Source organism: Methanothrix thermoacetophila PT (genome assembly GCF_000014945.1).
In the GTDB taxonomy this organism is placed as follows: domain Archaea; phylum Halobacteriota; class Methanosarcinia; order Methanotrichales; family Methanotrichaceae; genus Methanothrix_B; species Methanothrix_B thermoacetophila.
Genome location: NC_008553.1, coordinates 1,608,377 through 1,723,719 on the forward strand (window position 1 = coordinate 1,608,377; position 115,343 = coordinate 1,723,719).

General features: G+C 53.3%; 105 protein-coding genes, 2 tRNA genes, 3 rRNA genes, 1 pseudogene and 1 CRISPR repeat array (1 of these 112 cut by a window edge). Of the genes and pseudogenes, 58 read left to right on the forward strand and 53 right to left on the reverse strand.

What is annotated here, in order from left to right; translation table 11 throughout:
- Nucleotides 1–99 precede the first annotated feature (99 nt).
- Complete coding sequence (locus tag MTHE_RS07785; RefSeq protein WP_175265924.1) at nucleotides 100–684, forward strand: hypothetical protein; 585 nt, start codon at nucleotides 100–102, stop codon at nucleotides 682–684.
- A gap of 149 nt (nucleotides 685–833) precedes the next feature.
- Here the strand turns inward: MTHE_RS07785 and MTHE_RS07790 are convergent, their stop codons facing one another.
- Nucleotides 834–2,105: a tripartite tricarboxylate transporter permease gene (locus MTHE_RS07790; RefSeq protein WP_011696656.1), complete on the reverse strand. Its 1,272-nt coding sequence runs from the start codon at nucleotides 2,103–2,105 to the stop codon at nucleotides 834–836.
- Between the two features lie 338 nt (nucleotides 2,106–2,443).
- Between MTHE_RS07790 and MTHE_RS07795 the strand changes: the two genes are divergently transcribed.
- Together MTHE_RS07795 and MTHE_RS07800 are read left to right on the forward strand one after the other, a co-directional pair.
- Entirely contained in the window at nucleotides 2,444–4,729 is a 2,286-nt protein-coding gene (locus MTHE_RS07795; RefSeq protein WP_011696657.1) for a PAS domain S-box protein, read from the forward strand.
- A gap of 11 nt (nucleotides 4,730–4,740) precedes the next feature.
- Nucleotides 4,741–5,106: a cyclophilin-like fold protein gene (locus MTHE_RS07800; protein ID WP_394296052.1), complete on the forward strand. Its 366-nt coding sequence runs from the start codon at nucleotides 4,741–4,743 to the stop codon at nucleotides 5,104–5,106.
- Nucleotides 5,107–5,396: 290 nt separating this feature from the next.
- Here the strand turns inward: MTHE_RS07800 and rrf are convergent.
- The 10 genes from rrf to MTHE_RS07850 form a co-directional block, all read right to left on the reverse strand.
- Nucleotides 5,397–5,518, reverse strand: a 5S ribosomal RNA gene (gene rrf / locus MTHE_RS07805).
- Nucleotides 5,519–5,529: 11 nt separating this feature from the next.
- Nucleotides 5,530–5,617, reverse strand: a tRNA-Cys gene (locus MTHE_RS07810).
- A 47-nt stretch (nucleotides 5,618–5,664) separates the two neighbouring features.
- A 23S ribosomal RNA gene (locus tag MTHE_RS07815) occupies nucleotides 5,665–8,578 on the reverse strand.
- 104 nt (nucleotides 8,579–8,682) lie between these two features.
- Nucleotides 8,683–8,755: transfer RNA gene (locus MTHE_RS07820), tRNA-Ala, on the reverse strand.
- Nucleotides 8,756–8,816: 61 nt separating this feature from the next.
- Nucleotides 8,817–10,291: ribosomal RNA gene (locus MTHE_RS07825) — 16S ribosomal RNA — on the reverse strand.
- The 16S, 23S and 5S rRNA genes sit together here with 2 tRNA genes alongside, the layout of an rRNA operon.
- A 301-nt stretch (nucleotides 10,292–10,592) precedes the next feature.
- Complete coding sequence (pheT, locus tag MTHE_RS07830) at nucleotides 10,593–12,212, reverse strand: phenylalanine--tRNA ligase subunit beta (RefSeq protein WP_011696659.1); 1,620 nt, start codon at nucleotides 12,210–12,212, stop codon at nucleotides 10,593–10,595.
- Between the two features lies 1 nt (nucleotide 12,213).
- Entirely contained in the window at nucleotides 12,214–13,695 is a 1,482-nt protein-coding gene (pheS, locus tag MTHE_RS07835) for a phenylalanine--tRNA ligase subunit alpha (protein WP_011696660.1), read from the reverse strand.
- 203 nt (nucleotides 13,696–13,898) lie between these two features.
- Nucleotides 13,899–14,597 carry a creatininase family protein gene (locus tag MTHE_RS07840; RefSeq protein ID WP_011696661.1) on the reverse strand — a complete coding sequence of 233 codons (699 nt, stop codon included), beginning with the start codon at nucleotides 14,595–14,597 and terminating at the stop codon, nucleotides 13,899–13,901.
- Nucleotides 14,594–17,263: an oligosaccharyl transferase, archaeosortase A system-associated gene (locus MTHE_RS07845; RefSeq protein ID WP_175265925.1), complete on the reverse strand. Its 2,670-nt coding sequence runs from the start codon at nucleotides 17,261–17,263 to the stop codon at nucleotides 14,594–14,596. Before MTHE_RS07845 ends, MTHE_RS07840 begins: the two co-directional genes overlap by 4 nt.
- A gap of 293 nt (nucleotides 17,264–17,556) precedes the next feature.
- Complete coding sequence (locus MTHE_RS07850) at nucleotides 17,557–18,159, reverse strand: undecaprenyl diphosphate synthase family protein (RefSeq protein WP_175265926.1); 603 nt, start codon at nucleotides 18,157–18,159, stop codon at nucleotides 17,557–17,559.
- A gap of 118 nt (nucleotides 18,160–18,277) precedes the next feature.
- Here MTHE_RS07850 and MTHE_RS07855 point away from each other — a divergent pair, with 118 nt between their 5' ends.
- The 5 genes from MTHE_RS07855 (at nucleotide 18,278) to MTHE_RS07875 (ending at nucleotide 24,118) form a co-directional block, all read left to right on the forward strand.
- Nucleotides 18,278–19,471 carry a TIGR00297 family protein gene (locus tag MTHE_RS07855; RefSeq protein WP_175265927.1) on the forward strand — a complete coding sequence of 398 codons (1,194 nt, stop codon included), beginning with the start codon at nucleotides 18,278–18,280 and terminating at the stop codon, nucleotides 19,469–19,471.
- Entirely contained in the window at nucleotides 19,468–20,277 is an 810-nt protein-coding gene (aroE, locus tag MTHE_RS07860; protein ID WP_011696665.1) for a shikimate dehydrogenase, read from the forward strand. The genes MTHE_RS07855 and aroE overlap by 4 nt, the downstream gene beginning before the upstream one ends.
- A gap of 121 nt (nucleotides 20,278–20,398) precedes the next feature.
- Nucleotides 20,399–21,274 carry a prephenate dehydrogenase/arogenate dehydrogenase family protein gene (locus MTHE_RS07865; protein ID WP_175265928.1) on the forward strand — a complete coding sequence of 292 codons (876 nt, stop codon included), beginning with the start codon at nucleotides 20,399–20,401 and terminating at the stop codon, nucleotides 21,272–21,274.
- A gap of 61 nt (nucleotides 21,275–21,335) precedes the next feature.
- Nucleotides 21,336–23,285: a glycoside hydrolase family 15 protein gene (locus MTHE_RS07870; protein WP_011696667.1), complete on the forward strand. Its 1,950-nt coding sequence runs from the start codon at nucleotides 21,336–21,338 to the stop codon at nucleotides 23,283–23,285.
- Between the two features lie 185 nt (nucleotides 23,286–23,470).
- Complete coding sequence (locus tag MTHE_RS07875; protein WP_011696668.1) at nucleotides 23,471–24,118, forward strand: adenylate kinase; 648 nt, start codon at nucleotides 23,471–23,473, stop codon at nucleotides 24,116–24,118.
- Between the two features lie 148 nt (nucleotides 24,119–24,266).
- On the opposite strand, the gene MTHE_RS07880 is transcribed toward MTHE_RS07875, so the two are convergent.
- The 3 genes from MTHE_RS07880 to hisH all read right to left on the reverse strand — a co-directional run bounded on the left by MTHE_RS07880 (nucleotide 24,267) and on the right by hisH (nucleotide 26,145).
- On the reverse strand, nucleotides 24,267–24,506 hold the full coding sequence (locus MTHE_RS07880; RefSeq protein WP_011696669.1) for a FeoA family protein: 240 nt from the start codon (nucleotides 24,504–24,506) through the stop codon (nucleotides 24,267–24,269).
- 227 nt (nucleotides 24,507–24,733) lie between these two features.
- Nucleotides 24,734–25,552 (reverse strand): imidazole glycerol phosphate synthase subunit HisF, encoded by an 819-nt coding sequence (gene hisF, locus MTHE_RS07885; protein WP_011696670.1) that lies wholly within the window; start codon nucleotides 25,550–25,552, stop codon nucleotides 24,734–24,736.
- Nucleotides 25,546–26,145: an imidazole glycerol phosphate synthase subunit HisH gene (hisH, locus tag MTHE_RS07890; RefSeq protein WP_011696671.1), complete on the reverse strand. Its 600-nt coding sequence runs from the start codon at nucleotides 26,143–26,145 to the stop codon at nucleotides 25,546–25,548. The genes hisF and hisH overlap by 7 nt, the downstream gene beginning before the upstream one ends.
- 160 nt (nucleotides 26,146–26,305) lie before the next feature.
- Here hisH and MTHE_RS07895 point away from each other — a divergent pair, with 160 nt between their 5' ends.
- Together MTHE_RS07895 and MTHE_RS07900 are read left to right on the forward strand one after the other, a co-directional pair.
- Entirely contained in the window at nucleotides 26,306–27,904 is a 1,599-nt protein-coding gene (locus MTHE_RS07895) for an FMN-binding glutamate synthase family protein (protein WP_011696672.1), read from the forward strand.
- 202 nt (nucleotides 27,905–28,106) lie between these two features.
- Nucleotides 28,107–29,024, forward strand: coding sequence for a phosphoribosylaminoimidazolesuccinocarboxamide synthase (locus MTHE_RS07900; RefSeq protein WP_175265929.1), 918 nt, complete (start codon nucleotides 28,107–28,109; stop codon nucleotides 29,022–29,024).
- Between the two features lie 143 nt (nucleotides 29,025–29,167).
- On the opposite strand, the gene MTHE_RS07905 is transcribed toward MTHE_RS07900, so the two are convergent.
- The gene (locus MTHE_RS07905) at nucleotides 29,168–30,685 is read right to left on the reverse strand and encodes a right-handed parallel beta-helix repeat-containing protein (protein WP_011696674.1); all 1,518 of its coding nucleotides are present in this window, start codon (nucleotides 30,683–30,685) and stop codon (nucleotides 29,168–29,170) included.
- The gene (locus tag MTHE_RS07910; RefSeq protein WP_011696675.1) at nucleotides 30,633–31,988 is read right to left on the reverse strand and encodes a phosphoribosylaminoimidazolecarboxamide formyltransferase; all 1,356 of its coding nucleotides are present in this window, start codon (nucleotides 31,986–31,988) and stop codon (nucleotides 30,633–30,635) included. The genes MTHE_RS07905 and MTHE_RS07910 overlap by 53 nt, the downstream gene beginning before the upstream one ends.
- A 220-nt stretch (nucleotides 31,989–32,208) precedes the next feature.
- Between MTHE_RS07910 and MTHE_RS07915 the strand changes: the two genes are divergently transcribed.
- From MTHE_RS07915 to MTHE_RS07930, 4 genes are all read left to right on the forward strand, one after another.
- Nucleotides 32,209–32,526 (forward strand): DUF167 domain-containing protein, encoded by a 318-nt coding sequence (locus tag MTHE_RS07915; RefSeq protein ID WP_175265930.1) that lies wholly within the window; start codon nucleotides 32,209–32,211, stop codon nucleotides 32,524–32,526.
- A 4-nt stretch (nucleotides 32,527–32,530) separates the two neighbouring features.
- A complete protein-coding gene (locus tag MTHE_RS07920) occupies nucleotides 32,531–32,974 on the forward strand; it encodes a toprim domain-containing protein (RefSeq protein ID WP_011696677.1) in 444 nt (147 codons plus the stop codon).
- 325 nt (nucleotides 32,975–33,299) lie between these two features.
- Nucleotides 33,300–33,800 carry a hypothetical protein gene (locus MTHE_RS07925; protein WP_011696678.1) on the forward strand — a complete coding sequence of 167 codons (501 nt, stop codon included), beginning with the start codon at nucleotides 33,300–33,302 and terminating at the stop codon, nucleotides 33,798–33,800.
- Between the two features lie 169 nt (nucleotides 33,801–33,969).
- Nucleotides 33,970–34,452 (forward strand): COG2426 family protein, encoded by a 483-nt coding sequence (locus tag MTHE_RS07930; protein WP_011696679.1) that lies wholly within the window; start codon nucleotides 33,970–33,972, stop codon nucleotides 34,450–34,452.
- Between the two features lie 165 nt (nucleotides 34,453–34,617).
- Here MTHE_RS07930 and MTHE_RS07935 read toward each other — a convergent pair whose 3' ends face one another.
- Nucleotides 34,618–35,409 (reverse strand): class I SAM-dependent methyltransferase, encoded by a 792-nt coding sequence (locus tag MTHE_RS07935; RefSeq protein WP_011696680.1) that lies wholly within the window; start codon nucleotides 35,407–35,409, stop codon nucleotides 34,618–34,620.
- A gap of 489 nt (nucleotides 35,410–35,898) precedes the next feature.
- Here MTHE_RS07935 and MTHE_RS07940 point away from each other — a divergent pair, with 489 nt between their 5' ends.
- Nucleotides 35,899–37,722: a sensor histidine kinase gene (locus MTHE_RS07940; RefSeq protein ID WP_011696681.1), complete on the forward strand. Its 1,824-nt coding sequence runs from the start codon at nucleotides 35,899–35,901 to the stop codon at nucleotides 37,720–37,722.
- 55 nt (nucleotides 37,723–37,777) lie between these two features.
- On the opposite strand, the gene MTHE_RS07945 is transcribed toward MTHE_RS07940, so the two are convergent.
- Entirely contained in the window at nucleotides 37,778–37,933 is a 156-nt protein-coding gene (locus MTHE_RS07945) for a hypothetical protein (protein ID WP_175265931.1), read from the reverse strand.
- 202 nt (nucleotides 37,934–38,135) lie between these two features.
- Between MTHE_RS07945 and MTHE_RS07950 the strand changes: the two genes are divergently transcribed.
- The 6 genes from MTHE_RS07950 to MTHE_RS07975 all read left to right on the forward strand — a co-directional run bounded on the left by MTHE_RS07950 (nucleotide 38,136) and on the right by MTHE_RS07975 (nucleotide 41,337).
- Nucleotides 38,136–38,498 (forward strand): hypothetical protein, encoded by a 363-nt coding sequence (locus MTHE_RS07950; RefSeq protein ID WP_175265683.1) that lies wholly within the window; start codon nucleotides 38,136–38,138, stop codon nucleotides 38,496–38,498.
- Between the two features lie 41 nt (nucleotides 38,499–38,539).
- Entirely contained in the window at nucleotides 38,540–38,893 is a 354-nt protein-coding gene (locus tag MTHE_RS07955) for a transposase (RefSeq protein WP_175265684.1), read from the forward strand.
- Nucleotides 38,894–39,093: 200 nt separating this feature from the next.
- Nucleotides 39,094–39,411, forward strand: coding sequence for a DUF167 domain-containing protein (locus tag MTHE_RS07960; RefSeq protein WP_175265930.1), 318 nt, complete (start codon nucleotides 39,094–39,096; stop codon nucleotides 39,409–39,411).
- 4 nt (nucleotides 39,412–39,415) lie between these two features.
- On the forward strand, nucleotides 39,416–39,859 hold the full coding sequence (locus MTHE_RS07965) for a toprim domain-containing protein (RefSeq protein ID WP_011696677.1): 444 nt from the start codon (nucleotides 39,416–39,418) through the stop codon (nucleotides 39,857–39,859).
- A gap of 325 nt (nucleotides 39,860–40,184) precedes the next feature.
- On the forward strand, nucleotides 40,185–40,685 hold the full coding sequence (locus tag MTHE_RS07970; protein WP_011696678.1) for a hypothetical protein: 501 nt from the start codon (nucleotides 40,185–40,187) through the stop codon (nucleotides 40,683–40,685).
- A 169-nt stretch (nucleotides 40,686–40,854) separates the two neighbouring features.
- On the forward strand, nucleotides 40,855–41,337 hold the full coding sequence (locus MTHE_RS07975) for a COG2426 family protein (protein ID WP_011696683.1): 483 nt from the start codon (nucleotides 40,855–40,857) through the stop codon (nucleotides 41,335–41,337).
- A gap of 165 nt (nucleotides 41,338–41,502) precedes the next feature.
- Here the strand turns inward: MTHE_RS07975 and MTHE_RS07980 are convergent, their stop codons facing one another.
- Entirely contained in the window at nucleotides 41,503–42,294 is a 792-nt protein-coding gene (locus MTHE_RS07980; RefSeq protein WP_011696680.1) for a class I SAM-dependent methyltransferase, read from the reverse strand.
- A gap of 489 nt (nucleotides 42,295–42,783) precedes the next feature.
- Between MTHE_RS07980 and MTHE_RS07985 the strand changes: the two genes are divergently transcribed.
- Nucleotides 42,784–44,607, forward strand: coding sequence for a sensor histidine kinase (locus MTHE_RS07985; protein ID WP_011696681.1), 1,824 nt, complete (start codon nucleotides 42,784–42,786; stop codon nucleotides 44,605–44,607).
- 55 nt (nucleotides 44,608–44,662) lie between these two features.
- On the opposite strand, the gene MTHE_RS07990 is transcribed toward MTHE_RS07985, so the two are convergent.
- Nucleotides 44,663–44,818: a hypothetical protein gene (locus MTHE_RS07990; protein WP_175265931.1), complete on the reverse strand. Its 156-nt coding sequence runs from the start codon at nucleotides 44,816–44,818 to the stop codon at nucleotides 44,663–44,665.
- Nucleotides 44,819–45,020: 202 nt separating this feature from the next.
- On the opposite strand from MTHE_RS07990, the gene MTHE_RS07995 reads away from it, so the two are divergent.
- The 6 genes from MTHE_RS07995 to MTHE_RS08020 all read left to right on the forward strand — a co-directional run bounded on the left by MTHE_RS07995 (nucleotide 45,021) and on the right by MTHE_RS08020 (nucleotide 48,222).
- The gene (locus MTHE_RS07995; protein ID WP_175265683.1) at nucleotides 45,021–45,383 is read left to right on the forward strand and encodes a hypothetical protein; all 363 of its coding nucleotides are present in this window, start codon (nucleotides 45,021–45,023) and stop codon (nucleotides 45,381–45,383) included.
- A 41-nt stretch (nucleotides 45,384–45,424) separates the two neighbouring features.
- Nucleotides 45,425–45,778: a transposase gene (locus MTHE_RS08000; protein ID WP_175265684.1), complete on the forward strand. Its 354-nt coding sequence runs from the start codon at nucleotides 45,425–45,427 to the stop codon at nucleotides 45,776–45,778.
- Between the two features lie 200 nt (nucleotides 45,779–45,978).
- The gene (locus tag MTHE_RS08005; RefSeq protein ID WP_175265930.1) at nucleotides 45,979–46,296 is read left to right on the forward strand and encodes a DUF167 domain-containing protein; all 318 of its coding nucleotides are present in this window, start codon (nucleotides 45,979–45,981) and stop codon (nucleotides 46,294–46,296) included.
- Between the two features lie 4 nt (nucleotides 46,297–46,300).
- The gene (locus MTHE_RS08010) at nucleotides 46,301–46,744 is read left to right on the forward strand and encodes a toprim domain-containing protein (RefSeq protein WP_011696677.1); all 444 of its coding nucleotides are present in this window, start codon (nucleotides 46,301–46,303) and stop codon (nucleotides 46,742–46,744) included.
- Nucleotides 46,745–47,069: 325 nt separating this feature from the next.
- Nucleotides 47,070–47,570 carry a hypothetical protein gene (locus MTHE_RS08015; RefSeq protein WP_011696678.1) on the forward strand — a complete coding sequence of 167 codons (501 nt, stop codon included), beginning with the start codon at nucleotides 47,070–47,072 and terminating at the stop codon, nucleotides 47,568–47,570.
- A gap of 169 nt (nucleotides 47,571–47,739) precedes the next feature.
- Nucleotides 47,740–48,222 (forward strand): COG2426 family protein, encoded by a 483-nt coding sequence (locus MTHE_RS08020; RefSeq protein ID WP_011696679.1) that lies wholly within the window; start codon nucleotides 47,740–47,742, stop codon nucleotides 48,220–48,222.
- 165 nt (nucleotides 48,223–48,387) lie between these two features.
- Here the strand turns inward: MTHE_RS08020 and MTHE_RS08025 are convergent, their stop codons facing one another.
- A complete protein-coding gene (locus MTHE_RS08025) occupies nucleotides 48,388–49,179 on the reverse strand; it encodes a class I SAM-dependent methyltransferase (RefSeq protein ID WP_011696680.1) in 792 nt (263 codons plus the stop codon).
- A gap of 489 nt (nucleotides 49,180–49,668) precedes the next feature.
- On the opposite strand from MTHE_RS08025, the gene MTHE_RS08030 reads away from it, so the two are divergent.
- On the forward strand, nucleotides 49,669–51,492 hold the full coding sequence (locus tag MTHE_RS08030) for a sensor histidine kinase (RefSeq protein WP_011696681.1): 1,824 nt from the start codon (nucleotides 49,669–49,671) through the stop codon (nucleotides 51,490–51,492).
- 55 nt (nucleotides 51,493–51,547) lie between these two features.
- On the opposite strand, the gene MTHE_RS08035 is transcribed toward MTHE_RS08030, so the two are convergent.
- Complete coding sequence (locus MTHE_RS08035) at nucleotides 51,548–51,703, reverse strand: hypothetical protein (protein ID WP_175265931.1); 156 nt, start codon at nucleotides 51,701–51,703, stop codon at nucleotides 51,548–51,550.
- Nucleotides 51,704–51,892: 189 nt separating this feature from the next.
- Here MTHE_RS08035 and MTHE_RS08040 point away from each other — a divergent pair, with 189 nt between their 5' ends.
- The 3 genes from MTHE_RS08040 to MTHE_RS08050 all read left to right on the forward strand — a co-directional run bounded on the left by MTHE_RS08040 (nucleotide 51,893) and on the right by MTHE_RS08050 (nucleotide 56,214).
- Nucleotides 51,893–53,074, forward strand: coding sequence for a homocitrate synthase family protein (locus MTHE_RS08040; protein ID WP_011696684.1), 1,182 nt, complete (start codon nucleotides 51,893–51,895; stop codon nucleotides 53,072–53,074).
- A 244-nt stretch (nucleotides 53,075–53,318) separates the two neighbouring features.
- A complete protein-coding gene (gene rqcH, locus MTHE_RS08045) occupies nucleotides 53,319–55,244 on the forward strand; it encodes a ribosome rescue protein RqcH (protein ID WP_011696685.1) in 1,926 nt (641 codons plus the stop codon).
- Nucleotides 55,245–55,617: 373 nt separating this feature from the next.
- Nucleotides 55,618–56,214, forward strand: a complete 597-nt coding sequence (locus MTHE_RS08050) for a hypothetical protein (RefSeq protein WP_175265932.1) — start codon at nucleotides 55,618–55,620, stop codon at nucleotides 56,212–56,214.
- A gap of 332 nt (nucleotides 56,215–56,546) precedes the next feature.
- Here MTHE_RS08050 and speA read toward each other — a convergent pair whose 3' ends face one another.
- Nucleotides 56,547–58,478, reverse strand: a complete 1,932-nt coding sequence (gene speA, locus MTHE_RS08055) for a biosynthetic arginine decarboxylase (RefSeq protein WP_011696687.1) — start codon at nucleotides 58,476–58,478, stop codon at nucleotides 56,547–56,549.
- 414 nt (nucleotides 58,479–58,892) lie between these two features.
- Here speA and MTHE_RS08060 point away from each other — a divergent pair, with 414 nt between their 5' ends.
- The gene (locus MTHE_RS08060) at nucleotides 58,893–59,798 is read left to right on the forward strand and encodes an SDH family Clp fold serine proteinase (protein ID WP_011696688.1); all 906 of its coding nucleotides are present in this window, start codon (nucleotides 58,893–58,895) and stop codon (nucleotides 59,796–59,798) included.
- Here MTHE_RS08060 and MTHE_RS08065 read toward each other — a convergent pair.
- Complete coding sequence (locus tag MTHE_RS08065; protein ID WP_011696689.1) at nucleotides 59,788–61,584, reverse strand: YgiQ family radical SAM protein; 1,797 nt, start codon at nucleotides 61,582–61,584, stop codon at nucleotides 59,788–59,790. The two genes, MTHE_RS08060 and MTHE_RS08065, sit on opposite strands and share 11 nt — an antisense overlap.
- Before the next feature lie 538 nt (nucleotides 61,585–62,122).
- Between MTHE_RS08065 and trpD the strand changes: the two genes are divergently transcribed.
- The 7 genes from trpD (at nucleotide 62,123) to MTHE_RS08100 (ending at nucleotide 68,753) form a co-directional block, all read left to right on the forward strand.
- Nucleotides 62,123–63,151: an anthranilate phosphoribosyltransferase gene (gene trpD / locus MTHE_RS08070; RefSeq protein ID WP_232840853.1), complete on the forward strand. Its 1,029-nt coding sequence runs from the start codon at nucleotides 62,123–62,125 to the stop codon at nucleotides 63,149–63,151.
- Nucleotides 63,152–63,182: 31 nt separating this feature from the next.
- Entirely contained in the window at nucleotides 63,183–63,809 is a 627-nt protein-coding gene (locus tag MTHE_RS08075) for a phosphoribosylanthranilate isomerase (protein WP_011696691.1), read from the forward strand.
- Entirely contained in the window at nucleotides 63,806–65,242 is a 1,437-nt protein-coding gene (trpE, locus tag MTHE_RS08080; protein WP_011696692.1) for an anthranilate synthase component I, read from the forward strand. The genes MTHE_RS08075 and trpE overlap by 4 nt, the downstream gene beginning before the upstream one ends.
- The gene (locus tag MTHE_RS08085; protein ID WP_175265933.1) at nucleotides 65,239–65,886 is read left to right on the forward strand and encodes an anthranilate synthase component II; all 648 of its coding nucleotides are present in this window, start codon (nucleotides 65,239–65,241) and stop codon (nucleotides 65,884–65,886) included. Before trpE ends, MTHE_RS08085 begins: the two co-directional genes overlap by 4 nt.
- On the forward strand, nucleotides 65,816–66,562 hold the full coding sequence (locus MTHE_RS08090) for an indole-3-glycerol-phosphate synthase (protein WP_011696693.1): 747 nt from the start codon (nucleotides 65,816–65,818) through the stop codon (nucleotides 66,560–66,562). The genes MTHE_RS08085 and MTHE_RS08090 overlap by 71 nt, the downstream gene beginning before the upstream one ends.
- 190 nt (nucleotides 66,563–66,752) lie before the next feature.
- A complete protein-coding gene (locus MTHE_RS08095) occupies nucleotides 66,753–67,829 on the forward strand; it encodes an NAD(P)/FAD-dependent oxidoreductase (RefSeq protein WP_011696694.1) in 1,077 nt (358 codons plus the stop codon).
- A 228-nt stretch (nucleotides 67,830–68,057) separates the two neighbouring features.
- Entirely contained in the window at nucleotides 68,058–68,753 is a 696-nt protein-coding gene (locus MTHE_RS08100) for a hypothetical protein (protein WP_011696695.1), read from the forward strand.
- A gap of 35 nt (nucleotides 68,754–68,788) precedes the next feature.
- Here the strand turns inward: MTHE_RS08100 and MTHE_RS08105 are convergent, their stop codons facing one another.
- Nucleotides 68,789–69,211 carry a hypothetical protein gene (locus MTHE_RS08105; RefSeq protein WP_011696696.1) on the reverse strand — a complete coding sequence of 141 codons (423 nt, stop codon included), beginning with the start codon at nucleotides 69,209–69,211 and terminating at the stop codon, nucleotides 68,789–68,791.
- 131 nt (nucleotides 69,212–69,342) lie between these two features.
- Here MTHE_RS08105 and MTHE_RS08110 point away from each other — a divergent pair, with 131 nt between their 5' ends.
- Together MTHE_RS08110 and MTHE_RS08115 are read left to right on the forward strand one after the other, a co-directional pair.
- A complete protein-coding gene (locus MTHE_RS08110; RefSeq protein ID WP_011696697.1) occupies nucleotides 69,343–69,771 on the forward strand; it encodes an FKBP-type peptidyl-prolyl cis-trans isomerase in 429 nt (142 codons plus the stop codon).
- 36 nt (nucleotides 69,772–69,807) lie between these two features.
- Nucleotides 69,808–71,922 carry an oligosaccharyl transferase, archaeosortase A system-associated gene (locus MTHE_RS08115; protein ID WP_011696698.1) on the forward strand — a complete coding sequence of 705 codons (2,115 nt, stop codon included), beginning with the start codon at nucleotides 69,808–69,810 and terminating at the stop codon, nucleotides 71,920–71,922.
- Nucleotides 71,923–71,985: 63 nt separating this feature from the next.
- On the opposite strand, the gene MTHE_RS08120 is transcribed toward MTHE_RS08115, so the two are convergent.
- The 5 genes from MTHE_RS08120 to MTHE_RS08140 form a co-directional block, all read right to left on the reverse strand.
- On the reverse strand, nucleotides 71,986–73,149 hold the full coding sequence (locus MTHE_RS08120) for a glycosyltransferase family 4 protein (protein WP_011696699.1): 1,164 nt from the start codon (nucleotides 73,147–73,149) through the stop codon (nucleotides 71,986–71,988).
- Between the two features lie 255 nt (nucleotides 73,150–73,404).
- Nucleotides 73,405–74,367: a galactose-1-phosphate uridylyltransferase gene (locus tag MTHE_RS08125; RefSeq protein ID WP_232840933.1), complete on the reverse strand. Its 963-nt coding sequence runs from the start codon at nucleotides 74,365–74,367 to the stop codon at nucleotides 73,405–73,407.
- The gene (locus MTHE_RS08130; protein ID WP_011696701.1) at nucleotides 74,355–75,578 is read right to left on the reverse strand and encodes a glycosyltransferase family 4 protein; all 1,224 of its coding nucleotides are present in this window, start codon (nucleotides 75,576–75,578) and stop codon (nucleotides 74,355–74,357) included. Before MTHE_RS08130 ends, MTHE_RS08125 begins: the two co-directional genes overlap by 13 nt.
- Nucleotides 75,578–77,362, reverse strand: a complete 1,785-nt coding sequence (locus tag MTHE_RS08135) for a glycosyltransferase (protein ID WP_011696702.1) — start codon at nucleotides 77,360–77,362, stop codon at nucleotides 75,578–75,580. Before MTHE_RS08135 ends, MTHE_RS08130 begins: the two co-directional genes overlap by 1 nt.
- A gap of 8 nt (nucleotides 77,363–77,370) precedes the next feature.
- The gene (locus tag MTHE_RS08140; protein ID WP_011696703.1) at nucleotides 77,371–78,117 is read right to left on the reverse strand and encodes an RAD55 family ATPase; all 747 of its coding nucleotides are present in this window, start codon (nucleotides 78,115–78,117) and stop codon (nucleotides 77,371–77,373) included.
- A gap of 800 nt (nucleotides 78,118–78,917) precedes the next feature.
- On the opposite strand from MTHE_RS08140, the gene cas10d (MTHE_RS08145) reads away from it, so the two are divergent.
- From cas10d (MTHE_RS08145) to cas2, 8 genes are read left to right on the forward strand one after another with little or no spacing between them, the layout of a single operon-like run.
- Nucleotides 78,918–81,440, forward strand: a complete 2,523-nt coding sequence (gene cas10d / locus MTHE_RS08145; RefSeq protein WP_175265935.1) for a type I-D CRISPR-associated protein Cas10d/Csc3 — start codon at nucleotides 78,918–78,920, stop codon at nucleotides 81,438–81,440.
- Nucleotides 81,441–81,445: 5 nt separating this feature from the next.
- The gene (cas10d, locus tag MTHE_RS09270) at nucleotides 81,446–81,883 is read left to right on the forward strand and encodes a type I-D CRISPR-associated protein Cas10d/Csc3 (RefSeq protein WP_175265936.1); all 438 of its coding nucleotides are present in this window, start codon (nucleotides 81,446–81,448) and stop codon (nucleotides 81,881–81,883) included.
- On the forward strand, nucleotides 81,880–82,869 hold the full coding sequence (gene cas7d / locus MTHE_RS08155) for a type I-D CRISPR-associated protein Cas7/Csc2 (RefSeq protein ID WP_011696704.1): 990 nt from the start codon (nucleotides 81,880–81,882) through the stop codon (nucleotides 82,867–82,869). Before cas10d (MTHE_RS09270) ends, cas7d begins: the two co-directional genes overlap by 4 nt.
- A gap of 5 nt (nucleotides 82,870–82,874) precedes the next feature.
- Nucleotides 82,875–83,636: a type I-D CRISPR-associated protein Cas5/Csc1 gene (gene cas5d, locus MTHE_RS08160; protein ID WP_011696705.1), complete on the forward strand. Its 762-nt coding sequence runs from the start codon at nucleotides 82,875–82,877 to the stop codon at nucleotides 83,634–83,636.
- A 10-nt stretch (nucleotides 83,637–83,646) separates the two neighbouring features.
- A complete protein-coding gene (cas3, locus tag MTHE_RS08165) occupies nucleotides 83,647–85,737 on the forward strand; it encodes a type I-D CRISPR-associated helicase Cas3' (RefSeq protein ID WP_011696706.1) in 2,091 nt (696 codons plus the stop codon).
- Nucleotides 85,724–86,296: a CRISPR-associated protein Cas4 gene (gene cas4, locus MTHE_RS08170; protein WP_011696707.1), complete on the forward strand. Its 573-nt coding sequence runs from the start codon at nucleotides 85,724–85,726 to the stop codon at nucleotides 86,294–86,296. Before cas3 ends, cas4 begins: the two co-directional genes overlap by 14 nt.
- The gene (cas1d, locus tag MTHE_RS08175) at nucleotides 86,293–87,285 is read left to right on the forward strand and encodes a type I-D CRISPR-associated endonuclease Cas1d (RefSeq protein WP_011696708.1); all 993 of its coding nucleotides are present in this window, start codon (nucleotides 86,293–86,295) and stop codon (nucleotides 87,283–87,285) included. The genes cas4 and cas1d overlap by 4 nt, the downstream gene beginning before the upstream one ends.
- Nucleotides 87,282–87,548, forward strand: coding sequence for a CRISPR-associated endonuclease Cas2 (cas2, locus tag MTHE_RS08180; protein WP_011696709.1), 267 nt, complete (start codon nucleotides 87,282–87,284; stop codon nucleotides 87,546–87,548). Before cas1d ends, cas2 begins: the two co-directional genes overlap by 4 nt.
- A gap of 111 nt (nucleotides 87,549–87,659) precedes the next feature.
- A CRISPR array of direct repeats spans nucleotides 87,660–92,081; the repeat unit is 37 nt; unit sequence GTCGCAACGAGTGAGAAAACCCGATAGGGATTGAAAC.
- 24 nt (nucleotides 92,082–92,105) lie between these two features.
- Here cas2 and csa3 read toward each other — a convergent pair.
- Complete coding sequence (gene csa3, locus MTHE_RS08185; protein ID WP_011696710.1) at nucleotides 92,106–92,735, reverse strand: CRISPR-associated CARF protein Csa3; 630 nt, start codon at nucleotides 92,733–92,735, stop codon at nucleotides 92,106–92,108.
- 135 nt (nucleotides 92,736–92,870) lie between these two features.
- On the opposite strand from csa3, the gene cas6 reads away from it, so the two are divergent.
- Both cas6 and MTHE_RS08195 read left to right on the forward strand, forming a co-directional pair.
- On the forward strand, nucleotides 92,871–93,740 hold the full coding sequence (gene cas6, locus MTHE_RS08190) for a CRISPR system precrRNA processing endoribonuclease RAMP protein Cas6 (protein ID WP_175265937.1): 870 nt from the start codon (nucleotides 92,871–92,873) through the stop codon (nucleotides 93,738–93,740).
- Between the two features lie 190 nt (nucleotides 93,741–93,930).
- Nucleotides 93,931–94,290 (forward strand): DUF4064 domain-containing protein, encoded by a 360-nt coding sequence (locus MTHE_RS08195; RefSeq protein WP_011696712.1) that lies wholly within the window; start codon nucleotides 93,931–93,933, stop codon nucleotides 94,288–94,290.
- A 192-nt stretch (nucleotides 94,291–94,482) separates the two neighbouring features.
- Here the strand turns inward: MTHE_RS08195 and ftsY are convergent, their stop codons facing one another.
- The 15 genes from ftsY to MTHE_RS08270 all read right to left on the reverse strand — a co-directional run bounded on the left by ftsY (nucleotide 94,483) and on the right by MTHE_RS08270 (nucleotide 105,038).
- Nucleotides 94,483–95,622, reverse strand: coding sequence for a signal recognition particle-docking protein FtsY (ftsY, locus tag MTHE_RS08200; protein ID WP_011696713.1), 1,140 nt, complete (start codon nucleotides 95,620–95,622; stop codon nucleotides 94,483–94,485).
- The gene (gene pfdA / locus MTHE_RS08205; RefSeq protein WP_011696714.1) at nucleotides 95,612–96,073 is read right to left on the reverse strand and encodes a prefoldin subunit alpha; all 462 of its coding nucleotides are present in this window, start codon (nucleotides 96,071–96,073) and stop codon (nucleotides 95,612–95,614) included. Before pfdA ends, ftsY begins: the two co-directional genes overlap by 11 nt.
- Nucleotides 96,063–96,254 (reverse strand): 50S ribosomal protein L18Ae, encoded by a 192-nt coding sequence (gene rpl18a / locus MTHE_RS08210; RefSeq protein ID WP_011696715.1) that lies wholly within the window; start codon nucleotides 96,252–96,254, stop codon nucleotides 96,063–96,065. Before rpl18a ends, pfdA begins: the two co-directional genes overlap by 11 nt.
- Nucleotides 96,255–96,259: 5 nt before the next feature.
- The gene (locus MTHE_RS08215) at nucleotides 96,260–96,925 is read right to left on the reverse strand and encodes a translation initiation factor IF-6 (protein WP_011696716.1); all 666 of its coding nucleotides are present in this window, start codon (nucleotides 96,923–96,925) and stop codon (nucleotides 96,260–96,262) included.
- On the reverse strand, nucleotides 96,915–97,178 hold the full coding sequence (locus tag MTHE_RS08220) for a 50S ribosomal protein L31e (protein ID WP_011696717.1): 264 nt from the start codon (nucleotides 97,176–97,178) through the stop codon (nucleotides 96,915–96,917). Before MTHE_RS08220 ends, MTHE_RS08215 begins: the two co-directional genes overlap by 11 nt.
- Nucleotides 97,179–97,184: 6 nt before the next feature.
- Entirely contained in the window at nucleotides 97,185–97,322 is a 138-nt protein-coding gene (locus MTHE_RS08225; protein WP_175266091.1) for a 50S ribosomal protein L39e, read from the reverse strand.
- Between the two features lie 8 nt (nucleotides 97,323–97,330).
- Nucleotides 97,331–97,930: a DUF7411 family protein gene (locus MTHE_RS08230; protein WP_011696719.1), complete on the reverse strand. Its 600-nt coding sequence runs from the start codon at nucleotides 97,928–97,930 to the stop codon at nucleotides 97,331–97,333.
- A gap of 2 nt (nucleotides 97,931–97,932) precedes the next feature.
- Nucleotides 97,933–98,271 (reverse strand): DNA-binding protein, encoded by a 339-nt coding sequence (locus MTHE_RS08235; RefSeq protein ID WP_011696720.1) that lies wholly within the window; start codon nucleotides 98,269–98,271, stop codon nucleotides 97,933–97,935.
- Nucleotides 98,272–98,274: 3 nt separating this feature from the next.
- Nucleotides 98,275–98,724: a 30S ribosomal protein S19e gene (locus tag MTHE_RS08240; RefSeq protein WP_011696721.1), complete on the reverse strand. Its 450-nt coding sequence runs from the start codon at nucleotides 98,722–98,724 to the stop codon at nucleotides 98,275–98,277.
- 265 nt (nucleotides 98,725–98,989) lie between these two features.
- Nucleotides 98,990–99,835, reverse strand: a complete 846-nt coding sequence (locus MTHE_RS08245; RefSeq protein ID WP_011696722.1) for a CoB--CoM heterodisulfide reductase iron-sulfur subunit B family protein — start codon at nucleotides 99,833–99,835, stop codon at nucleotides 98,990–98,992.
- Complete coding sequence (locus MTHE_RS08250) at nucleotides 99,828–100,352, reverse strand: 4Fe-4S dicluster domain-containing protein (protein WP_011696723.1); 525 nt, start codon at nucleotides 100,350–100,352, stop codon at nucleotides 99,828–99,830. Before MTHE_RS08250 ends, MTHE_RS08245 begins: the two co-directional genes overlap by 8 nt.
- The gene (locus MTHE_RS08255; protein ID WP_011696724.1) at nucleotides 100,352–101,641 is read right to left on the reverse strand and encodes a 4Fe-4S binding protein; all 1,290 of its coding nucleotides are present in this window, start codon (nucleotides 101,639–101,641) and stop codon (nucleotides 100,352–100,354) included. Before MTHE_RS08255 ends, MTHE_RS08250 begins: the two co-directional genes overlap by 1 nt.
- 2 nt (nucleotides 101,642–101,643) lie before the next feature.
- Nucleotides 101,644–104,004: a CoB-CoM heterodisulfide reductase HdrA2 gene (hdrA2, locus tag MTHE_RS08260; protein WP_175266092.1), complete on the reverse strand. Its 2,361-nt coding sequence runs from the start codon at nucleotides 104,002–104,004 to the stop codon at nucleotides 101,644–101,646.
- A gap of 88 nt (nucleotides 104,005–104,092) precedes the next feature.
- The gene (locus tag MTHE_RS08265) at nucleotides 104,093–104,593 is read right to left on the reverse strand and encodes a hypothetical protein (protein WP_011696726.1); all 501 of its coding nucleotides are present in this window, start codon (nucleotides 104,591–104,593) and stop codon (nucleotides 104,093–104,095) included.
- Between the two features lie 145 nt (nucleotides 104,594–104,738).
- Nucleotides 104,739–105,038 (reverse strand): ribonuclease P protein component 4, encoded by a 300-nt coding sequence (locus tag MTHE_RS08270; RefSeq protein ID WP_232840854.1) that lies wholly within the window; start codon nucleotides 105,036–105,038, stop codon nucleotides 104,739–104,741.
- Between the two features lie 50 nt (nucleotides 105,039–105,088).
- Between MTHE_RS08270 and MTHE_RS08275 the strand changes: the two genes are divergently transcribed.
- Nucleotides 105,089–105,340: a hypothetical protein gene (locus MTHE_RS08275; RefSeq protein WP_011696728.1), complete on the forward strand. Its 252-nt coding sequence runs from the start codon at nucleotides 105,089–105,091 to the stop codon at nucleotides 105,338–105,340.
- A gap of 40 nt (nucleotides 105,341–105,380) precedes the next feature.
- Here the strand turns inward: MTHE_RS08275 and MTHE_RS08280 are convergent, their stop codons facing one another.
- Nucleotides 105,381–105,917 carry an XTP/dITP diphosphatase gene (locus MTHE_RS08280; protein ID WP_175266093.1) on the reverse strand — a complete coding sequence of 179 codons (537 nt, stop codon included), beginning with the start codon at nucleotides 105,915–105,917 and terminating at the stop codon, nucleotides 105,381–105,383.
- Between the two features lie 50 nt (nucleotides 105,918–105,967).
- Between MTHE_RS08280 and MTHE_RS08285 the strand changes: the two genes are divergently transcribed.
- The gene (locus MTHE_RS08285) at nucleotides 105,968–106,678 is read left to right on the forward strand and encodes an SAM-dependent methyltransferase (protein WP_175265939.1); all 711 of its coding nucleotides are present in this window, start codon (nucleotides 105,968–105,970) and stop codon (nucleotides 106,676–106,678) included.
- A gap of 166 nt (nucleotides 106,679–106,844) precedes the next feature.
- Here MTHE_RS08285 and MTHE_RS08290 read toward each other — a convergent pair whose 3' ends face one another.
- Both MTHE_RS08290 and MTHE_RS08295 read right to left on the reverse strand, forming a co-directional pair.
- Nucleotides 106,845–107,711, reverse strand: a complete 867-nt coding sequence (locus tag MTHE_RS08290) for an ion transporter (protein WP_011696731.1) — start codon at nucleotides 107,709–107,711, stop codon at nucleotides 106,845–106,847.
- A gap of 23 nt (nucleotides 107,712–107,734) precedes the next feature.
- Nucleotides 107,735–108,445 carry a queuosine precursor transporter gene (locus MTHE_RS08295; RefSeq protein WP_011696732.1) on the reverse strand — a complete coding sequence of 237 codons (711 nt, stop codon included), beginning with the start codon at nucleotides 108,443–108,445 and terminating at the stop codon, nucleotides 107,735–107,737.
- A 221-nt stretch (nucleotides 108,446–108,666) separates the two neighbouring features.
- Between MTHE_RS08295 and MTHE_RS08300 the strand changes: the two genes are divergently transcribed.
- Together MTHE_RS08300 and MTHE_RS08305 are read left to right on the forward strand one after the other, a co-directional pair.
- Nucleotides 108,667–109,329 (forward strand): flavodoxin family protein, encoded by a 663-nt coding sequence (locus MTHE_RS08300; RefSeq protein ID WP_011696733.1) that lies wholly within the window; start codon nucleotides 108,667–108,669, stop codon nucleotides 109,327–109,329.
- 30 nt (nucleotides 109,330–109,359) lie between these two features.
- Nucleotides 109,360–109,923 (forward strand): imidazoleglycerol-phosphate dehydratase, encoded by a 564-nt coding sequence (locus MTHE_RS08305; protein WP_011696734.1) that lies wholly within the window; start codon nucleotides 109,360–109,362, stop codon nucleotides 109,921–109,923.
- 99 nt (nucleotides 109,924–110,022) lie between these two features.
- On the opposite strand, the gene MTHE_RS08310 is transcribed toward MTHE_RS08305, so the two are convergent.
- Together MTHE_RS08310 and thrC are read right to left on the reverse strand one after the other, a co-directional pair.
- Nucleotides 110,023–110,991 carry a methionine synthase gene (locus MTHE_RS08310; RefSeq protein WP_011696735.1) on the reverse strand — a complete coding sequence of 323 codons (969 nt, stop codon included), beginning with the start codon at nucleotides 110,989–110,991 and terminating at the stop codon, nucleotides 110,023–110,025.
- On the reverse strand, nucleotides 110,988–112,334 hold the full coding sequence (gene thrC, locus MTHE_RS08315) for a threonine synthase (protein WP_011696736.1): 1,347 nt from the start codon (nucleotides 112,332–112,334) through the stop codon (nucleotides 110,988–110,990). The genes MTHE_RS08310 and thrC overlap by 4 nt, the downstream gene beginning before the upstream one ends.
- A gap of 745 nt (nucleotides 112,335–113,079) precedes the next feature.
- Between thrC and MTHE_RS08320 the strand changes: the two genes are divergently transcribed.
- Nucleotides 113,080–113,610, forward strand: a complete 531-nt coding sequence (locus MTHE_RS08320; RefSeq protein ID WP_011696737.1) for a metallophosphoesterase — start codon at nucleotides 113,080–113,082, stop codon at nucleotides 113,608–113,610.
- 59 nt (nucleotides 113,611–113,669) lie between these two features.
- Entirely contained in the window at nucleotides 113,670–114,092 is a 423-nt protein-coding gene (locus MTHE_RS08325) for a methylated-DNA--[protein]-cysteine S-methyltransferase (RefSeq protein ID WP_011696738.1), read from the forward strand.
- 124 nt (nucleotides 114,093–114,216) lie between these two features.
- On the opposite strand, the pseudogene MTHE_RS09150 reads toward MTHE_RS08325, so the two are convergent.
- Together MTHE_RS09150 and MTHE_RS08335 are read right to left on the reverse strand one after the other, a co-directional pair.
- Nucleotides 114,217–114,490: pseudogene (locus MTHE_RS09150) on the reverse strand (DUF4277 domain-containing protein); the annotation flags it as partial.
- Nucleotides 114,491–114,700: 210 nt separating this feature from the next.
- Nucleotides 114,701–115,343, reverse strand: the 3' portion of a protein-coding gene (locus tag MTHE_RS08335; RefSeq protein WP_175265940.1) for an ABC transporter substrate-binding protein. It continues 572 nt past the right edge of the window; the window shows 643 of its 1,215 coding nt (coding positions 573–1,215); its start codon lies beyond the right edge, outside the window; it ends in the stop codon at nucleotides 114,701–114,703.

Below are 115,343 nucleotides of genomic sequence, written 5' to 3' on the forward strand. Positions count from 1 at the left end.
AATTTAGCCTGCGGCCCCAGCACTGCCGCGGTTCATGGCGAATATGCACACAGAGGGTGCAGAAAAAATTTTTATATTTGGAATGAATAACATTTTTTTATGGATGATCTGGTGCTGAGCTATCAGATGCTGATGAAGGCAGTGTACAATGCAACTGGTGCTCGCAGCTCTATATATCCAAATGATTATAGTTATATTGCTATACCCATGAGGTCTGTCAGAGCAGTGCTGAGCGCTTTCAGGCCGGAGCCGCAGGGCTCAGACTTATCTGGAGATATCAGCGCGAGAAGGCTCTGGTACATGTTCAGGGAGTACAATCCGCGATGCGCATGCTCTCTCATACGCCTCTCCTCGCCCAGGTCGATGGATATCGTGGGGGTTGTGACGCTTGAGGATGTGTCATACGCTCTTCCTTCCCACAGGCTTGGGGATGAGATAATGCGGGCAGATCTGATGCTTGATGATATCGCTGAGATCACTGGAAACCTCTGGGGCATCGATACGAGATCTCCGTCAGATGCATCCGGGAAGGCACACGCTGAGACGCTCGAGGAGGATGGCGGCATAGAGATGACGCTGATAGAGCCGCAGACAAAGCAGATCTTCAAGAGGAGCTGGGGTGGCACGTTCGGCATGGAGGACTGGCCTGTATCGAGCATAAAGGCCTTTGCCGTCTGGTTTTAAATGGACATGGGGCATATTCTACTCTGAATTTTCAGGATGTGCCATTATCAGCGGTCTTTGGTGGTCGACTCAATCCTCTAGAAGGCACTCGGGATCTCAGATGTTTGGCGATCTAAGCGTACAACAAGATCATTCCCATCGCCACGATCTCAGCCGGAGAGGTAGTAGACTATAAGCGGCAGCATCAGCACGCCCATAGCATGCATTTTCCGTATTCCGGCAAGATGTGGGATGAGGCCTATCAGCGTGGAGATGAAAAATATGAAGATGCCAAACGTTCCTGTGAAGATGAGGGCAATCAAAGCGAGTGCTCCGAGGACGATGATTGAGAGATTCTTGTAATCGATTTTTGATAGAAGAGATCCTGCGATGCAGGCGAGCCATACTGTTGATATGTACGATATAAACGCCACGGCTGTTGCGATTACTATCATCATATACACCTGGCCTGCATCGAGATCTATGAGCTCATTTATTGCTGCAGCAGCGCCGCTTCTCGGCCTGCCTATCACCAATAGAGCCACCAGTGAGAGCACGGCGCATGATGTGTTGACGCCAGAGACTGATACAAGAAATTCTCTGGCGGCTTGATCCTCATCCTCGATCCCCCTTCCGAGCCTTGTGAGCATGGTCGCGACCGCGGGAGAGACTCCAGGGATCCAGGCGACCACGGAGCCTGCAGCTCCCCCAAGAAGAATCGATCTCATGAGTGGCACTGCTGGAAGATCAAAACCCGTATCCCTCTGCTCCGCCATCTTCGTTGACGAGAATATGCTCAGGATCAGAGAGGATGCTCCGAAGATCCCGCTCAGCAGCGGCAGAAGCACATCTGGTTCGAGTCCCAGAGGAGATGAGAGGAGGTCCTGGTTTTCAAACGCAAACATCCCCAGCAGGCCGCTCGTCACGAAGACCGAGATCGCGAACGACCTCCTCTTCAATGTTTGGTACGGCCCTGGATCGAGGTCTTGCTCTTTCAGTATCATTATGACAGCTATGCCCAGCAGGATAAGCCCGATATGCTCCATGAGGATATCGTAGTAATTGCTGAACACCCACGAGAGATGCGGTATCAGGGAGAGCGCGACCAGGACCGATCCGGCTGAGCCTATAGCAGAGAGACGCACAGCCTCTATGCCCCTGCCTCTCAGCATGAGCCTGTGACCGGGCAGCACCGCGAGCACTGTATCAGAATCAGGCGCGCCCACGAATACCGTCGGTATGGCATCCAGGAACGTCTGGGATATGCTGGCCGCCAGGATTATCACAGCCACATGATACGGACTGAGCCCCAGCTCCATCATCGCAGGTGCCGCTCCGAGAAGTATTGCGGCAAAGGTATTGACATGCAGTCCCGGTATCAGGCCGCTGATCACGCCAAGAAGGAATCCAAATGCTGCACAGGGCACAACACAGAGATCCATGCCGATCACATCATATGCACATCACAACCGACAGAGCGTTTATGCGATCACATGACATCCAGGGCGGTGGGCTTCTGCGAATTGGTGCGCTTAACAGAGAGGCAGCCCAGCGTTGCCAGAGTGACTGCAGCTCCAGTCGTTTCACTCCAGAGTGGAGATCCGGGAATGTAAATGTCTCGGTTCAGCCATCTGATCCAATGAATGAGGGTTCACATCTCTTCCCAAAAGTTACACTCACCACCATCAGCAGGGCATGTTTTATGGATGTTACAACTTTTCAAAAGTGCCAAAACTCATCAAAACTTTCTAATATGAGCTATACACCAAGGCACCTGAGCATGTCAGATCCAAGCGTTGATCGCGAGCTAGCCTTCCAGATACTGAACTCGCTAGGTCAGGGTGTTGTCGTGTCGAAGGTTGTTGATGAGCGGTGGATCATCGAATACGCGAACCCGGCCTTCGCCCACATGCTTGGATTTTCCTTGAGCGAGATAGTGGGGAAATCCACTGAAGATTTTCTGCATCCAGATGACATCCCCCTACTTCTGGAGAGCAGGGCGAAGAGACTTGAGGGGCTCACAACCAGCTATGAGGTGAGGTTTCTGCGAAAGGATGGCTCGATCGTGCCGGTGCTCATTACAGGAGCCCCGAGGATCGTTGATAACAGACCTGCTGGTGGGATACTGGTTATAACAGATCTCACCGATTACTACTCGGTTTTGAGGCAGCTGAAGAACTCCCAGCGGAGGCTCATGGATATCCTGGAGTTCATGCCTGATCCTGCCCTTGGCATGGACATGGATGGGAGGGTGATCATCTGGAACAGGGCACTGGAGGCCCTCACCGGCGTGAGAAAGGAAGAGATGCTCGGAAAGGGTAATTACGAGTGTGCGATTCCGTTCTATGGTTACAGAAGGCCGGTGCTTGCAGACCTTGTGCTCCATGGATACGACGAATCCATGTCCAGGGAGTACAGAAACCTGCAGCGAGATGGCGACGTGCTCACCGCGGAGGTTTTCATACCCACGTTCGGGCCAGAGGGTTCGCATCTGTGGCTCAAGGCCGCGCTAATATACGATTCGGAAGGCAGGATCGAGGGAGCCATAGAGGTGATACGTGACATCACAGAGAATGTGAAGCGTTTGAACGCTCTGAGTCTGAGCGAGGCGCGGTACAGATCGATCGTGGAGGGCATGCCATTTCTCGTATGCAGATTTGATCGTGATGGTGTTCTCACATTTGTCAACGAGAACTACTGCAATTACTTTGGATTCAGAAGAGAGGATATCGTTGGCAGATCGTTCCTTGAGCTGATACCTGAGGACGAGAGAGAGGCGGTTCTCGAGAGGTTCAGAGGCCTGACCCGGGAGAGGCCGTATGTGACGTATACGCACCGCGTTAAGAGAGGAGAAGAGATACGATGGCAGCGATGGACCGACAGAGCGATATTCGGCCAGAATGGCGAGGTTCTCGAGTACCAGTCTCTGGGTGAGGACATCACAGCTGAGAAGAACATGGAGGATGCGCTGAGGGAGAGCGAGCACAGGTTCAGGGTGCTGGCAGAGAGCACCGCTGCAGGCATAGCGATCATGAGAGACGAGCGGTTTGTGTATGTCAACAGAGCCGGAGAGGAGATGAGTGGCTACAGCAGGGACGAGCTGATAGGTGCGCCTGTATGGATGGTGGTCCATCCCGAGGATGCAGCATGGCTAAAGAAGATGTACTCGCGGAAGCTCCGCGGTGAGCCGACGCCACCGAGATACGAGTTCAGGATAATCACGAAAAACGGAGATGTCAGATGGGTGGAGTATGCATCCGGCACACTGGAGCTCGGCGGGGAGATGGCATTGATTGGCACACTCATCGATATCACAGAGAGAAGGCAGGCAGAGGAGGAGCTGCGCAGGTTCAAGGAGTCGCTGGAGCAGATGGTCGAAGAGCGGACTGCAGAGCTGGAGCAGAGGAATGCGGAGATAGAGAGCTTTGTATACACAGTATCCCATGACCTCAGGAGGCCGCTGATAACCATAAGCGGGCTGGCAGGTCTTGCGGAGTTCGATCTCGAGAAAGGGAATTTGGAAAAGGCGAGGGAGAGCTTGAGGACCGTCCAGAGATCGTGTGAAAATATGGATGCGCTCCTGAGGGATATCCTGGAGCTCTCCAGGATAGGCAAAGTCACCAACCCACCTGAGGATGTGCCATTCGAGCTTCTGGTGAGAGAGGCGATCGATCAGCTCGCTGAGGCGGTTAAAAAGAGATCCGCCGAGCTGAGGGTGGCGGAGGGGATGCCCACAGTTCGCGTCGACCGCGAAAGGCTCGTGGAGGCACTGGTCAATCTGATCGACAACAGCATAAAATACACGGGAGAAGATACGAGGCCTGTGATAGAGATATTCTATAGAGATGGCGTCTTCTGCGTCAGGGATAACGGCATCGGAATACCAGAGAGCCAGAGGGAGAAGGTCTTCGATCTCTTCTACAAGGTAGATCCGAAGAGCGATGGCACCGGGGTGGGGTTGAGCATAGTCAAGAGGATCATCGAGGTCCATGGGGGAAGAATATGGATAGAATCGGATGGCTGCAGCTGGACTGCTTTCTGCTTCACGCTGCCTGTGGTCTCATGATGTGAGCAGAGGTGATCCTGTTGAGAAGAATCGAGATCGATATACAAGGCTTTGGCAGAGCCATCGCGGAGCTTGATGGGAGGAATCCGCAAACTTCTGAGGCTGTTTGGAATGCGCTACCGATCGAGGGAAGGGCGATGCTCTGGGGTGAGGAGGTCTACTTCGGAACATCTCTTATATGTGAGGATGAGAATCCATCACCATCAGCAACTGCCGGAGACATCTCGTACTGGGTGCCGGGGCATGCGATATGCATCTTTTTCGGGAGGACACAGCCGTACTCACCGGTGAACCACATCGGCAGGATCTCTGAGGGTCTCGGGATTTTCACATCCGTAAAAGAGGGTGCTGAGATCGTGCTCAGAAGAGCAGAGTGAAGATTTCACCGAAAATAGCACAGTTTCAAGATAGCTTCTTACGTATGTGGAAGTGATTGCAGTTCCTTCAGGGCGGATGAGATCATTCAATTTGCCAGAAGAAACCGAAATCTCTCGCTTTTTTATTTGCTCAGCAACCTGGATGCGGTGCGATCCGAGGCTGGAGCACTCGTTTATTTCCCAGGAAGCGTATAGCCCATGATTCTGCAAACGAGTTATTCATAAATCATGTGGGTAAATCATGTGGGAAGAGCATATGAAAATATCTACCAGTGAGAATTGTTATTGAGAGTTGGCAGCGACCTGCATTTCCCGAGGGCTCGCGCACCTCAGTACAGTGCAGGACGTGGGCGGGCTTATCTTCTGAGTTCGGGAAGGGTTCAGGAGTTTCCCCGCCGCTATGGCCGCCGCTCTCTGATTTGAAGCCAAGGTCCGGATTCGAACCGGAGTGGTAATGCTATCCGCTGGTTTGGTTCTGCAGGCATTTGCGTAGCCTCTCCGCCACCTTGGCGCGTTGTGTATACGCTTTACAGATCCAGAATTCGCCTGAGGTCAGCGGGGCGGCTGCTTGGGCGGTTAGTGGTCGCGGGCTGAGCACCTCGTTGCCTTGGTGCGTACACCCCGACTCTATCGAACTCGTCTTTTACGAGGGCCCTTGGAGCGGTCTCTTTTCGGGTTGGGTTTCGGGCTTAGATGCTTTCAGCCCTTATCCCTGTGGCGCGTAGCTGCTCGGCCGTGCCTTGCCAGACAACCGATCGACCAGTGGCGCCGCTGGCTTGTTCCTCTCGTACTAAAGCCAGCCTGCCCTCAGACCGCGAAGCACCCCTGACAGATAGTAACCGACCTGTCTCACGACGGTCTAAACCCAGCTCACGATCTCCTTTAATAGGCGAACAACCTCACCCTTGGCCGCTGCTGCACGGCCAGGATGGAGAGAACCGACATCGAGGTAGCAAGCCACCGGGTCGATATGTGCTCTTGCCGGTGACGACTCTGTTATCCCCGGGGTAGCTTTTCTGTCATCTAACGCCCCCACCAAGGGGGCTGAGAGGTTCGCTAAACCCGACTTTCGTCTCGTCATCCTTTGCTATGCGGGATGACGTCAGGCCGACTTATGCTTTTACACTCTTTGTTGGGTTTCCGACCCAACTGAGTCGACCTTAGGGCTCCCTAGATATCTTTTCTAGGGAGTGGCGCCCCACCCAAACTGCCCACCTACCGGTGTCCTCCTTTCGGAGTTAGGGTGGTAGTTCCAGAAGGGTAGTATTCCAGTGGTGGCTCCGCCCGAGCTGGCGCCCGGGTTTCGACGCCTCCTACCTATGCTCTACATCCAGAACCACAACCCAGCGGCAGGCTGCAGTAAAGCTCCACGGGGTCTTCACTTCCCATCAGGGGTCCCCAGACTCTGCACTGGGACGTAAGGTTCACCGGGTTCCGGCTAGGGACAGTGGGGCTCTCGTTGATCCATTCATGCGAGCCGCCAATTAAGCGGCAAGGTACTACGCTACCTTAAGAGGGTCATAGTTACCCCCGCCGTTGACGGGCCCTTCTTCCCGTTGTACCGGGTTTTCAGGTACCCGCACTGGGCAGGATTCAGTGGTTGTACTTGCCCTTTCGGGTCTGCAACCACCTATGTTGTTATTAGACAGTCAGAGCCCCCTCGTCACTGCGACCTGCTTCTTGCGAAGCAGGCACCACTTATCCCGAAGTTACGTGGCTAATTTGCCGAATTCCCTTAGCCGGATTACTTCCGACACGCCTGAGCCTTCTTAGCTCGGGGCACCAGTGTTGGTTCTCGGTACGGCCTCCGGCTCCCTTTTCACGGGCTCCCGGAATTTGCCTGCTTGCGTCATCACGCATTCGTCCGTTTCTCGCCATGACGGCTCTCCGCGGACTTCGGCGCTTGAGCACCCTGGCGCGGGTGTCAGGCATATCCGGAAGCGTCGGTTTTAGTGCCGGTAGGTACAGGAATATTAACCTGTTTCCCATTTGATGTGCTCGAGTTACGGCACACCTTAGGACCGACTAACCCTGGGCTGACGATCGTTGCCCAGGAACCCTGGCCCTTACGGCGGTCGGGATTCTCACCCGACTTTGCTGCTACTGCTACCAAGATTTTCGTCCCCGCGTGGTCCACGACTCCTCACGGAGTTGCTTCCACCCACGCGCGGCGCCTCCCTACCAGATCGCCTTGCGGCGCTCCGTGGTATCGGTAGTCGGCTTAGCCCCGTCCATTTTCGGGGCCCTAGGCCTCGACTGGTGAGCTGTTACGCACTCTTTAAAGGGTAGCTGCTTCTAAGCTAACCTCCCAGTTGTCTTAGGTCTAGGACGCCCTTCAGTGTTAACACTTAGCCGACATTTTGGGACCTTAACCACGGTCTGGGTTGTCTCCCTCACGGACTAGTAGCTTACCCACCAGCCCGGACTTCCGGCCATCTAAGGCGACGGCGTGTTGGGAGTTTGACAGGAGAGCGAGCGGTTTCCCGCCCGGGATCCCCAATCAGTGCTCTACTCCGCCGACTGCCTCCGGCCAGGTCATGCTGCGACATGTTTCGGGAGGAACCAGCTATTTCCGGGCTCGATTGGACTTTCACCCCTAGACGCAGGTCACGCGAGCGATTTGCATATCAGCACCGCTAGCGGTCCTCCACGCAGCTTTCGCCACGCTTCAACCTGCCCACGCCTAGATCGCCCGGCTTCGGGTCGCATCCAGCTGACTCCGCGCACTTTCATACGCCGCGCCTCTCTCATCGATGCGCGCATGTCGCTTTCGCTTCGGCTACTCTCTTTCGAGATTAACCTTGCCAGCCAGATGCACTCCTTGGTCCGTTCTTCAAAACGTAAGTCACGACACCGGCATCAGGCCTCGTACTGTCGCCTCGCGACGACCTCCTTCGGCCTGAAGGTCCTCACATGCCGTGACGCACCATCGCCAGCCGATTTCAGGCTCTTTTCACACCCCTATCCAGGGTTCTTTTCAGCTTTAGGTCACCCTACTACTGCGCTATCGGTCTCGAGACGTATTTAGCCTTGGAGGTTGGTGACCCCCAACTTCCCGCGAGATATCCGACTCACGGTACTCAAGACGCCGCTCGGATCCGGCTTGGTTGCTCCTACGTGGCTATCACACTCTTTGGCGGGCCGTTCCAGGCCACTTCGGATTCCCTTGCCAGACCGTTATGAGCGGTGCTTATCACACCACATCTCCCTTTCGGGATTCGGTTTGGGCTCTGCCGCGTTCACTCGCCGTTACTGACGGCATCTCGTTTTGATTTCTTCTCCTGCCCCTACTAAGATGTTTCAATCCGGGGCGTTCCCGATCCTTACGGATCAGCATGAAACTGGGATTTCCCATTAGGGCATCCCCGGTTCAAAGGCTCCCTGCGCCTCGCCGGGGCTTATCGCAGCTTGGCACGCCCTTCATCAGCGCTCGAGCCGAGCCATCCCCCGGCTGGCATATCAGCAGCTTAATCGTCCCACTGATCTCAGTGAGCGTCTGGTCTGCAAAGCGTATACGTGGCCTCATCTTGATTATCAGCCCTTCCCTGTGGAGCAGTTCTCCACAGGTGCACCCAATGGACTTGCTGGGATTCGGACCCAGGGCCTCCGCCTCGCAAAGGCGGCGCTCTACCTGCTGAGCTACAAGCCCATAGATCCCAGCAACAGGTCAAGTGACGAACCTATCAGCTTCCGGCCGATTTATGCACACTAGGAGGTGATCCAGCCGCAGATTCCCCTACGGCTACCTTGTTACGACTTAACCCCCCTTGCAAAGCCCGGATTCGAATGTATCAAGAGGATACACCCTCATCCGGACCCTACTCGGGTGGTTTGACGGGCGGTGTGTGCAAGGAGCAGGGACGTATTCACCGCGTTCTGTTGAAACGCGATTACTACGGATTCCAGCTTCATGAGGGCGAGTTTCAGCCCTCAATCCGAACTACGATCGGTTTTAGGGGATTGCCTACCCCTTTCGGGGTCGATACCCATTGTACCGACCATTGTAGCCCGCGTGTAGCCCGGGGGATTCGGGGCATACTGACCTACCGTTGCCCACTCCTTCCTCCGCTTTAGCAGCGGCGGTCCCCACAGAGTACCCGCCTCCCCGGAGGGATCGCTGGCAACTGTGGGCGTGGGTCTCGCTCGTTGCCTGACTTAACAGGATGCTTCACAGTACGAACTGACGACGGCCATGCACCACCTCTCAGCGAATCCGGTAAGGTCTTCAGCCTGACCTTCATATTGCTGTCGCCCCCGGTAAGCTTTCCGGCGTTGAATCCAATTAAACCGCAGGCTCCACCCGTTGTGGTGCTCCCCCGCCAATTCCTTTAAGTTTCAGCCTTGCGGCCGTACTTCCCAGGTGGCTCGCTTCACGGCTTCCCTACGGCACCGACCACGGTCGCACCGTGGCCGACACCTAGCGAGTATCGTTTACGGCTAGGACTACCCGGGTATCTAATCCGGTTCGTGCCCCTAGCTTTCGTCCCTTGCCGTCGGATCCGTTCTGGTGAGACGCCTTCGCCACTGGTGGTCCCTCGAGGATTACAAGATTTCACCCCTACCCCCGAGGTACCTCTCACCTCTCCCGGTCCCAAGCCGACCAGTATCCCCTGGCAGCCTGACACTTGAGATGCCAGATTTCCCAAGAGACTTAGTCGGCCGGCTACAGACCCTTTAGACCCAATAATAGCGGTTACCACTCGAGCCGCCGGTGTTACCGCGGCGGCTGGCACCGGTCTTGCCCGGCCCTTGCTATAGACTGCTTTTTAGGCAGCCCAACAGCCAGGTTTGTAACCCAGCACTCGAGGTCCCCTTATCGCGGTTGCCCGCATTGTAAAGTTTTCGCGCCTGCTGCACCCCGTAGGGCCTGGATTCATGTCTCAGAATCCATCTCCGGGCTCTTGCTCTCACAACCCGTACCCGTCGTAGGCTAGTAGGTACGTTACACCCACTACTACCCTGATAGGCCGCAGACCCATCCTGAGGCGCCGGAGCCTTTCTGCCAGAACCCATTCCAGGAGTTCTGACATATCTGGAATTACCCCCAGTTTCCCGGGATTATTCCAGTCCTCAGGGCAGGTTGTCCACGTGTTACTGAGCAGTGCGCTATGCCCTTTCGGACATTCAACTCGCATGGCTTAGTCGGACCCCGATAGCAGTAACCTCTGGCAGGATCAACCAGTATTACCATCGGCCGGAATTGGCTGGGTCGCCACTTGACCAACGTCAGACAGGGAGCTCAAACTCCCGTCTCCACCCCAACAAAATGTACCGCAGAGCGGAAACCAGTGCAATCATCCAGGCATATCTGCCCGTCTGCACCGCGCCTCTCTCCGCGATCAACTCGCCACATCTTGGCCCTCGAACCTATTGCATCGTAGTATATAAACATTTCTACGACCAAACCATCAGAGTGCTGTGATACAACGGAGCCCAAGCGTATGGGATCGTGGTCGTTTTGTCTCATCATCCACTGGCCTCAATGCTTATAGTGATAGCTCCAGCTCCATTCCGACTACAGGATGCTCCAGTCCAAACGCAGAGATCACCTCTGGATGGATCTCGCCGAAGCATCCGATTCTGGCCCCATTGAGCATTAGATCCGCGCCCCTACCGGGTATGAATGCGCCATCGCTCGACTCTACCACTTCTGCACTGATCCTCAACTCTCTCATGATTGCGGAAACCAGAGAGCTAATCTCCGCGAATCCGGCTCCGCTGTGTATCGAGACCGCGCTTAGGTGGCACTTTGTTCTCCCATCGATGACCACATCCCCCACCGCGAAGAGTCTCTGTGGAAGAGCATGGTGTTGATTGAGGGAAAGGATCTCCATCAGCCCCGGAAGTACAGCCGTTCTTATTATGGTGTGAAGCTCGCTTATCGGGTGCATGACGCGCGTGCATTCGCCGGCGCTCCTGCGCATCATCTCGAAGTGGACCTTCTCATTTGTAAGGGTGAATGGCATCACCTCTAGATAGCCCAGACCGACCATCAGATCTCGAACCTCATCCTTGAGCTCCTCCATCGGGTGAGGTCTGCCGATCGTCAGCGTTCTCGGCATCTCTGCCTTCAGATTCTCATAGCCGTAGCTCTTGGCCGCATCCTCTATGATGTCCCAGGTGTGCATTATATCCGCGCGATACGCAGGGACCAGCACCTCAACACTGTCGTTGTCAAGATGGCGTGCTCCGAACCTCATGCGTCTGAGACACTCCGCGAGCTCCTCTGCGGAGAGGTTGAAGCCTATCAGGCTATTCGCCTCTGATGTGGTCACAGTCCAGCGTGCAGGGGAGAGATCCGGGCTGATCCATTCTTTATCAGGGGAGATCATCCTCACGCCCTCTATCCTTCCGCCGCGCTCTGCCAGGGCGGTAACCACTATGTTCAGAGCCCTGTAGACAACAGGATCCGTGCCTGTCACATCTATGAACAGATCTGTTGTATCCTCCCTGACCCTGGTCAGCTCCCCGTTTATTACCGGCGGGAATGACAGGACATTATCATCAGCATCCACGATCAGGGGGAACCTTTCGAATCCATCCAGGATATGACGGTATGCAACACCCTTCGGATGCCGCTCAAGTATCTCCCTCATGCTCATACTCTCATCGAAATCGAGCGGCACAAACCTCCTTTTGTCGGGATCCTCTGCGATGTATCTGAATGGAGGTCTTACCCTGGAGATATCATGAACTCCTATCGCGACCTTCCTCCTGTTTCTCCCGAGACCCCAGTGGAGGTCCTCCTGGAGGCTCATGAGCGACTCTATGAAAGGATCCGTGAACCTGAGGCCCCTGACAACTGCGCATCCTATTATCGGGCGCACACTCTTCACAGACTCATCCACGCGCATCTCAACAGATCCGGTGTGGACCTGGTACTCAGGGAGTCCTGGCCTTATTCCCAGAAAACCCTGCAGCGCCCTGGCCACGCCCTCAGCGCTGTAGAGATCCGGCCTGTCGGGGAAGAACTCCACATCGATGTAATCCGCTTCCGGGCTCTTGCCAATATCTGCACCCATCATCGGCAGCCTTTCAATTATGAGCTCCCTTGAGGCGCCGACCATCTCCTCAAGATCTTCGTAATACAAACGCACGACAGGCATCTCAGACACCCCTGAAGACAGATACGGGAGTATCCCGCAGCCATCCGATATCTGGCTGGTAGAGAAGCCTCAGATCCTTCAGGCCCAGCCGGAGCATCGCCAGCCTGCTCACACCCAGACCCCATGCGAGCACTGGATGCTCTATTCCGAATGGCGCGGTCACCTCGCGCCTGAAGACGCCAGCGCCCCCGAGCTCCACCCAGCCCAGCCCATCTATCCAGACCTCGGGCTCGACGCTCGGCTCTGTGTACGGGAAGTATCCGGGCCTGAACCTGACCTCCTCGAATCCCATCTTTGAGTAAAACTCCTTTAATATTCCGAGAAGATTGCTGAACGTTACGCCCCTGTCCATCACAACCCCCTCAAGCTGCTCGAACTCAGGGGTGTGAGTCGCATCGATGGCCTCACGCCTGTAAACGCGATCTATGCAGAATGCCTTGACCGGAGGGTCGGGGTTGTCTGCCAGATACTTTATTGTTATCGCAGTTGTGTGCGTCCTGAGGACCTCCTGCCTGGCGATCTCCGGATCCCAAACGCCGCCCCATCCTGTGGAACCTATCCTGCCGCCGTGCTCGTGCATCTCCTTCACACTTCTGTAATCAGGGATCTCAGCCCTGCTGTCCAGATAGAACGTGTCCTGCATCTCCCTGGCCGGATGGTCCTGTGGCTGGAAGAGCGCATCGAAGTTCCAGAAGCTCGACTGTATTATCTCCCCCTTTATCTCCGTGAACCCCATCTCGAGCATGATTCTTCTCATCCGGTCCATCAACCGCCTGTACGGATGTATCTTGCCGGGATAGATGGTCTCACCAGGAACCCTGACGTTGTAGGGCCTGAATCTCGCTTCCCTCCATGCGCCGCTCTTTATGATATCCGGGGTGAGCTGGGAGATCTCCTTTACCAGAGTAACAGCTGCGCCGTATCCAGCAGTTTTAGAAATGATCTCCTTGCTCTGAGATAGCACCTGCTTCCCCGCATCTGTTATCTCGTACCTCCAGGATTTGCTCCGCTCCGGTGCCACCAGACCTCTTTTGATCAGCAGATCGATGGCGCTGCCGAGCTCCGACCTGCTCTTCTCTCCCTCAAGAAGCATTTTGAGCGCGATCTCATCCTCCCCCTCGGGAGGCCTGCCCAGCGGTCTCAAAACACCCTTATCGATCCGAACCCAGCCCTTCTTTCGAGCCCATCCTATGGCGATCTTCAGCGCTGGGTCCTGAAGCTCGGATACCGGCTTTCCCTCACCTATCATCTCTATGAGCCTTCTCTCAGGGAGACCTTCATGCGCATATCTTCTCCCCTCCTCGGTCAGCGAGAAACGCTCGATAACCCTTTTGTCCACACTGATGAGCCCGCTCTCTGCAAGAGATTCCGCTGCTGATAGAACAGCCTCTATTTTTATATTAAGACGGTCTGCGATCTCCTGCGGGTTTGAGCATCCATCTGATATGGCCTCAAGAATCCTCAAATCTCTCTCCGATGCCATTGTTTCATCCCACCGGTCCTGTGTACCTGAGACATCTCATGAATAAGTGGTTGAATCTTGTTTATCGTATACAACCTCTCCTTATTCTGAGACGTCCCATGAGATATCATTCAACCTCAGGTACGGCGAAAATACCTGCACCTACAAAAGTTCTGCCCTGATCATTCACATCATGAACAGATGTAAATATAGATAGGAGTGTTTCACACAGAGAAACCCTCCAGCTCGTCTAGCGCCTCCAGAACACCCCGCACAGCCATCTCGAAGTACCTGACCCCCTTCTCGGCGCTCGCACTGCTCGGATCCCCCATGATCCCATTGCCCATGAACTCCCGCACCGATCTCAGGATCAGGTATCTTGGGCGCTTCGGATGGTTCGCGGGCGGGAGGCCCCTGACAAGATCCGGCCTGTGGAGCAGCATTCTTGACGTCTCAATATCTCCCGCGTGGCCATCCCCCGGCGTATCACACCTTATGAGATCAAAGTCGGTCAGCAGGCTGATTCTGAGATCTGTATTGTTCACAGCGCTCTGGCACGCCTCTTTAAGAGATGACATGTGCTGCCCTCCGGCATGCCCTGAGAGAACCATCACGTATCTGAAGTTGCTCTCGTGGAACCCGAGAAGAATGTCGTACACGTAATCTCTCAGGGCGTTGAATCCAACGCTCACAGTTCCTGGAAAGCCCCTCGTACTCCTGCATATGCCGTAGTGCACAGGCGGCGCGACGAAGACCTCGCGCCTCCTCGCAACCTCGTAAGCAACCTCCAGTGCCTGGTGTGTGTCTGTGGTCACTGGGAGGTGCGGACCGTGCTCCTCGACAGCCCCCACAGGCAGTATCACGGTCCTTGTCTTCTTCAGCCCCTTCTCTATCTCAGGCCAGCTCATCTCCCCGAGGATCATACCTCAACGATCCCTCCGCCCAGCACGTCATTCTCTGACACGCGCACCTCTCTGCTCGTGCCGTTTACTGTGAGCCTGTATGCGCCTATGGGCGCAGTGTCAAAGTTCGTGCCCCCGACCACCGGTCCCTCAGTCGAGTACGGAACCACCAGGACAAACTCTCCATTCGAGTCTGTGACATTTGACTGTCTGTAGATGAAAAGCCTCTTCTGGTTCGTCATGATCGGGACCTCGATCACGACCCTCGATCCAGGAGATGCCCTGCCCTTTATCACCGCGCCGGGGACATGCTCGAATGTCTTGACATACCTGTTTCCTTCCGATGTGACCTGTGTTGTGGATTCATGAACAAGCCTGTAGTGCTGCAGCGCCTCGACATACACAGGCGATCTCGCGAAGCTCCTGCTCACAACGCTGACATTATACCCCTCGCTCAGGCTCTCGTTTATGAAGCTCTCAAGCTCGCCCTCGCTCTTAGGTATGAGCGGAGATTTTGTTATGACTGTGAGAGGAGTGCCGTCTGGCATCGTGACTCGTGTGTATGCGATAGCCACCGGATCCTGTGGCTCGACCTCGCTTCCATCAAAGAAATGAAGCCTCGCCACCATCGTCCTGAAGTACTCCGGCATCCAGACCTGTATCGGGACGAGGCTGTCGGCCTGAGGCTGGTAGACCGCGCCTGTGTATCTCGTGAGGGGTATGCTGCTCCACGCGGCAATCGCATGGAACTTGGTGACTGCCATCTCCACATCTGTCATTATGTACCGCGCATTCAGGTAGGGAGATCTGCTCTCGTTCAGGCGGGTGAGCACATCCTCAGCTTCGCTCTCGCTCTCAGACAGGAAGAACGGGGATGACCCAGGTATTCCTGCGGTCTTGCTTCCGATCCCCTCCTGGAACGGGTTGGCATTAGGATACCTGTGGCCTATGGTCTCTATGAGATGCCCGTAGTCCCACCAAGACATAACACCGTATGCTGTCTCTGGATACTGGAAGTACTGTCCCTCTGGAGGTCGCTCGTAAACATTGTAGATATCAAGCCCGGGGTATGGTGTGTTGTTGCGCAGCCACTCGATGGAGCTGACCCAGTCCTGATTCGGCCCAACTGAGTACCTCGCTATTGCATGTGAGCTGATAACGCTCGGATATGCCAGGATTATCACTATGAGTATCACAGCAGCCGCTGACGCAAGCCGCTCAGGCCGCACATCTCTGGTAAGGTTCGATGGCGATCTCGCAAGAACATCCTCTATTTCCCAGAATCCCGCGCGCGCATAGACCAGAGACGCGAGGTAACCGCAGAGCAGGGCGACGTTGACCGCGTAGTAGTAGGCGGAGCGGTTCGCAGCGAGCGTTATGATCAGAGTTACAATGCTCCATACTATGATCAGGAGATATGGTGCTTTTGAGTCTCTCACATATCTGTAAACCAGCATGCCTAGGCCTATGATCGCGATGTAGAACGGAGAGAGTATGCGGATCACTCCCGGGAAGTTCTCATCTATCCCGGTAACCCCCCGCCCGAGGTCCATGTATATGGGCGAGAGCTCTGCGACCGTTGCAGCGCCACCCGTGCGTGGGAGAAGATATGTCTTGAGACCGTAGACAACTGCATTGAATAGCTCGGGAACTGCCAGGACTACTATTATCAGATCTACAACGATAACAGCCGCGATCGATCCCGGGTAGAGTGCCCGTGAGAGTCCGCGTCTCGATACCTCGCGTGATGCCACTGCCATCTCAAAACAGAATATCGAGCCCAGGAGCAGCATCGATGGCTGGAAGAGGGAGTACTGAATCAGGCTGAATCTGTTGTATGAGTGCGCAAAGGGAATTACCATGAGAAAGGCGAAGAACAGGCTGATCGCCCCTATGATCCCCAGATACTCCCCGCTCCTCCCGCGGTAGTGCTCGACCACGCTCTGTATGGTTATCGCGATCAGCAGTATACCCTCGAACAGGATTCCCATGGACCAGGCATCGACGTACAGGCCGAGGGCAATTCCCGCGAGCACAGCCAGAATCAGCGGGCGCCTCACAGAGCTGAGATCCCGGAGTGTCCTGAAGCTCAGGAGTCGACCGCTTCTGAATGCCAGAATGAAGAGCAGCATCGATAGAGTGCTAAGCAGGATCTCAGAGGAGTGATGATCGGTGAACCCGAGAACTGTTCTGGAGAAGAGCTGGCCTGGAAGCACCACTGAGAGCGCAGCTGCTGTTATGCCACAGCCCCTTCCGCCTATCTCCTTTCCTATGTAGTACACTGGAAGTATGAGAAGCGAGCCCATTATCACAGGCCAGAACGCCCCGACCACATCAACCGTGTGAAGATCCGAGCCGCCGAGGCCAACGATCTTGGAGAGCAGAGCAACACCCCAGCTCAGGAACGGCCCGAAGTGGAGCGGCGTCCCGTTCGGAAAGTTTGTGAGCGGATCGAACCATGGGCGCTGCCAGTGGAGGAACGTGGTCTTGGCGAGCATCATGTGATACCATGCGTCGCTCTCGCTGCTGAACCTGACCGCGTCTCCGATAAACACATTCCTGAATGGAACCACAGCCCTGAGGTAGATGGAGAGCAGAAACAGCAGACCAAGACCCACATACCAGTATCTTTCGGGCAGGCGCTTTCTGCTCTGCTTTTTATCTTTGCTATCCTTGTCCTTCTTCATATCCATGGGTCTCCTGCGTTTAGCGATGGAGAGCATATTTCAAGAAGATAAACGTTTTGAGGCTGAATACAAGCAGGATAGCAGAATCTTCGGTTTTGCTCTCATCCAGTTGATGAAGGTCGTGTTCTCGAAAAACTCAATGGCTCTGCTGAAACCGACAGCAAGGACGTGGTATTGAATCTGGAACGATGTGTGGGATTCGATGAAACAGGTTACGGCCAAAGAGATGAGCGGGCTGTCAGGAGTCGGCATGCACTGAAATAATGCTGCTCTGCTTGAGCAGATCCGCCAGTTCATCTTCCAAATCTCCTCTCCCTTCTCTGGAAATCCCTTATTGCGCGCAGGAAGTCCAATCGCCTCAGGGATGCCCAGTCGACATCTGTGAAGTACAGCTCAGAGTACGCAGCCTGCCATATCATGAAGTCGCTGAGCCTTCTGCCACCGGCCCTTATGACCAGGTCCGGCTTCTGCTTGAACCTGAGGTACCGCTCTATGGTATTCCTGTCTATCTCCTCCGGCTCTATCAGTCCTGCAGCAACATCCATGAGAACAGACCTTATGGCCTCTGTTACCTCCCTCTTCCCGCCGTATCCCAGGGAGATTGTGACGCTGATCCCGCCCTTTCCCGTCGATTTTGATCTATCAGCGTCGATGATGCTCACGTCCGCGGGAGCGTCTTTGAGCATGGACTCGAGAGGGGACGCGAGATCCCCTGAGTGCTGTCCTACGTGTATCAGCAGGTTCTCTATGCCGAGCGATGCGCTCCACTCGATCAGATCCCTGAACTTCTCCAGGCCGTGGCCGTCAAACGCTGATATCACAAATGCCACACACCCTGGGATGGGATGGCTCATGATCTCCCTTTCGAGGAGCTTTTCGTACAATTTGTGTATCACATGAATCTCTCCGGCAGCATCGATCGGCACAGATCGATTCTTAGATGCAACACTGCCTGTGTTTCTCGATCATCTCTCGAAGGCAAAGTATTTTTGGTTGGATTGCGACTGGTTGGCCATGCAGAAAGAGGACGCCTTGAGGCTCGCCATAGGGGCGCTGGCATTCCTGCTCCCCGTGACAGGCGTCTTCACAGCAGTTATTCTCGCCATCGTATACATCATTCATCGACCCGCCAGAATGTTGTGTGCATCGCTCATACTGCTTCTGGTCCTCAGAGAGGCGCTGACATACACGCATCTGAATCTCCCGATGTATGTTGTGGCGATATCTTTCATCCTGCCTACTGTGGCCTACACTGTATCAAAGAGGTTCCAGCAGCTCGCGGGCAGCTTCATATACATAATGGCCACTGTGGCGATCGGCTATCCGGCTGCGTACCTCTCCGCACCCTATCTTCTGCAGGAGAAAATACTGTTTATGACCATACTCGGAGGGCTGAGCGGTGCATTCCTCCAGCATGTCTCCAGGGAGATGGATTTCACTGTGCCATTTGGCGCGTGCATGGTCATGTGGCTCTTCAGCTTCGAATACCCGCTTCCTGAGCTCAGCAACATCTTGATGATATACATATTTGCTGTGATTCTGGGAGTTGGAGCTTACTGGGCGAGAGCTGCAGATGTTGATGCAGTGCTCAGCGAGGTGATCATATGCATCCTGGTGGTTCTCTTCGCCGGATTGAAGTGGTTTCTGCTTCTCCTCTGCTTCTACCTTATGGGTGGCGCGTTCACGCGCTACGGGTATTCGTATAAGTACAGCCTGGGAATCGCTCAGGAGAAATGCGGCGTTAGAGGATACAAAAACGTGTACAGCAACAGCTTGGTTCCACTTGTGGCCGCGCTCTGCTATGGTATATACGGCAACGAGATATTCTTCTACGCCTTCCTCGGCGCTGTGGCCACTGCAAATGGAGACACGCTGGCCAGCGAGATAGGTGAGACCAGCAGGTCCAGGCCGCGGATGATAACCACACTCAAGCCCGTGGACCCGGGGGTCGACGGGGGGGTGACACCTCTTGGGGAGATGGCATCGCTGGCCGGCGCTGCAGCCATCGGACTGGTCGCTGTTGCTATAAGCATGACAGGCGCGAATGGTTTCCTGATTGCTATGACGAGCGGTTTTCTCGGATCAAACTTCGATAGCCTGATGGGCGCGGTGTTTCAGAGAAGAGGTCTGCTCACAAACAACGGCGTTAACCTGGTCGCAACGCTCTTCGGCGGGGTTGTTGGATCCCTGATGGGGGTGCTCCTTTGAAGGTGTATGCTGTTCTCGGAGATCCGATAGAGCACAGCCTCTCGCCTGTGATGCATAACGCCGCCTTCCAGGCCATGGGGCTTCAGGCGAGCTACCATGCGTTCAGGGTTAAAATACCAAGGCTGAGGGACGCTATTCTTGGCGCTGATGCCATGGGCTTTGGGGGACTCAACCTGACGATACCCTTGAAGGAGAGCGCGATATCGGTGGTCGAGCCGGACGAGACTGCGGAGGCTATCGGAGCTGCTAACACAGTATCATTCCAAAGAGGGATCCGGGGGCACAACACCGATGGGATCGGCGCGTCACTTGCCCTGAGGCATTACGGCGTGAATGTCAGAGGCGCTGATGTTCTTCTGATCGGCGCAGGAGGCGCTGCCAGAGCCATCGCATACCAGCTCTCCAAAGATGGCGCAGAGATCGTTGTAACGAACAGGACACCTGAGAGGGGGCTGGCGCTCGCGAGTGATCTCGGCCTGGAGTTCCGCCCGTTCGGGGAGATCGATGATCTCGTCAGAGTCTCTGATGTAGTGATAAACGCAACATCTGTGGGAATGCGTGATGGAGATCCCAGGCTCTTTGATGGGAGTATCCTGAAAGCAGAGCAGGTTGTATTCGATATAATCTACAGCAGGGAGACCGAGCTTCTCAGGGATGCGAGGAGAGCAGGAGCGAAGGCTATCGATGGGGTCATGATGCTTGTCTATCAGGGTGCTGCAGCCTTCAGGATCTGGACCGGTCTGGATGAGCCAGTCGACGTGATGGAGGCCGCGGTCAGGGCAGCGCTCGGGCGGCTGAATCTGTAGCATACCAATTGCATCATGGGTGTGCAGTATGGTCGAATGGTGATGCAGGCGCATGTCGGATGTTACCTAATACAAATGGCAGCTTGAATCTTCAGATTGACATTACGAGAGGGGATGGAGAATGAGGAGGATGCTAATAGTTGGCGGGACGGGCGAGACAGGCTCATGGTTTGCCAGGTACTTCAGAGATCGTGGATTCGATGTATGCATTTGGGGGCCGAGCGGAAAGTTCCACGTCGCAGATGCTCTCGGAGTGAGATACGCGCGCGATCTCATGAGCGAGGTGGCGGAGAGTGATATCGTGGTGCTGAGCGTGCCGATAGACAGAACTCCTGAGGTGGCGGGGAGGATAGGGCCAGCGATGAGGAGTGGATCGCTGCTAATGGATCTGACCTCCCTAAAGGTTGAGCCTGTGAGAGCGATGGTTGAGTCCACTCATCCAGATGTGGAGGTCCTCGGAGCACATCCCATGTTCGGGCCGACGATGCCATCGATAAGGGGTCAGACGGTGATAATCACGCCTGTAGAGGGGCGGTGGGGGAGATGGTCATCTCATATCAGGGAGATCCTGGAGAGGGACGGCGCCAGGGTCGAGGTCCTCACGCCTGAGGAGCACGACAGGATGATGGCTGTGGTCCAGGCTCTGACGCACTTCTCATACATTGCTGTAGGCTCAACCCTTCGCGCCCTTGACTTCGACGTCTCAAGGTCGAGAAGGTTCATGAGCCCTGTTTACGAGGTGATGCTCGATTTCGTGGGGAGGATACTTGACCAGAACCCGGAGCTGTATGCATCGATTCAGATGAATCCCTTTGCGAAAGAGGTGCGGAGAGTGTTCATAGAGGAATGTTTGCGACTATCAGACGCGGTTGATCATGGCGATCTCGAGGGATTCATGAGGACTATGAGGGAGGCTGCGGACCACTTCGGCGACACACACAGCGCGCTCCAGCGCTCTGACAGGATTATCAACCAGCGGGCTCAGGAGCGGGAGTGATCTCATCCCGAGAGGTCACTCAGAGAAACTTAAAAGCAATGATAACAATTAATAAAAATATATGAGGCCGCTGCTGTTCGGAAATGGGAGATTACTGATATGCGAGGATGAACTGGGGATCATCCGGGACATTTACTATCCCTATGTGGGTCTCGAAAATCACTGTAACATGATACGTGCAGGGATTTACGACGCGAATCTTCACGTATTCAGCTGGCTTGATGGATGGGGGATTCAGCAGAGATACAAATCATCTTTCGAGGAGAACTTCTTCGAGACTCTGGAGGATCTCAAAACGGATGACCGCGAAAATATGGAGATTGGCTTTTGTGCATCGAACATCGGTGAAACCATCTTCGAAAACCAGTCGTTGGGATTGAGGGTGAGAGTGCTGGATGCGGTACATCCATCATCAAATTATTTTTATAGATTGTTTGATGTGATGAACATCTCGCCATCTTCCAGGGACATCGGTCTCTTCTCAAACCAGAATTACAACATACTGGAGAATAAGATCGGTGAGACAGCATTCGTAGATGGCGATATGTTGATTCACTACAAACGTGATCGGTACTTTCTTCACAGCAGCTATCCGCAGTTCGATCAATATGCTGTAGGGGTTGCTGAGTGGAAGGGAATGCAAGGTACTTGGAAGGACATGGAAGAGGATGGAATGCTGAGCTGCAATGCAGTAGCGCATGGATCCATCGACTCGACTATCAGCTGGAGAATATCAGGCATCAGGCCCGGGGAGTCAAGACGCATACACATGTGGATCGTTGTTGGTAGGGGGCATCGCCAGGTGGTTGATATTCACAGAAAATTGAAAGAGAATGGACCGGCCAACGTCTACCGCATCAGCTTCAATTTCTGGAAAGCGTTTATCGAGCATGTCGATGCTCTTCCAGAGTGCAGGAACCTCCGCGAGCTGCCGGAGAAGGTACAGGATGCATTTTACAGAAGCCTCATGGCTACGGTTGCTCATATGGATGTGAATGGATCGATTATCGCCTCCTGCGATTCGGAGATAAAGCAATTCGGAGCGGATCTTTACACCTATTGCTGGCCAAGAGATGCCTCGTGGGCATGTATAGCGCTGGATAGGGCCAGATATCACCATCTCAGCAAAGAAATTATAGATTTTTTATCTAAAATAATAACTGTGGACGGTTATTTTCTCCATAAATACACACCTGCTGGTGATTTCGGTAGTACATGGCATCCAGTGCCCATGATTCAGCTCGATGAGACGGGCCTGCCTCTTTATGCTCTGTACCACAACTGGCTCATGTCCAAGGATGTCTGGATAATAGGGCGTTACTTTTCATCGCTGGTGAGGCCAGCCGCAGAATTCCTCGTCGGCTCAATCGACAGAACGACAAATCTGCCCGCTGAGAGCTTTGACCTGTGGGAGGAAAGGAGAGGGTCACATGCATACACTGCGGCTGTTGTCCATGCTGGCCTCCGCGGAGCCTCAGAGATTGCGAGGATTTTGGGTAACGAGAAGTTTCACTCGAGGTGGTCGCAAGCTGCAGAGCTCATCAGGCATGCTGCGCTGGATCTTTATGATGACAGCATCATGCATTTCAGGCGCTCCCCTTCGGACTCCACACTTGATGCATCGGTTTTCAGCATCTGGTACTTTGAATTGCTGCCGGCAAACGATCCAAGAGTGGTCAATACGATGCGGGCTATTGAGAGAGAGCTTACCCGCCCGTCAGGAGGCGTTGCCCGTTATATGCACGATACCTATCATGGCTACATGAACAGCTGGATCATATGTACGCTTTGGCTGGCACAATGGCATATCGCAGTGGGAAGCCTGGATCGTGCCCTGGAACTCATAAAATGGTGTTCGGATCACACATTCTCTACAGGCTTGATGCCTGAGCAGGTCAGTGATGATAACACTTTCAGGTCGGTTCTTCCGCTGATGTGGTCTCACTGCACATTCGTTTTGGCAGTCCTGGAATATCTCAGGGCTGTTTCGGATAATCAGCGTAAAGAATAGCGATGCTGTGCATCTGTGGATCACATCGATTAGCCTCTGATTTATTTGAATCGATGTGTATGTCGATCTGGACTGGTTCTCGAACAATTCGCTTCGATCACGAAAGGTTTTTTAACAACGAGGGCTTTAACCCAGACGAGCAAGCGATTCAGATCGCCTGGAGCTTGCGGTAAAGGAGGCTTGATATGAATATAGTTCTGCTCGGCCCACCGGGATCTGGGAAGGGGACCCAGGCCAAGATGATCGCTGAGAAGTTCAATGTGAAGCACATATCCACCGGAGACATACTCAGGGAGCACGTGAGGAACGGAACTGAGCTTGGGAAAGAGGCGAAGAAGTACATGGACGCAGGCCAGCTTGTGCCGGACTCGATACTGATAGGCATAATCAAGGATCGTCTCTCAAAGCCGGATGTGGCTGGTGGCTACATGCTTGATGGGTATCCGAGAACCATCCCCCAGGCAGAGGCGCTGGACAAGATACTGCCTGAGCTGAAACAGAAGATCGATGTAGTTCTCAACATAGATGTTCCCGATGAGGAGCTGGTGAGGAGGCTCAGCGGAAGGCGGATGTGCAAGTGCGGCAGGAGCTACCACATAATCTTCAACCCCCCGAAGGTTCCCGGAAAGTGCGATGAATGTGGAGGAGAGCTCTACCACAGGGACGATGACAAGGAGGAGGCGATACTCAACAGGCTCAAGGTGTACAAGCAGCAGACCCAGCCGCTGATCGATTACTACACAAAGGCGGGCCTGATCGCAAACATTAACGGCGCAGGCGAGATCAACCAGATATTCGATGAGATATCAAAGGTACTGAGCAAGTTCCAGTGATCTCGCAGATCAACCTGTGCTTTTTCCCTATACTTTTTCGTCTTTTCGCAGTGGCCGGACTCGGCAGAGGGTTCTTCATTGGCTCAAATCATCCCCGGCGAGTGACCTCCTCTCCGGCCTGAAGACCAGAGCGCCCCGCTCTTTCCCATCATTTCACATGCTGGGCGAGCTCGACCTGTATCCGCGACGCAATTCCGCGTCCCAGGGATATCTTTGTTCCATTGACATCGACAACAATCGGTCCACCAAACGGCTGGCATGTGATCTTCTTCAGCCTGATCCCCTTCCTGATCCCTATGGCCTCCAGCCGCTTCTGCCAGCCGCCCATTCCTGTGAAGGATTTGACCTCGAGCAGCGAGTTGCATGGCGCCTTTGTGAGCTCTATCATCGAAACCCCCGCGATGCTCCATCGCATATTCTATAAATTTACCGGTCCGATGCGCACTTCGATCGCAGGATCCCTGGAAGAGATGGGCAGACGAACATCAGCTGTTCCCACCTCATGCCCGGCGTGTGCGATGCAGAAATAAATGGCGACTGAGATATGCTGCTTGGACGGCACAGCATCTACATCATCGCAGATGCAGCGCGAGCTCTCGGAGCGATGCTTCGGGCCTAATCGGTGATCCTCACGTTTATTCCGCGTTCGTGGAGATATCTCTTGCAATCCCTTATACTCCACTGGTTGAAGTGGAATATGCTCGCAGCGAGCGCTGCGGATGCATCCGTTCTTCTGAAGACCTCATACATGTGCTCAGGGCTGGCGCATCCGCCTGATGCGATCACAGGTATCCTCACCATTCTCGATACCGCATCGGTGAGCTCGATATCGAAGCCATCGTACGTGCCATCTCGATCCATGCTTGTGAGCAGTATCTCCCCTGCACCGAGCTCCTCAACGCGCCTTGCCCATGCGAGCGCGTCGACCCCTGTGAATCGCCTCCCTCCGTAATAGGAGCACTCGAACCAACACCGGCCGCTTTCAGTGTTTATTGTTATCCTGCCGTCCAGATCCTGATACCTTCTCTTCGCGTCGATCGCGACCACAACCGCCTGGCTGCCGTAGCTCTCCGAGATCTCTCTGATGAGCTCCGGCCTCCTGAGTGCTGCTGTGTTCACAGTCACCTTGTCAGCACCTGCGTTGAACGCATTCCTCGCGTCCTCCAGGCTCGAGATGCCTCCACCCACTGTCAGCGGCACGAAAACATGCTCTGATGTCTTTTTGATGACGTCGAACATCGTCGCCCTGCGCTCGTGGGAGGCTGTGATATCCAGAAATACGATCTCGTCAGCGCCATCCTCGTAGTACCGGGTCGCCAGCTCCCACGGAACCCCTGCGTATCTTATCTGCTTGAATTCGATCCCCTTGACAACCCTGCCATTCGGTACTCCTAGATCGCAATCCAAACACGGAATGATTCTGCGGGCTAGCATCTGACCATCCTCACGAAGTTCTCGAGTATCCTCAGACCCTTCGGACCTGACTTTTCCGGATGGAACTGCGTTCCGTATATGTTATCCTTCGCCACAACCGCTGCGAGCTCCACGCCATAGTGCGTGCTTGCCGCAACCACTCTCTGATCATATGGAATGCAGTGATACGAGTGTACGAAGTAGAACATATCTCCAGGGGATATGCCATCCAGCAGCTCCATACCTTTCTTTATCTCCAGGCTGTTCCATCCCATCTGCGGCACTGTGACGCTCTCAGGCAGCCGCACGACCCTTCCAGGGATCCAGCCGAAGCCTCTGGCTCCCGGGCTCTCCTCGCTCTCGTCCAGCATCACCTGCATGCCTATGCATATGCCCAGAACAGGCGTACCCTCGGTGATTCTCTCCTCCAGAGGCTCCTGAAATCTGCGAAGGCGCTCCGTGCACCTCCCGAAGGAGCCGACGCCGGGTATGACTATTCCTTCTGCACCCCCAAACTCAGGATCTCTCTTTATCTCAGGATCGCCACCTACCTTCAAAAAAGCGTTGTATATGCTGAACAGATTGCCCATGCCGTAGTCCACTATGGCTATCATCTCATGCCCTTCTTGTCATATAATGATCGGAAAATGATAACCTACATCATGTAAATATAGCTTTTGAAAATGCTTTTATAGAAGAAGGAGGGAAGCAGCCTGTCGGCTCTCATCGAGCCATATGCCGAAATCACAGGGTTTGTAAAGAGGGTGTCATGGAATGAACCTTAGAAGGCCGAATGCCAATGAGGCAACAGGGACGTTCAACCGCTCGCGGGATGTCGTCCCGATGTCTGGCATATGCAGCAGGTGCGTGGACGGATGCAGGGGCGGATGCGAGACCTGGCTCTCCTCGTTCAGAGGAAGAGAGGTGCTCTATCCGGGTCCTTTCGGAGAGATCACTGCGGGAGCTGACAAGGACTATCCTGTTGATTATTCGCATCTGAACATACAGGGTTACGCTGTCGGTGCCTACGGTCTCCCTGAGGGTGTTGAGCCTGATCCGGATACTGCGCTCTTCCCGAATGTCAACACTGAGACGGAGTACGGCTGGACCAGGAAGGTGAGGATGAGGGTGCCGATATTCACGGGCGCTCTTGGGTCCACCGATATAGCCAGGAAGAACTGGGAGCATTTCGCAATCGGTGCAGCCATATCTGGCATAACGCTTGTCTGTGGAGAGAACGTCTGCGGCGTCGATCCAGAGCTCGTGCTTGGAAGCGACAACAAGGTCAAGAAATCCCCTGAGATGGACAGGAGGATAGAGACGTACAAGAGGTTCCATGAAGGATATGGCGAGATTCTTGTGCAGATGAATGTCGAGGATACCCGCCTGGGCGTGGCTGAGTACGTATCATCGAAGCACAACCTGGAGACGATAGAGCTCAAGTGGGGCCAGGGCGCGAAGTGCATTGGTGGTGAGATAAGGGTGCCATCCCTGGAGAGGGCCCTGGTGCTCAAGAGAAGAGGTTATGTAGTGCAGCCAGACCCGGAGGATCCAGCAGTTCAGGCGGCATTTAAGGAGGGTGCAATAAAGGAGTTCGAGCGGCATTCGCGTCTTGGCTTTGTCACAAAGGAGGGCTTCCTGAACGAGGTTGATCGGCTCAGAGATCTCGGCTTCAAGCGTATCACGCTCAAGACAGGCGCTTACTCCATGGTTGAGCTCGCGATGGCCATAAGATTCGGCGCCGAGGCGCATTTGGATCTCATCACGATAGACGGAGCGCCAGGAGGCACCGGAATGAGCCCGTGGCCGATGATGAACGAGTGGGGGATACCCACTTTCTATCTGGAGGCTCTTGCGTACGAGTTCTGCGAGCGGTTATCGAAGCGGGGCATGCGCGTCCCTGACCTGGCAATGGCAGGCGGCTTCTCAACAGAGGATGGTGTCTTCAAGGCTATCGCCATGGGCAGCCCCTACGTGAAGGCTGTCTGCATGGGAAGGGCTCTGATGATCCCTGGCATGGTCGGGAAGAACATCCAAAAGTGGCTCGAGACAGGGGATCTACCAAAGACGGTTGCAAAGTACGGGCAGCGGCCTGAGGAGATATTTGTGAGCTATGAGGAGCTCAGGGCGAAGTATGGAGAGGAGATCAAGAACATACCGCTTGGCGCTGTCGCGATCTACACGTACTGCCAGAAGTTCAGGACAGGGCTGCAGCAGCTCATGGCAGGCTCGAGGAACTTCAGCATCTCCTCCATATCGAGGAAGGATCTCATGGCGCTCACAGAGGATGCCGCGAGGATCTCCGGCATACCCTATGTCATGGACGCATACAGGGACAAAGCGCTGGAGATACTCGACTGGATGGGAGAGTGAGGTTCTCCCGTTTTTTTTTTGCTTTCCTGTTTGGCAACTTGAAGGTCAAGCAGGCTGGTTTGTTTCTGGAAGCGCTCTTTAGAATCGCATAGCAGGGCAGTGCTGCCACAGGGAGGTTCTCAGAGCGACAGAAGCTCTGTTACGCAGCTGCAACTCACCGATCAGCAAAAGCGTTATCAAATTCCTGTTGGATCTAGGTGCAATGAACCGCAAGCTTTTGATGAGGGGCAAGGTGAAGGAGGCCTATGATCTCGGCTCCGAGCTGGAGTTCCAGTTCACCGATAACATCTCTGTGTTCGACAAGATCATACCGACAAGGATACCGTACAAGGGCGAGACGCTATGCAGGGAGGGTGTCTTCTGGTTCGAGCGCGCTGAGCGGATGGGCATAAGGAATCATTTCGTCAGATACCTCCCGCCCGCTGGTATGATTGTGAGAAAGGTCAGCATAGTGTCTCCGGAGCGCATAACCCGTGAGACGAAAGGACATCTGATACCTCTGGAGTTCATATGCAGATGGTACGTTGCTGGCTCTCTCTTCGACAGGATCGAGTCCGGGGAGATTGAGCCGGAGGCTCTCGGGTTCCCGCGGGGACGAAAGGTCTCCTTTGCCGAGCAGCTGCCGGAGCCGTACATAGAGCTCTCTACCAAACTGGAGAAGACCGACAGGCTTCTGAGCAGAGATGAGGCGCTGGAGCTCGCAAAGCTCAGCCCGCAGGAGTTCGAGGAGATCACGGAGATAATCATCAGGATAGATGAGGACATCAGGAGATGTGTGGAGCCCCGGGGTCTCATACACGTGGATGGGAAGAAGGAGTTCGCATTCGATGAGAACAGGGAGATCATGGTGGTCGATGTCTACGGGACAGCAGATGAGGACAGGTTCTGGGACAGGGCCATGTACGAGGAGGGGGAATACGTCGATCTGAGCAAGGAGTACGTCCGGAAGTACTACAGGCAGATCGGCTACAAGGATATGCTCTATCAGGCAAGAAGCTCGAAGATGCCGGAGCCGGAGATTCCACCACTTCCAGATGAGATCGTGCAAAGGACGAGCGAGATTTATATCAAGCTGTACGAGAGGATCACAGGCGAGAGGTTTGTGCCCGCAGGGGCATGACTACTTTTTAGACGTCGGTGGAGGGAAAAGCAAATCTTTTGGGAGATTTGTTCTCAAATATCGGCCAAGTCAGATTTTCGCCAGATATCTCTGCGAGGCCATATTTCAGGGCCCATCTCTTCGATCAATCGCCCTCAGGGATCTTATAGCACAGGCGTAAACGGCGGGCGTTCAACCACCGTATTCGTATTCTCCTCGAAGACCGGAGGGGCTCTTCGTGTCGTGTACCTTATCGTGGCTCCGCTCTCATCGACCCTGATGGTATTGCCTTCCTCTGGATTGTAATGGGCGTATCGCTTTATATCCTCCAGGATCTTCTCTGTATCGATATCACCTGTGAATGGCATCACGAGCGGCCTGTAGTCGGTGGCCATCGAGCTGCCCTTGGGTATTGTATAGGGTGTATCGCCCATGCCATCTCCGTCACCATCGGATCCCCTGTAATCGCTGTAGTAATTGCCGACGGTTGTGTTCCATATGCTCTTCGTCTGATTGTCATAAGCGCTTATCACATTGTCCACAAAGTTGTTCCTGTAAATCAGATTGTTCCAGTTCTTATCGAGCCGGACACCGTGTGTGTTTCTGGATATGTTGTTCGCGCAGAGGGCGTTTCTCTGGCAGTTCTCCGTTATCTCCAGTCCGTTGTAGTTATTTGATGCGGTGTTCTTGAAAACCAGATTGTAGCTGCTGTTCGCCTGGATGCTCATGCCCACTCCAAATCCCCCCACGATCTCACTTCTCCTGTTGTTGACGAGGGTGTTCCCGGAGATGGTATTGTTGTGCGAGCCCGCCAGAAGAATTCCATAGTAGTTCAGATCTGCTTGGTTGCCCGTTGCAGAGCTATGGTTGGTGCCCCAGAAGACCAGCCCCTCAGAGTTCTTGCTCAGGGTGTTGTCTCTGACATCAATATCCTCGCAGTTCCTGAAGAAGAGCCCAGCATGTGTGTTGTTCACCGCTCTGCATCCGGTGACCGTGAATGCCCTGGAGTTCGAGGCGTTCAGTCCAGCCTTCTCGCAATCGATCATCTCTGTGCTGATGATGCTCACGTTCGAGGATCTCAGAACCAGCACGCCGGTCTTGCAGCTCTGGAATGTGGAATTGTTTATAAGAAGACCATTAAGGTCCTCGGCGAAAACACCCACCTCTGCATCCCTCACGCTTATGTTCTCCAGCGTTACATTTCTCCCAAACACGAGAATGGCAGCGTTCGGCAGGTCCAGCCTGAGATGGCCTGCGAACGTCACAGAGGTTGAAATTCCTGATGTGCCACCTGAAGAGCCTCCCTGGTATCGCTCCATGTAGTACTTGAACTTCTCTTCAGATGGTCTCTTCACCCCTGCTATCGATACTCCCTCTATCCTCACACTGTCGGATCTAACTGTTATCGCTGGAGACTGGACATCGGAGCGCATGAAGGCGCCGTATCCTATGAGCGTCAGTGGCCTGTCCACAACGAACGGCCTGTGCTCTCCAGCCTCCAGGATCAGGATATCCCCAGGAGAGGCTGAATATATCGCGCTCTGGACATCCTGGCCCGGGAGAATATGTAACGCCAGGGCTGGTGATGAGAGAAGAACCAGTACGATCGCGATTCGCAGAGCAGGGTGCTCAGTGCCTGAAGTGGCGCATCCCAGTGAACACCATGGCCATACCATGTTCATCAGCCGCCTGGATTACTTCCCTATCTCTTATCGATCCCCCCGGATGGACAACAGCGGTCGCCCCTGCCTCGTGGACCCTGTCGAGGCCATCGCGGAATGGGAAGAACGAGTCGGTCGCTGCCACGGTGCCCCTTGTATCGAGACCGTGCTCCTCAGCCTTCTCGGCGCCGAATCTGGCAGAGTCGACCCTGCTGACCTGGCCTGAGCCAATTCCTATCGTCCGGTCCGCTGTGGTGTACACCAGAGCGTTAGACTTGACGTACTTCGTGACCTTCCAGGCGAATCTGAGTGCCCTGTTCTCCTCCGGAGTAGGAGAGCGCTGCGTGACAACTCTCCACTCGAGAATGTCCTCCCGGTCGTAGTCCTGGAGCATCATCCCGCCGAACACGCTCCTGAACGCATGCCCCCTGTACAGCTCATCCTTTCTCTGGAGCATGTCCCCGATATCAAGTATCCTGCGGTTCGGCTTGTTGCGCGTGAGGAGCTCAAGCGCATCAGGCTCGTATCCGGGAGCGATGAGAACCTCCACGAAGCTGTCGCCTATCGCCTCTGCTGTTGCGAGATCGACCTTCATGTTGAATCCGATCACACCGCCGAACGCCGACTTCGGATCTGTGGCGAACGCCCACCTGTACGCCTCCTCCAGATCACTGCCGTAAGCAACACCACACGGATTCGCGTGCTTCACTATGACAGCGAGAGGCCTGTTTGTCGGCACGCCATCATACTCTGAGAGGTCTATGAGCATCTCCAGAACCGTCTCAGCGTCGACGAAGTTGTTGTAGGACATCTCCTTGCCGTTGAGCTTGACAGCCCTGAATAGCCCGAGTCCTCCAGGCCTTGCGTAGAGTGCTGCCCTCTGGTGCCAGTTCTCCCCGTATCTGAGGTCCTGGACCTTCTCGAAGAGGCTGACGCTGTACTTAGGCCAGTACATGTCTGACTGGAGAGCGTGGAGCTCGGAGGCGTCGAATGCCATGCACCTGTAAAGAGCAGAGGCAGAAGCAAGCCTTTTTACATCATCTGCGAGATTCAGGTCTCTGCTGATTGCCTCGAGCATATCATTATCCCCGCATTCAAGAACAGCGCCACCGCCGTGGATGGCGGATCTTATCAGCAATCGACCATTCGAGCTTGAGATCACGGATTCGTCGTAGATGAGAAGACTCCCCGACCAGTCGTTGGGCAGAGAAAAAGCCGGATTTGAAAGGGTGAAGATATCCAGGCCGAGCTCCTGCAGCTTCCTTGCAATCTCCTTCGCCCGTTCAGAGGCTCCGGCGGGGATCACAGCTTGCCTGAGCTTCATGGAACCTTGACATGCAATGCAGCGACAATATTTTAAGGTTGCCCTCGAAAGCCCACCATCACACGAATTTGAAAATACATGTCTTTAAGTGTTATTAATATGAAATAAATTGCTACTATATGCAGAACGGGTATGCTCTTTCGGCGAGCCGGCTTGAGACCCCTCTTTTGTGAAATCCCTGATAGTCAATTTTTTATCACAATGCTGCGAATATGCAGTTGTGAAGACTCTGGACGATGCGATCGAGCGCCATCCTGATGGAGTGGTTCTGCATATCGATGTTATACCGGGATCGTCGGAGCTTGTGGTTCCAGCGGGCTTCAACGCCTGGAGGGGCAGCATCGAGGTCAGGCTTACTGAGAGGGCTGATAAGGGTAAAGCCAACAGACAGCTTCTCCAGGAGATATCCAGGGCGTTTGGGCTCACTCAGGGTGATGTGGAGATAATGAGCGGCCACAGGAGCCAGAGGAAGGTGGTTCTCATGAGAGGCATCGATGCCGAATCCGTTCTGGCGGCTCTCAGGAGATCGATCAGGTGATCGAATGAGACCGCACAGGAAGAACTACGATCTTGAGGCACTCGAGGAGCAGATAGAGGCGCTTCTGGATGCATCGGAGCGAGGCGCAGCTGTAATCGTCGAAGGGCCGCGCGACAGGGATGCACTTCGCAGGATTGGCGTTCCTGGTCCAATACTGATGTCCTCCCAGAGATCTTGTCTGGAGCTTGCAGAGGAGAGTGCGAGATCGTATAGTGAGATCGTGCTGATGACCGACTGGGATGCGCGTGGGGAGGAGATCGCCCACAAGATGGAGGAGTTCCTCCGTCCCACTGGAGTCAGGGTCGATGTGGAGATCAGAAAGCGGCTCAAGATTCTCGTCAGAAAGGAGATAAAGGATGTCGAGAGCCTCTGGATTTTCCTGGAGAGGGCCCGTGAGAGCCAGGGTCTGAGCGATCTCGGGATACGCGCTGTAAGGCGAGCGACATGAGACTCAGGGGCTCTGCATCCATGAGGGGCGTGTCCGAATAAGGATTAAGTGTTTCTAATATGCATAAGCGGCAAGCTCCAGATTTCTGGACTCAGCTCACATCCAAACAGGCCCTGGAATACAAGTTGTGGGCCTGGATTACAGAATGCCGGGAATCGGCGTCGCTCTTATCCATATGATGACTTGCCAGAAGGGACACTGGTCCTGCTATGCACTTCTGGCTAACGAATAGGTTTCAGCAACCAGCTTGTATGTCCTTCAAGTTGCTAGACACGTAAGAGCGATCGGCGTTTATTGGCAAAATTGCATGAATCCCGAGGGTCACATGTTGATCTGGATTAACGAGGGCACATTGCTCGAAGATCCATGGTTAACATACAGCTCCTCTTCCATCGTGGAATCACTCTGTGAGCCATCCTTTTATATCGATTGCCCCATACAGCAGAACGGTGGTATGATGGTGTCCATAAAAGTCGATGCGGATGCGAAGGCCAGGCTGCAGGGCGACGAGAGCCTCGAGAGGTACCCAATAGTCGCAAAGGTTACGGGAAGCGGGAAGGATGGATCTCTGGGGGTGAGGATATCGAGCGATGGTGAGCCCTTGCCAGCAGCGGTCTCAGTTAATGGAGATGTCGGCATCGATATCAGAGAGCTTTCGAGCGTTGCGGAGTCCCTTGCGAAGCTCGTCTCTTCCGGTCTCAAGATATCTGATGCTCCGGTTACCGTATCGCTTGAAGAGATTCCGGTTGATCTCACCATCTCCGTCTATTCACCCAAAGAGGAGCAGGTCTTCCGGGTCCAGATAAAGGGATCACTGGGTAAATGAGGTTGTGTGAGATCATCATCGATGTCTCCAGCAATCAATTCCAAATGCTTCATGAATCTCGTCCAGGGCAATCGATTCCTGCAGTCTCATTCAGCTATTCAAGCCAGAGATCGAACAAATTTGTTATCCGCTATGGAGTTTCAGCCATCCCTTTTATGCTGGAGGTTTTATGATTGAGATTCCGGAATGGGCGATGGTCATGCTGCTGGCAATGTCGCCCATATCAGAGCTTTGCGGAGCGATACCCCTGGCGATTGCCTGCGGCTACTCTCCCCTCGAGGCATACGCGATCTCGGTCATTGGGAATCTGATCCCTGTGGCACCCTTGCTGCTCTTTCTGGGCCCGGTGTCCTCTTTTCTCATGAGATATCCTCCTGGATACCGGTTCTTCACGTGGCTCTTCTCGAGAACCAGAAGGAAATACATCGAGGGCAGGGAAGAGGTTGGTTTTGCCGCCTTGACGCTCTTTGTCGCCATTCCCCTGCCGGTAACCGGTGCCTGGACTGGATGCGTTCTTGCATTTCTTCTCGGATTCAGGCCACTTCCTGCATTTCTCTCAATAGCACTGGGTGTGCTCATAGCAGGCGTGGTAGTGACAGCAGCCGTCACCGGTGCGTTTGCACTCTGCCATACGATACAGATGAGCATTTGAGAGCAACGTGAACGAGCAGATGTGAGCGCTCTTGTTCATCCGATATCCGTCTGCGGAATCGTTGGCCCTGTATGCGTTTGCGGATAATGTGTGCTTCCAGCAGGCAGGATTGAGCGAACCTCCAGTTACCAAACACATATGAGCGCATGATGTGCGCTTCAACACTCAATCCGGCTGCTTCTCAGCCAGAGCCTGCAGCCGCATCATTCTGACGTGTATCATGCCATCGGGAGATGAATAACGATCGATGTAGCGCCTCGCTATCTCCTGGACAAATGGAGAGCGCAGCTCCACAGGAAGCCTCTGGAGATAAGGATGCCATGTTGATCTCAGGAAACCCTCGAGCGCCTCGCGGCTGCTGTGCACCATATCCTTGGGTATGAGTTTCACACTCACGGTGTGGAGACCTGCCGCCGGGATCCACATCTCGTAATCATCAGGTTCGTAGAAGAAGTACGGGAATTGGAAGTCCTTGAAGTAAGAGGCAAAGCTTTCCTCCAGACACACCTCTGATGTTGTATCCAAAAGCTGAGCCGCGTTTCCCCTGCCGCCACACTGCACGAGCATCCTGCCGCCGGGAACAAGGCTCCTGTATATGCCTTGCAGGACTGAGAGGTGGTCCCTGATCCAGTGGAGGCAGGCGAATGACACCACTATATCGAACTCCTCATCGAAGCGGAGGTCGAGTGCGTCACCCTGCTCGAATCTCAGGTTCCTGAAGATCACAGGAGAATACCTGCGCCTCGCGAATGATATCATATCCGGGGAGATGTCTATTCCGAGGACAGATCCATCAGGCACAAGCTGTGAGATCCGGGCGGTGATCTTTCCATCGCCACAGCCGATATCGAGTATGCGCTCGTCTCCTCTGATACTCAGCTCTGAGAGCGCACTCATAGCCCACTCCTGCTGAGCCGAGGAGCACCTCTCGTACTCCTCCGGATCCCATGTGTACATGATATGGTGGTTCAGACTCGATCCAGATAAATACACTTCCGATTCTGGAGGATTGATGAGAATCTCCGGCATCCAGGCAGTGAAGCACCGTATAATTCTGTGAGGGATCATGAGATCTCCGGACACTCTACGATATCCAGTTACAGACTGCGAATTCACTGCCCACCGGAATTGGGAAAACGTTTATCGTCGCCAGGCTTCTGCGATATCCAGTTACAGACTGCAGATTCCCTGCCCACCTGTGGTATCATTCCCGGAATCCGAGAAATGCTCAAAACGCTCTTGTGTATTCAGCAACTTAGAGGACATGTAGTCCGGTTGCTGGAAGCACTCATTCATTCTCCAAGAACGCATGCCGGGGCCATTGTCTTTCCAGAAAGTCACCGTATGGATAAGAGCTTACTCGAAAATGCAAAAGATTTAGATAGGATGCTGGAATTTCATATTCTGGGGGCTGAAAAGGAACTCTGAGAGGGGTTCATAATATTCATGAATCGGGGTTATAACGGATCTGAGGAGGGTGGGCGACCGAACCGCTATTTGACGTTTCGCCGTGCTCTCCTGCTGGGCACGGCTATCCTGATCGTAAGATCCGCGATCGTTCTCTACCTCGAGGATCAGGAGCAACTGCGCGTAACCATAGATGATATCATTTTCCCGGTGGTCAACGGGCTTGCTGCACTCTCTCTCTTCAGAGCGGCGAGGACCACGAGATCAAAGGATGAGATGATGTACATCGCCTGGGCGTTCTTCGCAGTTGCGCAGGTGCTTTACGCCCTTGGAGATGTCCTCTGGAGCATCCTGGAGATCGGATTGAAGGAGACACCATTTCCGTCGATTGCTGATGGCCCCTACCTCGCATACTATCCTCTTTTCCTCATCGGCGTCCTTCTGCTCCCATCCACCTACCAGAGCACCTTCGAGCGCATAAAGTCCCTCCTGGACACGGGTGTTGTGACGATATTCGCAATCCTGATCTTCTGGAGCCTTCTCATCGCACCCACGGTCGCGACGCTTGAGGAACCAGATCCTCTCGCAAACGCGATCGCGGTCGCGTATCCGGTTGCGGATCTCGTTCTGGCATTCGCCCTCATAGCGCTCATCTTCAGAAGAATAGAGCATATAGCGCAACGACCCATCCTGCTTCTGGCAGCAGGCGCTGTTTTCATGATAATAGCGGATTCGAGATTCATGGTTCAGGCTCTGAGAGATGTCTATGTGCCCGCAACACTCGGCGACAGCTTCTGGCTGATCTCCTACATACTCACCGGACTTGCAGGAGTGCTTCAGGTGGAGACCGTCTGCGTGCCAGTAAAACCATCTGCAGAGCGACCATCACCTGGGTTCACATGGCCTCTGTACATCCCATACATCTGTGCCATCTCTGCATATGCATTCCTGATCTGGAGCATTGAACAAGAGGACGTCAACCTTTATATCCGCCACCACCATCTCGCCGCGGGCGTCGGGATGATAATACTGCTCATAATACTGAGGCAGATAATCGCGATCAAGGAGAATACGATGCTTTACGCGGCCGCCCAGAAAGAGCTGCATCAGAGGATCGCTTCTGAGCGTGAGAAGGAGCACCTCATAAAAGAGCTTGAGTCCAAGACATCGGAGATGGAGAGGTTCATATACACCGTCTCTCACGACCTCAGATCGCCTCTGATCACTGTCAGCGGGTTTCTTGGGTTCCTGAGGGATGATATTGAGAAGGGCGCATGGGATAAGGTTGGGGAGGACATCGATATACTTGAGGGCGCAATCACGAAGATGGACATGCTGCTCCAAGATACGCTGGAGCTCAGCCGCATCGGCCGGATGATGAACCCACCTGAGGACGTGCTATTCTCTGATATCGTCAGAGAGGCTCTGGAGCAGACCTCTGAGAGGATAAGGTCCAGGGGCGTGAGCGTGGTTGTGACGGGTGACATGCCAGTGGTCCACGTGGACAGGATGAGGGCTGTGGAGGCGCTTGTCAATCTCATAGAGAACAGTGCCAAGTACATGGGAGATCAGAGGGATCCGAGGATAGAGATTGGATGCATGAGGGACGGTGAAACTGTATTCTATGTAAAAGATAACGGCATCGGGATAGACCCAAAAAACCACAAGAGGGTATTCGAGCTCTTCTATAAGGTGGATAACAGATCAGAGGGCGCCGGCGCCGGACTGGCCATCGTCAAAAAGATCATCGAGGTTCATGGTGGCCGGATATGGATAGAGTCAGAGCTGGGAAGGGGATGCACGGTCTTCTTCACCCTGCCTCTATCGGATAGCTCCATAACTGAGGACGACTCCAATCGGTAGGCCCCAAACAGCAAGGTCGCTCTCAGGGCGCGGGCTCCGGTCTTCCTGCAGGAGCTCACCTTACCCTCTCAACATCATCCGAATGGCATGAAGGACACCTGGGCCCGACGCCGATTCCCTTGAACTTGTGGCCGCATGAGCGACAGACGTAATCGGTCGGGAAGAACGACTCGGGGTCACCCATGTCCGGAGGACCTCCAACTGCGCACACAGATATCACCTCGAAGATATATCACTAAAAATCATTAATTATACTTTTCGGAGGTGACGCTGGTGCAGTCAAAGCATGTGCTGCGGGATTTCATAATGCAAAAGCCAGATGCGGGTGTGTCTAATATGCTAATATTAGAATATGCTGTATTCCAAAGTTAAGCTAAGATAAATTTTAATATACCATAAAACAAGCAAATAACATGCTTAAGAGATGGGATACAAGATTATACGATATTAAGTTAATATTAGAAGTATTTGATTCGTTATCGTTAGATTTGCGATCAATAAATGCTCCAAAACCAAAAGTTTATGATTTGGAGACCATAATTAAGGCACTTTTGATAAAAGAGTTTGAGGGGCATTCTTTAAGATCAGCAGAAGTTAGGATTAAAGAAGTGCTTGGAATAAGAATTGATCATTCAGTTTTGCATTTCTGGGAAAAGAATTTATCTTCAAATATTGAAGAGATATTAAATAAAGTTCTTGAAAGGTTACAATCAATAGATTATACAGATAGTTTCATTGATTCCACTAAATTCGCAAATAAAAAAAGGATATCATAAAGATACAAGCAATAACCAGGAAAAATGAAACGATATTCCCTGTGGAAACGAGGATAAAATCGGAACTAACAGTGCCTGAGGGATCAGGCTATTTATTTGGTGACGGTGAATATGATTCCAGGAAATTTTTGAATGATGTTGTAGATAAAGGTTACATGCCTGTTATTAAACCGAGAAAAATAAGTGCCGGTGGTTTTGGATCCAGAATCAGAGATCGGATCTTTAATAGAGAAATATACAAACACAGATCAGTTTGTGAAGGATTCTTTGGTGCTTTGACCAATTGGTTTGGAGATAGAATACCATGTTTCCTCGAAGAGACAACTATTACAAGGATGCTTCTGAGAGTACTGGCTTATGCATTGAGAATTCTATCAAGATTTAGTATAAAATAAATTTGAATGATAGACACACCCCCCTCGAAAGCCCACCATCACACGAATTTGAAAATACATGTCTTTAAGTGTTATTAATATGAAATAAATTGCTACTATATGCAGAACGGGTATGCTCTTTCGGCGAGCCGGCTTGAGACCCCTCTTTTGTGAAATCCCTGATAGTCAATTTTTTATCACAATGCTGCGAATATGCAGTTGTGAAGACTCTGGACGATGCGATCGAGCGCCATCCTGATGGAGTGGTTCTGCATATCGATGTTATACCGGGATCGTCGGAGCTTGTGGTTCCAGCGGGCTTCAACGCCTGGAGGGGCAGCATCGAGGTCAGGCTTACTGAGAGGGCTGATAAGGGTAAAGCCAACAGACAGCTTCTCCAGGAGATATCCAGGGCGTTTGGGCTCACTCAGGGTGATGTGGAGATAATGAGCGGCCACAGGAGCCAGAGGAAGGTGGTTCTCATGAGAGGCATCGATGCCGAATCCGTTCTGGCGGCTCTCAGGAGATCGATCAGGTGATCGAATGAGACCGCACAGGAAGAACTACGATCTTGAGGCACTCGAGGAGCAGATAGAGGCGCTTCTGGATGCATCGGAGCGAGGCGCAGCTGTAATCGTCGAAGGGCCGCGCGACAGGGATGCACTTCGCAGGATTGGCGTTCCTGGTCCAATACTGATGTCCTCCCAGAGATCTTGTCTGGAGCTTGCAGAGGAGAGTGCGAGATCGTATAGTGAGATCGTGCTGATGACCGACTGGGATGCGCGTGGGGAGGAGATCGCCCACAAGATGGAGGAGTTCCTCCGTCCCACTGGAGTCAGGGTCGATGTGGAGATCAGAAAGCGGCTCAAGATTCTCGTCAGAAAGGAGATAAAGGATGTCGAGAGCCTCTGGATTTTCCTGGAGAGGGCCCGTGAGAGCCAGGGTCTGAGCGATCTCGGGATACGCGCTGTAAGGCGAGCGACATGAGACTCAGGGGCTCTGCATCCATGAGGGGCGTGTCCGAATAAGGATTAAGTGTTTCTAATATGCATAAGCGGCAAGCTCCAGATTTCTGGACTCAGCTCACATCCAAACAGGCCCTGGAATACAAGTTGTGGGCCTGGATTACAGAATGCCGGGAATCGGCGTCGCTCTTATCCATATGATGACTTGCCAGAAGGGACACTGGTCCTGCTATGCACTTCTGGCTAACGAATAGGTTTCAGCAACCAGCTTGTATGTCCTTCAAGTTGCTAGACACGTAAGAGCGATCGGCGTTTATTGGCAAAATTGCATGAATCCCGAGGGTCACATGTTGATCTGGATTAACGAGGGCACATTGCTCGAAGATCCATGGTTAACATACAGCTCCTCTTCCATCGTGGAATCACTCTGTGAGCCATCCTTTTATATCGATTGCCCCATACAGCAGAACGGTGGTATGATGGTGTCCATAAAAGTCGATGCGGATGCGAAGGCCAGGCTGCAGGGCGACGAGAGCCTCGAGAGGTACCCAATAGTCGCAAAGGTTACGGGAAGCGGGAAGGATGGATCTCTGGGGGTGAGGATATCGAGCGATGGTGAGCCCTTGCCAGCAGCGGTCTCAGTTAATGGAGATGTCGGCATCGATATCAGAGAGCTTTCGAGCGTTGCGGAGTCCCTTGCGAAGCTCGTCTCTTCCGGTCTCAAGATATCTGATGCTCCGGTTACCGTATCGCTTGAAGAGATTCCGGTTGATCTCACCATCTCCGTCTATTCACCCAAAGAGGAGCAGGTCTTCCGGGTCCAGATAAAGGGATCACTGGGTAAATGAGGTTGTGTGAGATCATCATCGATGTCTCCAGCAATCAATTCCAAATGCTTCATGAATCTCGTCCAGGGCAATCGATTCCTGCAGTCTCATTCAGCTATTCAAGCCAGAGATCGAACAAATTTGTTATCCGCTATGGAGTTTCAGCCATCCCTTTTATGCTGGAGGTTTTATGATTGAGATTCCGGAATGGGCGATGGTCATGCTGCTGGCAATGTCGCCCATATCAGAGCTTCGCGGAGCGATACCCCTGGCGATTGCCTGCGGCTACTCTCCCCTCGAGGCATACGCGATCTCGGTCATTGGGAATCTGATCCCTGTGGCACCCTTGCTGCTCTTTCTGGGCCCGGTGTCCTCTTTTCTCATGAGATATCCTCCTGGATACCGGTTCTTCACGTGGCTCTTCTCGAGAACCAGAAGGAAATACATCGAGGGCAGGGAAGAGGTTGGTTTTGCCGCCTTGACGCTCTTTGTCGCCATTCCCCTGCCGGTAACCGGTGCCTGGACTGGATGCGTTCTTGCATTTCTTCTCGGATTCAGGCCACTTCCTGCATTTCTCTCAATAGCACTGGGTGTGCTCATAGCAGGCGTGGTAGTGACAGCAGCCGTCACCGGTGCGTTTGCACTCTGCCATACGATACAGATGAGCATTTGAGAGCAACGTGAACGAGCAGATGTGAGCGCTCTTGTTCATCCGATATCCGTCTGCGGAATCGTTGGCCCTGTATGCGTTTGCGGATAATGTGTGCTTCCAGCAGGCAGGATTGAGCGAACCTCCAGTTACCAAACACATATGAGCGCATGATGTGCGCTTCAACACTCAATCCGGCTGCTTCTCAGCCAGAGCCTGCAGCCGCATCATTCTGACGTGTATCATGCCATCGGGAGATGAATAACGATCGATGTAGCGCCTCGCTATCTCCTGGACAAATGGAGAGCGCAGCTCCACAGGAAGCCTCTGGAGATAAGGATGCCATGTTGATCTCAGGAAACCCTCGAGCGCCTCGCGGCTGCTGTGCACCATATCCTTGGGTATGAGTTTCACACTCACGGTGTGGAGACCTGCCGCCGGGATCCACATCTCGTAATCATCAGGTTCGTAGAAGAAGTACGGGAATTGGAAGTCCTTGAAGTAAGAGGCAAAGCTTTCCTCCAGACACACCTCTGATGTTGTATCCAAAAGCTGAGCCGCGTTTCCCCTGCCGCCACACTGCACGAGCATCCTGCCGCCGGGAACAAGGCTCCTGTATATGCCTTGCAGGACTGAGAGGTGGTCCCTGATCCAGTGGAGGCAGGCGAATGACACCACTATATCGAACTCCTCATCGAAGCGGAGGTCGAGTGCGTCACCCTGCTCGAATCTCAGGTTCCTGAAGATCACAGGAGAATACCTGCGCCTCGCGAATGATATCATATCCGGGGAGATGTCTATTCCGAGGACAGATCCATCAGGCACAAGCTGTGAGATCCGGGCGGTGATCTTTCCATCGCCACAGCCGATATCGAGTATGCGCTCGTCTCCTCTGATACTCAGCTCTGAGAGCGCACTCATAGCCCACTCCTGCTGAGCCGAGGAGCACCTCTCGTACTCCTCCGGATCCCATGTGTACATGATATGGTGGTTCAGACTCGATCCAGATAAATACACTTCCGATTCTGGAGGATTGATGAGAATCTCCGGCATCCAGGCAGTGAAGCACCGTATAATTCTGTGAGGGATCATGAGATCTCCGGACACTCTACGATATCCAGTTACAGACTGCGAATTCACTGCCCACCGGAATTGGGAAAACGTTTATCGTCGCCAGGCTTCTGCGATATCCAGTTACAGACTGCAGATTCCCTGCCCACCTGTGGTATCATTCCCGGAATCCGAGAAATGCTCAAAACGCTCTTGTGTATTCAGCAACTTAGAGGACATGTAGTCCGGTTGCTGGAAGCACTCATTCATTCTCCAAGAACGCATGCCGGGGCCATTGTCTTTCCAGAAAGTCACCGTATGGATAAGAGCTTACTCGAAAATGCAAAAGATTTAGATAGGATGCTGGAATTTCATATTCTGGGGGCTGAAAAGGAACTCTGAGAGGGGTTCATAATATTCATGAATCGGGGTTATAACGGATCTGAGGAGGGTGGGCGACCGAACCGCTATTTGACGTTTCGCCGTGCTCTCCTGCTGGGCACGGCTATCCTGATCGTAAGATCCGCGATCGTTCTCTACCTCGAGGATCAGGAGCAACTGCGCGTAACCATAGATGATATCATTTTCCCGGTGGTCAACGGGCTTGCTGCACTCTCTCTCTTCAGAGCGGCGAGGACCACGAGATCAAAGGATGAGATGATGTACATCGCCTGGGCGTTCTTCGCAGTTGCGCAGGTGCTTTACGCCCTTGGAGATGTCCTCTGGAGCATCCTGGAGATCGGATTGAAGGAGACACCATTTCCGTCGATTGCTGATGGCCCCTACCTCGCATACTATCCTCTTTTCCTCATCGGCGTCCTTCTGCTCCCATCCACCTACCAGAGCACCTTCGAGCGCATAAAGTCCCTCCTGGACACGGGTGTTGTGACGATATTCGCAATCCTGATCTTCTGGAGCCTTCTCATCGCACCCACGGTCGCGACGCTTGAGGAACCAGATCCTCTCGCAAACGCGATCGCGGTCGCGTATCCGGTTGCGGATCTCGTTCTGGCATTCGCCCTCATAGCGCTCATCTTCAGAAGAATAGAGCATATAGCGCAACGACCCATCCTGCTTCTGGCAGCAGGCGCTGTTTTCATGATAATAGCGGATTCGAGATTCATGGTTCAGGCTCTGAGAGATGTCTATGTGCCCGCAACACTCGGCGACAGCTTCTGGCTGATCTCCTACATACTCACCGGACTTGCAGGAGTGCTTCAGGTGGAGACCGTCTGCGTGCCAGTAAAACCATCTGCAGAGCGACCATCACCTGGGTTCACATGGCCTCTGTACATCCCATACATCTGTGCCATCTCTGCATATGCATTCCTGATCTGGAGCATTGAACAAGAGGACGTCAACCTTTATATCCGCCACCACCATCTCGCCGCGGGCGTCGGGATGATAATACTGCTCATAATACTGAGGCAGATAATCGCGATCAAGGAGAATACGATGCTTTACGCGGCCGCCCAGAAAGAGCTGCATCAGAGGATCGCTTCTGAGCGTGAGAAGGAGCACCTCATAAAAGAGCTTGAGTCCAAGACATCGGAGATGGAGAGGTTCATATACACCGTCTCTCACGACCTCAGATCGCCTCTGATCACTGTCAGCGGGTTTCTTGGGTTCCTGAGGGATGATATTGAGAAGGGCGCATGGGATAAGGTTGGGGAGGACATCGATATACTTGAGGGCGCAATCACGAAGATGGACATGCTGCTCCAAGATACGCTGGAGCTCAGCCGCATCGGCCGGATGATGAACCCACCTGAGGACGTGCTATTCTCTGATATCGTCAGAGAGGCTCTGGAGCAGACCTCTGAGAGGATAAGGTCCAGGGGCGTGAGCGTGGTTGTGACGGGTGACATGCCAGTGGTCCACGTGGACAGGATGAGGGCTGTGGAGGCGCTTGTCAATCTCATAGAGAACAGTGCCAAGTACATGGGAGATCAGAGGGATCCGAGGATAGAGATTGGATGCATGAGGGACGGTGAAACTGTATTCTATGTAAAAGATAACGGCATCGGGATAGACCCAAAAAACCACAAGAGGGTATTCGAGCTCTTCTATAAGGTGGATAACAGATCAGAGGGCGCCGGCGCCGGACTGGCCATCGTCAAAAAGATCATCGAGGTTCATGGTGGCCGGATATGGATAGAGTCAGAGCTGGGAAGGGGATGCACGGTCTTCTTCACCCTGCCTCTATCGGATAGCTCCATAACTGAGGACGACTCCAATCGGTAGGCCCCAAACAGCAAGGTCGCTCTCAGGGCGCGGGCTCCGGTCTTCCTGCAGGAGCTCACCTTACCCTCTCAACATCATCCGAATGGCATGAAGGACACCTGGGCCCGACGCCGATTCCCTTGAACTTGTGGCCGCATGAGCGACAGACGTAATCGGTCGGGAAGAACGACTCGGGGTCACCCATGTCCGGAGGACCTCCAACTGCGCACACAGATATCACCTCGAAGATATATCACTAAAAATCATTAATTATACTTTTCGGAGGTGACGCTGGTGCAGTCAAAGCATGTGCTGCGGGATTTCATAATGCAAAAGCCAGATGCGGGTGTGTCTAATATGCTAATATTAGAATATGCTGTATTCCAAAGTTAAGCTAAGATAAATTTTAATATACCATAAAACAAGCAAATAACATGCTTAAGAGATGGGATACAAGATTATACGATATTAAGTTAATATTAGAAGTATTTGATTCGTTATCGTTAGATTTGCGATCAATAAATGCTCCAAAACCAAAAGTTTATGATTTGGAGACCATAATTAAGGCACTTTTGATAAAAGAGTTTGAGGGGCATTCTTTAAGATCAGCAGAAGTTAGGATTAAAGAAGTGCTTGGAATAAGAATTGATCATTCAGTTTTGCATTTCTGGGAAAAGAATTTATCTTCAAATATTGAAGAGATATTAAATAAAGTTCTTGAAAGGTTACAATCAATAGATTATACAGATAGTTTCATTGATTCCACTAAATTCGCAAATAAAAAAAGGATATCATAAAGATACAAGCAATAACCAGGAAAAATGAAACGATATTCCCTGTGGAAACGAGGATAAAATCGGAACTAACAGTGCCTGAGGGATCAGGCTATTTATTTGGTGACGGTGAATATGATTCCAGGAAATTTTTGAATGATGTTGTAGATAAAGGTTACATGCCTGTTATTAAACCGAGAAAAATAAGTGCCGGTGGTTTTGGATCCAGAATCAGAGATCGGATCTTTAATAGAGAAATATACAAACACAGATCAGTTTGTGAAGGATTCTTTGGTGCTTTGACCAATTGGTTTGGAGATAGAATACCATGTTTCCTCGAAGAGACAACTATTACAAGGATGCTTCTGAGAGTACTGGCTTATGCATTGAGAATTCTATCAAGATTTAGTATAAAATAAATTTGAATGATAGACACACCCCCCTCGAAAGCCCACCATCACACGAATTTGAAAATACATGTCTTTAAGTGTTATTAATATGAAATAAATTGCTACTATATGCAGAACGGGTATGCTCTTTCGGCGAGCCGGCTTGAGACCCCTCTTTTGTGAAATCCCTGATAGTCAATTTTTTATCACAATGCTGCGAATATGCAGTTGTGAAGACTCTGGACGATGCGATCGAGCGCCATCCTGATGGAGTGGTTCTGCATATCGATGTTATACCGGGATCGTCGGAGCTTGTGGTTCCAGCGGGCTTCAACGCCTGGAGGGGCAGCATCGAGGTCAGGCTTACTGAGAGGGCTGATAAGGGTAAAGCCAACAGACAGCTTCTCCAGGAGATATCCAGGGCGTTTGGGCTCACTCAGGGTGATGTGGAGATAATGAGCGGCCACAGGAGCCAGAGGAAGGTGGTTCTCATGAGAGGCATCGATGCCGAATCCGTTCTGGCGGCTCTCAGGAGATCGATCAGGTGATCGAATGAGACCGCACAGGAAGAACTACGATCTTGAGGCACTCGAGGAGCAGATAGAGGCGCTTCTGGATGCATCGGAGCGAGGCGCAGCTGTAATCGTCGAAGGGCCGCGCGACAGGGATGCACTTCGCAGGATTGGCGTTCCTGGTCCAATACTGATGTCCTCCCAGAGATCTTGTCTGGAGCTTGCAGAGGAGAGTGCGAGATCGTATAGTGAGATCGTGCTGATGACCGACTGGGATGCGCGTGGGGAGGAGATCGCCCACAAGATGGAGGAGTTCCTCCGTCCCACTGGAGTCAGGGTCGATGTGGAGATCAGAAAGCGGCTCAAGATTCTCGTCAGAAAGGAGATAAAGGATGTCGAGAGCCTCTGGATTTTCCTGGAGAGGGCCCGTGAGAGCCAGGGTCTGAGCGATCTCGGGATACGCGCTGTAAGGCGAGCGACATGAGACTCAGGGGCTCTGCATCCATGAGGGGCGTGTCCGAATAAGGATTAAGTGTTTCTAATATGCATAAGCGGCAAGCTCCAGATTTCTGGACTCAGCTCACATCCAAACAGGCCCTGGAATACAAGTTGTGGGCCTGGATTACAGAATGCCGGGAATCGGCGTCGCTCTTATCCATATGATGACTTGCCAGAAGGGACACTGGTCCTGCTATGCACTTCTGGCTAACGAATAGGTTTCAGCAACCAGCTTGTATGTCCTTCAAGTTGCTAGACACGTAAGAGCGATCGGCGTTTATTGGCAAAATTGCATGAATCCCGAGGGTCACATGTTGATCTGGATTAACGAGGGCACATTGCTCGAAGATCCATGGTTAACATACAGCTCCTCTTCCATCGTGGAATCACTCTGTGAGCCATCCTTTTATATCGATTGCCCCATACAGCAGAACGGTGGTATGATGGTGTCCATAAAAGTCGATGCGGATGCGAAGGCCAGGCTGCAGGGCGACGAGAGCCTCGAGAGGTACCCAATAGTCGCAAAGGTTACGGGAAGCGGGAAGGATGGATCTCTGGGGGTGAGGATATCGAGCGATGGTGAGCCCTTGCCAGCAGCGGTCTCAGTTAATGGAGATGTCGGCATCGATATCAGAGAGCTTTCGAGCGTTGCGGAGTCCCTTGCGAAGCTCGTCTCTTCCGGTCTCAAGATATCTGATGCTCCGGTTACCGTATCGCTTGAAGAGATTCCGGTTGATCTCACCATCTCCGTCTATTCACCCAAAGAGGAGCAGGTCTTCCGGGTCCAGATAAAGGGATCACTGGGTAAATGAGGTTGTGTGAGATCATCATCGATGTCTCCAGCAATCAATTCCAAATGCTTCATGAATCTCGTCCAGGGCAATCGATTCCTGCAGTCTCATTCAGCTATTCAAGCCAGAGATCGAACAAATTTGTTATCCGCTATGGAGTTTCAGCCATCCCTTTTATGCTGGAGGTTTTATGATTGAGATTCCGGAATGGGCGATGGTCATGCTGCTGGCAATGTCGCCCATATCAGAGCTTTGCGGAGCGATACCCCTGGCGATTGCCTGCGGCTACTCTCCCCTCGAGGCATACGCGATCTCGGTCATTGGGAATCTGATCCCTGTGGCACCCTTGCTGCTCTTTCTGGGCCCGGTGTCCTCTTTTCTCATGAGATATCCTCCTGGATACCGGTTCTTCACGTGGCTCTTCTCGAGAACCAGAAGGAAATACATCGAGGGCAGGGAAGAGGTTGGTTTTGCCGCCTTGACGCTCTTTGTCGCCATTCCCCTGCCGGTAACCGGTGCCTGGACTGGATGCGTTCTTGCATTTCTTCTCGGATTCAGGCCACTTCCTGCATTTCTCTCAATAGCACTGGGTGTGCTCATAGCAGGCGTGGTAGTGACAGCAGCCGTCACCGGTGCGTTTGCACTCTGCCATACGATACAGATGAGCATTTGAGAGCAACGTGAACGAGCAGATGTGAGCGCTCTTGTTCATCCGATATCCGTCTGCGGAATCGTTGGCCCTGTATGCGTTTGCGGATAATGTGTGCTTCCAGCAGGCAGGATTGAGCGAACCTCCAGTTACCAAACACATATGAGCGCATGATGTGCGCTTCAACACTCAATCCGGCTGCTTCTCAGCCAGAGCCTGCAGCCGCATCATTCTGACGTGTATCATGCCATCGGGAGATGAATAACGATCGATGTAGCGCCTCGCTATCTCCTGGACAAATGGAGAGCGCAGCTCCACAGGAAGCCTCTGGAGATAAGGATGCCATGTTGATCTCAGGAAACCCTCGAGCGCCTCGCGGCTGCTGTGCACCATATCCTTGGGTATGAGTTTCACACTCACGGTGTGGAGACCTGCCGCCGGGATCCACATCTCGTAATCATCAGGTTCGTAGAAGAAGTACGGGAATTGGAAGTCCTTGAAGTAAGAGGCAAAGCTTTCCTCCAGACACACCTCTGATGTTGTATCCAAAAGCTGAGCCGCGTTTCCCCTGCCGCCACACTGCACGAGCATCCTGCCGCCGGGAACAAGGCTCCTGTATATGCCTTGCAGGACTGAGAGGTGGTCCCTGATCCAGTGGAGGCAGGCGAATGACACCACTATATCGAACTCCTCATCGAAGCGGAGGTCGAGTGCGTCACCCTGCTCGAATCTCAGGTTCCTGAAGATCACAGGAGAATACCTGCGCCTCGCGAATGATATCATATCCGGGGAGATGTCTATTCCGAGGACAGATCCATCAGGCACAAGCTGTGAGATCCGGGCGGTGATCTTTCCATCGCCACAGCCGATATCGAGTATGCGCTCGTCTCCTCTGATACTCAGCTCTGAGAGCGCACTCATAGCCCACTCCTGCTGAGCCGAGGAGCACCTCTCGTACTCCTCCGGATCCCATGTGTACATGATATGGTGGTTCAGACTCGATCCAGATAAATACACTTCCGATTCTGGAGGATTGATGAGAATCTCCGGCATCCAGGCAGTGAAGCACCGTATAATTCTGTGAGGGATCATGAGATCTCCGGACACTCTACGATATCCAGTTACAGACTGCGAATTCACTGCCCACCGGAATTGGGAAAACGTTTATCGTCGCCAGGCTTCTGCGATATCCAGTTACAGACTGCAGATTCCCTGCCCACCTGTGGTATCATTCCCGGAATCCGAGAAATGCTCAAAACGCTCTTGTGTATTCAGCAACTTAGAGGACATGTAGTCCGGTTGCTGGAAGCACTCATTCATTCTCCAAGAACGCATGCCGGGGCCATTGTCTTTCCAGAAAGTCACCGTATGGATAAGAGCTTACTCGAAAATGCAAAAGATTTAGATAGGATGCTGGAATTTCATATTCTGGGGGCTGAAAAGGAACTCTGAGAGGGGTTCATAATATTCATGAATCGGGGTTATAACGGATCTGAGGAGGGTGGGCGACCGAACCGCTATTTGACGTTTCGCCGTGCTCTCCTGCTGGGCACGGCTATCCTGATCGTAAGATCCGCGATCGTTCTCTACCTCGAGGATCAGGAGCAACTGCGCGTAACCATAGATGATATCATTTTCCCGGTGGTCAACGGGCTTGCTGCACTCTCTCTCTTCAGAGCGGCGAGGACCACGAGATCAAAGGATGAGATGATGTACATCGCCTGGGCGTTCTTCGCAGTTGCGCAGGTGCTTTACGCCCTTGGAGATGTCCTCTGGAGCATCCTGGAGATCGGATTGAAGGAGACACCATTTCCGTCGATTGCTGATGGCCCCTACCTCGCATACTATCCTCTTTTCCTCATCGGCGTCCTTCTGCTCCCATCCACCTACCAGAGCACCTTCGAGCGCATAAAGTCCCTCCTGGACACGGGTGTTGTGACGATATTCGCAATCCTGATCTTCTGGAGCCTTCTCATCGCACCCACGGTCGCGACGCTTGAGGAACCAGATCCTCTCGCAAACGCGATCGCGGTCGCGTATCCGGTTGCGGATCTCGTTCTGGCATTCGCCCTCATAGCGCTCATCTTCAGAAGAATAGAGCATATAGCGCAACGACCCATCCTGCTTCTGGCAGCAGGCGCTGTTTTCATGATAATAGCGGATTCGAGATTCATGGTTCAGGCTCTGAGAGATGTCTATGTGCCCGCAACACTCGGCGACAGCTTCTGGCTGATCTCCTACATACTCACCGGACTTGCAGGAGTGCTTCAGGTGGAGACCGTCTGCGTGCCAGTAAAACCATCTGCAGAGCGACCATCACCTGGGTTCACATGGCCTCTGTACATCCCATACATCTGTGCCATCTCTGCATATGCATTCCTGATCTGGAGCATTGAACAAGAGGACGTCAACCTTTATATCCGCCACCACCATCTCGCCGCGGGCGTCGGGATGATAATACTGCTCATAATACTGAGGCAGATAATCGCGATCAAGGAGAATACGATGCTTTACGCGGCCGCCCAGAAAGAGCTGCATCAGAGGATCGCTTCTGAGCGTGAGAAGGAGCACCTCATAAAAGAGCTTGAGTCCAAGACATCGGAGATGGAGAGGTTCATATACACCGTCTCTCACGACCTCAGATCGCCTCTGATCACTGTCAGCGGGTTTCTTGGGTTCCTGAGGGATGATATTGAGAAGGGCGCATGGGATAAGGTTGGGGAGGACATCGATATACTTGAGGGCGCAATCACGAAGATGGACATGCTGCTCCAAGATACGCTGGAGCTCAGCCGCATCGGCCGGATGATGAACCCACCTGAGGACGTGCTATTCTCTGATATCGTCAGAGAGGCTCTGGAGCAGACCTCTGAGAGGATAAGGTCCAGGGGCGTGAGCGTGGTTGTGACGGGTGACATGCCAGTGGTCCACGTGGACAGGATGAGGGCTGTGGAGGCGCTTGTCAATCTCATAGAGAACAGTGCCAAGTACATGGGAGATCAGAGGGATCCGAGGATAGAGATTGGATGCATGAGGGACGGTGAAACTGTATTCTATGTAAAAGATAACGGCATCGGGATAGACCCAAAAAACCACAAGAGGGTATTCGAGCTCTTCTATAAGGTGGATAACAGATCAGAGGGCGCCGGCGCCGGACTGGCCATCGTCAAAAAGATCATCGAGGTTCATGGTGGCCGGATATGGATAGAGTCAGAGCTGGGAAGGGGATGCACGGTCTTCTTCACCCTGCCTCTATCGGATAGCTCCATAACTGAGGACGACTCCAATCGGTAGGCCCCAAACAGCAAGGTCGCTCTCAGGGCGCGGGCTCCGGTCTTCCTGCAGGAGCTCACCTTACCCTCTCAACATCATCCGAATGGCATGAAGGACACCTGGGCCCGACGCCGATTCCCTTGAACTTGTGGCCGCATGAGCGACAGACGTAATCGGTCGGGAAGAACGACTCGGGGTCACCCATGTCCGGAGGACCTCCAACTGCGCACACAGATATCACCTCGAAGATATATCACTAAAAATCATTAATTATACTTTTCGGAGGTGACGCTGGTGCAGTCAAAGCATGTGCTGCGGGATTTCATAATGCAAAAGCCAGATGCAAAGCTTGATTTTGGCGATCCAGGAACAATCTTTCCTGCGAAATCGATTTAAGAAATGAGGCCAAGAACGGAAAGGGATGAGCGACTTCTCCGTCAATCAGTTTCTTGAGATGGCCGGCACCCCTCCTCTGGATATAGAGATATGCGATGTAACGCTTAGGGACGGCGAGCAGATGCCGGGGGTTGTGTTCAAGCCCGAGGAGAAGCTTGAGATCGCTAGGAGGCTCGACGAGATCGGCGTCGAGATCATAGAGGCCGGATTTCCAGTTGTATCAAAGAGCGAAAAGAACGCGGTGAGAGATATCTGCAATCTCGGCCTGAATGCGAAGATATCCGCTCTCTCCAGGTCCAGGCAGTCTGATGTCGATGTGGCGATCGATTGCGGTGTTGATATGGTGAGCGTATTCATAGCGACCTCAGATCTCCATCTGAAATACAAGCTGCATATGACATGCGCAGAGGCGATAAGGTGTGCGCTGGAGACTGTTGAGTATGCAAAGGAGCATGGTCTCATAGTCAGGTTCTCGGCTGAGGATGCGACGCGAACGGATTTCAACACGCTCAAGAAGCTCTACAAAAAAGCAGAGGAGTACCACGCAGATTACGTGAGCGTGGCCGACACAGTCGGCATAATGAACCCGAGGACGATGTACTACATGATCAGCGAGATCAAGAAGATTGTGAACATTCCGATATGTGTTCACTGTCACGATGATCTCGGTCTCGCGCTGGCGAACACCCTTGCCGGAGCAGAGGCGGGCGCGAAGCAGCTCCACACCACCGTCAACGGCATCGGCGAGAGGAGCGGAAACACGCCGCTTGAGGAGCTGCTGGTCAACCTTCGCCTACACTACGGCATAGATCGCTACGATCTGAGCAAACTCAAGTCGATCTCCTCTCTGGTGGAGAGATATTCGGGCGTACCTGTTGCAAAGAACAAGGCTGTTGTTGGAGATAATGCCTTTGCGCACGAATCCGGGATCCATGTCGCCGCGGTCCTCGAGGAGCCCAGGACCTATGAGCTCTACTCCCCTGAGATGGTGGGGGCTGAGAGGAGGATCATCATCGGGAAGCACACAGGAGCCAAGGCGCTCAAGTACATCACGAAGAAGATGGGCTATGACCTGGAGAAAAAGGATCTCTGCCTCCTTGCTGAGAAGGTGAAGACCGCGAGCGAGTTCAAGAGACCGATAACATGCGATGAGTTGAGAAGACTGATCCTCGATCTCAAAATAGAGTTTGTGTACAACGGTCCGTAGTGAAGAGAAACACATGCAAAATCTGCAGAGTAACAGATTTTCTGTAAATTCGAAACTGGTCGGATTGCTTCGCACCAGCTTGAGATCAATTTGCAGAAACTCGGCAGACTGCCTCAAATACAGATCAACACCATCCCCTCCAGGTGCCCTTCTGAGCGCGTGGTTCTTCCCCAGCAGCGGGGAGACGCGTCAAATACTCCTTTCTGGGGGGAGTTTCCGCTACCCCTGAAACACAGGAGGTTCCATGAAGAAAGCAATGAGCAATGTGGATGTGGCTGCGATCGTGGCTGAGCTTCAAACCCGGATAGCCGGGGGATTTTTCGGCAAGGCCTACCAGAGCTCGGGAGATGCCATATGGCTCACAATCCAGGCACGCGAGGGGAGGCTGGATATCATCCTGGAGGCGGGAAGAAGGGCGCACGTCACCAGGAAAGAGAGAGTGGTGGGCAGGACTCCTCCGCAGTTCCCTGCGATGCTCCGCTCACGGCTCTCTGGCGGGAGGATCGTGAGCGTTGAGCAACACGACTTCGACAGGGTCATGGAGATCTGCGTTGAGAGATCTGATGGAAGGTATCGGCTGGTGGTTGAGCTCTTCCCGAAGGGGAACATGCTGCTTCTCGATGATGAAATGAGGATCATACTCCCGCTCAGGCCGATGAGCTTCAGGGACAGGAAGCTCATCGCTGGCGAGCAGTACGTATACCATGCTGGAGCAGAGGATCCGAGAAGCGTATCGATTGAGCGGCTGGAGGCGATCCTCCACAGCTCAGACGCAGATCTCGTGAGAACACTTGTTCGCAACCTCAATATGGGCGGGACGTATGGGGAGGAGGTCTGCCTCAGGGCCGGGGTGGATAAGAACACCCCTGCAACCGCTCTATCAGAGGAGGAGATCGCGAGGGTGCATTCTGCTCTGAGAGATGTCTTCGATATCAGAGAGATCAGGCCTCAGATAGTTTACAGGGACGGGGAGCCGTTTGATGTGATCCCCTTCCCGCTGGAGGTCTACAAGGGGCTCGAGGCGAGATCCTTCGAGAGGTTCAGCGATGCACTTGATGAGTTCTTCGTGGCAGAGCCGGAGATGCCCAAACTCAGCGCTCTTGAGAGAAGGCTGGAGCTCCAGAGGGCTGCGATCGATGAGCTCAGGGCCAAGGAGACTCAGCTGGCCTCGATGGGCGATTTCATTTACCAGAGGTATTCTGAGATCGACTCGATACTGAAGGCGATAGCAGGTGCGAGGGAGAGAGGGTTATCATACACAGACATCTGGGAGAGGATACAGAGCTCGGGAAAGTCTGCTGTAAAATCCCTGGATTACAGCGGCGAGATGATAGTAGAGATTGATGGGGTCACTCTGGAGCTGAATGCAGGTCTCACAGTGCCTCAGAACGCAGGGAGGTACTATGAGCGTGCTAAAGAGGCGGCGAAGAAGGCCGCAGGAGCAGAGGAGGCTCTGAGGAGGACAGAAGATCTCCTTCAGCGTGGAGAGGAGCGAAGAAGGTCTCCAGTTTTGAAACGAAGACATAAACCGAGGTGGTTCGAGAGGTTCAGGTGGTTCTACTCCTCAGATGATTTCCTTGTCATAGGCGGGAGGGATGCGGATGGGAACGAGGAGATATACCTCAAGTACCTGGAGAAGAGGGATCTCGCGCTCCACACAGACTACCCCGGAGCGCCGCTGACGGTGATAAAGACGGAGGGGCGGGAGGTGCCGGAGAGGACTGTGGAGGAGGCAGCGCAGTTCGCCGTCAGCTACAGCAACCTCTGGAGGGAGGGCGTGGCCTCGGGCGACTGTTATGTGGTCAGAGGTGATCAGGTCACCAAGACCCCAGAGCACGGCGAGTTTCTGAGAAAGGGAGCGTTCGTCGTCCGAGGGGAGCGCAGGTATCTCAGAGATGTCCCTCTGGGGGTTGCACTTGCGATCGCCGATGGATCCTTGATAGGTGGGCCGGTCTCAGCAGTGAGATCTAAAAGTTCGGAGGCGATCGAGCTCGAGCCGGGCGAGTACATGCCAGACGATCTCGCGAAGATGATATACAGGCAGCTCCTCGAGATCTGCGAGGACAGGAGGTACCTGAAGGCGATCGCGTCTCCTGATAAGATCGTGGCATTCCTGCCTCCCGGCGGATCCAGGATCAGGCGGTTTGATGTGAGGAAGATCGGCGTCTAGGGAGCGCGCATCTCGTCAATCGCCTTAACCGAAAAACTTATATTCGACGAAAGCCGTAAGAATAATTGGGCAAAAGTCGGAGATTGTTTTTCCTCCCTCCTACATCCCACAACGGCTTTTGCTCGCACTTCTCTTCTTATATACGATTCCAGTGATGTGCATCTGTGCGCGTTCTCTTTCGAATCGCTGAGTGGGACGAGCCAAATCGTCGTGATGTTTGTGGGCACATTGATTCGATGTGTGATCTGCACACCAATCCAGGTTGTGGCGGATCAGGCATCGATCTGAGCGATCAAGGCAGAGGAAGCCGCACTCGTACTGGAGCTCTCCCTCCCTGCATCTTAAAATACCAGATCCGTCCACCTCTATGTGGATGAGAGAGCTGATGTCTTTGATGCTCGCGGCTGCGATCCTTGCAGCAGTTGCATGCCTGGTTGTTATTAGTGACAGAGCAGAATCGATCTCAGTTGACGAGTACATAAGCGCCTCGCGGGGTGAGGTCACGCCTGTATTCGACCCGAGGTTCCCTGCTGACCCCAGGAGCTCAAGAAAGCTGTGGGAGGCGAGGAAGGAGTCTGGCACCGATGCGGAGCAAGAGACGGAAGCGCTGGCTGAGAATGTATCCGAGGTATCTGCTGCGCCTGTGTTGGAGGAGAATGCTCCAGAGATCTCCGGCAGGCTGAGATTCGTGCTGAAGGACCTGACATCGAAGGGCCTGGAACTGCACCTATATCGCCTTGATGGTACTGTCTTCGGCCATGGCACCATATCTGAGAACGGCTCGACCCAGCAGGTATCCGCGATAGGAGATATCCGAGGAAATACGGTTGATCTCGATGTCATCTCCGAATATACCATCTACAGGCTCAAGATCGATTCGAGCAAAAGCCCCATGACAGGCAGCTTCACAGCCTACAGAGCCGATGCCTCCTCGTGGCCGGGTGTGGTGTACCAGGAGGGCGCTGCCTGAGAATCACAGCCGATCGATACATATGGGACATGTGTGATATCCAAGCAGGCCCCTGCGCGCCGCCCGAGCTCATGTAATGCCGGTTCACCGGACCGATTTCTCAGGAGGAGCAACTCCCAAGAGCTACACGCAAAACCGGGCTTGTCCTTATCCATATGATGACTTTCCTGGAAAGACAATGGCCCCGGCATGCGTTCTTGGAGAATGAATGAGTGCTTCCAGCAACCGGACTACATGTCCTCTAAGTTGCTGAACGCACAAGAGCGACCGGGCTCCTTCGTGGCTCACAGTAGGGGTGGGTGAGGGATCGGATGCCACAGGCAGACCGATCCTCAGATGCGACCCGTCTCGATCATAACCCTGTGAGCTGCGCTGTTCAGCAGCTCTTTATCCTCATCGGTCTCGGAGGCCAGGCATGGGGAGTTGAAGTACGTGGTCGTACTGAGCGCTCTCCTGACCTCCTCAAGCACCGCCTCGAGCTGTGGTTCCGTTGCACATCTCTCGCCAAGCCTCTGGAGGTAAGCCTCTGTGTCGTAGTTGAAGAACTTCAGGAGCTTCTCGCATGTATCTCCTGGTATGCGCCTGGATATCCTCCAGCTCCTTCCCTCCACAAGCACATGAACCTCTGTAACGCAGCCGAGGAGGTTGTGGAAGTCCCCGAGCGTGTCCTGGTAGGCCCCCAGCAGGAATATGCCCATGTAGTAGTCCTCGCTCCTACTGAGCTTGTGGAGCTCTATGGCCTCCTTCCCTCCTGCAAAGCTCTTTATCTCGCCATCTGAATCACATGTTATGTCCGCTATTGTCCCACATTCTGATGGCACCTCCCTGAGCCTGTGAAGGGGCATTATTGGGAATATCTGGCCCACACCCCACATGTCCGGCACCGACTGGAAGAGCGAGAAGTTCCCTATGTATTTCTGCCCCACGAGCTTCTTCAGCTCCCTGAACTCCTCGGAGTTGTCGCCGGCATGTCTTGCCAGGCTCACGGCCTTCTGGCAGACCATCCAGAAGAGCATCTCCCCCTTCGCGCGCTCCTCAAGCCCGATATTGCCTAGGTTGAACGAGTCGAGCAGCTCATCCCTGTAATGGAGGGCATCGTGGTAGTACTCCTTGTAGTTCTTGAGGTTGATGTTCTTGAAGGCAAAGTAGAGATCCTCTATCTGTATGGGATCCCCCTCAAGCGGAAACGCCACGAACCCATCCTTGGAGTTCTTCTTGCCGATTATCTTGAAGACCAGGAATGAGTGGTATGCAGCTATCGCCCTGCCGCTCTCTGAGACAATCGTAGGACACGGCACGCCCTCCTCCTCGCATATCTTCTGGAGCGTGTAAACGATGTCGTTGCTGTACTCCCGCAGAGTGTAGTTCGCGCTCGAGGGCCCGGAACTCTTCGAGCCATCATAGTCAACGCTCAGGCCGCCTCCAACGTTGAAGTACTCTATCTCAGCGACCTTTCTCACCTTCGCGTAGATCCTAGCGGCCTCGTTCATCGCGTGCTTTATTCTGTGTATGTCTGTGATCTGAGATCCGATGTGGAAGTGTATCATCCTGAGGCGATCGAGCAGGCCGTTCTCCTCCAGGATCTTCAGCAGCTCCAGGCACTCGATGGTCGAGAGTCCGAACTTGGCCGACTCGCCGCCGGACTCGGCCCATCTGCCACTACCCTTTGAGAAGAGCTTGACCCTCATACCTAGAAGTGGCCTCACCTCCATGCTCCTGGCCAGTCTCAGTATATCGAAGATCTCCTCGAAGAGGTCCACGACTATTATTATCTTATGCTTGTCTGAGAACATCAGGGCCAGACGGAGGAAATCGTCATCCTTGTATCCATTGCAGATCAGCAGCGAGTCCTCAGGAAGATCCAGTGTAAGCGCGGCGAGCAGCTCCGCCTTTGTGCCTATCTCCAAGCCGATGTTGATCTCCCTGCCGTAATTCAGGATGTACTCTATGACCTCTTTCCTCTGATTCACCTTCATGGGAAATACCGGCTGGTACTTTCCCTGGTAGCCGAACTCTGATATGGATCCTGTAAATGCTCTGTATATCTCCCAGATTCTGTGCTCTATTATCTGAGGAAATCTCAGAAGCACAGGCAGGTTCTCTCCGGATGTCTCCAGTCTCCTGATGACATCCATAACATCGACACAGCTGTCGCTGCTCTTGTTCGGCATCACGACGACGTTGCCCTTCTCGTTGATTGAGAAGTAGCCGTCACCCCAGCCGTGAATTCCATAGAGGGCGATGGAGTCGTCAACCTTCCACATCCGCGGAGCCCCCATCGCATCTGAGCATCTTGAACCAGCTGCCTGTTCTGCACCTTCCCCTCAGCCAGCCCTCAGGTGGACTGCCCCGAATGATATTGGTAATCATCTCAGATCACTCCCACAACCGATACATGGAAATGTGAATGTCCATTTGAGCGTCGATGTTGAGGGTGTTCTGGTATATAAAGATGTGACCTGGAAATGGGGAGAAGCTGCATGCTTCTGGTCCGAGTACCCTGGATGCAACCAGAACTGTCCAAATGCATTCATCCGATGTGCACGTACAGATAGTGTACTCGCATCGTTGAGCTCAAACGGAAAAGACCTAGAACTGGGTCAATTCAGCATTGTGCCAATGCATTGACCGCCTGTTCAGCTATCCGAGTCTACAAAATAAGCATTCATCTATTAAACATGATCCTCCAAAGAAATAAATATCGAGAACATCCATATCCTTATGTGGACGATGTGTACAGTCAGATCCCGGTGGAGCAAATACTCAGCAATCTCTGGATAATTCTCTTCCTGCTGCTTTTTCTCGTGCCGATGGTCCAGAGGAACATCCTGCAGATGGCCAGGAAGCGTCTCCTCGTGAAGCTCGGGAAGAGGAGAGGCTCGCTTGTGATAACCCTGATACACAGGCAGGAGGTCATAAGCTTGCTCGGGCTGCCTCTCGCAAGGTACATAGATATCGATGACAGCGAGGAGGTTCTCAGGGCGATACGCAGCGCGCCGAATGATGTGCCCATTGACATAATACTCCACACTCCGGGGGGGCTCGCGCTTGCTGCGACGCAGATCGCCCTGGCGTTGAAGAACCACCCTGCGAGGACGAGCGTGATAATACCGCACTACGCGATGTCCGGCGGCACCCTGATCGCCCTCGCGGTAGACGAGATAATCATGGATCCAAATGCCGCTCTTGGCCCTGTGGACCCGCAGCTTGGCGACCAGACCGGCGCATACCCGGCGACATCGATACTGAAGGTTGTTGAGAAGAAGAAGATCGACGAGATCGATGACAAGACGCTGATACTAGCTGAGGAGGCGAGGAAGGCAGTGGAGCAGATGAAGGCGCTGCTTCGCAGGATTGTATGCTCAGACTGTGATGAGGAGACTGTCAACAGAATCATCGAGGAGATGGTATCTGGGAAGTATACACACGACCACCCATTCCTGGCAGATGATCTCAGGGCTCTGCTCGGAGATCGCGTGAAGACTGATGTCCCCCAGGAAGTCTACGAGCTCATGGCACTCTACAGGATGGACATAAGCAGGAGGCGCCCCGGGGTTGAGTACGTGCCGATGTCTAAGGGTTAGATGGCACCAGACACATCGGTCCATCCCCGATCAGATCTGTTCTGTCTGCTGAAATCAACCCCTCCCTGACAAGCTTGCGGTTCTGTGGAAGCCAGTATTGGAGGAGCGCTCTCTGGATCATCTTCTCCCTGCCCCTGGGAACATGGACAGGCTTCATCGTGAACGGATCGAGTCCGGTATGATACATCGTCGTGGAGACCGTCATCGGCGTGGGCGTGAAGTCCTGGACCTGCTCAACTCTTATGCGATGATCGCGCATGTACTCGGCCAGCTCTATCATATCCCTCACAGTACAGCCTGGATGGCCCGACATGAGATACGGTAGCACATACTCCTCCCTTCCAGATTTTCCTGCTGCACGACGGAAGCAATTCATGAACGCGTCCAGCACCTCCACAGGTGGCTTGTGCATGCATCTCGTCACGCTTTCAGAGATATGCTCAGGTGCGATCTTGAGATGGCCTGATACATGCTCGCGGCATAGCTCCTCCAGAAAGAGCTCCCCGTATTTTTCGTCTCTCACTACAAGATCGTGGCGTATTCCAGAGCTGACGAAGACATGCCTGACGCCAGGTATCTCCTTTAGCCTTCGCAGCAGTTCAAGGTATCTTCTGTGGGATATCTCGATATTATCGCACTCTGGCGTGCATATTCTTCCGCACCCTCCCCGCTCCCACAGGGCACAAACCATGCCGTACATGTCGGCTGTCGGTCCCCCCACATCCTGTATCACCCCCCTGAATCCGGGCATCTCAACCAGCCTCCGCGCCTCCTTGAGGATCGATTCTATGCTCCTGGACTGCACAATGCGCCCCTGATGGTGTGTCAGCGCGCAAAAGCTGCAGGAGCCAAAGCAGCCACGGTGGCTTGTTATGGAGAACCTGACACTCTCCAGCGCTGGCACAGGTTTTCTGTACGACGGATGCTCTCTCCTGATGTACGGGAGCTCGTATATCCTGTCGAGCTCCTCTGTTTTTAGCGGTCTTGCAGGAGGATTCTGGACTATGACCGTCTTGGGGTGGGGCTGCACAACAGCTCTGCCCCTGAACGGGTCCTGCTCCATGTAGTGGAGCCTGAACGCCTCTGCGTACTTCCTCTTGTCCGAGGAGACCTCATCGAATGAAGGTATAACAGTGTACTCCTCGTGGCTGGAGCTCTTCCACTCCTTAACGCTCATCTTGAAGACCGTGCCCCTTACGTCCCTGATCTCGCCGATTGACTCTCCTCTCTCCAGCCTGGATGCTATTTCAACCACGGCCAGCTCTCCCATACCGAAGACGAGGAGATCTGCGGGGGCATCTGCAATTATGGATCTCCTCACAGAGTCAGACCAGTAATCGTAATGCGCAAACCTACGAAGGCTGGCCTCGATGCCGCCAAGCACTACGGGCCTTCCTGGAAATATCGAGTGGATCCTGTCAGCATAGACCAGAGTGGCTCGATCCGGCCTCCTGATCTCTCCTCCCGGGGAGTACACGTCGCCGCTCCTCCTCTTGAGATTTGGAGTGAAGGCGTTGACCATAGAGTCGACGTTTCCGGCTGTTACTCCGAAAAAGAGCCGAGGCTCGCCGAGGCGCTTGAAGTCCTCTGATCTCCTCCAGTCGGGCTGCGGGATGATTCCCACGGTGAATCCGGCATCCCACAGAACCCTTCCGATGAGCGCGGCTCCGAAAGATGGATGGTCCACATATGCATCGCCTGTGACCAAAATCACGTCGAGCTGATCTACACCAAGCTCCTTCATCTCTCTTCTGGAGATCGGCAGGTACTCTGGCTGCTCCGGCATCACATACCAGAGTATCGGCCGGATTTAAAAAGCTGGCTCAGAGGGTGTACTCATGCATTGAGCTCAACCCATTGACATTGATCAGACAATCGACATTCTGTGTGCGGGCTCGGAGGGTGTACTCATACATTGAGCTCAACCCACCTGAAATGATAGAGATTTCCTCCTTCCACGTTGGTAGGCGGGTCATGTACTCGAATCATTGAGGTTGACAGCAGGTGACCTCGCAGGATTTGCGATCTCTTGTGAGAGTGAATCGGAACCCTGAAGTCCCATTCAGCGATTCGAGCCTATCATCCGATCCCACGACCACACTTTCTTTCGACGATCTCTGCCAGAACACAACATCACCTGAGACATCTCCACATATTTTGATCATCGGACCTGTCCGGATACTAAGGCCAGAGATTTGGGCTTACTGCTTTTCGATGTCTGAGAATGCTTGATCTTGTTCGGACACGTCCGATCATTCCTACACAAATCTTATATACGATGTACTAATTTAGTCATCAAAGTACATTAATCTACAAAGGTGATCATGTTGAACTATCTGGCGAGGCTGATTGAGGGGCAGAATCTCACCATAGAGGAGGCAGAATCTCTCCTGGGCGCGTTCTTCGATGGCGCTACCGATGCGCAGATCGCCTCAGCTCTTACCGCTCTGAGGATGAAGGGTGAGACTGCTGAGGAGCTCGCAGGTATGGCAAAGAGGATGCGTGAGTCCGCGATCCGAATACGCCCCAGGGTCTCCGGAACGCTGGTCGATACATGCGGGACTGGTGGGGACAGCACAAACACGATAAATGTGAGCACAGCAGCCGCGATAGTTGCAGCAGCGTGCGGCGTGCCAGTCGCGAAGCACGGGAACTACGCTGTGAGCTCACGATGCGGAAGCGCCAACGTCCTCGAGGCTCTGGGTGTCAACATCTCCTGCCCTCCTGAGAGGGTGGAGAGCATCATAGAGTCTGTCGGGATCGGGTTCATGCTCGCCCCGCTCTTTCATCCGGCGATGAAGCGCGTAGCGCATATCAGAAAGGAGATGGGGATCAGGACCGTGTTCAACGTTCTTGGGCCGCTCACAAATCCGGCAGGTGCTGAGGCTCAGGTCGTGGGGGTGTACTCACCAGCACTCTGTGAGAAGATCGCAAATGTTCTGAACCTTCTCGGAACTAAACGGGCGATGGTTGTGCACGGCAGCGGTCTTGACGAGATATCAAACACAGGCAGCACCTTCGTCTCCGAGCTGTGCGATGGGGTGGTGAGAAACTACGTTGTGGATCCCCGGGATCTTGGGTATCCGCTCGCAGATCTGAATGAGATCGCTGGAGGGACTCCTGATGAGAACGCGGAGCGTCTCGTGAGGATATTGAAGGGCGAGAAGAGCAGGGCGAGGGAGCTGGTGGCGATGAACGCAGGCGCAGCAGTGTACGTCTCGGGAATCGCATCCAGCCTGAGAGAGGGGTGCGCGATCGCAGAGGGCGCCATAAGCTCCGGTAGCGCTCTGGAGACCCTGAAGACCCTGGTCGAGGAGAACGGGGATCCTGGAAGGCTCAGGAGATTCCTGTGATCCATGCAAAACAACTTCCCGGTGATATCCAATGACCAGGGTCAAGATCTGCGGTCTGATGGATGAATACGAGCTCGAGTGCGCGCTGAAAGCAGGCGCGGACGCTCTTGGATTCGTAGTGGAGATAGAGCGCTCTAGGCATCGCCTCTCTCTGGATGAGGCAAGAAACCTGATCGGAATGGTCCCGCCGTTCACCACAAGCGTCGCCGTTGTGGAGCCGGCTGGTGTGGATGATGCGGTCCGGCTCGCAGACTATCTTCAGAGCGACGCGCTTCAGATCCACGGGGATCTCTCTCCTGAGGAGATAGAAGAGATCAAAAGACGCGTTCCACAGAGGATCATTGTCGCAGTGCCTCCCGGATCTGATAGGGCTGTTGAGGTGAGCAGGATCGCCGATGCTGTTCTCGTCGACACACCAGTCTCTGGAGGCCTTGGAGGATCCGGAAGGACGCACGACTGGTCTGTGACAGCCAGGATGAGATCGACGCTCCACGCTCCGCTGATACTCGCAGGTGGTCTGCGTCCAGAGAATGTCATGGATGCGATCAATGTGGTGAAACCGTATGCTGTCGATGTCTCCAGCGGCGTAGAGACGAATGGAAGGAAGGATCCGGTGAAGGCCGAGGAGTTCGTGAGGAGGGTGAGATCCTGCCAGTGACATATCCAGTCCTAATAGACGTCACAGACAAGATCAGCGTGGATGCGCCGCTATCGCTCTACCTCTCCCTGAGAGGTAGACGCTATCCATACCTCCTGGAGTCTGTGGAGAAATCGGGCCAGAGGGCCAGGTTCTCGTTCGTCGGCGCAGACCCCTCAGCGGTTGTGAGATTGAAGAACCGGGAGATAGAGGTAGAGGTATTCAACGGCGGGGAGGAGTTCCTGAGCCGGAGGCTCTCGCGGTGCGCGGAGATCGAGGAGTTCAGCCACGGAATAAAAGGAAGGCTGCTTCCGGAGTTCGATATGTTTGACGCCCTCAGAGCCGCGATACCATGCCCGAGATCCGATGAGAGGAACTTCTTCGGCAGACAGATCTTCCTTGGAGGCGGCATCGGGTACATCGCATATGATATGGTCAAGGAACGGCTCGGAAAGGTCTCGACCTCAGAAACTCCTGATGCACAGTTCGCAATAGTCGAGAGCACATTCATCTTCGATCACCTCATGAGACGGGTCTACTTCGCTGTAGTCCCGATGCTCCCCGGGGCGAAGACAGATCTGATCGAGAGGGTCGAGGGCGTGGACGATTACCCTGAAAACTCCGAGCTCCGCGGGAGGGTCGTGCGATGCGGAGATCCTGAGGAGTACATGGAGGCTGTCGTTGCTGCAAAGAGGCACATAATCGATGGAGACATATTCCAGGTGGTGCTCGCCAGATCCACAGACGTAGAATGCAGTGATACCATAGCGCTCTACAGAAACCTCCGGAGGATCAATCCTAGCCCGTATACATACCTCTTCGAGTTCGGGGGTCTCTCAATAGTGGGCGCATCTCCTGAGACGCTCTTCAACACCTACGCCGGAATACTCAAAGTCAATCCGATTGCTGGGACTTGTCCGCGGGGGAGAACCCCTGAGGAGGATGAGGCCCTGGCCAGGGCGATGCTGAACGACGAGAAGGAGAGGGCCGAGCATGTGATGCTCGTGGATCTCGGAAGGAACGACGTGAGGAGCGTCTGCAGGGCGGGAAGTGTGAAGGTCGAGGACTTCATGTCGGTTCTGAGATACTCTCACGTCCAGCACATAGAGACCACGGTCTCGGGCGTGCTGAGGGAGGAGTGCGATCAGTTCGATGCCGCACGCGCGATCTTTCCCGCAGGAACTCTGTCAGGCGCGCCGAAGATGAGAGCGATGGAGATCATCGATGAGCTCGAGAAAGAGCCCAGGGGGATATACGGAGGAGGCATAGGATACTTCTCAGCTGATGGTAGTGCGGACTTCGCGATAGCGATCAGGAGTATCATTCTGAAGGATAATATCGCAAGGGTGCAGGCTGGAGCTGGAATAGTTGCGGACTCTGACCCTGAGAGGGAGCTGGCCGAGACCGAGAGGAAGATGGGCGCGATGAAGCGTGCTCTGGGGGTGATCGATTGAACCGAACAATACTATTCATAGATAATCAGGACTCCTTCGTATGGAATCTGGTGGATTATGTATCGCAGCTCCACCCTGATACGCTGGTCGTCCCAAACCGAATATCTCTGAGGGAGGTTCGAGATATAAACCCGGCAGGCATCGTGATATCTCCTGGCCCGGGGCATCCGGCGAACCCCAGGGATATAGGGAGCTGCATCGAGATAATAAGATCGTTCGGCAGAGCGGGCGTGCCGATACTTGGCATCTGTTTAGGCCATCAGGCGATCAACATCGCGTTTGGAGGGAGCATCACCCACACGAATCCTTTACATGGGAAGGTATCTAAAATAATGCATGATGGTCTGGGCGTGTTCAGGGGCATCGAGTCCCCGCTGATCGGAGGGAGGTATCATTCTCTCGCGGTGAAGACACTGGCGCCTGATCTCCTGATATCTGCGATGAGCGATGATGGCGTGGTGATGGGAATAAGACACAGGGACCTGAGCATAGAGGGTCTCCAGTTCCATCCGGAGTCTGTTCTCACGCCATGCGGTATGAAGATCGTATCGAACTGGGTGGAGATGGTTGAGGATGCATCCTCTCATAGAGGGAATACTGAGCGCTACAGAGCTGCGGATGGCCGGAGCGAAACAGTCGTTTGATCACCTGAAATCCAGAGATCTCGTGGGCTCCGCGATCTCGGCGAGGCGCAGAGGCCTGATACCGGTGATAGCCGAGATAAAGCCGCGGGCGATATCCAGGCCATTGAGGGCAGGCGAGGCCGGGGAGATAGCGAGATTTTATGAGAGCAGGGGCGCCTGCGGCATCTCCGTTCTCACAGAGCCCACATACTTCCTCGGCTCGATCTCATCTCTGGAGGAGGCGAGGAGATCGACATCCCTGCCGGTTCTCAGAAAGGACTTCATCATTAACAGAAAACAGATTCGCGAAGCCCGGGCGGATCTAGTGCTCCTGATCGTATCAATAGCAGATATCGAGGATCTCATAGAGGATGTCAGGGCGGCTGGAATGGAGCCTCTTGTCGAGGTTCACGATGAGCATGAGCTTGATAGAGCCGCAAATGCTGGCGCCACGATAGTTGGAATAAACAACAGGGATCTCATAACTCTGGAGGTGGATCTGGGAAGGTTCGAGGCTCTCGGTCCGATCGCAAGAGATATCGGTCTGTTCACAGTCGCCGAGAGTGGAGTTAGCTCGCGAGAGGAGGCGCTGAGAATGATGAATGCAGGCGCTGATGCGTTACTCATCGGGAACTCGATAATGAAAAACCCCGCGCTGCTGGGAGAGATAACTGGGGTGGATATCAAGGCCACGTAGGGTTAAGATGTCATGTCTGGCGCATCCCCGTGGTCTGGTGAGCCTGGAAGAAGCTATTGCCGCCGTGTGGAGCGCCTCAAGTTCCAGATGTGACCTTACGACCAAGTGTTTTTTCCCGGCGGAGCGTTTCTGCGAAATCCACGCACCAGCCAAAGGGTTTTTAAGCGCAGCTGGAGCGTAGTGAGAGGCCATGCGGAGCTCCCCCAGACTTGTGATAGTTGGTGGTGGGATAGCTGGAGCGGAGCTCATCAGGCTGCTCTCAAATACAGAGATCGAGATATCGCTCATAGAGCCAAAACATCAGATCGAGTGCCAGGCTCTCTACCCCGACTACCTCGCAGGCCTGGTCGGCATCGATGATATGATCGCCCCGCTGGACGATTTCTGCGAGCGCTCCGGCGCCCTACACATCAGCGAGCGCGCGCTTGAGCTCGATGATGGTGTGGTGGTATGTCAGAGGTCGCGGGTTGAATACGATATTCTCGTGATAGCTGTGGGGGCGGAACAGAACTTTTACGGTGTGAAGGGCTCGGAGAATGCGTTTTCCGTGAACACATTCGAGGGGACGCTCCACGCCCGGGAGTTCATAGAGCGCGAGAGCCCGGACAGGATAATGGTCGTCGGTTCCGGCCTCACAGGCGTCGAGGTCGCATCGGTGCTCGCCGACTCGCTGGAGTCGAACATATACATAGTGGAGATGCAGGGCCGAATACTCCCGCAGTTCCCTGAGAGGATCTCCAGGCTGGTGGAAAGGATTCTCTTTGAAAGAGGGGTGAGCATACTCACATCCACTCAGGTCTCTGAGATACAGCGGGACAGCATAACCTTCGCGGATGGTACAACACTTGACTGCGATATGACCATATGGACGACAGGCATAAAGCCCACGCAGTTCGCTGAGAACCTCAGGTTTCCTAAGAAGCGTGGATGGCTTCTGACAGACCCGTATCTGCGCGTTCAGGACGATATCTTCGCGATCGGTGACTGCGCCTGGATCGAGATCGATCAGAAGCTTGCGACAAAGACAGGAATAGAGGCTGAGAGGCAGGCGAAGCACATGGCGGAGAACCTGAAAAGGATGATCAGGAGAAGATCGCTGACGCAGTACTCGATACTAGCCTGCACCGAGAACCCGATCGCACTGATCTCCACAGGCTGCGGCAGGGCCGTGGGGGTATACGGGAGGACATGCATACCCCTCCCTGCAAGGCTCCTGAGGGCTGTGAAGATATGGATAGATAAATCAATAGTCAGCAGATATAAATGAAGCAAATGAAGCTGCCTCTAGCCTGCGCAATCATCGACTGTATGATCGATATCCTCAATCTTTTCTGGGACATGCGACCTCCTGGGGTGAATGTATTGAGTTCTGCAGCAAATCTGGTGCGCTGTCCATTCTTGTGCACATCCAGCAAATCATGGACATATCCAGAAATGCTTTTAAATCCTCCCGCCATTCTCACTAAATCTGGGGAACCATGGGGGTGAATCCTGAATGAGAATTGGTTTTGGTTTTGCGATCGCGCTGCTGGCGTTTGTAGCGTCAGCTGGCGCTGCAGATGAGAACAGATCCTGGCTTGCGGATGATATGCTCGAGACGTACCATGAGGGTACTCTGAACTTCCTCGGGGATCCAACGGGCGCAGGCCTATCTGTCTACGATAACTACGTCTTCTACGTCAAGGGCTCCACTTACTTCAGATCGAAGTGGAAGACCCCACCGAACCTGCCGCCGGATAGGAGCTGGGCGTGGGGCTCGGGAAATGTCGGTGGGTGGGCTTACACTCCTGAGGGGACGTTCATAAGATTCGAGATGGTATCGCCTCCCTCCTACGTCTATATCGGCGGCACGCCGGTGCCATACACAACATATACATCAGCGCCTTTCTACACTGAGAGTAACCATCTCTACATACACGGTACGGATAGCCTGACAAGATACCTGAAGGCGCCTGCCGGCTCCAGCGTGTGGCTGCTCGCCTACACAAAGACTGCAGGCATGGCTGATGTGTACAAGGTATCTCCTGATTTGAAGGTCTCCAAGAACAGCGTCGTCATGCCTGCCGGATACAGCCACATGTCTCTGAACATAACCGATGCTGGAAGGTACCTGATCAGCTTTGTGAAGGACAGCATCCCCAGCGAGACGGTCGTCATAGACGCGATCCCTGCTGGGGTGACCCTGAGCTGATTGAGAGGGCGCAAACTCCCAAGCGGAGGCCACTGCTACTTTTCCCTTTTTCTGTCCATTCTGTACATGATATCCTTGGCGTCCTCATCCCTGCTCACCCACGCCTTCAGAGCCGCTGCATCTCCCTTCTTGCTCTCCTTCGCGTATCCCAAAAACTTCATCACAGAGTTGATGCCCTCTGTGCCGGCGCTTATTATGAATGCCGTGATAAGCGCGTCGAGCAGGTCGAAGTAGTGCCCCTCCTGGAACTCGCTGTAGATGCAGAGCGGTGCCAGCACACGCAGGCCTGTGCCGAAGGCTATCATGAGACCGGAGATCAGTGATACTATCCCCAGAATCAGCTTCTTGTCCCTCTCTCCGATCAGCCTCACAACTATCGGGTCAATTATCTCAAGAAACTGCTGTATCGCGAAACCAGCCGCAAATATCGGCACAACTGTGGCCACAAGCTGATCCATTCCGAACCTCCAGCGTAGAGTTGTTTATAACTGAATAAGTATTTTACGGTTAATTATGTTTGGACGTGGGTTGTAGCAGCAAGATATTATACATGCTCCGCATACAGGATCCTGATAACAGGAGGGCGATTATGATCAGAGCTAAGCCGGGTGACAGGGTCCGTGTGCATTACACTGCGAGGCTTGAGAGGGGGGTCATGGTGGACACCTCGGAGGGCGGGGAGCCATTCGAGTTTGTTCTGGGTGAGGGCAGGGTGCTGCCCGGGTTCGAGGAAGCAGTCATTGGGATGAGCCCGGGGGAAGTGAAGACCGTGAGGATACCCCCGGAGAAGGGGTACGGCCCTTACAGGCAGGATCTCGAGGTCGAGGTCGAGAGGTCCAGGCTGCCGATGGATGTGGATCTGAAAATTGGAGATACGCTGGAGGTCGTGGAGGACGATGGAAGGGTGGTCAAGGTGGAGATCATGGATATCATAGGCGATAAGGTGGTGCTGAACGCAAACCATCCGCTTGCGGGCGTGGATCTGATATACGAGATCAGGCTGTTGGAGATACTGTGATCTGTTGAACTTGGTTCAGCGACAGGTGGCTCTCTAATGAGGTCGCAGCGCAGGCTCTGGGCTGTGGTGGTCCTGATCATCTCAGCATTTCTGTTGAGAATATATGCTGGAAGGTTCGCTCTATCAGATGGATCTCTGCTCTTCTACGGCCCTGACTCATATTATCATATGCGAAGAATTTTTTATACAGTGAACCACTTTCCTTCTACCCTCTGGTTCGATTCATACGTGGATTATCCAAATGGCCTCGAGATTACCTGGCCCCCGCTCTTCGATGTCCTCGGGGCTGCTTTTGCATCGCTCGGCAGTAGCACACACAGCGCTGAGATAATGGCATCGCTGCTCCCGCCCATTCTCGGCGCTCTGACGGTGGGAGTCGTCTATTTCGCTGCGAGGGAGATGTTCGATGAGCGGACCGGCCTGGCATCTGCGTTCTTTCTCACGATATCCTCGTATGCGGTGGCTGTGAACTCTTTTGGATACGTTGATCATCATGCTCTCGAGATGCTGCTTCTCTCGCTCATCGTTCTAGCGCTTCTGTTATCCGCCAGCGATATGAGATGGTCTGTTGCAGCTGGATTCTTCATGGCGCTCCTTGCATACACGTGGATGGGATCAGCTGCTTACATACTCATTGTTCTGGTCTACACCATCGTCAGGATGTCAATAGATCTCAAAGGCAACAGGGAACCACCGAAGGACCTCGTGATCGCGCCTGCGATCGCCTCGCTTCTCGTGCTTCCGTTCTGGAGCAGCCACTGGATGCTCCCATCGGCCATCGCGATATTCACCCTTCTTGGATCCTCTCTTCTGGGATATGCAATTTACATTCTCTCGCAGAAACGCCTGCCGTGGTACTCGCTTCCCAGCATAATGATAGCCGCCGGTTTGATCGTTCTGGTGGTCATCTACGCCCTCAGAGGCGGCATCACATCTGTGTTCTACACAACCCTGGTAAACAGGCTTCCCTATGTCCTGGGGGGAGAGATGTCAGGGCTCATAGAGGAGGCTGGCCCGCTTCTGACAATGAACCTCCAATCGATTCTCGGGCTCAACATCCTCCTAACACTCACAGTTCTTGCTCTGGTTGTGAGGCGCCACATATACGATCGTAAGGGGGTTCTTCTGATCGTATGGACTCTCATCGCCCTGCTTCTCACGTTCGGGCAGAAGAGGTTTCTCTACATCCTGGCGATGAACATGTCCATCCTCTTCGCCGTGCTCTTCTCAGAGATATCCACCCTGATTGAGAGGAGATCGCCGGAGAGAAGGCAGATGATGGCGCTAACGCTTATAGTTCTTATTGTAATGGCCACACCATCCCTCTGGAGACTCAGCAGGATCTCTGATGATGCTCCTGATATTGAGAGCGACTGGGTGGATGCGCTGAAGTGGCTGAAGGAAAACACGCCAGCTACCAGCTTCTTCGATGATCCCTCCAGAAGACCGGAGTACGGAATCATGAGCAGCTGGAGCTATGGCAACTGGATAATTTACCTGGGGGAGCGGCCTGTGATCGCGAACAACTTTCAGGCAGGGTTGGCAGATTCCGTGAGGTACTTTCTGTCTGAAAGCGAGAGCGATGGGGAGGGGATACTGGAGCAAAGGAACGCGAGGTATGTGATAACGTCATGGGAGATGCTGTATCTCACACTCCCATCGACAGCGCGCTGGATGGGGGAGGACCCGTCGAGCTATCTCAGATACACAGCCTCGGGGAAGTATCTGAGCATAGAGCTCACAGACCGGCTGAGAAGAACCATGCTCGCCCGTCTGCAGCTATACGATGGGCTGAACATGAGCCATCTGAGGCTTGTTTATGAATCCAGCACATTCAGAGGGGATAACCCGAGCAGTGCGAGCGTGAAGATATTCGAGCATGTGCCAGGGGTGGTCGTTACTGGAAGGAGCAGCGAGCCTGTTGTTGCAATTCTCAATTTAACAACAAACCAGGGCAGGAGGTTCACATATGCGATAGAGGCAGCACCTGTGAATAACGTTTACACCCTGCGCCTGCCGTACTCGACCGCATCCAACGGAGCCGTTATCGCTAACGGCGCCTACATCATCATGAGCCCGGAGATCGCAAAAGAGCTGAGCATAGACGAAGAGGATGTGCTCCGTGGCAGCACGATCCAGCTCGATCTCTGATGGATATATCAGTAAAGTGCAGAATGCGAAACGCACCGGCCTGAAGATCTCGCGTCACGGATCTCAGCCCGGTCTAAGCACATCCTCATAGACCCTCACGGTCGTCTCTGCGATCTTATCCCAGCTGAAGTCGTGCTCGAGCCTCGCCCGAGCCATGGCAGATAGCTTCATCATCTCCGCAGGGTTGCTGAGGAGACGCTTGATGCACCATGCCAGGGATTCCGGCTGTATGTATGCCAGCAGCCCGTCCTCGAAGTTTTTAATTATGGTAACCGCTTCTGTGGCAACCACAGGCTTTCCGGCATCCCATGCCTCCAGCACGACAACACCGAACGGTTCGTTCCTGCTAGGAAGGCATATGATGTCGCATGCGTTCATCAGATCCTCTTTGGTTGAGCTCGGAACGTATCCCAGAAACCTGCATGCATGCTCGACGCCGAGTTCTCTGGCCAGACGCTCGCACTCCCATTTCATATCACCCTCGCCGATGAAGACGAACTTTGCGTCCCATCTCTCCCTGAGCACTTCGGGTATCGCTCTGACAAGAAGATCCGGGCCTTTCTGGTAGCACATCCTCCCGCAGAAGAGGATCACAGGCGCAAGCGGATGTATGCCGTACCTCTCCTTGACCCTGCCGGCATCGAGAGACCTTCTGAGCTTCCCGATCACTATCCCATTTGGGATTATCTCGATCTTCTCCTCCGGTATGGAGTAGAGCATCATAAGCTCGTTCTTCATCTGCTGTGTTGTCACTATCACCCGCGCGGACTCGTAGCCTCCGAGCCATTCGCGATGGGATATCTCTCTTGATACTGGACTATGGGCATAACTGTTACCGTTTCTTCCCCACTCGGTGCTGTGGACGGTGAATATCAGCGGAATGGAATGGCTCTTTTTTATTCGGACGATCGCATTCACAGGATGCCAGTCGTGGCCGTGAATCACATCGAACCTTCCGAAGATCCTCTGGACAGCCTCGAACCGATCGACCATCGCATCGCACATCGTGTCCATCTGGTGGACTATATCCCCTGTGGGGTCGTGATCCACCCGCTGGTAGTGGACCCCATTGATCTCATCATAGTAATCGAAATCGCCACGCCTTGTGAAGACGTGCACCTCGTGGCCCATCCTGGCGAGAGCCTCAGACAGCTCAGAGACATGCGGGGCCACGCCGCCGACCTTCACCGAGTAAAGGCTCTCCCAGGAGAACATACCTATACGCATCAGCTCACCTTTAACAATACATCCTAATAGGTTGATGTGATTTAACTCTTTCACATCTCTCGAAATTCTGTTCTGATTGTACCGCTCAGCTCACCCTTACAGAATCCGAACCGCTGCAGAAGATTGCAATCCGCCGATACGAAATTCCATCGCATTCGAACTCAGATGACCATCAAGGCCTGAATCTCCTCGGGATGCAAAGCGGTCGGAGACCGTGACTTCCTCTCCTGAAAGTTTGCGCACTGCCATCCCCTATCACAAGACAGATCTTAGCTCTGAGGCTGCCTGCTCAGGCGAGACTGGGTTTATGTAAATTCCTGTGTTCTTCTCAAATCCTGCGATTTTGCTTATTGCAGGCTGGATTCTGATGTTCAAATGGTAGTTTGAGCTCATCTGAAAGATCATGTAGTTGTACGGGGGATCATTAAGAAGCACAGAAAGCCGTTGGAGCGCTTTCTTCATGGATCTGCCAAGCTCCAGGCGCATGGAATCGCTCATCTCCAGAATGCTGCTGATGTGTTTGCAGGGAAGGATCCACATCTCATATGGTGTCTGGGAGTAAAAAGGCGCTATGCATATCCACACCCCTTCTCTGAATATGAGTCTCTCAGAGCTCGCCTCCCTCTCGGCGATGTTGCAGTATGGACACGAAGGCATCGATGATATCGCGGATACCTCACGCATTAGAAGCGGTGGGATCATAGGAAGAGCTATCAGCTGCGTGTGCGTATGGCTCAGAGACGCACCAGCCTCACGACCCCAGTTCTTGAATATGGATACGTATGAGGATCCGCGATCAGTGTGATATCTGTATCTGTCTGCATAGACTCTGATCATTCTGATGATCTTCTCATCATCAAAGATGGCAGGGCTGCTCTCGTGATCCGGCGATTCGATTATGACCTCGTGCCCACCCCTGGCAGGCATCGCCATCCACTCTGGAGTTGGCGCGTCTGGGTCTGGAACCATCGCAGGGTACATGTTTGGGATGCATCTCGCCCACCACCCCCTGATCCGGGTCTCGCCATCCACAAACACGCCGTCGTCTCTGTAGACAGCTACTGCTTTTGGAGTCATCTCCTCGTTCCCGGGACAGAACGGACACTCCTTCGATGCTCGCATCTCTTTCGCCCGGATGAAATCTGTGGGTCTCCTGGCCCGTTCCTTTGCTATGACGCAGTACTCCTCCAGGAAATAGTGACGCCTCAGCTCCGGTATGCTATAACCTCCTCATAGATCTTCAGAGTATTCTCAGCGGCTTTCCTCCAGGTGAACATCTCCAGGACCCGCTCCCTTGCATTCCTTCCCCACTCTCTGAGCCTATCCCGATCCTCGAGAGCGAGATTGACGCCCCATGCGATATCGTTCGGATCTCGAGCATTCACATGTACGCCTGTCGGCCTGTCAGTCTCCGGGTTCATGACGATCTCCCTCAGACCGCTGACGCCGCTGGCCCCGACGACAGAGACGCGTTCCATCGATGCTGCCTCGAGCGCCACAATCCCGAACGGCTCATAGGTGCTGGGGAATATGCAGAGGTCTGCGAGCGCGTAATGATACACCTTCTCCTGTGGGGAGAGGAAGCGATCGACGAGAATAACACCGCCGAGCCTCTCAGCCTCTGATCTCACATGATCGATTAGGGATCCGCTGCCCACCACGAGAAGCTTGACGTCAGGATTATTCCTGCGTATTGCGGGCAGAGCAGCAAGAAGCTGGGAGACGCCCTTGACAGGCTCGAGCCTTCCGAGGAACAGAAGGACTGTATCAGATTCCTTCAGGCCATAACTCTTCCTGAGCATCTCGAGCCGCTCAGGCTTCACAGCAGATGGGTCGAAGAGCTTAGTATCCACGCCGTGATAACACACTCTTATCTTCTTCGGTGGCACCCCGAGCCCCTCGAGCTCCCTCTTCATCGCCTCCGAGACTGTCAGCACGAGATCCGCGAGCCTGGCGCCTTTAATCTCCAGCGATACAAGCTGCTGGTTGGGGTGCTCGGAGCGCCCGACCTCGGTGCAGTGTACGTGATATATCACCGGCATGCTCTGACGCAGCGCCATGCCCGCGGGCAGAGCGAGCCAGTCGTGTGCAACACACAGATCAAAAGGACCTGAGTCCCTCACACGGGCTGCAGCCAGCTGGTTGTAGCTCAGCAGGTTGTTCAGGAAATCCAGGCCCGTGCCCCACGAGAGGGTCTCTTTTGAATAGAAGATCTCAAGCGCGTCGCTCATCGGAATAGGAATCTCCCTGAACGCCGTCACGCCCTTCTTCGTCTCTCTCCTCTTCCTCTTCAGATCCGGCCTGCCCATCGTGAACACAGAGACCTTATGCCCCATCGAGGCCAGCTCTCTCGACATCAAATCAACATAAACTCCAAGGCCGCCGTAGACCAGCGGCGGGTACTCTGTGCTCAGGTATGCTATGTTCATCAAACCACCAGATTCTTGTAATACTCCATCACAGGCTCCATCCAGTCCATATACTTCGCAAGCGCAAACGACTCCTCACACAGGAGCCTGTACTCGATCTGATCTGCCACCTGGCTCCAGGTGAAGTAATCGAGTGCGAGGGCGTAGTCGAGCACCATCTCGTTGTACGTCTGCTCTATATTGTCGACCACAACAACTCCACCCATGCCTGTAGTCAGCCTCTTGATCTTCTTCAGAGCATCGCTGAAGCCGCAGGCTCTGCTGACTATGCTCGGCGTCCCCTCTCTTCCAGCCTCGAGGCCTGTGAGAAGGAAGGGCTCGTACTGTGAGGGGAAGACGCCTGCAACACATCCTGCCATGATCTCGTCCACCCTCATGTTCAACCCGCCGTCCTCCGGACCGACCCATTGTGGATACAGTATCGCAGATACTATGCGGTTTCCAGAGACGAGCCTCCACGGCTCCAGAGCCTTCTCCTGTATCATCTTGTAGAGCCTGTTCTCCTCCCACACGAGAATCTCAGGCGTCAGGTTGATCGGGAAACCGTGCGGGAGCTTGTCCTTCTGCTTCGGGCCGTGAGAGGTTATGAGGAAGCATGCTACCCTGATCTTCTCAGCAAACCTCTCCTTCATAGCTCTGTGTCTGAGCAGATGATCCTGGAGGACCAGCGCGTCGAGAAGCTGCGGATACCCCTTATTCTCTATCTCTATCCTCGATATCGTGAATATAGGGATTATATTCTCAGGATCTATCTTCTCCCCGCCATAGAGGTTGTAAAGCGTATCTGAGACGAACTTCTGTATCCTGGCCCTGCAGCGGTTCTTTTTCTCCCAGTCTATGTAGTCCTGCTCCACCTCTATCCCGTTTCTTATGACGATGCCTTTGAGATCGTGGAAGAGCATAGCTTCCTTCATTGTGGAATCGCCGACGAAGGTCACGACATCCGCATACCTCGCCAGCCCTTCCAGTGTCGCCATTGAGACGGGTGTGTTCGGGGGCCAGCGTTTCTCGTTCCTGGCGATCATCTCCAGGGACCTGTGCCCAGCTGCCCTCCCGGGGACAGTAGCGTGAAGTGTCGCCATCGTGCGGACAGGCTGTCCGAGGGCCTTCAGGCGCGCAAGCGCATAGAAGACCCCGAACTCATGGCAGTGGAGCGATATTCTTATCTTCGGAAGCACAGAGCGCGCAAACTCCGACACTGCCTTATCAGCATATTTCTCCGCAGGCTCCTCGGCCATCGACTTCAGAACACGCACGAGCTCTGAGATCGCATAGGAAAGGCAGAGGTAATGATTGTACTCGGGAGCGTTGCTCAGCCGCTCGTACTTGAGCGAGTCCAGGCCCACAAGCCTCCAGGCCTCCTCCTTTATCGCGTTCGTGAGCGTCATCTCCCTGGTGTCTCTTCGAACTATACAGCTGTCGTAGTAATGCGTGTCGAAGAGGATGTAGCCGACCGGAACATCATGGTACACCGCCTGGCCTGTTACTGATTTTATCCCAAGAGATTCGAGCCGCTCAAGGGCTGTTTTGATCTCGTTGCCCATGCTCAGAGGCTCGAGGCCGGATATGTCGGTAACACGCATCTTCCCCCTGTTCCAGTCTGCGCCAGCTGTGGGAAAGTACGGGCCTGCCACTAGGATCCTGATGTCATTCTCGATCTCGCCGCTGCTGATCAGCTTTGCGAGAGTTCTGGCCTCTGCATCTATCACATTCCATATGCCGCCCATCTTGTTCGAGACCGGTCCGGCCTCCTCTCCTGCGAGTACGATCCATCTCTGTATCATGATCTGCCTCACGGATAGGGCGATAGGGCTGAGACAGCCATGCCATCATCCGAGATGTCGAGAACTCTTATGCTGTTCGATATCTTCGATCCCCGCATCTTCATGACATAAATGGAGCGCACAAGTGAGTTGCCAATTCTGTCCCTGCGGAGCATCGTGCATGAATCTGCGCCGTACTCAAGTATCTGGTTCATGCCGAAAGCGGTGCCTATCGTTATGACGGTCGTGGCCTTTGTGGCTCTCAGGCTTGAGAAGAGATCATCCGCCAGAGATCTTATTTTGAAGGGCGCCTGAACCGCGTAGAAGAATGCCATCAGATCATCTATAAACACCCTCTGCGGGTTCTCCTCCTTCACCTTCCGCTCGACGAGCTTCCTGAAGTTGACCAAAAAATCCACTGGATCGAGATCTATGCTCTTCTGGAGCCTGAGCACCGGATCTGTGACATCGACTATGACGAGCTTTTTCTCCTCTTCCAGCTTCCACAGATCCCAGTTGAATGAGGAGTACATCTCCCTCTTGAGCGACTCTGCGCTCTCGGAGGGCGTTATTATCATCCCCTTATCGCCCATTTTGATGCCTTCGTATATGAACTGGGTGGCGAAGACAGTCTTTCCCGTGCCGGAGCCGCCTGTAACGGTATTAACAGTCCCTTTGTTGAAGCCGCCATTGACAAGCTCATCGAAGCCTGGTATGCCGGACCCGACTTTTGTATACTTCTTGGCGCCAACCGCCTCAACATCCTGCGTATCCACAGTCATCCCTCTTTTACATTCTCGGAGTCTGGAGTACTTAGTTTTTCCGGTATGTGGCCCATCCGAACAAGACCGGTTACCCTTTGCCACATTGTAATAGAATGTAAACATTTTATACAAATTATGTGTCATGTGCTTCTATTGTTGAGATCAATAGCGTGCGATCTCACATAAGACACAGGGAGTTATGTCAGTGGTGTGATCCCCGACACTCACTTCGGCGATTTGAGCACATTACTAAAAAACACCCATGACCCAACGTCACTCATGTGGATGAAAATGGACCTTTGCGAGAACTTTTATACCCGGCTAATCAATCCCTACTGAGGAATATTGGATAATAGATGTAAGATAAAGGTGGGTCGGATATGTTGGAAGTCAAACAGTCTGTAGTCATTTGAGATCATCTTTCTGAATTTAAGTGGAAAATTTTATCCACATTTATAGCTTTGTATCATTCCTGTTAGTCGGCAGTCGATAAGATGGTCGATAACCTTGCAGGAAAAATGAAAAGTCGACTGCATCTGGTTTATGTTTCCGGAACTTGCTTCTCCGGAGATTCGGACACATGTGCCATAGCCTTTGTCGTTTTCGGACGGATTCTTGCACTTTAAAGAGAATGTTACGTCCAATTACCAAAAAAAAGAAATTATTGCAATAATCGACAGGTTTATATGGTATGTAATGTTCGATTTACTGTGGTTGCTCTCAGTTTGCGATGCATCTGAGGCCTGCCACGGATACGAATGTCGCTGATGGTATCGGATCGATCAAATCGCTGTAAGTGAGGAGATGCTGATATGGTATCGGATGCTCTTCAGGATTTGCTCAGAGACCCTGAGAAGCGGTCGTTGTTGAAAAGACGAGGGGAGGTCTCTGAGGATATCAATTCCAGGGTTCTGGAGAACTACTTCAGGATTGTGGACATAAATCTTGTCAGAACTGGTATGTGCTTCAGGCCTGCAAAAAGTGTCGAGTTCGGAAAGACGGATCAGAGCATGCTCAACCACATCCGGAATGGGGTTTTCTTCCTGCTTCGCTTCAATGATGCCCTCAAGAGGCTCGGTGTGAGAGCACTCGATGAGGCCGGGCTCAGGGAGTGTATAGCCCTTTTTGTGGTACATGACCTTCACAAACTGGACTATGGAGAGATGGATGGGGACAGTCAAAAGAACAGCATGGAGAATGAGTTCGATATACCGGAAGATGTAGTCAAAAAGTATGTCGAGGAGATGCACCTCAGCGAGTTCGCTCGTGAGTTGAGGGACGACGATTACTACTCTGTGGTTGTGGCACTTCACAAAAGCAGGTTCTCAAGACCAGGAGCGAGAACCTCACGGTTCATGGACCTCGAGCCGTTTCTGTACCTCATGGACACAATGGCCAGCTGCTCCTCCCCCGAGGAGGCGGCATCTCCCAGAGCCCTCAGGGCCCTGCGTGACGGCTTTCCTCAGGATGCGGCTGAGAAACAGCTGAACCTTCAGTATCACAGGCTTGACGACGTCAAGGGGATTCTCACAGGTCTTCTGAACAAATCTATCGCTGAGGTGCTTGAGGAAAGCGGGCTCGTGATGCTGATGACGTATCAGGATGGGTGCGTCTATCTCGGAAAGGGGAATCGGAGAGCGTCCATCTCTGATGAGCTTGTTGAACGCATATACCACCGGCTTGAGAAGAACATACAGGATTCGACTCCGGCGCTCTCTGAGGTTGGATCTATCGTCAAGAATGTGGATGTGCAGGGGAACTTGAACTGCTACCGATTGGATGATAAATATTATTTCTTCAGCGGACCGGATAGGGTTTTACGTGCGTATATTGAGAAGGCAACCGTATCTGCGCGCAGTGTAAAAACCAAGCTATCCAAGCAGATGCTCGAAAACATTGGGAGGGCGCTGAGGGCAGCAGACATCGACGTGGAGCTCTCAGATCAGGATGGCAGGATCGTTGTGGAGTATGCTAGAGCGATCCACGCAGTCCATAAAATCGTCTCGGAGATCATCAAGGATAACACAGAGGCGCTCGCATGGAGCTGCGACGCCTGGGGCGTTACTGAGGATGTGAAGAGAAGGCTTCTCAGCATCCCATCCGGCGAACTGACGAGCGGAGGTAAGTGGGAGTATGCTTACGCCATAGCCAGGTGCGTTATGGATGCTGAAAGCGACGGCGTGAAGATCAAAAACATGGAGCCAGCGCGCGCCGCCGATATTCTCTTCGAGAGGATATGGGGTGCCTTAAAATCCACTGAGGGGTGGGACGCCTTCATCTCAGAAAAGACAAGCACATACAGAGAGGAGATCGCGGCATACATCCATGAGACGCTGTCTGTAAACGGAACGATATCAGTATCGAGCGGATCCGACCTGAGTGATCCATACAGGGAGTACCAAAGAGGCGGAAGCGGAAGGATATGCAACCTCTGCAACAGCGGAACCCTGCTGAGACAGGATGAGATGAAATTGCCGATTACAGTCTCCATGCTGAAATTCAACTTCAGCAACAGGATTTTTGCAGGAAAGACCAAGCCCGATAACATATATGCATGCGTCCCATGCGGTGTTGAGCTGGTGCTCAGGCAGAACGGTTGCGAGATCTCCAGGAGAGCTAATGAGGATATGCTCTACTTACACATGATTCCGGATTACTTCTTCACTCCTGAATCGTGGGAGATCGCTCACAGCATTCTGAGCATGTTCTCCGGGGAGAATGGAGTGCGGATGGCGGCTCTTGCAGATAAGATCTTCAAATCGAAGTACGTTGGGGGATCATCGGATCTGAAAACCGATTTTTATGAGTCGTGGATCGAGGAGCTTGCTTCCCGGGAGAAGAGCAGGAATATGATGCAGTACATGGCGCAGAGTTTTGACATGATCGGAAATCCTTGCATGGTCTTCTACAAACCCTCTGGGAACACAACAGAGTTTCATTTCTTCGGCACATATCTCGCCCTGATCCTGGCAGCCTACACCGGCATGCGGGTTGTTGTAAGCCACTCGCCCATAACAACTGTGCGCGGAAGGGATTTTAGGGAGTTCGTGGCCCTTGACTCCGTTGACTCCCATGTGACGGGTTTTTACAAAAAGATGATACCACTGTCGCAGATGGAGTTTCGCATCAAGGCCGCAAGCGCTCTCATACGCCTCGGCTATGGCTCGAAGCTGGAGGACTCGCTTTTTCCGAAATATCTTAGGGTATTCAGGGATGAGCCGCTTCCTGGCTCGTATCTTCTCAAGATGGTGTATCGGGATGCGGATGAGGGCGAGGCGAAGGTCAGAAATCTGATCGATGAGGCGATCTTTCTTGATAAAGTAAAAGGGATGTGATTAATATGGATGTGTCCGACAGGATCTGTCATCTTGCAGAGCTCGGATTCGATATCGCACAGCCGAAGGGTTACAAGCCGTACGCGGTCGAACGTCTGTTTCGGGAGGCTGTGAAGGCTGTAACAGAACTCCAAGGGATGCCACTCTCCAAGCATGACTACATGGCAGCTGTTTCCGGAAAGATACAGAAGGCAATCGAGCGCATGGGGGACGATCAGGCGTTCGTGCCTGAGAGGAAGGGCCTCGACGAAAAGGCGGACAGGTTTGCCCAGCACTTCGTGGAGGAGATACTTAATGGCATCTGCGATGGAAGGCCTGGAAGGCTGAAGAAACTGGCGAACAACTTAGCTGACGGATACTATTCTGCAACATTGAATATACGAAGGAGATACTGGAAAAATAAGAATGCTGAGGATTTAAAGAATATGGAGGAATCTGTATGAACTACGAGGAGCTGAAAGACAAATTCGGAAAGAGCATGGCTGAGGGGCTTGTGGATGAGCTGACAAATGAGCCGAGCGCTCATTATGTTCACATCCTGCTGCTCAGGGAGCTCCAGTCCAGCGCGATCTTCACAACCAACGGACAGGATGCAGATATAGCAAATGTTGGAATACATGCGGAAGATGGGTTCGTGGAGTACTCGCCGGTGATGATGTTCAAGAGAAAGCAGACAGGAAGCGATCGCAGGAAGGGCAAGGAGCTGCAGAGGAACCTGCTTGGGATAGATGATACCATGAGCGTCAACGAGATGAAGCAGGACTCCCCGGAGTCGATCCTCTACGGGAGCGCGGCCGGCGAAGAGGCGATCTCGGTGACGTCCAGGGTTATGTATGATACAGCATATTCGATCAGGGATTCCAGCGTCCTTGTTGAGGAGAAATTCCAGAACGCCCCTGGGGATGCATTTGCAAAGGGCGCGACGACTGCAATAAGAGAGCCGGACTTTATCATGCCAGGAACGCTGTTCCCATGTGTCGTGACACTGAGAGACGCGACATTCGAGGAGCTTGTCTTCGTGCTGGGTGTGACGAAGATGAACAAGAGATACGGCGCAGCGACCTCCAGGATTGGAAGAGTCGAGAACCACATACTCGGGATATACTACGGGATAGAGGAGGGGCCGGCGAACCTGTACATCTCACAGGAGATAGCGAGAAGGCTGGCAGCCGTTGATGGGGGTATCACCACTGATCGCCTGAGAAAGGTCCTGTACAGCCCCACTCTTGATGTCGAGGTTATCAAGGATCTCACAAAAAAAGTGTTCGATGAGAATATCAAAGAGATGGACATCGAGCATCTTGATAACGCGGACAAGCTTGTGAGCGCCATATCTGCGGATATTGTAAAGGAGGCTCTGGAGATACAGAAGGAGAAGGCCTCAAAGTTTTTCAGCAGCGTTAACTCCAAGGGAAGTAAGGGCGGGTGAGTGCGATGAGCGAGAGCTTCCCGGCGGTGGAGTGCACCATAGAGACTATGGACCGCACGCTCTATGCCTCCAGGGAGGTGGGCGATCTCGTTGACGCTGGTGACTACATACTGAACACCGCGCTGTACTACGCACTTGGATTTACCTCCGGGAGGTATGTGAACAAGGGGAATCGCCCCTCTTACATCGAGGATACATCCAGGATCTACAGTAAACTGTATATCACACCGGCCAGGCCTGAGCCAGCTGAGGAGTACACGAGACGCGTCTGGGGTTTTTCCAGAGCTGACGTGCACGTCGGCGGCCATTCTATGGGTTCGTGGAATGCAAGGCCGCACAGGTACGCGGTGAAGAACTGGAGCGCACAGGAAGATCCCAGCAAGGGCAAGAACATACCAAAGTTTGGGAGGGAAAGGGTTCTGGATCAGCAGAACCTCTTCACCGCCTACATACTTCTCTACGAGGGCGATGTTGGATCCCTGGAGATCCCGAGATACATCCGTCTGGGAAAGAAACGCTCCAAGGCCAGAGTCACAACGAGGATCGTCAAGTGCGAGATTGGAGAGGGCGAGTTTCTATCCAACCATCCATTCGGCATATATGACTATGAGGGTGTGCCGATCGGAGATCTCATCTCGGTCAGAATGCGACCAGTGCCGCTCGTAATCCAGGCAAGGTACAAGGGAAGATATGTCAGGATCCCTGATGCAGGCAGAGGAGATGTGGTGCTCCCATATAGGCTTGAGTTCCTGAAGAACAGGAGATGAGGGTAACCAGATGTCCGGTGAGGAGAGATCCAGTTATATCATAGATCTAGATGGTTTGCGCCTGGCTCGGACGGGTTCCAGCTATCTGAGCGGCATGAAGCCTTTTATGCATCAGGTGGAGAGCGAGAGGCTGATAAAAGAGGAGGACATGCTGTTTCTCTTCAATCACAGCCCCACAGGTTCAGGAAAGACGGTATCGTGGTTGAAACCTGTCCTGGATTCGAGGATGAAGGCAATCGCTGTTTATCCCACGAATGCGCTGGTGATGGATCAGAGCATGCAGATCAGGCGGATGATCGAGAGATACTATGATCCTGAAGATTACCACGTGCAGGCAGTCACCAGCGATCTTCTGGCTGATGAGAGAAAGCTGTATCCGGATGAGAGCGGTCTTCGAAAGGGGCAGCTTCTCAATCGTATAATCAGAAAGGGGCGTGGGCGGGGGCTCGTACTACTGACAAATCCGGACATACTCACACTCGCGCTCAAGGACGCATACTATGATAATGATTTACGTGAGTCGATCCGAAGCGTCGATATTCTGGTGGTGGACGAGTTCCATCTTGCCTCAGTGAAGCAGAGCGATATGCTTCTCTTCATGGCTCACGAGATCTGCGACGATAGAAGGAGCAGTCTAAGGAAATTCGTGTTTCTCAGCGCCACTCCGAATCAGAAGATAATTCAGAGGGCAAAGCAGGCTGGATTGAAGGTCGATATTCTGAAGGACATGAGCACACCCCTCTCATGTTCTTCAGGCCATCCCGTTCTTCCAAAGATCAGGCTCGAGCTCCGATGCGGTGGGATATTCAGGACATACGAGCTCATCAAAGAGGATATCGACTACTTTGTTGATTTCTGTCAGAGGCCGATGGATGATGGGAGAAGGGCGAGGACGGTCTTCATACTTGATGGTATCTACGAGGTGGATGAGATTTTCAGCGTTCTGAGGGACCGGCTGCAGGATTTTGTTGTGGAGAGAATCGATGGGCTTCACCCTCCAACCCCTGAGAAGCTGGAGAGGTTTGATGTGCTGGTCTCGAACTCCTCAGTAGAGGTGGGCATAGATTTCGATGTGGACAGACTCGTCTTCTCCGGATACACAAAGAGCCAGATGATTCAGAGAATAGGTCGCCTCAGGAACAAACCCGAGAGCGCGGTCTGCGAGGCAATCTGCTTCGTTCCGCATGCGTTTTACGATCACCTGAAAGGCAGAAGGTCTCTTACAAGGGAGGAGCTCGTAAAAGAGGCCGGGAAGGTGATCGATTCCAGCCTGGATCTCTCATCTTACTCAAAGATATACTCGCCGCTGGAGGCGTTTCTCTATCTCAGTGCCAGGATCGACGGCAATACGTGGAGGGACTATCTCGGCGAGGAGCATCATGCCAAGGGTATGCCAGATGCGATTCGGGGCGATGAGTGGATACGGACTCTGCGCATAATGGAGATGCATTTTCTTGATGGCGAGATCGATTGTGAGACGTTCGAGATGCTCAGGAGCGAGTCGGAGGGCCTCAAGGAGGGGCTGCTGAGCTATCGCGGATCGCGCTTCCAGGCGCTGCTGTTCGATGTCTCCGATAAGCAGCTGAAGCTCTACGACCTCATGTATCTCCTAAGGCGAGGTGATGTGGAGTTCCTGACACCACATCGCTTTGTTGCGAAACTCAGGTCGCTGTACGGAGATGAATACGAGTTTGGCGTCAGAGAGAAATACGAATCGATGAAGCGGTTTGCTGCAGGTTTTTGTTGGTACAGGGGAACGATAGACGGCACCAGAAAAGTCATCTTTAAAGGATCCGGTAACGCTCATTATAAAGACATCATGTTCAGCACTCCAGAGCATCTCAGAAAACCACGGCTGGTATCTGGATTCAAGGCTGAGGTCGAGCCGGGCATCCCGTCTATCGCATATCTCAATAACACACTGGGAGAGTACAGAATCTTCGCCCGACTGATCAATCAGAGCACTTCGTATCTCAAGGCAAAGTTCAATCTCGGGGATTTCTTCTACCTCTATCCATACTCGGGAGGGAGAAGCGTGGCATTCGGCCACGACGCCCTGTACATAGACTGTCTTCTGAGAGAAGAGCATGCAGGAAGATGAGCTCGTAAACGTCGGTGATATCAATCAGTATCTTTACTGTCCGAGAAGATACTACTATATCAATTATTTCGATACCATCGAGATGAACTATTACCTGAAGGATGGACAGATAAAGCACGAGATGCAGTCGAGAAGAGGAGGTTGGATAAAGGAGCTGTATCTGAGATCCGAGCGGCTGGGAATGCATGGCAAGATCGACGTCATAGAAGTGAAGAATGTCCTCAGCAGAGGTGAGGTTCTGACCCCCATAGAGCGAAAGAGAGGCACGTCGTATCATGAGAATGATGTGATCCAGCTCGCTGCATACTGCATGCTGCTGGAGGAGTTCCTTGATAGACCGGTTCGTCTCGGCTACATCTATCTCTTCGGAAATAACGAACGATATGCTATCAAGATAACAGACGATCACAGGTCGAGGGTGATTCAGGTGGTCAATGCGATAAGGAGCATGAGCATCGACCGCATCCCGGGGTTTGTCGAGAACAGAAACAAATGCGAAAAGTGCAGCACATCTCAGTACTGCATGCCCGAAGAGACCGAGATTCTGGAGGGAGTATGATGCCCAAGGCAGGAGAGGGGCTCTTAGAGAACAGCGTTGTTTACATCACCAAACAGGGCGCCCAGGTTGGCGTGGATGGTGGAAGGATAGTTGTATACTCTAAAGATGAGGGCGAGATTGCGTCCTTTCCGATGGGTCAGGTTGACACGATAAACATATTCGGGAACATCAACTTCACAACTCCATTCGTCGCCAGAGCAAACGAGCACGGAATCGTGCTCAACTATTTCACACAGAATGGTCATTATCGGGGGAGCTTTGTCCCAGAGAGAAACACGATAGCAGAAGTGCGGCGGAGGCAGTATGCTCTCTCGGAGGCCGACCGCCTGAGAATAGCGAGCGTGATCATCCGGGCCAAGATAAGAAACTCTAGGACAATGCTCTACAGGAGAGGGGCATCGGATGACAGGCTGGGGGAACTGGAGGACAGGGTTGCGGATGCTAACGATCTTGATGAGCTCAGAGGGCTGGAGGGCGAGGCTGCGGAGATATATTTTGGTATACTCAAACGTTGTGTTCCACAGGACTGGAGCTTCGAGCGGAGGAGCCGGAGGCCGCCGGCTGACCATATGAATGCACTTCTCTCTCTGACGTACAGCATGATTAAGAACGAGGTGCTGAGCGCCTTGCGGCAGTACAATCTGGACCCCTTTCTGGGTATCCTGCATGCTGACCGACACGGAAGGCCGGCGCTAGCGCTCGATCTCCTGGAGGAGTTCAGGCCGATCTTCTGCGATGCCTTCACGCTGCGTCTCATCAACAGGGGTGTCCTGAAGCATGAGGATTTCCAGGTGAACAATCATCTCAAGGAATACGCTTTCAAAACATATCTGGGGAAGTTTGACGAATACATGCAGGAAGAGTTCAGGCACCCGAGATTCGATTACACTGTTACAAGAAGAAAGGCTGTGCGCATGCAGGCGATCTTGCTCCGTAAAGCGATAACCGGAGAGATGAAGGAGTATCATCCGCTGGAGTTCAAAAAATGAGGCTGGCTGTTACTTACGATATCAGCGATAATCGTATACGTACCAGGGTGTTCAGGATACTTGAAAGTTATGGTGCCTGGAAGCAGTACAGTGTCTTCGAGCTCGAGATCAGCGATGTTCAGCGCCTTGAGATGGAAGCCAAGATCAAATCAGTGATCAAACCAGGGGACAAGGTACGCATATATGAGCTGTGCGAACGCTGTGTTGGTGCCATAGTCGAGATCGGCGAGAAATCCCCTACAAGAAAATCGAACGTGATTTGAGCTTTCCTGAATCTTTTTAAAGGCTGTGTACGCAAGAGGTTCAAGATTTTAAGGTCGAAATCAATGCTCTCAGAAAGCTTTAAGTCGAAAAAGAACCATTTCAGCTATGCCGTCGCAACGAGTGAGAAAACCCGATAGGGATTGAAACTGAACGGAGATGTAAGATTTGTGGGGTTCTGCTGGGTCGCAACGAGTGAGAAAACCCGATAGGGATTGAAACTGCGCTGGATGTCGCGGGAGAGCTCATGGTGGATCTGGGTCGCAACGAGTGAGAAAACCCGATAGGGATTGAAACTGATCGAGAATTTGACCTCCACGGACCGCTCGGACATCGTCGCAACGAGTGAGAAAACCCGATAGGGATTGAAACTTCGATGACACGACAATGTGGAGGTGGCACGAAGGAAGTCGCAACGAGTGAGAAAACCCGATAGGGATTGAAACTAAGATTCTTCAGACGATCTGTGTCATTCGTGATTTGTCGCAACGAGTGAGAAAACCCGATAGGGATTGAAACCTACCACCGGAGCATGGAGACCGCTTAGAATCAATGTCGCAACGAGTGAGAAAACCCGATAGGGATTGAAACTGGAGGATGACCTGGGATATGTTATACGATTCACTGAGTCGCAACGAGTGAGAAAACCCGATAGGGATTGAAACTAAATGCCACAATTGCGGAGAGGTTTCGAAGTTCGAGTCGCAACGAGTGAGAAAACCCGATAGGGATTGAAACCGAATCCCGACTGGAGCACTATAAAATTCTGTTCAATGTCGCAACGAGTGAGAAAACCCGATAGGGATTGAAACTAACCCTCTTCACCCATGCGCCCATTGCTACCTCGCTCGTCGCAACGAGTGAGAAAACCCGATAGGGATTGAAACTCAGTTCCCTTTTCATCGGGATTCGCCTTGCAACAAGGTCGCAACGAGTGAGAAAACCCGATAGGGATTGAAACCTGTCTGTCTTCGCAGTTATCAGCGCAGCATGTGAACGTCGCAACGAGTGAGAAAACCCGATAGGGATTGAAACTGTTTTGGAATTCCGACAATGACGGGCACGGTTCAGGATGTCGCAACGAGTGAGAAAACCCGATAGGGATTGAAACAGCTCCATCGCGCACAATCCGACTGACCAATGCCTTATCGTCGCAACGAGTGAGAAAACCCGATAGGGATTGAAACTATTCGTCGGAAACTCAGGACAATTCGAGCATATCTCGAGTCGCAACGAGTGAGAAAACCCGATAGGGATTGAAACCATTAAAGCAGTCTTGAGATCACCCTTCACAGTCTTGTCGCAACGAGTGAGAAAACCCGATAGGGATTGAAACCGGAAGGCCAACGGGGAGCCATTCGTCGGCGACGACGAAGTCGCAACGAGTGAGAAAACCCGATAGGGATTGAAACAACCCCTTGGGAATGGCAAATCTCCAGACCCCAAAAGTCGCAACGAGTGAGAAAACCCGATAGGGATTGAAACTCTGTAGTAGTCGCTGGAGAATATCACAGGGATCTCGTTGTGTCGCAACGAGTGAGAAAACCCGATAGGGATTGAAACAACATTCAAAATGGATAAAGCCGGTCCGGAATACATTGTCGCAACGAGTGAGAAAACCCGATAGGGATTGAAACCAAGAGTTTCCTTGATCTCATCAATAATTTTATACAGTTGTCGCAACGAGTGAGAAAACCCGATAGGGATTGAAACCTACTGGTGGATCGAAGAATGTTACTCCAACATGCACGTCGCAACGAGTGAGAAAACCCGATAGGGATTGAAACAAATACTCCGCATCGTGATAATGAATATCCCCAGATGTGTCGCAACGAGTGAGAAAACCCGATAGGGATTGAAACCTGGTATGACAAAGGTAACGATTAAATGGGATAAATCGTCGCAACGAGTGAGAAAACCCGATAGGGATTGAAACTGCGGCGGTTGGTGCAACGGTTACCGGTGGAGTTGTGTCGCAACGAGTGAGAAAACCCGATAGGGATTGAAACTATTCCATCTAGATCAACCTCATCAAAGTTTTTATTCGTCGCAACGAGTGAGAAAACCCGATAGGGATTGAAACCAATAAATCCATCGGATGTTATTACGTTCATCTAAAGTCGCAACGAGTGAGAAAACCCGATAGGGATTGAAACAAATATTTCTCTTCTCATTCAATGATCTCCAAACCCCGTCGCAACGAGTGAGAAAACCCGATAGGGATTGAAACGGGTATTTCTGGAACGGAAGCCGCTACTCAATTGAGGTGTCGCAACGAGTGAGAAAACCCGATAGGGATTGAAACTGGATGTTTTGAAGTCAGGAGGTGCGTCAGATCTCGGGGTCGCAACGAGTGAGAAAACCCGATAGGGATTGAAACTTAACGACTTCCTCAACGGCATCCTGAGCTTTCGCGATGTCGCAACGAGTGAGAAAACCCGATAGGGATTGAAACTATTATCTCAAAATCGTAGCGCTGTCCGGCCTGAAGAGGTCGCAACGAGTGAGAAAACCCGATAGGGATTGAAACCATATGATGTACTCGTGCCTATAGCTGATTACCAGGGTGTCGCAACGAGTGAGAAAACCCGATAGGGATTGAAACCAGGCGAATTATCTTCATATCTTGCCTCCAAGTTATATAGTCGCAACGAGTGAGAAAACCCGATAGGGATTGAAACGCAAAAGATATTACGTGCCCGCGGCCGGACATCATAACGTCGCAACGAGTGAGAAAACCCGATAGGGATTGAAACTATACATGTCACCGCGCTTTGATTACCGCATACACAGTCGCAACGAGTGAGAAAACCCGATAGGGATTGAAACTATGATATGATTATGCATATTATTGAGATATACATATAGTCGCAACGAGTGAGAAAACCCGATAGGGATTGAAACTTGGGCGAGTCTCGAGGCGGAACCCCGCCTCGGAAAAGTCGCAACGAGTGAGAAAACCCGATAGGGATTGAAACGCATCTCATTTTGCATCAGCTCCTTACAGAGGGAGCTGATGTCGCAACGAGTGAGAAAACCCGATAGGGATTGAAACCAATCAGCTCACATACAATTAGAAATCATACAAACAGTCGCAACGAGTGAGAAAACCCGATAGGGATTGAAACTGATGTGGTATTCCTGAGTACCAGCGGGAGTTGGTGTCGCAACGAGTGAGAAAACCCGATAGGGATTGAAACTATAACTTTCTAACTCATCTTTGAGATCACTCACCAGTCGCAACGAGTGAGAAAACCCGATAGGGATTGAAACAATTTAATTTCGTCGAGGATCATATCAACTTTTTCCAAAGTCGCAACGAGTGAGAAAACCCGATAGGGATTGAAACAAATATCTCGGAGGAGAAAATAAAATCGAAGTGAAGTCGCAACGAGTGAGAAAACCCGATAGGGATTGAAACTCGACGTAATCCGGACTGCATACCCATGCCATTCGATTGTCGCAACGAGTGAGAAAACCCGATAGGGATTGAAACAAGACAAGCTCGTTTGATGGATAATCCGCGCCCAGCTCGTCGCAACGAGTGAGAAAACCCGATAGGGATTGAAACGAGTGAGATGGCTCAGAAGGATTACTATGAGATACTCGGTCGCAACGAGTGAGAAAACCCGATAGGGATTGAAACTCGAACAACGACTCGCCAGGAGCCGACTTCGCATGGGTCGCAACGAGTGAGAAAACCCGATAGGGATTGAAACGCATTGCATGAATCGAATTATCCGTATCTGCATCTTTCGTCGCAACGAGTGAGAAAACCCGATAGGGATTGAAACCTGTCCCCGTTCAAGTATGGTTATCATGGACTCCAGGGGTCGCAACGAGTGAGAAAACCCGATAGGGATTGAAACGTCCAATATTCATCCCCGCGCGGCTGTACGACAATCCCGTCGCAACGAGTGAGAAAACCCGATAGGGATTGAAACTCCCGGATTCCGTGGAAGTGCTCCTGCAGGCATAGGTGTCGCAACGAGTGAGAAAACCCGATAGGGATTGAAACAAAATTTTCAATAAATCCATCTCTGGTCCTTACTCGCATGTCGCAACGAGTGAGAAAACCCGATAGGGATTGAAACCGACTCCGGAGGCCGGCATGCTCCAGCCAGCGGAGCAAAGTCGCAACGAGTGAGAAAACCCGATAGGGATTGAAACCCTGACGCATACTGGTAGTATGCGTCATCTCTATACAGTCGCAACGAGTGAGAAAACCCGATAGGGATTGAAACATATTGATGGATTCATGGAAGTACGATGCTGAGAAGGGGTCGCAACGAGTGAGAAAACCCGATAGGGATTGAAACCTGCTCACGCGGGCATACTTTCTGGCTGGCTCTGAGGTGTCGCAACGAGTGAGAAAACCCGATAGGGATTGAAACTCGTGATTCCGCCATCCGTAATACTCTTCCTCACAGTCGCAACGAGTGAGAAAACCCGATAGGGATTGAAACCCGCCCATTGCAGACTTGAATGCGGAGATGAGGTCGCAACGAGTGAGAAAACCCGATAGGGATTGAAAGATAGGGATTGAAACGTAGAAATTCTCACAGAAAGAGCTTTCCGGTGATTGTTATCCTTACCTCCTTCGTCTTGCCCCTTTGTGTTACATCCACCGCCTTGAGTTCTGCCAGAGTTGCGACCTGTCTGGATACGGAGCTTTCAGATATGTTGAGGCGCTTTGCTATATCCATTATGTTTGTCGGCTGATGCTCCTCTACATCTTTCAGAATCCTTAGATACCTTTCATCAAGAGAGGCCTTGATGTTCGGTAGCTCGATCTCCTTGAGGGATCGATCTATATCGCTGAAGTTCGTCGCCTTGTAGATCCTGTCGCTGACGCAGAGGCAGGCGATCGTGAAGGCCAGAAATATCTCCCTCGGACCGCCTGAGAGGTTCACTATGAGTTTGCCCTCTGAGCTCCTGAGCAGGTCTCTGAGGGAGAGCACCATGCCCTCAAAATCCCGGTGATCAACCCTGTGAATCTGAAGATCAATCGAACTGTCGATCTGGATGGATAGATCCCTGATCGCCTGGACTGCAAGCTCGCCGCGCTTGTCCCTCTCATCCGCAGGACGCACCAGGACGATCCTGTCACCCCCTTCTATACCGTACTTCACTATCAGAGAGATCAGCTGGGAAGAATCGAAGCCTAATGGGGAGACGTATGTCTTCATCGCATTTAGCTAGAAGTTTATGCATAAATGCTTTTTTGTTGCAATTTATGGGATTTGAAGCCATACGATTTCAAATTAAAGATATCAATGCAATTATCGACAGGTTTAAATCCTTGTACAACTGATTTTTCATCAATGCCTCATAAGATAACACTGATAGCAAGACCCGTGGACACATTCGAGGTGCCATCGAGTGAAGGATATCAGCTGTATTCTGCGCTCCTCAACATAATAAGACAAGAAGATAAGGATGTTGCAACGCACGCACATGATTCCCCTCTGAGCAATCTATCGCTGAGCCCATTGCGCGGCGCCTTCATGCCTGGAGATCGTCCGAGGCACAAGAAGCTCGATCCAGCATGCAGCTACTCAATGAAGATCGGCATAGTTGATTCCAGGGAGAGCGAGCTTTTCTCATCCATAGTGAGACAGCTGGTCCTCCAGGAGAGGCGTCTCGTGCTGGAGAAGGGCGAGCTCCAGGTCGAGAGGGTCAGCACATCGGCCTCAAGCTTCGCGGAGCTGCTTTCGCCTTCATGCGATCACGAGGACCCTGGCGTGGATATCAGGTTCATCTCGCCCACATGCATACAGTACAGGAACAGCGGTGTCTGCGAGATGTTCCCTCACCGTGAGGCTGTCTTCTCATCCCTGCTGGCCAAATGGAACTCATCGTGCCCGGATGGATTCAAGATGGATATCGAGAGGGACGAGATGGCCAGGTTCATCATCGAACGGCCGGTATCATATGAAACTCACAGCGCGATGGTGAACACAGTATTCGATAGGAAAAAGGGCCATCACAGACCGATCCTGAGGCCTGGATTCACAGGCAGATGCATCTACACATTCACGGACGATGCGCCTGATGACGTGAGAAATGGGATACTGGCTCTATCGAGATTCGCTGAGTTCAGCGGCATCGGAAGCGCTGTGGCGAGGGGATGCGGAGCCGTCGAGGTGCGCATCTGCAAGTCAGATAAAATCTCCACAGGCCCCGCACGATAAACCTCTTTTGGAAAACCCGAAAGGGATCGCAACAATCAACTCCAACCGTCACCAAGGCTCCACAATCGATATCGCTCTCTTCCCGTCGGGATGTGGGTGGATGCCAGGGCGGTTTTTGCAGCATCGGTTCTGCGCCTTTTTAGAATGCCCTGGCCTTGAGAGACCAGGGCCTAAATAAGGTGGTGGATCTATGAGCAGAAATGCTGAGCTTGCTTTGGGTATTGTGGGAGGACTGTTCGGAATACTGACCGGAATAATCGTCATGTTCATAGGAGGCATTGGCGGCGCGGTTGGCGCGGAGGGCGCTGAGACGGTGACCGTTCTGGGATTTGGTGCCATACTGTTCGGTATCATCGGCATCGTGGGTGGTGCGCTCGTGACGCACAACCACAGAGCCGGAGGCGCACTGATGCTTCTCAGCGGAATACTCGGCTTCGTGACGACATCTGCTTTCTGGATCATCGCAGGACTCATACTGATCGCCGGTGGGATAATGGCACTGAGATCACAACCCACACCAGACCAGCGGAGCAGCGGGGCGGCTATATGATGTTGCCGCCGCGCATCCCCTATTACAAATCATGCGCTTCAGAGGTTGCCGGTTGTTACCGATTTTCCCGTCTCAAAGAAGGACATACAGCTTGGATATTGCACAGAGGGTCTCTGGTTGCGCTTGGAAGCAGAACGACCGGAGCAGAAAAAAGACGTGTGAAAGATGCGATCCTTTACAGAAGTCCGGCGCTCACTCGCCAAGCAGCCGGTCCACGAGCCATACAGGATCGAACTTGACGAGGTCCGGGTAGTCCTGGCCCACGCCCAGGAATATGATGGGCTTTCCTGTGACATGTGCGATAGATATCGCGGATCCGCCCTTCGCATCCGCATCCGTCTTCGTCAGTATGGTGCCCGTGATGGGAACAGACTCGTTGAAGAGCCTGGCCCTCTCGACCGCGTCATTTCCGGCGATCGCCTCGTCCACGAATATGAGCATGTCAGGCTTCGTCACCCTCACGATCTTCTTCATCTGGTCCATGAGGTTTATGTTCGTGTGAAGCCTGCCGGCAGTGTCTGCAAGCACGACATCCTTCTTATGGGCCTTCGCATACTCGATGGCATCGAATATGACGGCAGCCGGATCCCCGCCTGTCTTGTGCTTTATGACCTTGAGATCCAGGCGCTGTCCATGGGTCTCGAGCTGCTCTATCGCCCCTGCCCTGAATGTATCGCCGGCCGCAAGAACCACAGAGTATCCTCTCTCTTTGAGATACCTGGCTACCTTCGCTATGCTTGTGGTCTTGCCCGTGCCGTTGACCCCCACGAACAGGATCTTAACGGGCTTTGGGGTATTCTTTATGAACTCATCGAAGTCGAATACGTTCTTTGATAATACCTTGAGAAGTGCCGCCCGGAGCGCGCTCTCGACCAGATCGCCTGTATCAGAGCCGATCTTCTTTTTGCTCCCCACCAGCGAGCTCTTCACGGAGCTCACGATCTCCTCTGCGACAGGCAGCGCGACATCGCTCTCGAGAAGCGCCATCTCCAGACCCCACAGGGGCTCCTCGAGATCTCTCTCGTCGATAATGACCTCTCTCTCGAGGATCAGGGACTTGGCCTTATCGACGAGCGATATCTTGGGAGGCCGAACGGCCTCATGAACTGTCCCAGCCTGTGGCACCTGCGCGGCTGCTGATCTGTTCTCTGATGGGGCCTTTACGGAAAGCTCCGGCGACGCTGGTTTCGCAACCTGCTGCGCTGGCTGATGTGCTGCAGCAGTCTCCGATTTGTTGTCTATTATCGGTATGCTTCCCGCAGCCTTCTCCAGGATCCTGTTCGTTAAGGATTCCTTGAAGCCCGTGAGCTTCTCCTTGAGCTTATTGAACAAACCCTTCGCTCCCACCCTGTTTCTGCAGCTCTCTTTCAAGCCTCTCAAGCGCAGCCTGGATCCTGGCCATCTCCTGCTCGATCTTAGCCAGCGCCTCGTTTATCTTCTTCGAGCTCTCGGATATGGCGCTTCTCCTGGCCCTGAGCATCTCCATCGCCTCTTCAGCCGGCTTCTCTATGGAGACGCCACCGCCAACGTTAACCACGACCCTGTCGGCTGAGGAGAGCTTTGCATAGGCGAACGATCCAGAGCCGATCGGGACCAGCATCTCCTGCCCCTCAGCCGCCTTGGAGAGGGCCCCTATGGCGCTTATGGCTTTATCAAGCCCCTCTGCTGTCATCTGTATGAGGCCCAGCTCTCTCACGAGAGATTCTGCCTCCGCCTGGTACTGCTGGTATGCGACTATGAGCTGGCGCGCCTGGTTTTCAGGCGACTGTGGCTTACCACTCACCAGCCCTCACCTCATCGATTTTTATCAGGTTGCGCTTCAGGCCATGCTTGCTCCCCATCAGAGAGTATGCCCACTCGATGGCGACCCTCTCATTCGGGCAATCCAGAACCTTGGTGAACTTCTGCCATACATTGCCGATGAAGCTGGCCTTATAACGACCGGTTACGATATATTTACCCATATCAATCACTCCAGAAATCCGAGAGCATCCTCAATCCTGCCAAGCTCTGGGCCTGTTGTCTCGAGACCTGCCATGTAGCCCCGACTATTCGCCAGCAGCCCGGAGCCGACGAGCGGAGAGCCGAAGTTTACCGTGCCGACATCGACTGGAAGCCCGAAGAGATCCTCAAGCACCTTTATCTCATCTGCAGATATCCTCGGATGCGCCAGTATGCCCTTGTTAGTTACTACAGCCGTCATTCCGACGGTCTTCAGCCCACCTATGGTGCCCCTGCGCACAACAACACCAAGTGTCTCTGAGATGATCTCACATGCGATGTCGCTGAGACCGGGATGGACGAGCGCAGCATTATCATTTGCCAGTATAACATTTCCAGCAGCGGTTATCTTCCCCGGCAGCCTTGCAACCCTGCCATGCTCCTCGAGCACCCTGATCTCGTCGTCTGTGGCATATCTCGTTACCACGAACCCCTCGGAATTCGCGCATATCAGAGAGCCGAGCACAGAGCTGCTGCCGATGACGGTGACCACTGGTTCAACATCCAGGCCTGCGCTGAGCATCTCCACGCTCCGCTCGCTCGCCTCCGGCGGCACCAGCACGAGCGACTCGGTGCACCTGGCAAATACCCCCAGGAGGGAGCTTCCAGCGACCTGTGTGCGTCTATCTGCCACCTGCGAACTCCGCCTCAACTCTGCCATCGTCGGATTTTACCGCCTTAACCCTGATCCTGCAGGGGGGCTTCTCATTGCTCCTGGCCCAGATCATCTCATTCAGGGTGTTATCTATACTGATCTTATCCAGCGGGGCCTTCATGTGCCTGGAGAGATAGCTCTTCAGCTCTGAGACCGCCCTTTTCGCCCTTCTCCACCTCGGCACACGCTTGACATGCCTCAGTGGAACTGTGTATATCTGCTCAACCACCATAAACGCTCACTCCAACGAGCTCCTTCTCCAGTGGCGCCTCTTCGGGTGTGACACAACCCTCCGCTTCGTCTTCATTATGACCCAGAGAGGCACCCTCTGGTTCTGCCTAAGAGCCTTGGCAAGCCGTATCTTCTTCGGCTTCATCTTCTTGCTCAAAACAACTTCCTCCGAACAACTCTGGAATGCGTGTGATTTGCAGGGAATATCCTGTCGACCTCGCTCTGGCCGTACCGCTCTGCGAGCGCATATCTCAGGCCGACCTCAAAATCAGAGGCCGGATACCTGTCGCTTGGCAGCACCTCGAACTCGAGGTACCTGCTGGCCATCTCGTTTATAGCCCTCCAGCCCCAACCTGCGAGCGGTCTTAGATAGTGCATCCTGTGCCTGTCCTCCAGGCTCCTTATGGAGCTTGCGGTCATGACCGGAGCTCTATCGTCCCTGCGTGTGCCGTCTGCGACATACTCGCAGCTCTCCGCGAGGAGCTCGACAGCGCACATGTGGACGTAGTTAAGGGCATTGTTTGGGTACCCATCCCTCCGGAGCATCTCAAGGCCTGTCTCCAGAACCTCCTCGTCCAGGATCTCGACCCGATGGGGATGGCCTATAGCCCTAGCTGCCCTTGCAGCCACCTCCCATGCCCTGTCCTGCCCGAAGCTGAACGTCACAAGCTCGATCTCATCGAAGAACGGCTCAAGCAGTATCGCGGTAAGCCCGCTATCCTTCCCACCGCTGAACAGAGTGGTTACCTTCATACTCAAATCCGCCGGATCTTGATATCCCTCTTCTTCGGCTGGGCCTGTTTGAGTATGGCCTTCAGCTGCTCATCTGTTATCGCTGACCTTATGCGCCCGCTCTGGGCGAGCATGATAAGCTGGGCCTCTATCTGAGCTACAAACTCAGGCCTCGTCATGCGGATGCTGCTCAGCCGCTCTCTGGCCTCGGGCGTGAGTATGGCCCTGAGTATCGCCTGTTTCTTGGCCTCGAGCTCCTGCTGCATCTGCTCCTGCTGCGCTGCATACAGCTGGGATTCAAGCTGCCGTCTCTGCAGCTCCTCAAGCTTCTTGCGTCTCAGATCTGCCAGCTCATCGTCCATGTCTCAATACCTCGCCAGTTCGGGGATCTTCTCCACCAGTCTCATCTTGACCTTGTGGGCGATATTGTCCAGAAAGGCCTGTCCCTCAGGGGTAATATGTCTGCCGTCCTTCTGCTTCTTGACGTATCCTGCCTTTTCAAGTTGCTGCAGCGCTTCTCTGATAATAGAGCCGCTTCCCTTGACCGTCCTGCCTGTGACCACCCGGTTCTTGGTCTTTCCACCGTAGTGCGTCCTGAGCCTGGACACGCCCACTGGCCCGTCGACATAGACATGGCGGAGTACCGATGCACATCTCACGTACCACCAGTCAGCATTGCTGGGTGGCATCTCCGTATGCACTCCAGTCTTCACATACGCGGCCCATGCAGGCGGCGTGATCTTGCCGCTCGCCTTCAGCTCCTCAGCAACCGCGTTTATCAGATCAGCTGGAGGCACATCATAAACAGTTGTCAAATCCTTCAATCCTCCACGATGATAAGGAACGGACCAGGAAACTTAAAAACAAAACAAGTATAAATGCTTTTTCCGTAGCCACTGGGCCTCTCCGGATGGGCATTTTGCGATACGGGATCGATAAGCAATTCGGCCCGTGTCCATGTAAACTGATTGGGTGCATGGAAAGCGGGAACCTCCTCAGAAGAAGTGGCTGACGCACCTCGTCTGCGTGAAGAGATAAATCGATGGGGCAGAGATCCCGCCGCTCTTATGGGGGTGGCATTCAATCCGCTGTCACGCTCTGATACACCCTTTCAAGGAGTGGCAGAGGGGAGATGCTGTTCATCTCCAGGGCTAGCTCGTCAGGACCCAGCCCGAGTGCGATGCCGGCAAGCTGTGTGACGTAGAGCACGGGAATCCTGAGATCAACACCATATCGCCGTTCGATCGCGCCCTGCTTCGCATCCAGCATGAGATGACAGAGCGGGCACACTGCCATGATCGCATCAGCGCCAGCCCGCTTCGCGCTCATGAGTACGTGATATGCGCTCTCCAGTGCCGCCCCCTCTCTGGGCATGAATATGGGGCCGCCACAGCAGAGCATCTTGAGCGGCGACTCAACAGGCTCAGCGCCCAGCATCCTGACCAGTTTCTCAAGCACCTCTGGATGCTCCGGGCTGTCGATACCGTTTCCGGGTCTGGTGAGAAGGCAGCCGTAGTATGGCGAGACCTTGAGACCGCTTAGCTTTACTGGGAGCTTTACGTTCGGGAGATGTTCAGAGAGCATCTCAACAACATGCATGACCTTCGCGCCTTTGTATTCTCTCTCCAGAACAGAGTTCACGCGCGTGCGCAGGCCGTTATCCTCGAGCCGGCGAATCGCTGTGCGGAGGTTGCTGTAGCATATGGAGCATGTTGACATGACCGGCAGCTCGCTCTGTGTGAGATTCCTGGCAGCCAGAGCGACGGAGATCGTCTCGTTTGACACGTGTGTTGCTCCGCAGCAGCTCCAGTCCTCCAGCTCGATCAGCTCGATTCCAAGCGCCCTTGCAACTGATCTGGTGGAGATATCGTATTCGCGCCCTGTCGCCTTCGATACGCAGCCAGGGTAGTATGCGATCTCACTCATTCTCAAACTCCCTGAAGATGCGCTGGATCTCATCCATGCCCTTTACCATTCCTGGATCCAGCGATACCTTGCCTCTGCTGAGGAGCTCTATACCCATCTCCATTATCGGAACCGCTGCATCCGGATTCCTGAGCGCGTATGCAGCCGAGAGCAGAACTTCGGATACCCTGCCCCTGCTCCTGATCTGATCCATGAAGACTCTTTCAAAGGATGCATCTCTGCTGCTGATCCCCTCACGCTCGCAGATATTCCTCAATGCGGAGACAACCGCCTTCGGCCTTATCCCCCTGGGGCATCTGACCGTGCATAAGAGACATGATGTGCATAGCCATATGGATTCGCTGGCAAGCGCCTCTCTCTTTCTTCCCTCAAGAACCAGCCTGATCAGCTTTCGTATGCTATTGTCCATCAGATGGGCTGTGGAGCAGCTCGATGAGCATGTGCCGCACTGGATGCAGGTCCTGATCTCCTCGCCCGCGAGCTTGATTACCTCCTCTGTGAACCCCTCTCCATCCATCAGGCCCCCTCCTGAGCAATCCTGGATGCGATCTTTCTCCGCGCCTCCTCGACAGGCGCCCTCTCCCAGAGGTACCTGACCTTCGGCTTCCTCATCGCCTCGTCTATTCTCGCAAGAGCCTCATCGATCCGCCTGAGAAGCTCCGGATCGCGCGGTGGCGCTTCTATCTTCGGCGGTGGCGGTCTCTCGACAGCCGGAGGCATCAACGTTCCTGATACATCATATCTTCTCTTCTCGCCTGTGAGTATCGCGTTTATCGCATCCCGCCACTCTGAGGCCCAAGGCGTCTCCTTTATCGGGGTGTGAGAGACCTTCGTCCTTGTCACGTCTATACCGAAGAGGTGGCATGCCCTGGAGCAGGCTCCGCAGAGGATGCACTGATCCTCTACGACTCCGATTCTGCCCTGGTCATCGACGTACCAGCAATCTGCGGGACAGACATTGAAGCAGCCGTGACATCCAACCGGATCGCATTTCGCCAGGCGATCTCTTACAAGCCTGATCTCACCCTCAAAAGGCCTGATGACATCCATCGCCTCGTACGGGCAGACTATAGCGCACCTGCCGCATCCGATGCATCTCTCCTGATCCACATCAATGCTCCCTTTGAGATCAAGGGTTGCATCAAGGGGATCCCCCTTTACAGATATCGCCTCCTCAGGGCATATGCCCACGCACAGCCCGCAGTAGTCGCAGAGATCCTCATCTATGAGAAGCTGCTCATATGGTCTGAGATCCCTCGGATCCTTCTCCCTTTCGAGAAGCACAAACGCCTTGCAGAACCTGGCGCATATCCCGCAGAGGTTGCATTTTTCTCTGTCGACAGAGATCTCTCCCTCAATGCCCTCTCTGAGAGGCCCGAAGTCCTCTCTGGTTTTGTTAAACACAACGGTTATCGCCTCAGTCGGGCACACAGGCTCGCATAATGTGCATGGCAGGCACCTCTCGTTCGGCTCTGCCTTCCTGAGAAGCCGCGGGTACCGGTCATCGGTCTTTATATCAACATCGTTTACAGTGAACCTGTACGCGTTCACAGGACAGAAGTTCGCGCACATCCCGCAGAAGACGCATGCATCCAGATCTATCAGCACTGGCGGGGCATCCAGGCCTGTTGCTATCTCCAGGATAGGGCCTGACTGCAGGGCCTTGGTCGGGCAGAGTGATACGCAGATGGCGCACCCGTTGCAGATCTTGTAATCGTAGTCCAGGATCTTTGTGATATCCCCGCTCCTCTGCCTGCATATTATGTGAGAGCCCTCTACTTCCATATCCTTCTCTATTTCCAGCATGCTTAGACCTTCCCCGATGGCAGCGCGGCCGCAAGCTCTGTCCCGACCGGGCCGAGATCCTTCAGCTCCTCGACGAACTCCTCGATCCTTCTCGCAAGTATATCTCCCTCACTTGCCGCACACCATGCTACCTTGAGCCGCCTCGGATCGATTCCGATCTCCTTCAGGAGACCCCTGAGGACCTCCACGCGCTGGAGCGCATGCAGATTTCCGCTCACGTAATGGCATTCCCCTATGCGACATCCTGCTATGAGAACGCCATCAGCGCCGCGCCTGAGCGCCTCAAGCACAAAACTCGGATCGACCCTGCCTGCGCACATCACTCTTATTATGCGGATATTCGTCGGATACTGTATTCTGGACGTGCCTGCGAGATCTGCTCCGGCGTAACTGCACCAGTTGCACAGGAACCCAAGTATGAACGGATACTCGCCCTTCACAGTGGTGGCAGCCCTGATCTGGGCGAGTATCTGCTCGTCCGAGAAGAGACGCATCTCTATCGCATCTACAGGGCATGCTGCGGCACATGTGCCGCATCCCTTGCATCTTGCCTCATCAACGAAGGCTGTGTCCTTCACGCTTATCGCCCTGCTCGGGCAGGTATCGACACAGAGCCTGCAGCCTATGCATTTGTCCCGGTCGACGAACGCGACAGTTGGATCCAGCTCAATTTCACCTTTGAAGAGCAGCTGCATCGCCTTCGATGCTGCAGCGCTCCCCTGGGCAATCGAGACCTGTATCTCCTTCGGCCCTGATGCGCATCCTGCTATGAAAACGCCATCTATGTGAGCTTCCACAGGACGCATCTTCGGATGAGCGATCTCGAAGAACCTGTCAGGCCTTCTCGATAATCCCAGCAAATTACCCACGACATCAGCATCGCTGTTCGCCTCAAGGCCGGTTGAGAGCACAACGAGATCGTATCTTTTCATGAGGGTCTTCCCGAGAAGTGTGTCCTCGTAGTGGACATAGAGACCATCCTCGCCCTCCTCCACAGAGGAGACGCGCCCGCGAATGAAGTTTATGCCGAGCCTCTGCGCACGCAGATAGAACTCCTCGTACCCCTCGCCTCCAGCCCTTATGTCTATGTAGTGTATCGAGACATCCGCATCCGGGTACCTCTCCTTGATGAGCTGCGCGTTCTTCAGGGATGCCATGCAGCATATCCTTGAGCAGTAGGGGTTCCCCACGGTCTGATCCCTCGATCCCACGCACTGTATGAATGCAACGGATCTCACGATCTCTCCTGTGGATGGCCTTACGATATCACCTCTTGTGGGGCCAGCCGCGTTCAGCATTCTCTCTATCTGGAGCGTGGTCACGACATCCCTGTACCTTCCGAAGCCGTACTCCTCCTTCCTGGATGCATCGAACGGCTGCCATCCTGTGGCAACTACTATCGCGCCGACGTCCAGCTTGAACTCTTCAGCTTGCTGATCATACTTCACAGCGTCCGCAGGGCATGCCTCGGCGCAGAGACCGCAGCCGATGCATGCGTTTGTGTCTATGCATGCCACAAGCGGCACAGACTGTGGGATCGCCATGTAGATGGCCTTCCTCTTTCCAAGACCGAAATCGTACTCGTTCGGAACCTCGACGGGGCATGCGCTTGAACACTCATTTATGCAGCCCTTGCACAGCGTCGGATCCACGTACCTTGGTTTCGTGACCCCTGTCACCCTGAAGTGCCCGACGGTACCCTCGATCGCGAGTATCTCTGAATACGTCATGAGCTTTATCATGGGATTCGCATAGACCTCGGCCATCTTCGGCGCGAGGACACAGATTGAGCAATCATTCGTGGGGAATACATCTGTGAGGAGAGCCATGTAGCCGCCGATGGTCGGCCTGCGCTCGACCAGGTACACCCGCAGACCAGCATTCGCGAGATCGAGCGCAGCAGAGATCCCCGCGACGCCTCCGCCGATCACAAGCACGTCCCTGCTCACGGGCACGCTCTCAGTCTCGAGCGGGCGGAGAAGAGATGCCTTGGCTACGGCCATCGCTATGAGGTCTTTCGCCTTCTGGGTCGCAAGAGCCGGCGAGTCCATGTGGACCCAGGAGCACTGCTCCCTGATGTTCGCCATCTCAAGCATGTACTGGTTGAGCCCTGCCTCGGTTATGGTCCTTCGAAATGTGGGCTCATGGAGCCGGGGAGAGCATGCCGCGACGACGACCGCATCGAGCTTGAGCTCTGCTATATCGCTCTTGATGGTGTTCTGGCCTGCATCTGAGCATGTGAACTGTATGTCACGGGCCACGACCACATTCGGAAGTGTCTCTGCAAACCTCCTCAGCTCCTCGACATCGAGGGTCGCGGCTATGTTGAGCCCGCAGTGACAGATGTAAACTCCAATGCGCATAGGCGATCGATCCATCGATTCCAGGGTACACTTGATCTAACATATAGCTAGCGGTAAATGTTGAATTCGTCGCATGTGCAATGCCAATTCATATCCTGTGAGCAGATCGTGCATACTCGCTGAGCTTCGAGTGCATGAACTCTCCCGTTATCACAGTCCCCCTGCATGTGCCGAGATTTATTGCGATCAGCATCCCAACAACCGCGCCATCTTGGAACACAGGAGTGCCGCTGTCTCCAGGGCCCGGAAGGTTTCCAGGCTGGAGCACGAGGTATGCTATGCTCCAAGATGCATCTGTTACCCTGCAGCCCATGCGCCTGACGCTGTTGATCAGCTCCGCATCCCCAAGCCTGGGTCTGGCGAACCTTGTGGGCTCACACTGCCCCAGAACGAGAAAGAAGGCCATATCCGCGTCGCTGCAGTAATGAACGACCCTGGAGCGGTAAGGGCCTATCCTGAGCACATCCGTCCCCGAGTATCGAAATATGTGGGCTGGAGCCACCCCCAGGTAGCCCCCGCGGTAGGGGTAGAATGCCGAGACAACCCCTCCGGATCTGCCGGATATGAACTGATCGCCGGCCCTGAGCATGATATGCCCTCTTGAAGCTATTCATCTGCATGATCAGGTGGCATGCTTATTGCTCCATACACCGGTTGTGACCACAGGATTAGTGATTTTTACCGAAGGCCGATCAACCAGTGCCTCCGTAGGAACGCCATCAATCCCGCCGGGTTTATCTGTATCTCATCCTTGAGATGTGCCCGCATCGCATGCATCTTATCACTAGAACCCCGTCTCTCAGCCTGACCATCCGCTGCGCAGGCGACAGAAAACCCCTGCAGCTCTTGCAGAACATGCGCTTCATCTCTCTCGTCGGCCTGACCCTCAGACGCATCCCGATCTTCAGAGCAAGCTCGACATACCTGTCGCTCCTCTCCGGATGCGTCTCTGCATTCGCCCTGGCCAACTCGAAGAGCCTCTCCATGCGCTGCCGTGCGATGTCCTTCAGTAGATGAGCCTGCCGCCTCTTCACATCTGACCAGGGGATGATTTGATATAAAAGCTATTTCCAGTGGCATCTGGATGAAGAAAGTCAATGTGTGGATAGAGCCTGAGATGCGGGAATACATAAAATCCAAAAAAACGGATCTGCGGATAGCAACGACCTGCGAGGGACCTCTGATATTCTCAATAAAAACGAGCCCGCCGAAGGAGACCGATTTCTGCATGGAGGTCGAGGGGAAGAGGATCTACATCTCAGCGGTCCAGGCGCCGCTGATAAAATCAATAGACAGGAGGATGCTCCCGCGCTGCGCTCTCGAGAGGAGGAGATAGCCAGGAGCTCTTGATGATCTATGTGGATCTCTGTCTCTAATCACTGGCTCTCAAGCCACCTCTTCAGCGCTTTCATCGACCTTCCCCTGTGCGAGATCATGTTCTTTTCCTCGAGGTCCATCTCCGCGAGTGTCCTTCCATCGACCTCGAATATCGGATCGTAGCCGAACCCGCCGGTGCCACGCGCCTCGAAACCTATAACCCCGCGAAGCTCTCCTTTAAACAGGACCGGCTCCATTCCCGGAGCCGAGTATCCCACAACAGATCTGAAGGATGCAGCGCGATTCTCGATCCCATCCATGAGCCTGAGGATGCCACTGTTCCCTATTGTCTTCTGGACGTAAGCAGAATATACTCCAGGGAACCCGTTCAGAGCCTCTACGAATAGCCCAGCATCCTCTATGATGAACGGCGAATCGAGCCTGGTGGAGAGCTCCTTCAAACCAAAAAGCACAACCTCCTCCAGTGTATCAGCCTGGATCTCAGTGTAACCAAGATCTGCCTGAACAATGCCTCCCAGAATCCTCTGCGCCTCAATGAACTTTCCTCTGTTGCTCGTTACGAAGCGAATCATGATACCACACCTGTCCATCAGGTATTTCATCTCACAGGTGCAGGGCAATGATGATGCGGCTCGATATCTACCTTGTGGAGATCGCCGGATCCAGATCGAAGGCCGTGCACCTGATAAAGAGCGGGAAGGTCATGGTGAACGGAGCCGTCTGCAGAAAGCAATCATACAGGGTGAAGCCCGGTGACAGGGTTGAGATCGTGGAGGGCTTCAGGTATGTCAGCAGGGGCGGCTACAAGATAGAGGCCCTGTTCCAGGGTAGATCTGATGAGATCAGGGGATTGAGCGTGCTGGATGTAGGATGCTCTGCAGGCGGCTTCTCCGACTTCTTCCTTCAGCATGGAGCTGCAAGGGTTTGGGGGATAGATATCGCAGAGGGTTGCGTGGATCCAGCGATGCTCAGCGATCCGAGATTCAGGTTCACCGGCGGGGTCGATGCGAGATCCTTCGAGGAGCTTGTAAAGCATCTGGGTGACGAGCGGTTCGACCTGACATCGGTGGACGTGAGCAACGTCTCTCTAAGAGAGGTGCTGCCGAACCTGAAGAGATTTCTGAAGAGCGATGGAAGAATCGTGGCTCTCTTCAAGCCGCCGTATGAGATCGATGGCGGTCACAGAGATGCAGACGTGGAGAGGGCGAGGAGCAGCTTCGAGCAGTGGCTCGGGCCGGAGTTCGAGGTGATTCATTCATGCCCCTCTCCGATACGTGGAGGACCCAAGAACAGGGGCACGGTCGAGTACCTGTATCTGCTGCGGCCGAGAGCGTGATACCAGGTTGTTTTAGTGATGTGCATGCCATGTCGCGAATTCGTGTGACCTACTCTCCCGAAGATTGGAGTTTGCGCCCTGCTACCAACTATCATCGATTTCGGCAGAATGTGGGCACATTGTTACCGTTCAGGTCCGTGGCCAACTGACACATGCTGATGTTTACCTATTCAGCAGCGTCCTGGGAGGTAACCGACTCTTCTCCGAGAGGTGAGCCGCATATCCTGCAGTATCTCGCATCCTCCTCATGCCACTCCTGACCGCATCCACTGCATATGTGCCTCTTTCTTGGGGCAGAGATCCACTCTCTTAAGATCCTGCTCACCTGTATCGGTATCAGAATTATGCCGGATATGATCATCATCAGCGTGACGAGCCGGCCGGCTCCCGACACTGGGACGATATCACCGAAGCCGACGGTTGAGACCGCTACGACTGTGAAGTAGAACGCATCGCCGAAGTTATTGACCTCAGGGTTTACCGGACTCTCGGCGAAGTAGAAGAGGCCAGAGGATATGAAAAATATCGTCATTACAATAAAAACAAGTCTTGCGACGTTCAGCATCCTCAGGCTGATTATGCCGAAGAGGAGGTGGTCCTCAGCTATGAACCTGAGGAACCTGAATATCCTGAAGACAGCCATGATTCTTATAATGTGAATGAAGCGCAGATCAGCATATACTCCGAAGATCGGAAGCACCAGCAGTATCAGAGTCGGCATTATTGCGACGAGGTCTATCAGGCTGTATGTCTCCTTAACGTAACTCCAGCGATCGGGGGCGCCGTAGAACCTGAGGATGTACTCGATCATGAAGATGAATATGATCGCAATCTCAAGCCTCCAGAGCAACAACGAGATGCGGGAGGGCAGAGGATACGTCTCGATGACGAATAGCACCACGACCATGATGTTCAGAGCGATGATGGCGATATCTATAGCCCGGCCCAAAGGCGTCCGGAAGTCTATCATGTAAAACTGTATCGTCTCCCTGAGGCTCCTGGTGCCTGCGCACCTATCAGCTTTTCCTGACATGCAGATCGACGCTATTTATCTTATTAGGATATGGAGAACACATCTGTGGACTGGTTCCTGTAAAGAATCCATCTGTTCATGTACATGAATGGTATATCGACCAGGGCCACGAGCCATTTTGTTATCGTGATGCCTATTATGAGAGGAACCACTGGCATGACCCCGTAGAATGCGATTGTTATGAATAGCGTTGAGTCGATCAGCATCGCCGGTATTGAGCTCAACGCGTTCCTCGCCCAGAGATGGCGCCCTTTCGTCTTCGACTTGAACCAGGCGAAAACCACCGCGTCGAGGTTCTCGCTCACAAAGAAGGCGACCCATGATGCCAGGACTATCCTGGGCACCTGTTCCAGAAGAACCTCGATCGCATTCTGGTGGGGAAAGAAAGGAGCTGGCGGAAGCTCCACCACGAGCCATGAGAAGAGCGAGATCATGATCTGAGAGAGAAACGCTATGCTGATCATCCTTCTTGTCTCCTGGAGCCCGAACCTTTCGTTCACCACATCCGTGAGGAGAAAGGTCACGCTGAATACTATCACCACAGCAGGGGCGTAGAACGTTCCTATAACGAGATCAAATTCAGCCGTCTTGGCTGCAGCTATGTTTGAGAATATGCCGAATGCGACGTAGATGCCCAGGAGCATGTCAGATCTGCCAAAACTGCGGGCATACCAGGATCCAAGGATCGTGAAGGAACTCACAAGTCCGATCCAGATCAGAAGCAGTGCGAACATATGAGGCCATCCAGAGCCGGCGTGTGCAACGCGGCAATTTGAGCAGCATACATTGAGATGCGAAGTGCCTTCAGGGGCGGTTTTCGCCTTCTGCAGGAAGCTGCGCCAGAGTCGCCCAGCGCAGATTGTTTCAGCTCTGCAGATCGTGCCAAAAGTTGATATGCCTGTCGGTTACATTCGTTTACGATACAGAACTCTGCCTGTATCTCCAGGTGGTGAGAATGAAGATACTCGGCATGAACTCCAGCCCCAGAGGGGAGAGGAGCCAGACCCTGAGGCTCGTCAGGGCGGCGCTTGATGGCGCCAGATCAGAGGGAGCTGAGGTCGAGCTTGTGGATGTCTGCAAGCTCAGGATAGAGTACTGCAACGCATGCGGAGTCTGCTATGCAAAGGGCGAGTGCACGCATAAGGATGATTTCAATCAGGTGTACAAAAAGATCCTTGAGTGTGATGGTTTCATCATCGGCTCTCCGAACTACTTCAGGAGCGTGACAGCCCAGCTCAAGACGCTCATAGATAGGATGGCGGATGCGGTCCACTGCCAGCTTCTCCTTGGCAAGTACGGATGCGCTGTGGCAACCGCCGGCGGCCAGGCTTACGATGAGGTTCTGGATTACCTGAGCAGGATAATAGTGGGATTCGGCGCGTCCTACGTCGGTGGCGCAGGTGGGGCGCCGGCCATCCCGGGATCGATGGAGGAGGCTGAGAAAAAGGCGCGCGATCTCGGAGCGGATCTGGTGCGCGCGATCTCAGAGGGGAGACGCTACCCTGAGCAGGATAAGGTTCACGAGGAGATGAAATCCAGATTTAAAGCTCTCGTGAGCATGAACAGGGACGTATGGACGCACGAGTACGAGTACTGGAAGAGCAAGGGCTGGCTCTGACGGTGCTCTCAGGCTCGTAGCGAGGCTATCATGCGCAGAGGCAGATCTGAGATCAGCGAGATGGGCGCGTTTGCGGCCGTGGAGATGAACCTCGATGGCAGCGGAGCCGCGACCGCCTCCACAGGCTCTGGGTTCATGGATCACATGCTCAATTCGATGGCGAAGCTGGGATCTATCGACATCAGAGCATCCGCTGGCGGGAACTCTCTCTACAGGTATTCTCTCCTGGGATCGGCGATCGGGGCTTCGCTCGATCAGACGCTGGGCGATAGGAGCGGGATAAGAAGATATGGATTCGCGGCAATCCCGATGGATGATGCGCTTGCAGAGGTGGCTCTGGATCTCGGCGGTAGAGCATACCTCGTGATGAGAGGATCATTTAATGGGGAGAGGATCGGGGACCTGAACACCTTCGAGATAAAGGCGGTGCTCATGGGTATCACCGACCGGGGAAGGCTGACGCTCCACGTCAGGTTCTACGGTGAGAACGATCACCACATCGCTGAGAGCATATTCAAGGCGCTCGGGCTCGCGATCCGCAACGCTGTGGAGCCTGGCGCGGCTGGGGTCCTGAGCACGAAGGGAGTGATTTGACCCGGGAGACAAATGCATCTCCTCCAATCCACTCGCTGTGGCTGAGATATGCCGTCGTAGCTGGCCTGCACAAGTGGATCTCCTGACGGGCCCGTCCCTTCATCCTGTCTCTCCTCTGAACGCCTCGATCGCCTTCGCGCAGTTCCTGAGAAGCCCTGCTGCGAGATGCTGCGACGGCCAGGATCCGAGACCGCAGTCGGGGCCTGCATATCTGACGAGATCCCCGAAGATCCGCACAGCCCGCTCGAGTCTCCTCTTTATGACCTCCGGCGACTCCATCCTGAGGATCTCGACCTCGAGCCTCTCCGGCTGCTCCCAGAGGTTTGTGTTGAGCAGCTCGTTGAGCCTAGCAACCATCGAGAGGATGTCTGTCCTGGCTATTCCGGTTCTTATGAACGTGTCATTCTCCGCAAGCACCTTGCGATCGATGATATCGAGATAATCAGGATGTGACGCTGACTCAACGCCTATGACATTTATGCCTGGAACGCGTGCGCAGAGCTCCGCGTACACCGGAGAGTGGAGATGCACCTGGACATCAACCCTTCCCGCGCATACCCTGCTCGCTACCTCGAGCGCTTCGATGATCTCATCCTCTGAGAAGACTATGCTGGAGCTGATCCCCAGGCTCGGCTCATCGATCGATATGACAGCCACATCGATGTCAAGCAGTCGTGCCTTCTCGATGGCTCTCTCTATGAAGCGCGAGACGCTCTCTGCTATGTTTAAGAGAATATCAGCGTAGTCTGTCGATCCGAATTCTGATATGTACAGCTCGAGAGGGCCAGTGACGCAGACGCGAACGCTTCTTCCGATCGATCTGAGTGCATTGAGCTCTATTATCTCAGCTGCATCCCTGCGGATCAGATACGGTTTCTCTGTGGTCTCAGGTGATCTCATGGGGTTCATGAACATGTCTATCATATCCCTGAGCTGCGGGTATGTAGGCACCTGAACGCCAGCTGAGATCTTCATCTCCATTATGCTTCTCACAAGAGAAAGGTACTCCTCCCTGCCCAGACCATCGATCCTGGCATGCGGAAAGCTTCCTATGTCATCGAATCTCATCGCAGACCTCTGAGATATGATTTCAGGGACTCGTAGGATCCGCTTATCTCCTTGATATGCTCTTCCAGGCTGTCGAGCTCTGCCATCGCCCTCGGGAGCGGGGGCGTCACTCCAAGAACGCGGATGATCTCCTCCGGGAACTTCGCGGGATCCGCGGTCTCCAGCGAGACTGTCGGCTCCCAGCGCTCGACCTCCTCGAAGTACCTCATGAGCCCTGCCCATCCGACGGCTCCGTGTGGCTCCAGGAGCACCCTGTAACGCTCGTACACCTCTTTTATCGTCTTTCTCGTCTCATCATCGCTCACCGAGACCGCGAACATGTCCCTACGCATTGCATCGAGATCCGGCTCTCTCCTCACCTCACCCTTCTCATCCAGCCACCCGCCGTAAAGCGCGAACACCCTGGCGAGGTTGCTCGGATGGCCCACATTCATCGCATTTGAGATGCAGTTCCTGCTGGGTCTTATAGGCTTGTAGATGCCTGTGCGCATGAAGACCGGAAACTCATCGTTCTCGTTCGTGGCGACGACGAAGCGCCTCACGGGCAGCCCCATCCGCATTGCTATGAGACCACCCATCAGGTTGCCGAAGTTGCCGCTCGGCACAGATATGACGATCTCCTCTCCTTCAGAGATCCTGGAGTATGCGTAGAAGTAGTAGACTGCCTGAGGCAGAAGCCTCCCGACGTTTATCGAGTTCGCTGATGACAGATTGAGGTCTCTCAGCTCCGGATCTGCGAATGCTCTCTTGACAAGAGCCTGGCAGTCATCGAATTTGCCATCCACCGCCAGAGCGTGTACATTTCCGCCAAGCGTCGTCATCTGCTTCCTCTGCCGCTCAGTGACCTCATCTCGTGGGTATAGAACGACAACCTGAACGTTGCTCAGGCCGTAGAACGCATGGGCCACGGCACTGCCGGTGTCTCCTGAAGTCGCGGTCAGTATGATCACACTCCTCCCCTCTCGCTCCAGGAAGTACTGAACGAGCCTGCCCATCAGCCTGGCAGCAAAATCCTTGAAGGAGCATGTAGGCCCGCGGTCCAGGCGCATGATGTGCGCCCTGTCGAAAACCCTCTCGATCGGAACATCGAAGTTGTATGCGTCCTCCAGTATCGATACGAGATCCTCCTTGGGGATGAGATCGCCGATATAGGGACCCACAACGCGGTACGCAATCTCAGGATACCTCATTTTCGAGAAACGCACGATCTCCTCTGTGCCGATCCTGGGGATTTCCTCGGGCATGTAAAGGCCCATATCTGGAGCCTGGCCCGATAGCAGGGCCTCCCTGAAGTCGACACGCTCAGGCGAGCCATTTGTGCTGTAAAACATAAGATTGGACATGCTGCATGAGAGTTGCATGGAAACTATTAAAAGCTGTACGGTTTCGTGACGGACATGTCTGAAGATTAAGTGTTTTGACATGCAGAAGCGGTAAGGTCCGAATTTCTGGCCTCGCCTCTTATCCGGACAGAGTCACGGGCTCGCAACACTGAATCTCCAACTAGAAGGGCAACATGGACGTTGATCCTGAATCTATGCCACAGACACGATAACTCATAAATCCGGAAAGATTGAGCAAAGGTTGAGCGCTGCGGATTTCAGCGATTCGAGTGCGCGATCAACACCGTAATGGTTATTAATTATCATTGTGCTACATTTACATGTAAAAACACATTCGGAGGTGAATGGAATGGATGCATTCACAAGCCAGGTGGTTGCGGTGATCATCTTCGGCCTGCTGGTGACTCTCCTGCCGGGGCTGCTCAACAGGTTCGCTGACTCGAGAAGCGGAGGTATCAGGACGACATGAAAGCGATACGGTCACTCTATCACTATAATATTTTCTAATATTTTCGGTTTTTAATTACACATCTAGCGGAATGATTTTGCTCTCTCTCTCCATGAGTGTACTGTATCATTGAGGGTTGCAGGCAGCGCTCAAGCATGCTGTGCTTGTGGCCCCATCATGCAGATCATCCAGGGCAGCAGGTTCGCTGCAGATTTCGCCGCATCATTTCAACAATTCGAGGGGTGCACACAAGTTAAATTCTTGTACGGCCAAGGTCCTCCATGTCGAGGTGATAGTATGCTCATAGGTATCATGTCCGACTCTCACGATAACTTTCGGGGCATCAAGGAAGCTCTGGGCGTATTCTCTAAGAGAGATGTTAAGCTGGTGCTGCACGCTGGAGACGTGATCGGATCCGGGAACGCGTATCTCTTCGATGGCTACGGCATTCCTGTGAGACTAGTCTACGGGAACAACGACGGAGACCGCGTCGGACTTTCGAGATACTTCGAGAGGTTCGGGGGTGAGTATCTCGGAGACTTCGGGGAGTTAGAGGTGGATGGATTGAGGATCGCCATGCTCCATGGCACAGAGGAGCCTCTTGTGAGGGCTGTGGTGACCTCCGGTCTATACGATGTCGTCGTTCGTGGGCACACGCATGTAGCAGAGGTCCGCCGCGAGGGAAGAACCCTTGTGGTGAACCCCGGAGAGATATGGGGTCATCTTACAGGTGTCAGGAGCGTTGCGATAATGGATACCTCAACGACAGAGGTCGAGATCGTCGAGCTCGGGAGGTGCGAGACTTTCAGGGAGATTCTGCAAAAATAGAAAAGTGCAATAGAGGGTGCGCATATCTGGATGACCTCGATCTTCACGTCATCGTCGAGGTGTCAGAAGGAACCGTAAAACGCATACGTCTCTCCAGGGCCTCCCCTGACCTGGAGTTTTCGGAGATGGCGGCGAGGATTGCAGAGCACATAAGGGGAGGTCCTCGCCCGGATCTCGATCTTGATTTGAGCTGGTGTACGGATTTTCAGATGGCCGTTTACCGTGCAGTCCTCAACATCCCCCGCGGATCCACCGCGACCTACAGTGATGTCGCGAAGATCGCAGGAAGGCCCGGGGCCGCGAGAGCTGTGGGTGCTGCCCTGCGCGTGAACCCATTTCCGATCATGATACCCTGCCACCGGGTTGTGGCATCGAATGGCCCCGGCGGATACAGCCAGGGTATCGATATCAAGCTGCAGCTGCTCGCGATCGAGCAGCACGAGATGAGCCGGGAGCAGAGGTCGTTTGCTCGTATCGGCTGAGCCGCATGCAGTCCCATAAGGGGTGACGAATGTGTTGTGTCGATGAATGCCGATTCCGTAGGGTCTCATTCCAGTCACGCTCTTAGGTAGTCTACCTTCATCGTCCTGCTATCTTTCCATTCTCTTCAAGCGCCATCTCTATCGCATTACCATTCAAATCTGATGCACAAGCTCCCTCTAAGCAACCTCTCAACAGGCCGCCCTTCTAGAACTCCATAAACAATACAACCTCTGATTCACAAGACCGTTGAGACTATAGCTTTAACAACCATCGAATGATCCAGCTTGTGCTGCCTTAACTTCGGCATGCGCGAATCTATAACATCCGCAATTCCAAGCTGGTCAAAAACCGGTGTAACTATCCCCAAATGATCCAGTGATCGTGTGCCTGTCTCCATCTATGTTGCTCCTCTCACCAAAACATCCAACCAAGTCAAAAATGTTTGCTGCAAGGCCCGGGACATGTACGAATAAGGATTGGGTATCTACTCCATCTAAAAGCAGCAAGCCACAGATTTCTGATTTCGGCTATTATTTGGACACGTTCAAGGCCCGCGGCAAAAAAGAAAATGTCCGTTAATGCGAAATGCAGGTTCTGTAATTCAGCTTCACTTTGTTGGATAACCCAACACGCCTATATCCTCCTCTGAATATCTCAGGTCCATAAAATCTTCGAGATACTCCATGTAGATTTTCATAGGATCGATATCTATTGATGGGTGAAGCCATTTGGCAAAGTAGGCGACTCCAACTATCGAATCTGGCCCCCAAGCAATTTCCGTGCTGAGCAGATGAACTCTGTTGTTCTTAACCGCTTCAAGATTTGTCCATCCAGGCCTGCTCTCTATATAGTTTTTGAGGATTGAAGCTGTCTCCTCTGTATTATTCCACCCTGGCTTCTCTCCACCTGGTGCTAACATTCTTATTATTATATCTGGATTCGTAGCCAAAACCCATTCGCTATCCACCTTGGGATACTCGGGGAGGTCTGCTGCTATATTTATACCACCAGTGAATCTGCAAACAGCATCTCCGCTACTTCCTCGACCGTAACTTGAGATCTCAGAAGCAGTATTTTTTGTGCCCCATTCCATGAAGACGTGTGGCTTATCGTTGTCCTCAAGCTTTGCTACATAATCGGTGATTGTTTGTTCGTATCCTCTGCGCCATTTTATATACCTCTCTGCTTCATCATCTTTGTTTAGGATAAATCCGAGCGTTCTAATCTCTGACTTTATAATATCGTCTCTA

Coding starts and splice junctions, on each gene's coding strand:
- MTHE_RS07785 (WP_175265924.1), top strand. CDS start 100: ATGGATGATCTGGTGCTGAGCTATCAGATGCTGATGAAGGCAGTGTAC.
- MTHE_RS07790 (WP_011696656.1), bottom strand. CDS start 2,105: ATGGATCTCTGTGTTGTGCCCTGTGCAGCATTTGGATTCCTTCTTGGC.
- MTHE_RS07795 (WP_011696657.1), top strand. CDS start 2,444: ATGTCAGATCCAAGCGTTGATCGCGAGCTAGCCTTCCAGATACTGAAC.
- pheT (WP_011696659.1), bottom strand. CDS start 12,212: ATGCCTGTCGTGCGTTTGTATTACGAAGATCTTGAGGAGATGGTCGGC.
- pheS (WP_011696660.1), bottom strand. CDS start 13,695: ATGGCATCGGAGAGAGATTTGAGGATTCTTGAGGCCATATCAGATGGA.
- MTHE_RS07840 (WP_011696661.1), bottom strand. CDS start 14,597: ATGATCCTCGGGGAGATGAGCTGGCCTGAGATAGAGAAGGGGCTGAAG.
- MTHE_RS07845 (WP_175265925.1), bottom strand. CDS start 17,263: ATGAAGAAGGACAAGGATAGCAAAGATAAAAAGCAGAGCAGAAAGCGC.
- MTHE_RS07855 (WP_175265927.1), top strand. CDS start 18,278: ATGCAGAAAGAGGACGCCTTGAGGCTCGCCATAGGGGCGCTGGCATTC.
- MTHE_RS07865 (WP_175265928.1), top strand. CDS start 20,399: ATGAGGAGGATGCTAATAGTTGGCGGGACGGGCGAGACAGGCTCATGG.
- MTHE_RS07870 (WP_011696667.1), top strand. CDS start 21,336: ATGAGGCCGCTGCTGTTCGGAAATGGGAGATTACTGATATGCGAGGAT.
- MTHE_RS07875 (WP_011696668.1), top strand. CDS start 23,471: ATGAATATAGTTCTGCTCGGCCCACCGGGATCTGGGAAGGGGACCCAG.
- MTHE_RS07880 (WP_011696669.1), bottom strand. CDS start 24,506: ATGATAGAGCTCACAAAGGCGCCATGCAACTCGCTGCTCGAGGTCAAA.
- hisF (WP_011696670.1), bottom strand. CDS start 25,552: ATGCTAGCCCGCAGAATCATTCCGTGTTTGGATTGCGATCTAGGAGTA.
- hisH (WP_011696671.1), bottom strand. CDS start 26,145: ATGATAGCCATAGTGGACTACGGCATGGGCAATCTGTTCAGCATATAC.
- MTHE_RS07895 (WP_011696672.1), top strand. CDS start 26,306: ATGAACCTTAGAAGGCCGAATGCCAATGAGGCAACAGGGACGTTCAAC.
- MTHE_RS07900 (WP_175265929.1), top strand. CDS start 28,107: ATGAACCGCAAGCTTTTGATGAGGGGCAAGGTGAAGGAGGCCTATGAT.
- MTHE_RS07905 (WP_011696674.1), bottom strand. CDS start 30,685: ATGAACATGGTATGGCCATGGTGTTCACTGGGATGCGCCACTTCAGGC.
- MTHE_RS07910 (WP_011696675.1), bottom strand. CDS start 31,988: ATGAAGCTCAGGCAAGCTGTGATCCCCGCCGGAGCCTCTGAACGGGCG.
- MTHE_RS07920 (WP_011696677.1), top strand. CDS start 32,531: ATGAGACCGCACAGGAAGAACTACGATCTTGAGGCACTCGAGGAGCAG.
- MTHE_RS07925 (WP_011696678.1), top strand. CDS start 33,300: ATGTTGATCTGGATTAACGAGGGCACATTGCTCGAAGATCCATGGTTA.
- MTHE_RS07930 (WP_011696679.1), top strand. CDS start 33,970: ATGATTGAGATTCCGGAATGGGCGATGGTCATGCTGCTGGCAATGTCG.
- MTHE_RS07935 (WP_011696680.1), bottom strand. CDS start 35,409: ATGTACACATGGGATCCGGAGGAGTACGAGAGGTGCTCCTCGGCTCAG.
- MTHE_RS07940 (WP_011696681.1), top strand. CDS start 35,899: ATGAATCGGGGTTATAACGGATCTGAGGAGGGTGGGCGACCGAACCGC.
- MTHE_RS07950 (WP_175265683.1), top strand. CDS start 38,136: ATGCTTAAGAGATGGGATACAAGATTATACGATATTAAGTTAATATTA.
- MTHE_RS07965 (WP_011696677.1), top strand. CDS start 39,416: ATGAGACCGCACAGGAAGAACTACGATCTTGAGGCACTCGAGGAGCAG.
- MTHE_RS07970 (WP_011696678.1), top strand. CDS start 40,185: ATGTTGATCTGGATTAACGAGGGCACATTGCTCGAAGATCCATGGTTA.
- MTHE_RS07975 (WP_011696683.1), top strand. CDS start 40,855: ATGATTGAGATTCCGGAATGGGCGATGGTCATGCTGCTGGCAATGTCG.
- MTHE_RS07980 (WP_011696680.1), bottom strand. CDS start 42,294: ATGTACACATGGGATCCGGAGGAGTACGAGAGGTGCTCCTCGGCTCAG.
- MTHE_RS07985 (WP_011696681.1), top strand. CDS start 42,784: ATGAATCGGGGTTATAACGGATCTGAGGAGGGTGGGCGACCGAACCGC.
- MTHE_RS07995 (WP_175265683.1), top strand. CDS start 45,021: ATGCTTAAGAGATGGGATACAAGATTATACGATATTAAGTTAATATTA.
- MTHE_RS08010 (WP_011696677.1), top strand. CDS start 46,301: ATGAGACCGCACAGGAAGAACTACGATCTTGAGGCACTCGAGGAGCAG.
- MTHE_RS08015 (WP_011696678.1), top strand. CDS start 47,070: ATGTTGATCTGGATTAACGAGGGCACATTGCTCGAAGATCCATGGTTA.
- MTHE_RS08020 (WP_011696679.1), top strand. CDS start 47,740: ATGATTGAGATTCCGGAATGGGCGATGGTCATGCTGCTGGCAATGTCG.
- MTHE_RS08025 (WP_011696680.1), bottom strand. CDS start 49,179: ATGTACACATGGGATCCGGAGGAGTACGAGAGGTGCTCCTCGGCTCAG.
- MTHE_RS08030 (WP_011696681.1), top strand. CDS start 49,669: ATGAATCGGGGTTATAACGGATCTGAGGAGGGTGGGCGACCGAACCGC.
- MTHE_RS08040 (WP_011696684.1), top strand. CDS start 51,893: ATGAGCGACTTCTCCGTCAATCAGTTTCTTGAGATGGCCGGCACCCCT.
- rqcH (WP_011696685.1), top strand. CDS start 53,319: ATGAAGAAAGCAATGAGCAATGTGGATGTGGCTGCGATCGTGGCTGAG.
- MTHE_RS08050 (WP_175265932.1), top strand. CDS start 55,618: ATGAGAGAGCTGATGTCTTTGATGCTCGCGGCTGCGATCCTTGCAGCA.
- speA (WP_011696687.1), bottom strand. CDS start 58,478: ATGTGGAAGGTTGACGACTCCATCGCCCTCTATGGAATTCACGGCTGG.
- MTHE_RS08060 (WP_011696688.1), top strand. CDS start 58,893: ATGATCCTCCAAAGAAATAAATATCGAGAACATCCATATCCTTATGTG.
- MTHE_RS08065 (WP_011696689.1), bottom strand. CDS start 61,584: ATGCCGGAGCAGCCAGAGTACCTGCCGATCTCCAGAAGAGAGATGAAG.
- trpD (WP_232840853.1), top strand. CDS start 62,123: ATGTTGAACTATCTGGCGAGGCTGATTGAGGGGCAGAATCTCACCATA.
- MTHE_RS08075 (WP_011696691.1), top strand. CDS start 63,183: ATGACCAGGGTCAAGATCTGCGGTCTGATGGATGAATACGAGCTCGAG.
- MTHE_RS08090 (WP_011696693.1), top strand. CDS start 65,816: ATGCATCCTCTCATAGAGGGAATACTGAGCGCTACAGAGCTGCGGATG.
- MTHE_RS08095 (WP_011696694.1), top strand. CDS start 66,753: ATGCGGAGCTCCCCCAGACTTGTGATAGTTGGTGGTGGGATAGCTGGA.
- MTHE_RS08100 (WP_011696695.1), top strand. CDS start 68,058: ATGAGAATTGGTTTTGGTTTTGCGATCGCGCTGCTGGCGTTTGTAGCG.
- MTHE_RS08105 (WP_011696696.1), bottom strand. CDS start 69,211: ATGGATCAGCTTGTGGCCACAGTTGTGCCGATATTTGCGGCTGGTTTC.
- MTHE_RS08110 (WP_011696697.1), top strand. CDS start 69,343: ATGATCAGAGCTAAGCCGGGTGACAGGGTCCGTGTGCATTACACTGCG.
- MTHE_RS08115 (WP_011696698.1), top strand. CDS start 69,808: ATGAGGTCGCAGCGCAGGCTCTGGGCTGTGGTGGTCCTGATCATCTCA.
- MTHE_RS08120 (WP_011696699.1), bottom strand. CDS start 73,149: ATGCGTATAGGTATGTTCTCCTGGGAGAGCCTTTACTCGGTGAAGGTC.
- MTHE_RS08130 (WP_011696701.1), bottom strand. CDS start 75,578: ATGAACATAGCATACCTGAGCACAGAGTACCCGCCGCTGGTCTACGGC.
- MTHE_RS08135 (WP_011696702.1), bottom strand. CDS start 77,362: ATGATACAGAGATGGATCGTACTCGCAGGAGAGGAGGCCGGACCGGTC.
- cas10d (WP_175265935.1), top strand. CDS start 78,918: ATGGTATCGGATGCTCTTCAGGATTTGCTCAGAGACCCTGAGAAGCGG.
- cas10d (WP_175265936.1), top strand. CDS start 81,446: ATGGATGTGTCCGACAGGATCTGTCATCTTGCAGAGCTCGGATTCGAT.
- cas7d (WP_011696704.1), top strand. CDS start 81,880: ATGAACTACGAGGAGCTGAAAGACAAATTCGGAAAGAGCATGGCTGAG.
- cas5d (WP_011696705.1), top strand. CDS start 82,875: ATGAGCGAGAGCTTCCCGGCGGTGGAGTGCACCATAGAGACTATGGAC.
- cas3 (WP_011696706.1), top strand. CDS start 83,647: ATGTCCGGTGAGGAGAGATCCAGTTATATCATAGATCTAGATGGTTTG.
- cas4 (WP_011696707.1), top strand. CDS start 85,724: ATGCAGGAAGATGAGCTCGTAAACGTCGGTGATATCAATCAGTATCTT.
- cas1d (WP_011696708.1), top strand. CDS start 86,293: ATGATGCCCAAGGCAGGAGAGGGGCTCTTAGAGAACAGCGTTGTTTAC.
- cas2 (WP_011696709.1), top strand. CDS start 87,282: ATGAGGCTGGCTGTTACTTACGATATCAGCGATAATCGTATACGTACC.
- csa3 (WP_011696710.1), bottom strand. CDS start 92,735: ATGAAGACATACGTCTCCCCATTAGGCTTCGATTCTTCCCAGCTGATC.
- cas6 (WP_175265937.1), top strand. CDS start 92,871: ATGCCTCATAAGATAACACTGATAGCAAGACCCGTGGACACATTCGAG.
- MTHE_RS08195 (WP_011696712.1), top strand. CDS start 93,931: ATGAGCAGAAATGCTGAGCTTGCTTTGGGTATTGTGGGAGGACTGTTC.
- rpl18a (WP_011696715.1), bottom strand. CDS start 96,254: ATGGGTAAATATATCGTAACCGGTCGTTATAAGGCCAGCTTCATCGGC.
- MTHE_RS08220 (WP_011696717.1), bottom strand. CDS start 97,178: ATGGTGGTTGAGCAGATATACACAGTTCCACTGAGGCATGTCAAGCGT.
- MTHE_RS08225 (WP_175266091.1), bottom strand. CDS start 97,322: ATGAAGCCGAAGAAGATACGGCTTGCCAAGGCTCTTAGGCAGAACCAG.
- MTHE_RS08230 (WP_011696719.1), bottom strand. CDS start 97,930: ATGAAGGTAACCACTCTGTTCAGCGGTGGGAAGGATAGCGGGCTTACC.
- MTHE_RS08235 (WP_011696720.1), bottom strand. CDS start 98,271: ATGGACGATGAGCTGGCAGATCTGAGACGCAAGAAGCTTGAGGAGCTG.
- MTHE_RS08245 (WP_011696722.1), bottom strand. CDS start 99,835: ATGAGTGAGATCGCATACTACCCTGGCTGCGTATCGAAGGCGACAGGG.
- MTHE_RS08250 (WP_011696723.1), bottom strand. CDS start 100,352: ATGGATGGAGAGGGGTTCACAGAGGAGGTAATCAAGCTCGCGGGCGAG.
- MTHE_RS08255 (WP_011696724.1), bottom strand. CDS start 101,641: ATGCTGGAAATAGAGAAGGATATGGAAGTAGAGGGCTCTCACATAATA.
- hdrA2 (WP_175266092.1), bottom strand. CDS start 104,004: ATGCGCATTGGAGTTTACATCTGTCACTGCGGGCTCAACATAGCCGCG.
- MTHE_RS08265 (WP_011696726.1), bottom strand. CDS start 104,593: ATGCTCAGGGCCGGCGATCAGTTCATATCCGGCAGATCCGGAGGGGTT.
- MTHE_RS08275 (WP_011696728.1), top strand. CDS start 105,089: ATGAAGAAAGTCAATGTGTGGATAGAGCCTGAGATGCGGGAATACATA.
- MTHE_RS08285 (WP_175265939.1), top strand. CDS start 105,968: ATGCGGCTCGATATCTACCTTGTGGAGATCGCCGGATCCAGATCGAAG.
- MTHE_RS08290 (WP_011696731.1), bottom strand. CDS start 107,711: ATGTCAGGAAAAGCTGATAGGTGCGCAGGCACCAGGAGCCTCAGGGAG.
- MTHE_RS08295 (WP_011696732.1), bottom strand. CDS start 108,445: ATGTTCGCACTGCTTCTGATCTGGATCGGACTTGTGAGTTCCTTCACG.
- MTHE_RS08300 (WP_011696733.1), top strand. CDS start 108,667: ATGAAGATACTCGGCATGAACTCCAGCCCCAGAGGGGAGAGGAGCCAG.
- MTHE_RS08305 (WP_011696734.1), top strand. CDS start 109,360: ATGCGCAGAGGCAGATCTGAGATCAGCGAGATGGGCGCGTTTGCGGCC.
- MTHE_RS08310 (WP_011696735.1), bottom strand. CDS start 110,991: ATGAGATTCGATGACATAGGAAGCTTTCCGCATGCCAGGATCGATGGT.
- thrC (WP_011696736.1), bottom strand. CDS start 112,334: ATGTCCAATCTTATGTTTTACAGCACAAATGGCTCGCCTGAGCGTGTC.
- MTHE_RS08320 (WP_011696737.1), top strand. CDS start 113,080: ATGCTCATAGGTATCATGTCCGACTCTCACGATAACTTTCGGGGCATC.